Source organism: Streptomyces sp. NBC_01142 (assembly GCF_026341125.1).
In the GTDB taxonomy this organism is placed as follows: domain Bacteria; phylum Actinomycetota; class Actinomycetes; order Streptomycetales; family Streptomycetaceae; genus Streptomyces.
In genome coordinates, this window is sequence record NZ_JAPEOR010000001.1 from 2,289,135 (window position 1) to 2,404,477 (window position 115,343).

The following is a 115,343-nucleotide window of genomic DNA, read 5'->3' on the forward strand; positions in this document are numbered from 1 at the left end:
GGATCGGCTCACCGGCGTCGTTGCCCGCCATGGGGCGGGCGACCGGGCGGGACGTGTCGAGGTCGACGTCGAACAGGCGGGGAGTGAGCGAGCCGCCGCATCCGAGGTTCATGCGGTAGACGCTGCGCTTCGGCGGCGTACGACGCGCGGTCACACGCACCCGGATCGACTGCAGGACCACCGCCTTCTCGCTCCTGCCCTGCACGGTGATCCGCACTCCGGTGTCGGCGGCGTGCACGGCGCCGACGGACCGTGCCCAGGGCTCGGCATCGGCTTCGTCCGGTGGCGGGGGGACATCGGCGGGATCGCGGTCGAGGAGATAGGCGTGATCGCACCCGTTCTGCCAGATGTGCTCGTTGGTGCTCCAGGTGAACGGCAAGGTGCCGCGCCCGGGTTCCGAGGGGGCGGGGGAGCGTTCGGACGGGGGCGCCGGGTGGCGGCTCGCGCCGGGACCGGTGGATCGCGGATCGCGGTCGTCGGGACCGGAGACCGTGACGTCGGGAGTGGCGAGCGGGGTGGGGCGGGAGCCGCCCCGGGGAGGCAGGGCGGAGCCGGTGGCTCCGGTGCGGGGCTCCTGCGCGGCGGTCCGCCGTCTGTCCGCCGCCGAGAGGGGGGTGTCGACGAACGCCATGAGCACGGCGAGCGTGACGGCCGTCGCGACGAAGGCGGCGCCGACATGCACGGCGCGGCGCCTCCACCACGGCGCGGCGGGTGATGCGGCGGGGGGCTTGTGGGGCGCGGCCGGTGGTGCGGCGGGGGGCTCGTGGGGAGCGCCCGGTGGCTCAGGAGCGGGTACGGACGCGGTGTCGAGGACCCCTTCCGGGACGGGCGCCGGCTCCGGGCTGCTGTCGTCTCCGGGCTTCTCGGCGGTGGACTCCTGCTGCCCCGCGGCCGCGGTCTCCCGGCCGGCCGCCGTGGCCGCCGACCTCGCCGCGTCCTCCTGGCGTATCCGCCGTTCCGCGTCCGCCATGACCCACAGCCGGTGCAGTGCCACGAGGTCGTCGCCCGCGCATCCGCAGAAGCGGGCCAGCCGCTCCACCGGTGCGAACTCCAACGGCACTGTCTGCCCCGCGCAGTACCGGTGCAGCGTCGACGCGCTGACGCCCACCCGGCGCGCCAACGCCCCGTAACTGCGGCCGGATCCGTCCCGGATCTCGCGCAGCCGCCGGGCGAAGGCTCCGGTCTCGGTGTCTCTCGGTGCTCCCAACCGCTCCAGCTCCCCCCGGCCGTCCCACGACGGCATTCCAGCCCACTGAATAAACCCACGTCAACGGGGGTGGATTGGTTCCACCGTCCCGGGAGGGGGTGGGATGCTTGCCGCCACCCCCGAGCCCGCCGAAGCTGGTGATCGTTCAGCAAGCCACCGAACCGGGGGAAGCCCTTCCATGAACTGCATCCGCACCGCTGCCGTGACCGCCGCAGCCGTGGGTCTGACCATCGCCTCATTCACCTCGGCCACGGCCGCCGCTCCCGTAGCACCGAAGTTCCTCTCGGCGTCGCAGTTGCCGGCCTCCATCAGCCCGTGGCACGCCGACCCGGTGCAGCAGGGTCTGCCCGACTCCGGCTCGGTGTGCACCGAGGGGATCGCGCCGAAGGCGTCCAGCAGGTACCGCGACTTCAGGACCGAGCTGGACACCGGCGCGCGGCAGACGACCACGGTCGCCTCCAGCGAAGCCAGGGCGAAGGCGCTCGCCGCCAAGCTCCGCACAGCGATCGAGGGCTGCCTCGAGCGGCTCAAGGAGCAGAACCCGGGGCTCGAGGGCGAGGCGTTCTACCACGGCAAGGTGAATGTCGAGGAGGGCGCGCACGTCTACAGCATCGACACGTCCCACCCCGAGGTCGGCTCGACCGACATCGGCCTGTACTCGGTCGGCCGTGACGGCCGGACGGTGACGGTGCTCGAGTGGGGCCAGATGGGCGAGCTCGACGGCGCGCCGCTGGAGGGATTCAAGAAGACCGCCCAGGTCTCCGTCGCCAAGCTCTACTGAGCCCGGCACCGCCGCACCACAGATCTCCCCGCAGGGGAGTACGGGGGGCACGGGGGATAACGGGGGGCAACGGGGGAAGCGGCGGGCTCCGGGTCCGGAAGGCCGGACCCGGAGCCCGTTTCGTCGCCGGCTCAGCGGCGCGACCGCTGGGCCGCGACGACCTGACGGACCGTGTTCTCTCCCGCGCCCCGTCGCTGCACCCGCTCGGCGAAGCCCGGGAACTGGCCCGCGATCGCGCTCAGCAGCCTCAGCTCCGGCGGGGCGACGTTGATTTCGGCCACATCGCGCTCGACGGCGCGGACCACTCCGGCGACGACCTGGCGCGGGGAGACCGTACGCATCCCGCTGGGCGGTGTCGCGCCGGTCGCGGCGAACATGCCCACGTCCCGTACGAAACCGGGCTGGACGATCGACACGCCGACACCGGTGCCGTAAAGGTCCTGGCGGAAGCCCAGTGCGAAGCCGCGCAGACCGAACTTGGTGGCGTTGTACAGGGACGAGGACCTGGTCGCCGCCTTGCCGGAGATCGAGCCGACGAAGGCGAGATGGCCCCGGCCCGCCTCGACCATCGCGGGGGCGAGCAGGCGGGCCAGCATGGCCGGGGCGCGGAGGTTCACCGCCAGCGCGCGGTCGAGCTGTGCCGGGGTGTAGTCGAGCAGGTCGCCGCTGGAGGGCAGGGCGGCGTTGGCTATCAGGATGTCCGTGCCGGCGGCCTCGTCGGCGAGGCGTTCGACATCCGCGGGGTCCGCGAGGTCGGCGACGACCGTACGGGCGCCGTACCGCTCGGCGAGCGGCTCGACCGCCTCGGCGCGGCGGCCGGTCAGCACCAACTTGGCTCCTCTGGCTGCCAGTTCGGCGGCGAGCGCGCCGCCGATGCCGCCCGTGACTCCGGTGAGCAGAACGGTTGCTCCGGTGATGCGCATCTGGTTACCCTCCAGTATTGTTCGTTCGAACGAACAATAGGGAGGCGAGGCGGACGTGTCCACAGCTGAATTCGGCGGGCTGGCAGAACACACACGACTTCTGAGAGAGGGTCAGGTCACGTCCGAGGCTCTGGTGGCGAGCGCCATCGAGCGGATCGAGGCCAGCCAGAGCACCATCAACGCCTTCCGCTGGGTACGCGGCGAGCAGGCACTCGACGAAGCCCGGGAAGCGGACCGGCGGCGCGCCGCGGGGGAGGGCGTACGGCTGCCGCTGCTCGGCGTACCCCTCGCCGTCAAGGACGACACCGATGTCGCCGGACTGCCCACCCTTTTCGGCTGCGGCGGCGAGAAAGCAGCGGCCACCGAGGACGGCGAAGCGGTACGCCGGCTGCGCGCGGCCGGCGCCGTGATCGTCGGCAAGACCAACTCCTGCGAGCTGGGCCAGTGGCCGTTCACCGAGGGGCCCGCCTTCGGCGCCACCCGCAACCCCTGGTCCACCGACCACACTCCGGGCGGCTCCTCCGGCGGCTCCGCGGCCGCCGTCGCCGCCGGGCTCGTACCCGCGGCGCTCGGCTCGGACGGCGCCGGATCCGTCCGTATCCCCGCCGCCTGGTCCCATCTGGTCGGCATCAAGCCGCAGCGCGGCCGGGTCTCCCTCCACCCGTACACTGACGCCTTCCAGGGCCTCAACGTCTACGGCCCGCTCGCCCGCACCGTCGCCGATGCCGCCCTGCTGCTCGACGCGGTGCAGGGCCCGCACGCCGGGGATCTGTACCGGCCCGACGCGATCGACACCTCGGCCGCAGCCGGCCGGGATCCCGGCCGGCTGCGCATCGCACTCGCCTGGCGGCCCCCGCTCACCCTCACCCGCGCCACGCCCCACCCCGAGGTGCGCCGCGCCGTCACCGCGCTCGCGGAGGCGCTCGCCCGCCTCGGCCACCAGGTGGAGGAGGCCCGTCCGCGCTACGGGCTGATCGGCCTCTCCTTCGTGCCGCGCGCCACCGCGGGGATCGCGGAGGCCGCCGCCCTGCACCCCGACCCCGCCCTCCTCGATCCGCGCACCCGCAGCGCCGTGCGCAACGGCCGGCGCCTCGGCGGCCGCGTGGTGCGAGCCGCCCGCGCCCGGGAGATCCGCCAGCAGCACAGGATCGGCGCGATCTTCGACTCGTCCGGATTCGACGTCGTGCTCACCCCGACCACCGCCGCGCCGCCGCCGCGCATCGGCACGTTCGACGGGATGAGCGCCTGGCGCACCGACACGACGATGGCGGCCGTGTGCCCGTATGCCTGGCCCTGGAACGTACTCGGCTGGCCGGGTGTCAATGTCCCCGCCGGCCTCACCCGCGACGGACTGCCTGTCGGCGCCCAGCTGCTGGGTCCGGCCGGCAGCGAGGAGCGGCTGATCTCGCTGGCCGCCCAGCTCGAGGCGGACCGGCGATGGTACGAGAAGCGGCCGCCCGCCCCCGTGACGGCAAGGAGCGTGCCGGTGGAACAATGACCGCCATGTCCCGCTCTGCTCACCCCGCCCCCTCCGCCCCGACCCGGCAGCGCATCATCACCGCTGTCCTGCACATCATCGGCAGTGACGGGGTGGCGGCGGTCACCAACCGGCGGATAGCCAAGGAGGCCGGGGTCTCACTCGGCTCGGTCACCTACCACTTCGACACCCAGCACGAGCTGTTGCGCGAGAGTCTGCTGCACTTCGTACGCGAGGAGACCCGCCGCTTCACCGAACTCGCCGACCAGTGCCAGAGCGACGGCGTGGACATCGAGGGGGCTGCCGCCCTGGCCGGACAGGTGGCGGGCGGCACCTCCTTCGACAGCGAGCACATCGCGCCCTTCGAGCTGTACGTGGAGGCGGGGCGCGACGAGCGACTGCGGGAGGCGGCGGCCGAGGCCTTCGCGGCGTACGACCGCCTCGCCGCCCAGATCCTCACCGGCCTGGGGGTCCCCGACGCCGAGCGCCTCGCCGCGACCACGGTCGCGCTGGTGATGGGCCTCCAACTGCGCAGACTGGCCACGGGTGCACCGGCCGAGGACCTCGTCGACGCGCTGCTGCTGCTTGCGCGGGGCGCCGTCGGCCAGGACGCCGGCCGGCCCTGAGAGGTGCTGAGGATCGCCCTCACACATCCTCCGCGATGTGCTCGACGGCGGTGATCGCCCGGTAGGCGACCGGAGGGGTTCCTGCACCAGTTCCCAACTGGCCTTGTCCGCCCACGAGTCGGGGCTGGTTGGAACCGTGCTCGTGGACGAGACGGCCCGTCAGTTTCTGCGATACGCGCAGGTCTGTCCGCCCGAACGGCCACGCCGCTTCACGATGGAGGCCGTGAACCGAACTCGAGGACCCGAGGGCCTCTGAGCAGCCTGGCCGATGGCCGTTCGACGTTTCAGGGACAGCCCGATGCCCTCGGAGGTCAGGCCGTGCATCGAACCCTCCGGCTCTTCCCACCATGACTCATACTTCTCTGACCTGCATCTTCACCCAGCCATCAGGCCGTTCCGGGATTCCTGAGCGGGGACGAGGTGCTTTCGCAGGGTGCCGGACCAACCGCGCAATTATCCTGAAAGGGTGGATATTGCTCGTCGGACCGTTGTGCCCGTCCTGGCTCTGTCCCTGGTCCTCGCCACAGCGCCCGCCCAGGCCACCGCCATCCCTGCCCCGCGGCTCGCTGCCCATGTCGCCGATGTTCCGCAGGCCAAGCTCGGCGCGAGCTACCAGCGCGGCTGCCCGGTTCCGCCCGGACGGCTGCGGCTGATCGAGATGAATCACTGGGGCTTCGACGGGAGCGTCCACCGCGGTGAGCTGATTGTCCATCAGGATGTGGTGCGGCCTCTCCTGCGCGTCTTCGCGCAGGCCTTCGACGGGCGCTTCCCGATCCGCCGGATGCGAGTGATGGCGGAGTACGGCGGCAGCGACGCGGCAGCCATGGCGGACGACAACACCTCCGCCTTCAACTGCCGCCGGGTGACGGGTGACCCGCGCGCGCTGTCCCGGCACTCCTACGGGGACGCGGTCGACATCAACCCCCTCGAGAATCCGTACGTGGACGGCTCGGGAGGCGTCCACCCAGCAGCCGGAGCCCGCTATCTGGACCGCGACCGGCCCGTCAAGGGGATGATCGTGCCGGGTGACGTCATCATGACCGGTATGAACAGCGCCGGCTGGCAGTGGGGCGGTCGCTGGCAGCCGCCCGACTTTCAGCACTTCTCGGCCGACGGGACCTGAAGGCGAGGCCGACGGGAGGGGTGCCGTCCAGGGCGCGAACGGCAGCTTCCCTGTCAGCCGAGGTTCGACGGTGAGGCCACGACGTCACGGTGTCCGCCGCGGCGAATCCCAGAGGAATGCAGGGTTACGCGGTGGGGCGCGGACCGTACGCTGCGATGTCAGCGGGCCGTGCTTAGCTGGAAGTATGATCGATGACTTTCTGAACGGTGACCTGTCCGACGTCGAGGGGGCGCTCCGCAAGGCGGCCGCCGTCGAGATCATGCCGCGCTACCGGCAGCTCGCCGCGCACGAGATCGTCGAGAAGAGCGGCCCGCACGACCTGGTGACGATCGCCGACCGCAGCGCCGAGGAACACCTCACGGCATCCCTGACCGCTCTGCTGCCCGGCTCGGTGGTGGTCGGTGAGGAGGCGGTGCACGCCGATCCGTCCGTCTACGAGGCGTTGCAGGGCGACGCGCCGGTGTGGATCGTGGATCCGGTCGACGGCACCCGGCAGTTCGTCCGCGGCGAGCCCGGGTTCTGCACGCTCGTCGCCCTTGCCCACCATGGTGAGCTGTTCGCCTCATGGACGTATGCGCCGGTCCTCGAGGAAATGGCCGTCGCGGTACGAGGCGGTGGCGCCCGGCTCAATGGCGAGCCGATACGGGCGGGTTCGCCCGCGCCCGGGGCGGACCTCGAGATTGCGATGTCCCACCCGGACTACACGACCCCGGACCAGAAGCGCGCGTTGCTCGGCCTGAACGTGCCCGGGGTGCGGGCGCGGCCCTGCGGTTCGGCGGGTCTGGAGTATCTGAGCGTTGCCCGGGGCGAGTTGGACGCGGTGGCCTTCTCCTGGGAGCTGGCTTGGGACCACGCGGCGGGCCTGCTCCTGGTCACGGAGGCGGGAGGGGCGCACGTCACGCTGGCGGGGGAGCCGTTCCGCATCGGGGGCGGCAATGCGCTGCCGTTCACGGCGGCGAGGGACGGGGCGACGGCGCGACGGGTACGGGCGCTGCTGCAGGGGTGAAAATGCCCCCAGGGGTTGCGTGGGGGCCGGCGCCCCCACACCCCCCCCGGCGCTCCGGCGGCTTTGCCCCGCCCCACACGGGCTGGCCTGCCCCTGTGTGGCGTTGCGCTGGGGAGGGGCCGTGGAGGGTCGTCCCCGCAGGGATTGGCGGCAAAACCCGGCCCACGAAAACGGGACCCTGTATGCCGCCGACCCCGAGGAGTCGAGCCCGGAGGGGCACCGGAACCCGCACCAAACAGGACCCCGCACCACAGGCCCGAGCCACCCGCGCCCGCACCACGCAGGACCCCGCACCACAGGCCCCGGCCACACCCACCCGCACCCGACAGGCGCCCGCGCCACGGGCCCGAGCCGGACGCACCCGCACCACGCAGGAACCCGAGCCACAGGCCCGAGCCACACCCACCCGCACCCGACAGGCGCCCGCACCACAGGCCCGAGCGACACCCGCCCGCACCGGACAGGCGCCCGCACCGGGTCGGGAGGCCGCCCGGCCACAGGCGCCCGCACCGAACAGGACCCCGCACCACGGGCCCGAGCCACCCGCACCCGACGGGAGACCGCGCCCCGCGCCGCACGCACCCGCCCCCCATCCCCGCCCCCTCCGCCCGCGACGCGGAATATCCTGGGGTTCTTGGCCATCGGCTGACAAAGGAGTCCGAAGGTGCCGTCGATGCTCGATGCCGTCGTCGTAGGGGCGGGACCCAACGGACTGACCGCCGCCGTCGAACTGGCCCGCCGCGGCTACTCAGTGGCCGTGTACGAGGCCATGGAGACCGTGGGCGGGGGTGCGAGAACGGAAGAGCTCACCCTCCCCGGCTTCCGCCACGACCCCTGTTCCGCCGTCCACCCGCTGGCCATCGGCTCCCCCGCCTTCTCCGCCATGCCGCTCGAGCGGCACGGCCTGGAGTGGCTGCACCCCGAGCTGCCGCTCGCCCACCCTTTCCCCGACGGCACGGCCGCGGTGCTGAGCCGTTCGGTCGGCGAGAGCGCCATGTCCTTGGGGGCCGGTGACGCAGGGGCGTACCGCCGCCTCGTCGCGCCCTACCTCGGCCACTGGGACACCTTCGCCGCGGACTTCCTGCGCACGCCCTGGGACGGGCTGCCGCGCGACCCGTACCGCTTCGCCCGCTTCGGACTGACCGCGCTCCAGCCCGCCACGTGGCTCTCCCGCCGATTCCGGGGCGAGCGGGCCCGCGGCCTGTTCGCCGGGCTTGCCGCCCATGCCATCGCACCCCTCAGCGGACTCGCCACCGGCGGGATCGCCCTGATGTTCGCGCTCGCCGCTCATGAGAAGGGCTGGCCGTTGCCGCGCGGCGGTTCGCAGGCGATCTCCGACGCCCTCGCCTCGTATCTGCGCGAACAGGGCGGCACCCTCCACACGGGCGCGGAGGTGAAGCGGCTGGACGAGCTGCCCCCGGCTCGCGCGTACATCTTCGACACCTCGCCGGCCGCGCTCGCCCGGATCGCCGGTCTGGGCCAGGCGTACCAGCACTACCGGTACGGCGCGTCCGCCTTCAAGATCGACTATGCCCTGTCGGGCCCGATGCCGTGGACCGCGAAGGAGGCCCGCGCCGCCGGGACGGTGCACATCGGCCCCACCGCCGGTGAGATCGATGCGGCCCTGCGGGCAGCCGTCTCGGGCCGCGACCCCCAGGTGCCCTTCCTGATCACCGCGCAGCCGAGCGTGATCGACCCGTCCAGGGCCCCTGCCGGCAAGCATGTCCTGTGGGTGTACGGCCACGTCCCGGCCGGCTGGGACGGCGATGCGACCGAGGTCATCGAGCGGCAGCTGGAGCGGTTCGCCCCCGGATTCCGCGACCTCGTGCTGGCACGTGCCGTCGCGGGTCCGCCCCAACTGGCCGTGCGCAACGCCAATTACGTCGGCGGCGACATCGCGTGCGGAGCCTTCGCCGGGCTTCAGACGCTGATCCGCCCCAAGCTCGCCCGCGTCCCGTACGCGACCGCGCACCCCGCCGTCTTCATCTGCTCCTCCGCGACCCCGCCGGGCCCTGGCGTGCACGGGATGTCGGGCCACCATGCGGCGAAGGCGGTCTGGCGCAGTCTGCGGAGGGTGAAGTCATGATCGAGATCACCCTCGTACGCGGCGACATCACTCGGCAGCACGTCGACGCGATCGTCAACGCAGCCAACTCCTCGCTGCTCGGCGGCGGTGGCGTCGACGGTGCGATCCACCGCCGGGGCGGGCCCGAGATCCTGGCGGAGTGCCGGGCGCTGCGTGCCTCGCACTACGGCAAGGGACTCGCCACCGGGCAGGCCGTCGCCACCACGGCGGGCCGGCTCGACGCCCGGCAGGTGATCCACACCGTCGGACCCGTCTGGTCGCGGAAGGAGGACCGGTCCGCGCTCCTCGCCTCCTGCTACCGCGAATCGCTGCGCGTGGCCGCCGAGTCGGGGGCCGAGACCGTCGCCTTCCCGGCCATCTCGACCGGTATCTATGGCTGGCCGATGGACGACGGCGCGCGCATCGCGATCCGTACGGTGCGCGAGGCAGCCGCCGCGCCGGTCACCGAGGTACGGTTCGTGCTCTTCGACGAGAATGCGTACCAGGTGTTCGAGGCGGCCCTGGCCGAGCACGGTTGATGTCGTTTTCTCGCTAGCCCTGCCCTCTCGCGTGTCCGATGCTTGAGCCATGCACACCGACACCGAGCGCTGCGTACGCGCAGTTCAGTCGAAGGACGCCCGCTTCGACGGCTGGTTCTTCACGGCCGTGGTGACCACGCGGATCTACTGCCGCCCCAGCTGCCCGGCCGTGCCGCCGAAGGTCGAGAACATGACCTTCCACCCCAGCGCCGCCGCCTGCCAGCAGGCCGGATTCCGTGCCTGCAAGCGCTGCCGGCCCGACACCAGCCCCGGCTCGCCGGAGTGGAACGCCCGCGCCGACGCCGTCGCCCGCGCCATGCGCCTCATCCGGGACGGGGTCGTCGACCGCGAAGGCGTACCCGGGCTGGCCGCCCGCCTCGGCTACTCCACCCGGCAGATCGAACGGCAGCTCCTGGCAGAGCTGGGCGCGGGCCCGCTCGCCCTGGCCCGCGCCCAGCGCGCCCAGACCGCACGTCTGCTCATCGAAACCACCGGGCTCCCCATGGCGGACGTCGCCTTCGCGGCCGGATTCTCCTCCATCCGCACCTTCAACGACACCGTTCGGGAGGTCTTCGCGCTCGCCCCGAGCGAGCTGCGCACCCGCGCCGCGCGCAGCCGCACCACACGCTCCCGCACCACACGTGGCAGCACCGCGTCGCCGCAGACCCCCGGCGTGATCGCGCTGCGGCTGCCGTACCGCGCGCCGCTCAACCCCAGCAACCTCTTCGGGCATCTCGCCGCGACCGGCGTCCCCGGTGTCGAGGAGTGGCGGGACGGGGCGTACCGGCGGACGCTCAGCCTGCCGTACGGGCACGGCATCGTGGCCCTCACCCCACAGCCCGACCACATCGCCTGCCGGCTCTCCCTCACCGACCCGCGCGACCTGACCATCGCGATCAGCCGCTGCCGCTGGATGCTCGACCTGGACGCGGACCCGGAGGCCGTCGACGACCAGCTGCGTACGGATCCGCTCCTCGCCCCCCTCGTCGACAAGGCCCCGGGCAGGCGGGTGCCGCGCACCGTCGACGCCGCGGAGTTCGCCGTACGGGCGGTGCTCGGCCAGCAGGTCTCCACGGCCGCCGCCCGCACCCACGCCGGCCGGCTCGTCACCGCACACGGCACACCGGTCGGTGACCCGGAGGGCGGCCTGACCCACCTCTTTCCCTCCTCAGAGGCGCTGGCCGCACTGGACCCCGAGGCCCTGGCGCTGCCCCGCAGCCGCCGCACCACACTCACCACGCTGGTCGGGTCGCTGGCCGACGGCTCGCTCAGGCTCGACCCGGGCAGCGACTGGGACCGGGCGCGCGCCCAGCTGACCGCGCTGCCCGGCTTCGGCCCCTGGACCGTCGAGGTCATCGCTATGCGCGCCCTCGGCGATCCCGATGTTTTCCTGCCCGGTGACCTCGGAGTCCGGCGTGCGGCGGCGGAGCTCGGACTGCCGTCGACCCCGGCCGCTCTCACCGCGAGCGCCGCGGCCTGGCGGCCCTGGCGCGCCTACGCCGTCCAGTATCTCTGGGCCACCGACGATCACGCCATCAACCACCTCCCGGTATAAGGAAGTTCACTCATGATCAGGCAGCACACGGTCGTCGACAGCCCCTACGGCCCGCTGACCCTCGTGGCCACCGGCGGCGTGCTGAGCGGCCTCTACATGGTCCAGCAGCGCCACCGCCCGGCGGAGGAGACCTTCGGCGTACCGGACCCCGCGCCGTTCGGTGAGACGATCCGCCAGCTCGATGCGTACTTCGCCGGCGAGCTCACGGAGTTCGACCTGCCGATGCGGCTCGACGGCACGTCCTTCCAGCAAGGAGTCTGGGGCCTGCTGCGGCAGATCCCGTACGGCGAGACACGCACCTACGGCGAGCTGGCCGCAGCGCTCGGCAGCCCCGCCGCCTCCCGCGCGGTGGGGCTGGCCAACGGCAAGAACCCGATCGGGATCATCGTCCCCTGCCACCGGGTCATCGGATCGACGGGCAGCCTCATCGGCTACGGCGGGGGACTCGACCGCAAGCAGCGGTTGCTGGCGCATGAGCGCGGGGTGCCCGACGAGGCGCTGTTCTGAACCCGCCGTGCCACCGGCCCCGCGCCTCCGCATCGCATCCCACGGTGCCCGCACCGGCCACCGCGCCCTGCGCGCCGGTGCCGCCGGGTTTCCCGGCCCCGGTCCTCAACCGCCGGACGGGCCGGAAGCAAGCCGGCTCAGCAGCTCCGGCAGCGCTGTGCCGATCGGCTCGCGGACGACTTCCGCGGCGTGTTCGTCGTACGGCGTCGGTTCGGCGTTCACGACGATCAGCCGCGCCCCGTGCTCCGCCGCGATGCCGGCCAGCGAGGCGGCGGGCTGCACCTGAAGGGTCGTACCGACCGCGATGAAGATCTCGCTGGCCTTCGCGATCGCCGTCGCCTCACCCAGCACCACCGGGTCGAGACGCTCCCCGAACATCACCGTCGCCGACTTCAGGATTCCGCCGCACACCTGGCACGGAGGGTCCTCCTCGCCCGCCTCGACGCGTTCCAGTGCCTCCGCCATCGACGAGCGGGCGTGGCAGCGGGTGCAGGTCACTGCCCGTGCGGTGCCGTGGAGTTCGAGGACCTTGCGGTCGGGCATGCCCCCGAGCTGGTGCAGTCCGTCGACGTTCTGGGTGAGCACCCGCACGGCGACGCCGTCCCGCCGGTCCAGCTCGGCGACGGCGCGATGCGCGGCGTTCGGTTCGGCGCGCCAGGTGGTGCTGTTGCGCCGCATCTGCCAGGAGCGGCGCCGGATCTCCGGGTCGCCCATGTAGAAGTCGTACGTGACGAGCTTCTCGGCCTCCGGATCGCGCCGCCACAGTCCCTTCGGCCCACGGTAGTCGGGGATGCCGGAGTCCGTGGAGATGCCGGCGCCGCTGAGGATCGCGACGAGAGTCATGCCGCGAGCCTACGCAGCGGCTCACGCGGCGGCGAGCCGATTTCGCCCGGCGCCGCGGTCCGCCGGCCGACCTCAGCGGGAGCTCTGGGCAGCCTTGGTGAACGGTGTGGGCGCCTTGCCCGTCCAGCGGTGCAGCACCGCCTTGCCGGTCTCCTTGGTGCCGGTGCCGTCCTTGATCTTTCCTGCCTCGCCGAGGTAGAAGCGGCCGTCGTCGAGGGAGACCAGTCCGTACTGGCCGCCCGACCGCCAGCCGTACGTCCCCGACGGCGTGTGGTGCAGCCCCTTGCGCAGCAGCGACAGCAGCCGTCCGCGCTCGGGCCGCTGCTGGCCGCGGATGGCACCGGTCACGGGGCGCTTCTTGCCGTCGACGACGAAGAGGGAGTAGTTGGGGAAGCCGGACTTCTTCCCCTTGTACACGGCCATCAGCCAGTTGCCGCTGTGCCCGTCGTACTCCAGGTTCTGCACCCCGTACGTGGTGTTGCCGGTGTAGACGAAGTACTTGCCGTCGGGGGCGCCGGGTCCGTAGCGGTGGGGGTCCTTCTCGGTCAACGGGCGCTCGTACTTCTTCCAGTTCCGTACGTCGTACTGGAGCAGGACCTGGTGGTCGTTGTCCTTGCGGGTGGTGTGGGAGTACAGGCCGTACGCGACGGTCAGCTTCTGCTGTCCCGGGCTGCTGCCGAACTCCGGCCCGAACGCGACGCCGTCGATGCCGCTGCACCCGTAACGGTGGTCGGGGGTCTTGGCCGTGTCGCCGTCGAAGACACCGTCACCGTTCATGTCGGCCGTGTAGTCCCGCACGACCTCCTTGAGATGAACGGTCGACACGACGCCGGAGGACTGGGCGTCCATGTTCATCCGGGTGATGCGGTCACCGTTGAAGATGGAGATGTAGTACGCCTTGGTGGTGGCGTACTCGAGGGAGCCGTAGACGCGTCCGTCGGCCGCGTTGAAGTCCACGTCGCCGAGATGACCGGTGAAGCCGGTGACCGAGCCGAGCGGCTTCCCGCGCAGATCGGTCTTTACCAGCATATTGGTGAACGAGTAGTACACATGGCCCTTGCGGCGGTCCAGAGCCAGGCCCTGCAGATGGCCGGACTTCCAGGCCCCGCCGTTGAGGAAGGCGGGCAGCGCACGATTCACGACGATGGGCAGTCCGCGGTGCACGGGGGCGGCCAGTTCGCGCGCCGGTGTCTCGGTGGGCTGGGCCGCGGGGGCGGCTCCGCCGATCGCCACAACGGCCAAGGCGACGACGGTCGTCAGCAGGCCGCGCATGTGCGTGTACATGATCCCTCCGGGTGTCCTGGGGATCGGGATGCTTCCCGGCGGGCGTGCACGGCCCGGGGCCGCCCGGCCAACGAAATATGAACGTGCGCAGGCGGCATGCCAGTTACGGGAGGATCAGCGCGACGAGAGCCGGGCGGGCAAGCCGGGCGGACGTGCCGCGCTGACGGGCAGACGGCTCGGTGGGCAGCTCAGGCGGGCGGCAGCCCGTTCTCCAGCTCCACCGTCCCGCTCCCCGTCTCCAGGGCGTCGAGCGCTGCCAGGACCCGATGCCCCAGGGCGCCGATGAGGTGCTCGAGGATCCCCTCGCGGGACACCAGCCGCCAGGAGACCAGCTCCTCCTCCTGCAGCCGGATCGCCTTGAACTGCGCCTCGGCCAGCACTCCGCCGTCGTACACATACGCGGCAATGGGCGGACGCTCCTCACCCGGCACCCAGTCGATCGCGAGCAGTGGGCCCAGTTCCACGTCCAGACCGATCTCCTCGAGGGTCTCCCGGCGGGCGGCCTGCCGCGGGGTCTCGTTCCGGTCCGACTCGACCGTCCCGCCGGGGAGGGCCCAGCCCTTGCGGTAGTTGGGCTCGACGAGCAGCACGCGCCCCTCGTCGTCACGGAAGAGCGCGGCGGCGCCGGCCAGGATGCGGGGGAGAGAGGCGATGTATGCGGCGTAGTCAGAAGTGGTCACGCGCGGCAGCGTAGTTGGTGGCAGAAGTCGCTCCGCATGGCCGGCACCGACACGACGCCGGGCGCGCAGGTGAACGGGAGGCGAGCAGCGGCAGAACCGCCGAGGTGCCCGGCGCGCCCGCCAACCGGGCCCGGGTGCCCGGCGATTCGGGCCGTCGCGAGCACTGGCATCGAAATCACTCTATATAGGGCAATTTCGGGCAATAGGATGGAGTCGGCGACCTGCCTTGGCGGCGGGTTGCGGTCGCTGCACGTTGCTCAGGCGGTGACTCTCGGTCAGCGCGTGCAGTCTCGGTGGCGGGGGCAGAAAGATCGGTTTGGTGCTCATGGTGCCACGTGACTGCACCACTATGGTGCGGAATGTCAGGACAACATGGGGTGGCATGCCCTCTGATCGTGCGGATAGGGTCGGGGCGGCGCGACTGCCTGTTCGAAAGCAAGGGATAGCAAGGTGACGGACGGAGCAGTGATTCAGCCCACGCGTGTGCTCGTCGCGGCTGACAAGTTCAAGGGCTCGCTCACGGCCGTGCAAGTCGCGGAGCGGGTGACGGCCGGTCTCCAGCGGGTGGTACCGGGTCTGGCGGTCGAGACTCTGCCCGTCGCGGACGGCGGTGACGGCACGGTCGCCGCCGCGGTGGCGGCCGGGTTCGAGCGCCGTGAAGTGCAGGTGACCGGCCCGCTCGGTGATTCGCTGACGGCGGCGTACGCGCTGCGGGACGGCACCGCGGTGGTGGAGATGGCGGAGGCCTCGGGCCTCCAGCACCTCCCGGCGGGCGTGTTCGCGCCGCTCACCTCGACGACGTACGGCTCCGGTGAACTGCTGCGTGCCGCGCTCGACGCGGGAGCGCGGACGATCGTCTTCGGCGTCGGCGGCAGCGCGACGACGGACGGAGGCGCCGGGATGCTGGAGGCGCTCGGGGCGCGCTTCCTGGACGCGGCGGGCGAGCGCGTCGGACCGGGCGGCGGCGGGCTGCGCGACCTGGCGTCGGCGGACCTGTCCGGTCTCGATCCGCGCTTCAAGGACGTGGACCTGGTCCTGGCCAGCGATGTGGACAACCCGCTGACGGGACCGAAGGGCGCGTCGGCGGTGTACGGCCCCCAGAAAGGCGCGACCCCCGAGGACGTCGCCACGCTGGACGCGGCCCTCGCGCACTACGCCTCGGTCCTGGAGACGGCCATCGGCCCCAAGGCCGCCGAGCACGCCCTCTCGCCCGGCGCCGGCGCGGCGGGCGGCATCGGCTACGGCGCCCTGGTCGGCCTCGGCGCGAGCTTCCGGGCCGGCATCGAGGTCATGCTCGACGTGCTCGGCTTCGCCCCGGCGCTGGAACGGGCGACCCTGGTGATCACGGGCGAGGGTTCTCTGGACGAGCAGACCCTGCACGGCAAGGCCCCGGCGGGCGTCGCGGCGGCGGCCCGAGCCCAGAACATCGAGGTCGTCGCGGTCTGCGGCCGCCTCGCGCTGGCTCCCGAGGCGCTGGGCCGTGCGGGCATCCGCCGCGCGTACGCCCTGACGGAACTGGAGCCGGACCCGGCCCGCTGCATGGCGGAGGCGGGGCCGCTGCTGGAACGGGTGGCGGAGAACATCGCGAGGGACTTCCTGCGCTGAGGGTGCCGGGGGGCGGGGCACTTCCCCCACCCCGCCCCTTCCCGAAACTGGGGGGAGCCCCCAGGCCCCCACTACGTGGGGGAAGGTGGACGTGGGGGCTGACGCCCCCACACCCCCGGGGGACGCCGGCTTCGCGGCGCGAGACGTCCGGGCACCCCCATGAGCACCGTCCACGCGACGCGAGGGGTACACCCCCCATGAGCACCGTCCACGCGACGCGAGAGGCACAAACCCCCACGAGCACCGTCCGCGCGACGCGACGCGAGAGGCACAAACCCCCACGAGCATCGACCGCGCGACGCGACGCGAGAGGCACAAACCCCCACGAGCATCGACCGCAGCGAGAGGCTTACGGCGACACCCCCACGGGCGCAGACTTCGCAGGGTGCGGCGCGTGCGGGCTTGGCCCCCGGTCACGGACGGGGGGACGCGCAGGGGTGGAGCCGGGACGTAAAGCGTGATTTGTGGCGCACGGGAAACGGCACCCTCACGGGGTCACCTTCAGCGCGCCGTAAATCGTGCAGTCCCGGCGCAACCCCGGAGCGGACCCCAAACCCGCACCCCCCAGGACCGGGCGCCCCAAAGACCCCACCCGAGCACCCCCAGGACCGGCCACCCCAAGGCACCCGCCCGAGCACGCCAGGACCCGCACCCCAGGACCGCGCACCCCAAGACCCCGCACCCCAGGACCGGACCCCCCGGAACCCCGCACCCCCCAGGGACCGAGCCGCCCCCTCACCCCGGGGTCAAGCGGAACGCGTCCAGCGCCAAGGTCATTTCGATCAGGTCGCGCGGGCGCGACAGCGACCTCGACGTCAGTTGTTCCAGGCGGCGCAGGCGGTTGAAGACCGTGTTCCGGTGGCAGTACAGCCGCGTTGCCGCCCGCCCCGCCGAACCCCCGCACTCCAGCCACGCGTCCAGCGTCTCCAGCAGCACCGCCCGGTCCGCCGGGTCCAGCTCCAGCAGCGGGCCGAAGACGTCCGCGATCAGACGGGCCGCCAGTTCCGGCTGGCTCACCACCAGCGCCGTCGGCAGCCGCTCGTCCAGCCGCACGATCCGGTGCGCATCCGGACCGCACGTCCGTAACGCCGTCTCAGCCAGCCGCCGCGCCAGACCCAGGTCCCCGAGGCCCAGCACCACCGGGCTGATCCCGCCCGGACCCGGGCAGCGCCGGTGCAGCACCTCCGCGAGTTCCGCCAGCCCGGCCCCCGCCCCCAGCGCGACGACCGCGATCTCGTAGTCCGTACGCATCCGCCAGAAGAAGCGCAGGCCCTTCGACTCCGCGATCCGGTGGAACGGCTCACGCCCCGCCGCGCGCTCCACCCGGACCACCACCACCGCGTACCGCCCCTGCTCCGGCAGGTCCAGACCCGCCGCCGCGCTGGCCGCGAGACCGGGCGTGGTCCTGCCCTCCAGAAGTGCGTCCAGCAGCGCCTGCACCCGCTCGTCGCTGCGCCGCTGCATCTGCTGCTCCGTGCTGCGGTACGCGTCCGCGACCGTCGATGCCTGACGGTCCACCCCCGCCCATATACGGGACGCCGTGTGCACCAGCACCGGCAGCGCCTCAGGGTCCTTCTCCGTCACGATCTCCAGCAGCTCGTCCCAGACGAGATATCCCGCATGGCGGTACGCGTACAGCACCAGATCGAGCGCGAGGCCCTGCTCGGCGCGCTGCCGGCCGAGCCGTTCCGCGTAGGCGAGATCCCGCCGGGGCGCCGTCCGGGGCGCGGCCAGGGCCTCGATGCCGTACCGCATCGCCTCGTTGATCTGCTGCCAGTGCTCGTCCCGCGGCACGGCGAGATCGAACTGTGGTGAGTGGGCCCGGAGTTCCTCGATGAGCAGATCCGTCAGCCGCGGCACGCGCTCCAGAAGCACCTGGGAGGCGCTCACCAGGACCGACCACTCACGCTCGGTGCGCGCTCTGCGGCCATCCATGGCTGGTGAGGATGCCAGCCCTTGTGCCCGTGCACAATGCGCGCGCGGCACCCCTGGTCATCCGCAGCGATTCGGTCGTACGGCGTGGACGGTACGGCGCCCCGGTGGTGGTGTGTGCCCCCACAGGCACGCCGCCGGGCAGGCCGGAGAAGGGGGACCGCATGGCCGCCTCACTCGAGGTACGTGAACTTTCCGTGGGCTATGGGCCGGTACGGGCGCTGCGTGAGGTCTCCGTCGACGTACCGGACGGGGCGATCGTCGCCGTCCTCGGCGGCAACGGCGCCGGCAAGTCAACACTGCTGCGCGCCATTTCCCGCACTCTGGCCTTCCAGCGCGGCAACGCCACCTCCGGCAGCATCCGCTTCGACGGCCGTCCGCTGGACGGGCTGAGCCCCGCCCGGGTGGTGGCCGCCGGAGTGGTCCAAGTCCCGGAAGGGCGACAGGTCTTCGCCCGGATGACGGTGGCCGACAATCTGCGGGCGGGCGCGCTGGGGGCCCGCGGCGGCAGGCGGGAGGCCGCCGCGGCGCTGGCCCGCGTACACGAACTGTTCCCGGTCCTCGCGGACCGCGCCCGTCAGCGGGGCGGGCTGCTCTCGGGCGGTGAGCAGCAAATGCTGGCGCTGGGGCGGGCGTTGATGGCCAGGCCTCGGCTGCTGCTGCTCGACGAGCCGTCGCTGGGTCTCGCCCCGCTGATGGCGGCACGGATCGCCGAGACCGTCCAGGAGATCAACGCGCGCGGTACGTCGGTGCTGCTGGTGGAGCAGAACGCGGCGATCGCGCTGCGGCTGGCCTCGACGGCGTATGTCCTGGAGGTCGGCGAGGTAGCCCTGGAGGGCCCCGCGGACCGGTTGGCCGCCTCGGACGAGGTACGCCGCCGCTACCTGGGGGTGGTCGACGAGACGGCCGCGCAGGACGCGGTACGCGCCGAGGCAACCGCGCCTGCTCTGCGGAGATGGTCGGCGTGAAGGACGACGTCCCTCCGGGCGCCCCGCCCCAGGTCGCGTCGGTCGGCGGTTGCGACCCCGCACCCGAAACCGGCACTCCCGCCCTCCACCTCGACGCCGTCACCGTCCGGTTCGCCGGGCTCACCGCCCTCGACGCCGTCTCCTTCACCGTCGAGCCCGGCAGTGTCCACGCCGTCATCGGGCCCAACGGCGCCGGAAAGTCCACCTGCCTCAACGTCCTGTCCGGCGTCTACCGCGCCACCTCCGGCAGAGTCCGCCTCGGCGGCACCGAGCTCACCGGCCTCCCCCCGCACCGCATCGCCGCCCTCGGTATCGCCCGCACCTTCCAGAACCTCGCGCTCCCGCCTCACGCCACCGTCGCCGACAGCCTGCTCCTCGGCCGCCACCGGCTCACCCGCGCAGGTTTCCTCGCCGCCGGGCTACGGCTGCCGTCCGCGGCCCGCGAGACCCGCCTCCACCGCGAACGCGTCGGTGAAATCGCGGAGTTCGTCGGGCTCACGGACGGCGATCTCGTACGGCCGGCCGGAGCCCTGCCGTACGGAAAACGGAAGCTCGTCGAGCTCGGCCGCGCCCTGTGCATGGAGCCGCAGCTCCTGCTCCTCGACGAGCCTGTCGCGGGCATGACCGCCGACGAGAGACGGCAGACCGCCTCCGTCGTCGCAGGTGTACGCGACAGCCTCGGCATATCCATCGTGTTGGTCGAACACGACATGGGGGTGGTGATGCGGCTCGCGGACGCCGTGACCGTACTCGACTTCGGACGCCGGATCGCGGGCGGCACACCCGCCCAGGTGCAGAACGACCCGGCCGTTGTGCAGGCCTACCTCGGAACGGAGGCCCAGGCGTGACGACCTTCACCGAACTCCTCCTCGGCGGACTCTCCATCGGCTCCGTCTACGCCCTGATCGCCCTCGGCTTCGTCGTCATCTTCAAGGCCACCGAAGTCGTCAACTTCGCCCATGCCTCGCTCCTCCTCGCCGGCGGATATGTCACCGCTGTACTCCACGACGACATCGGCTTCTGGCCCGCCCTGGCCGTCGGCATCGCGGGTGCCGCGGTCGTCGGCGCAGCCGTCGAGTTCCTCGTCATGCGCCGCTACCGGGGCTCAGACCACAGCGTCCTCGCCATCGTCACCATCGGCGTCGACATCCTCCTGACCACCGAACTCACCCGCCGTATCGGGACCGACGTCCTCGCACTCGGCGACCCCTGGGGCGACCGGGTCGTGACCATCGGCGACATCACCCTCGCGCAGACCCGCATCGCGGCCTTCGTCGCTGCCGCGCTGCTCATCGCCGCCTTCCTGCTGGCGTTCCGCTTCACCACCTGGGGCGTGGCGATGCGCGCGGCCGCCGAGAACCCGCAGACCGCCGCCCTGATGGGGGTACGTCTGGGTCGCGTCTCGCTCGCCGCCTGGGCGGTCGCGGGCGCCCTCGCCGCCGTCGCCGCGCTCTTCCTCACCGTCTTCCCGACGCCCGGACTCGAACGTTCCACCTCTCTGGCCGCCCTCAAGGCCTTCCCCGCCGCGATCCTCGGCGGGCTCGACTCCACCACCGGAGCCCTGGCGGGCGGCCTGATCGTCGGCGTCACCGAGTCGTTCGCCACCGGATACCAGGGCGATCTGACGTTCCTGGGCAGGGGGATCGGCGATCTCGCGCCGTATCTGGTGATGGTGCTCGTCCTTCTGATCAGGCCCGCCGGGCTCTTCGGCACGAAGGAGCCCGCCCGTGTCTGATACCGCGTCCGCAACCCTCGACACCACCAAGCCCCTCAGTCTCGTCAGGAACCCCAAGGCGTACGCCTGGATCGCCTTCGGTGTCCTCCTCCTCGCCCTCCCCTTCTACCTCGACCGCTTCTGGCTCCAGGCCGGGCTGTTCGCCATGGCCGCCGCGGTCGGCGCCATCGGGATCAACCTGCTCACCGGCGCGACCGGACAGCTCTCCATGGGCCACGCCTTCTTTCTCGCCGTCGGCGCGTACGGCTACTGCGTCCTGGCGGGCGGCAACGACGCCGAGAGCGGCCACCGCCTCGTCGGCCTCGGCCTGCCGACCTGGCTCGCCGCCGTCCTCGCCGTGCTTCTCGCGGGCCTGGCCGGCGGGTTGTTCAGCCCGATCGCGGGCCGGCTGCGCGGCGCGTATCTCGGTATCGCCACCCTCGCCCTGATCTTCATCGGCCAGCACGTCCTGTTCAACGCCCGGGATCTGACCGGGGGCTTCAACGGGCGCGCCGTCCCGCCGCTCTCCCTTTTCGGCTTCGACTTCGACGACACCGAGGTCGTCATCGCCGCCGTTCCCTTCCAGTCCATGGAGAAGCTCTGGTACGTGGCGCTGCTCGCACTCCTGGCCGGCGGGCTGTTCGCACGCGGGGTGCTGCGCGGCCGCCCCGGACGCGCCATGAACGCCCTGCGCGACCACCGCATCGCCGCGGGCGTGATGGGTGTCCCGGTCGCCCGCTACCGGGCCGCCGTCTTCGTTCTGTCCTCGATGTACGCGGGACTCGCGGGCGTCCTGCTGGCCCTGGTCTTCCAGCGCACGGTCCCCGAGTACTTCGGCATGATCCTGTCCCTCGAATATCTCGCCATGATCGTGATCGGCGGCCTCGGCACGGTCGCGGGAGCGGTCGTCGGCGCGGTCTTCGTCTCCCTGCTGCCGCAAGTCCTCACCCACTACAGCGACAGCCTCCCGCTGGTCTCCGCCCCGGGCACGGGCGGGGTCTCGCCCGGGGAGGCGTCCCGCTATCTGTACGGCGCCGCGGTCGTCGCCGTGGTGCTGTTCCTGCCCGGCGGGCTCACCCGTCCCATCACTCCACGGGAGAAGAAATGAAGCCACGTCTGTACGCGGCGGTGCTCGCGGCCGCACTGACCCTTACCGTCGCCGGATGCAGCGAGAAGGCCACCAAGGGCGAGGGCGACGAGAAGGACGCCGGGGGCGTCAAGACCGGCGAGGGCGTCACCGGCAAGACCATCACCCTGGGCGTACTCACCGACATGACCGGCGTCTACGCCTCCCTCGGCAAGAGCGTCACGCAGGCCCAGCAGCTGTGGGCGAAGCAGACCAACGCGGCCGGCGGCATCTGCGGCCGGAACATCGAGCTGACCGTCCGCGATCACGGCTACGACCCGCAGAAGGCCGTCGCCGCCTATACCGAACTCGAACCGGAGGTACTCGGCTTCGCCCAGTTCATCGGCTCACCCTTCGTCGCCGCGGTCAAACAGCGCATCGACGGCCAGGACAAGGGACTCGTCCTGCCCCAGGCCTGGTCCGCCAGTCTGCTCGGCAGCCCGTATGTGCGCGTCGTGGGCGCGACGTACGACATCGAGACGATCAACGCGGTCGACTACCTGCTCACCCGGAAGCGCATCGCCAAGGGGGACAGGATCGGCCATGTCTACTTCGAGGGCGACTACGGCGAGAACGCACTGGCCGGCTCGAGGTACGCAGCCGGGCAAGCCGGGCTGACCGTCGTCGAGCAGAAGATCAAACCGACGGACAACGATATGTCGGCGCAGGTCGCAGCGCTGAAGAAGGCAGGCGTCAAGGCGGTCCTGATCAGTGCCGGACCACGTCAGGCGGCCTCGCTGGTCGGCGTCGCGGCGGCCGGCGGCTTCAATGTCCCGGTCGTCGGCAACAACTCCGCCTTCGCGCCGCAGCTGCTGGCGACTCCGGCGGGTCCCGCGCTGACGAAGGACTACTACGTCGCCGCCTCCACCCTCCCCATCGGCGCCCCGGACGCGGGCCCGGCCAAGCTCGCCAAGGAGTACACGGCCGCCTACCCCAAGGACGGCCTCGACAACGGCGTCGTCGCCGGGTACACCGCCGCCAACGTCTACGGGGAGGTCCTGAGGAAGGCCTGCGCCGACAAGGACCTGACCCGGGCCGGCATCGACAAGGCGCTGCTGACCCTGACGGCGTACGACAGCGGCTTCGGCATCACGCACGACTTCTCCGACCCCGCCGCGCCCTCGACCCGGCAGAGCCTGATCCTGAAGCCGGACACCAAGGTTCCGGGCGGTCTGAAGGTGGTGCGGCCGGCGACCGTGGCGAAGGCGGCGGAGTCCTTCAAGGCAGGCGGCTGATCCCGCGGATGCGGTGCCGGGCATTGCCGGGCTGGCACTGCCCGGCAATGCCAGGACATGACGAGGGCCCGGGTGCGATCCGCACCCGGGCCCTCGTCATGCATGGATACCGCTACGGCAGCTGTGCCGTCCTTGCCTCGCGGCTTTCGCGGCGGTTGTCACGGAAGGTGTTCACGCGTCGCGCGGTCGCGAAGAGCGGGATCGTCGCCGCCATCACGATCTGCAGGGCGCAGCCGGTCTGGAGCAGCACCTGACCGCCCGGGGCGTCGAACGCCCACGCCGCCAGCATCCCCATCGCGGCCACTATCCAGCCGAGCATCGCCACCGCGAGGACACCCCGCGGCTTGGGGTACTCGACCCGGCTCACCATCAGCCATGCCGTGCCGATGATCGCCAGCAGCGTCGGGATGAACGGCAGCTCCAGCAGCACGATGGAGACGACCGTGAGCGCGCCGAAGGGGCTCGGCATGCCCTGGAACATGCCGTCCTTCATGGTGACGCAGGAGAATCTGGCAAGCCGCAGCACCACCGCCAGCAGCACGACGATCGCGGCCACCGCCGAGACCTTCTGCTGGGCGTCGTCCGCGACCATTCCGTACACGAGCACGAAGTAGGCGGGGGCAAGCCCGAAGCTGATCAGGTCGGAGAGGTTGTCCAGCTCCGCGCCCATCGGCGAGCTGCGCAGCTTGCGTGCCACGAGCCCGTCGCAGAGATCGAAGATCGCCGCGAGCAGCATCAGGATCACGGCGGTGGCGGCGCTGTTGCGCGCCATGCCGCTCTCGTTGCTGCCCGTCAGGTGCGGGATGAGGATCCCGGTGGTGGTGAAGTACACCGCCATGAATCCGCATGTGGCGTTACCGAGCGTGAGGGTGTCCGCTATTGACAGCCTCAGTGACAGGGGCATGTCTTCGGTGTCGTCCTCGGCCTCAGCCTCGGCGACCCAGCCGGCCTGTGTGTCGGGATCAATCACGGTCAATTCGAGTCACCCCCGCGGTCGTGGTCTGACCGACCTCGACAGCGACGTCGACACCTTCCGGAAGGTAGATGTCAACGCGCGATCCGAAGCGGATCAGACCGATGCGCTCGCCCTGCTCGACCTTGGTCCCCTGCGGCAGGTACGGCACGATGCGCCGGGCGACGGCGCCCGCGATCTGCACCATCTCGATGTCGCCGAGCTCGGTGTCGAAGTGCCAGACAACGCGCTCGTTGTTCTCGCTCTCCTTGTTGAACGCCGGAACGAAACCGCCGGGGATGTGCTCGACGGACGTCACCGTGCCCGCGAGGGGAGCGCGGTTGACGTGAACGTTCAGCGGGCTCATGAAGATCGCGACGCGGGTGCGTCCGTCCTTCCACGGCATGATGCTCTGCACCACACCGTCGGCGGGCGAAATGACCCGGCCCTGAGCGATCTCGCGCTCGGGGTCACGGAAGAACCACAGCATGCCCGCCGCGAGCGCGGTGGTGGGCACGGCAATGGCCGCCGCGCGCCGGGAGCGGCGCGAGCGGGCCAGGCTGAGTGCTGCGGTGGCGACGGTCGGCAGAAGCCACGGCGATGCTCCGCGAGCGATACGTACGCCAAAGAGGCTGTCGCGTGGTGCAGAGGTTTGGCTGTGGGGCATGGATGACCTTCGTAGCGGATGATGCCGCGCTGGCAACGGGGACGGCGGCTTTCCGTCGATGTTATCGGGTGCAAGCCGCAACTGGGAAAGCAAGAAGCCGAGTCGGAGGCCGGAAGACGATGACAGGGTGTGATCTTCTTCGCGGCCAAACCGGCTCATACGCGAAAATCAGCCCTGGAACCGGTACTCCTCGAGCAGCCGACGACCAATGATCATTTTCTGGATCTCGGCGGTACCTTCACCGATCAGCAGCATCGGCGCCTCGCGGTAGAGGCGCTCGATCTCGTACTCCTTGGAGAAGCCGTAGCCGCCGTGGATACGGAAGGCGTCCTCGACGACTTCCTTGCAGTACTCGGAGGCGAGGTACTTCGCCATCCCTGCCTCCAGGTCGTTTCGTTCCCCGGAGTCCTTTTTGCGTGCTGCGTTCACCATCATCGCATGCGCGGCCTCGACCTTGGTAGCCATCTCAGCCAGCTTGAACTGAATTGCCTGGTGCTGAGCGATCGGCTTGCCGAAAGTGTGACGCTGCTGGGCATACGAGACACCCAGTTCGAACGCACGTTGCGCGACGCCACAGCCACGTGCCGCGACATTGACGCGACCGACTTCGACGCCGTCCATCATTTGGTAAAACCCTCGGCCGGTGGTGCCGCCGAGTACCCGATTGGCCGGAATGCGCAGTCCGTCCATGATGAGCTCGGTCGTGTCGACGCCCTTGTAGCCCATCTTGTCGATCTTCCCCGGAATGGTGAGGCCGGGTCGGACCTCCCCGAAGCCGGGCTCCTTCTCGACCAGGAAGGTCGTCATCGACTTGTGGGGGGCGGTGCCCTCCGGGTGTCCTTCGTCACTCCGGCACAGAACGGCGACCAGATTGGACGTTCCGCCGTTCGTCAGCCACATCTTCTGGCCGGTGAGGACGTACTCGTCGCCGTCCTTGACGCCCTTGGACGTGATCGCCGACACATCGGAGCCCAGCGCCGGCTCGGACATCGAGAACGCGCCACGCGTCTCGCCCAGCGCCATCCGCGGCAGGAAGGTGTCCTTCTGCTCCTGCGTGCCGTGCTGCTTGAGCATGTACGCGACGATGAAGTGCGTGTTGATGATGCCCGAGACGGACATCCAGCCACGGGCGATCTCCTCGACGCACAGCGCGTACGTGAGAAGCGACTCGCCCAGGCCGCCGTACTCCTCCGGGATCATCAGCCCGAACAGACCGAGTTCCTTGAGGCCTTCGACGATCTGCGTGGGGTACTCGTCGCGGTGCTCCAGCTCGGTGGCGACAGGGATGATCTCCTTGTCGACGAAGTCCCGGACGGTGGCCAGAATTTCCTGCTGGACGTCGGTCAGCCCGTGCGTCTGGGCGAGTCGGCTCATGGCTACTTCTCCGTGTTCTGCCGTGGGGCCTGGAGCTCCGGGCGGCCGGGCTGCTCGCCGCCGCGCTCCTTGATGTATGTCTCGGTCGGGACCATCACCTTGCGCCGGAACACGCAGACGAGGGTGCCGTCCTGCTTGTAGCCCTTGGTCTCGACGTAGACGATCCCGCGGTCGCTCTTCGAGCGGGAGGGAGTCTTGTCGAGGACGGTCGTCTCGCCGTAGATCGTGTCGCCGTGGAAGGTCGGCGCGACGTGCTTCAGCGACTCGACCTCCAGGTTGGCGATCGCCTTGCCCGAAACGTCCGGGACCGACATGCCGAGCAGCAGCGAGTAGATGTAGTTGCCGACGACGACGTTCTTCCCGAAATCGGTCGTCTTCTCCGCATAGTTGGTGTCCATGTGGAGGGGGTGGTGGTTCATGGTGAGCAGACAGAAGAGGTGGTCGTCGTACTCGGTGACCGTCTTCCCGGGCCAGTGCTTGTAGACCGCGCCGACCTCGAACTCTTCGTAGGTGCGTCCGAACTGCATCGCTTACGCCTCCGGGGCTTCGAACTTGGACGTGCGCTGCAGGCCGGCCGCCCGGCCCTTGCCCGCGACGACCAGGGCCATCTTGCGGCTGGCCTCGTCGATCATCTCGTCGCCGAGCATCGCCGAGCCCTTCTTGCCGCCGGCCTCCGAGGTGCACCACTCGTAGGCGTCCAGGATCAGCTCGGCGTGGTCGTAGTCCTCCTGGGAGGGCGAGAAGACCTCGTTGGCCGCATCCACCTGGCCGGGGTGCAGCACCCACTTGCCGTCGAAGCCCAGCGCGGCCGCACGGCCGGCGACCTCGCGGTACGCGTCCACGTCACGGATCTGCAGGAAGGGACCGTCGATCGCCTGGAGGTCGTGCGTACGGGCCGCCATCAGGATGCGCATCAGGATGTAGTGGTACGCGTCGGCGCCGTAGCCGGGCGGCTGCTGGCCGACGACCAGGGTCTTCATGTTGATGGAGGCCATGAAGTCGGCCGGGCCGAAGATGATGGTCTCCAGACGCGGCGAGGCGGCGGCGATCTCGTCGACGTTCACCAGACCCTTGGCGTTCTCGATCTGCGCCTCGATGCCGATCTTGCCGACCTCGAAGCCCATCGTCTTCTCGATCTGGGTCAGCAGCAGGTCCAGCGCCTTGACCTGGGTGGCGTCCTGGACCTTCGGCAGCATGATGCAGTCGAGGTTGGGGCCCGCGCCCTCGACGACGGTCACCACGTCGCGGTACGTCCAGTGCGTGGTCCAGTCGTTGACCCGCACGACCCGGGTCTTGCCCGTCCAGTCGCCGTTGTTGAGCGCGTCGACGATGGTGTGCCTGGCGCCTTCCTTGGCGAGCGGCGCGCACGCGTCCTCCAGGTCCAGGAAGACCTGGTCGGCCGGGAGGCCCTGGGCCTTCTCCAGGAAGCGCGGGTTCGAACCGGGGACCGCGAGGCAGGAGCGGCGCGGGCGCAGACGGTTGACGGGCGTGGTCATGCGGGGACCTCCAGAGGGTCGAGCTTGTTCGCTTTCCGGATCTCGTCGACGATACGGCCGATGATCTCCGTGATGCCGAAGTCCTTCGGGGTGAAGACGGCGGCCACACCCGCCGCCTTCAGATCGGCGGCGTCGGCGTTCGGGATGATCCCGCCGACGATCACCGGAATGTCGGCCGCGCCGGCCTCTCGCAGCCGGTCCAGCACATCCGGCACCAGCTCGGCGTGCGAGCCGGACAGGATCGACAGGCCCACACAGTGCACGTCCTCCGCGAGCGCGGCGTTGACGATCTGCTCGGGCGTGAGCCGGATGCCCTGGTAGACCACTTCGAAGCCCGCGTCGCGGGCACGTACGGCGATCTGCTCGGCACCGTTGGAGTGGCCGTCGAGGCCGGGCTTGCCGACCAGCAGACGCAGCCTCCCCGAGCCCAGCTCGTCGGCGGTGCGGGACACCTTCTCCCGTACGGCAGCCAGCGGCGTGCCCGCTTCCGCGGTGACCGCGACGGGGGCGCTGGAGACGCCCGTGGGCGCGCGGAACTCGCCGAACACATCGCGCAGGGCCCACGACCACTCGCCGGTGGTGACACCCGCGCGGACGCACTCCACGGTTGCTTCCATCAGGTTGACGGAGCCCGCGGCGGCCTTCTTCAGCGAGGCCAGGGCCTCGGTCGCGCGTGCCTCGTCGCGGTTGTCGCGCCATTCGTGGAGCGACGCGACCACGCGTGCCTCGTTCGCCGGGTCGACCGTCATGATCGCTTCGTCCAGGTCCGCGGTGAGCGGATTGGGCTCGGTCGACTCGAAGCAGTTGACGCCGATGATCTTCTCGTCGCCCGACTCGATCCGGGCTCGCCGCTCGGCGTGCGAGGAGACCAGCTGTGACTTGAGGTAGCCGGATTCGACGGCGGCCATCGCGCCGCCCATCTGCTGGATCCGGTCGATCTCGGCGAGGCACTCGGTGACCAGGGAGTCCACCTTGGCCTCGATGACATGCGAGCCCTCGAAGATGTCCTCGTACTCCAGCAGGTCCGACTCGTGGGCCAGTACCTGCTGGATACGGAGCGACCACTGCTGGTCCCACGGCCGGGGAAGTCCCAGCGCCTCGTTCCACGCCGGGAGTTGTACGGCCCGGGCGCGGGCGTCCTTGGAGAGGGTGACGGCCAGCATTTCGAGGACGATGCGCTGGACGTTGTTCTCCGGCTGGGCCTCGGTCAGACCGAGGGAGTTGACCTGGACGCCGTAGCGGAAGCGGCGCTGCTTGTCGTTCTCGATGCAGTACCGCTCACGCGTGACCTTGTCCCAGATTCGGGAGAAGGCACGCATCTTGCACATCTCTTCGATGAACCGAACGCCTGCGTTGACGAAGAAGGAGATACGGGCGACGACATCGCCCTTGCGGTCCTCGGGGACCTGACCCGAGGCGAACACCGCGTCGAGCACGGCGATCGCGGTGGACATCGCGTACGAGATCTCCTGGACCGGAGTGGCCCCCGCCTCCTGCAGGTGGTAGCTGCAGATGTTGATCGGGTTCCACTTCGGGATGTTGTTCACCGTGTAGGTGATCATGTCCGTCGTCAGACGGAGCGAAGGACCGGGCGGGAAGACATGGGTCCCGCGCGACAGATACTCCTTGACGATGTCGTTCTGCGTCGTCCCCTGGAGCTTGGTGATGTCCGCGCCCTGTTCCTCGGCGACCACCTGGTACATCGCCAGCAGCCACATGGCGGTGGCGTTGATGGTCATCGAGGTGTTCATCTGCTCCAGCGGTATCTCCTGGAACAGCCGGCGCATGTCGCCCAGATGCGAGACCGGGACCCCGACCCGGCCCACCTCGCCGCGGGCGAGGATGTGGTCGGGGTCGTAGCCGGTCTGCGTCGGCAGGTCGAACGCGACCGACAGGCCGGTCTGGCCCTTGGCCAGATTGCGCCGGTAGAGCTCGTTGGACGCTTCGGCGGTCGAGTGACCGGCGTACGTCCGCATGAGCCAGGGCCGGTCCTTCTGACGTTCAGTCATCTGTGGGCCTCAGACGTTCCGGAAGCGATTGATGGCGTCGATGTGCTTCTCGCGGAGCTCCTCGTCGCGCACGCCCAGTCCCTCGCCCGGGGCGAGGGCGAGCACGCCGACCTTGCCCTGGTGGAGGTTGCGGTGCACGTCGTACGCCGCCTGGCCGGTTTCGTCGAGCGAGTAGACCTTCGACAGGGTGGGGTGGATCTTGCCCTTGGCAACCAGGCGGTTGGCCTCCCACGCCTCGCGGTAGTTGGCGAAGTGCGAGCCCACGATCCTCTTCAGGGACATCCACAGGTAGCGGTTGTCGTACTCGTGGTTGAACCCGGAAGTGGAGGCGCAGGTAACAATCGTGCCACCCTTGCGCGTCACGTACACACTGGCGCCGAAGGTCTCGCGGCCCGGGTGCTCGAAGACGATGTCCACGTCCTCGCCACCGGTCAGCTCACGGATGCGCTTGCCGAAGCGCTTCCACTCGCGCGGGTCCTGGTTGTGCTCGTCCTTCCAGAACTTGTACCCCTCGGCGTTGCGGTCGATGATCGCCTCGGCGCCCATCGCGCGGCAGATGTCCGCCTTCTGCGGGCTGGAGACCACACAGATCGGGTTGGCGCCGCCGGCCAGCGCGAACTGGGTGGCGTACGAACCGAGACCGCCGCTCGCGCCCCAGATCAGGACGTTGTCGCCCTGCTTCATGCCCGCGCCGTTGCGCGAGACGAGCTGGCGGTACGCGGTGGAGTTGACCAGTCCGGGCGCCGCCGCCTCCTCCCAGCTCAGGTGCTGGGGCTTGGGCATCAGCTGGTTGGACTTGACGAGCGCGATCTCGGCGAGACCGCCGAAGTTCGTCTCGAAGCCCCAGATGCGCTGCTCGGGGTCGAGCATCGTGTCGTTGTGTCCGTCCGAGCTCTCCAGCTCGACCGACAGACAGTGGGCGACGACCTCGTCGCCCGGCTTCCAGGCATTCACTCCCGGGCCTGTGCGCAGCACGACGCCCGAGAGGTCGGAGCCGATGACGTGGTACGGCAGGTCGTGCCGCTTGGTGAGCTCGGAGAGCTTTCCGTACCGCTCGAGGAAGCCGAAGGTGGACATCGGCTCGAAGATCGAGGTCCAGACGGAGTTGTAGTTCACCGAGCTGGCCATGACTGCCACCAGGGCCTCGCCCGGACCGAGTTCGGGCACCGGCACGTCCTCGACATGGAGGGACTTGCGGGGGTCCTTCTCGCGGCTCTCGAGGCCGGCGAACATTTCGACCTCGTCCTTGTGCACGGTCACCGCGCTGTAGGACTCGGGGATGGACAGTGCGGAGAAGTCGGCGGGCGTGCTGTCCGTCGACTGGATCGCGTCCAGGATTTCCTTCACGGGGTGCCTCCGGCGAAGCGCGTTGAGGGAACGCTGAGGGGAAACGTCGGGGTGCTGCTGCTGTGGAGGTGTGCCGTCGGTTCGGCTGTGGTGCTGTTCGGCAGCGCTGGTGGCGCAGTGGGGGTCCCCCCGGCAGAGCGAGGGGGAGTTGCCTGTGACGCAGGCGCCCGGGCGCGCAGACACGATGGTTTGCGGGGACAGCCGACGTACGAAAGGTCTCTGCACGCCGGCCGCCCGGACAACATCAACGTATGGCACCCCGTGCCATCTCGCAAGACACTCGGTGCCAACAATTTCTCTCAGTTGTCATCTCGCGGGCACGTATGAGCAACAACGGCGGGTTCCCGGGGTGCCGTCTCCCGCCGATTCGGCGGGGTTCGCGCGCCGCTCTGCGGGGCGCCCAGAGGTGCGCCCGGGCCGAAGCCGCCCTGTGTCCGGGCGATCGGCGTCTCGCGCAGCGCAGACCGGTCATCACGGTCGCGCAGGGCGCCGAGCACGGACTCCGCGTACCGTGAAAGTTCCTGTCGCACCGTGGCCTTCATCGGCCGGGGGCACCCTGCACCCCGCGCCCCGGGGGCCCGCAGCCCACGTAGCCCCGGGGGGCCGACCGGGGCCGGGGGCGGGTGCCTATGCGTCCTTGAGCGCCTGCTCGATGGTGCGCATGACCTCGCTGAGCGGCGCGTCGGTACGGGCCACGGCCACCAGCACCTCGCCCTGCGTCTTCACGGTGGCGGCCGGTCCCGGTTCCGTTCCGGTTGCCGTTCCGGCGGAACCCGACGAGCCTGCCGGGCCCGTCGAAGCGGCCGGGGTACGGCCCGCCTGTGATCTGCCCGCCCCGATGCCCGTGCCGAAGGTGTCCCGGACGATGGCGAACGCGTGATCGAGCTGGGTCTCCACATCGCCCTGACCGCCGGCCCGCAGCCAGCGGCGCAGCACATGGTTGTGCGCGGTGACGACCGCGGACGCGGCCACCTCGGCCAGCAGCGGGTCGTCGTTGCCGTCGTGATGGTCGCGCTCGTCGAAGTGGCCCAGCAGATAGCGGGTGAACAGCCGCTCGTAGCGGGCCACCGAGGCGATCTCGCGCTCGCGCAGGGTCGGCACCTCGCGGGTCAGCCGGTAGCGCTCGACGGAGACCGCCGGGGAGGCCGCGTACATCCGCATGACCTCCTTGATGCCCCGGCATACGGTGTCGAGCGGGTGCTCATGGGCGGGGGCGGCGTTCAGTACCGCCTCCGCCCGCACCAGCGTGTCGTCGTGGTCCGGGAAGATCGCCTCTTCCTTGGAACGGAAGTGGCGGAAGAAGGTCCGGCGGGCAACCCCGGCCCTGGCGGCGATTTCGTCGACGGTCGTCGCCTCGTATCCCTTCGTCGCGAACAGCTCCATGGCCGCGGCCGCCAGCTCACGGCGCATCTTGAGGCGCTGCGCGGCGGCGCGGCTGCCCGCGGCACTTTCCGGGGCGTCGGACGTGGCGTTCGTACGAGCAGGCCGTCGGGTGGGATCAGCGGGCTGGGGCATGACCTGAACGTACTGCATTCGTGCAGGAGAGTGCGCCTGCGGGTTGGGGGTTCCCCCGCCGGAGGCAGGGGACGGGCTGTCCGAAGGTCCGAGCAGCCCGCCCCAGCCCGCGTCGCGATCAGCGGCGGGCATATTCGCGGAAGCCGCGCCCCGTCTTGCGGCCGAGGCAGCCCGCGGCCACCAGGTGCTCGAGCAGTGGCGCGGGGGCCAGGCCCGGGTCGCGGAACTCGCGGTGCAGGACCTTCTCGATGGCGAGCGAGACATCGAGCCCGACCACGTCGAGGAGCTCGAAGGGGCCCATCGGATAGCCGCCGCCCAGCTTCATCGCGGCGTCGATGTCGTCGAGGGTCGCGTAGTGCTCCTCGACCATCTTGATCGCGTTGTTGAGGTACGGGAAGAGCAGGGCGTTGACGATGAAGCCGGCCCGGTCGCCGCAGTCCACCGGGTGCTTCTTGATCTTCGTGGTGACCGCGCGGACGGTGGCGTGGACCTCGTCGGAGGTGAGCACCGTACGGACGACCTCGACCAGCTTCATGGCCGGCGCCGGGTTGAAGAAGTGCATGCCGATCACGTCCTGCGGGCGCGAGGTGGCGCGGGCGCAGGCGACGACGGGCAGCGACGAGGTCGTGGTGGCGAGGACCGCGCCCTCCTTGCAGATCTTGTCGAGCGTGGCGAAGAGCTGCTGCTTGACGTCCAGGTCCTCGGCCACGGCCTCCACCGCGAGGTCGACCTCGGCGAAGGCGTCGAGCGAGCCGGCCGGGGCGATGCGGGCCAAGGTCGCCTCGCGGGCCTCGGCCGTCATCCGGCCCTTGTCGACGGAGCGGGCGAGGGACTTGGCGATACGCGCCTTCGCCGTCTCCGCCTTCTCCGGGCTGCGGGCGGCGAGCACGACGTCGTAACCGGCCTTGGCGAAGACCTCCGCGATACCGCTCGCCATGGTGCCGGAACCGGCCACGCCGACGGAGCGGACCTCGCGGCCGGCTGCCCCTTCGGCCGCCGGCTGCGGGGTGAGCGCGTCGGGAACGACGTCCGAGGTGCCGGGGGCGGCGTACGAATAGAAGCCGCGGCCCGTCTTGCGGCCGGTCAGCCCCGCCTCGCTGAACTGCTTCAGGATGGGCGCGGGCGCATGCAGCCGGTCGTGGGACTCGGCGTACATCGCTTCCAGGACGGTGCGGGCGGTGTCGATGCCGATCAGGTCGAGCAGGGCGAGCGGGCCCATCGGGAGACCGCAGCCGAGCTTCATCGCGGCGTCGATGTCCTCGCGGGAGGCGTACTTGGCCTCGTACATCGCGGCGGCCTGGTTGAGATAGCCGAAGAGCAGTCCGTCCGCGACGAAACCGGGCCGGTCGCCGACCGCCACGGGCTCCTTGCCCAGCTCGCGGGCGAGCGCGGTGACAGCCTCGACGGCGTGCGGCGAGGTCAGCACCGAGGAGACGACCTCGACCAGCTTCATGGCCGGTGCCGGGTTGAAGAAGTGCAGGCCGAGCACGCGCTCCGGGTGCTCGGAGTCGGCGGCCAGGCGGGTCACCGACAGCGCGTTGGTGCCGGTGGCGAGGATCGTGCCGGGGCGGACGACGGAGTCCAGAGCGCGGAAGACCTGCTGCTTTGCCTCGTACGACTCGGGCACGACCTCGATCACGAGATCGGCGTCGGCCGCGGCCTGCAGATCGGAGAAGGTACGGAAGCGGGCGAGGGTGTTCTGCCGCTCCTCCTCGGTGATGCGCTCGCGCTCCACGGCGCGGGCGGTGGAGGCCTCGAGCGCGACAACGGCCTGGCGGGCGGCGGCGTCGCTGACGTCGATGCCGATGACCTCACGGCCGGCGCGAGCGAGCACTTCGGCGATGCCGGTGCCCATGGTGCCGAGGCCGACGACGGCAATGGTGTGGAGAGGGGTGTCCATCGGGGGACTCCAGGGATGAGTGACGACTGAGGGAGGAGCGCGCGCGAGAGGGATGCCGAGAAAGGCGTACGGCGCACGGAAATCGCGTGTCGTGGTGAAAGGCCGACGGACTCTGTCCCGGAGTCGCGTCGTACAACGTGCTGAACTACCGAACCGACAAGCACTCGCGGTGGCTGCGTCACCAGGCCACCGTGAGCTGTGCGGGGGTTACCCGCTCACTTGAGGTTAACTCGCGAGTAACGAGCGCGCCAGACCTGGGTGCGTGTGATCTGGATCGCCGCCGCGCCGCCGATACGCTGGCCGCCATGGATGAGGAATTACGCTCTCTCGCGGTGCGACTGCGGGACGAGTCGGGCGGTTCGGTGGCATACGAGCGGCTGCTGATCACCAAGGACCGGGAGGAGCTCGCGGGGGTCCTCACCGAACAGCGACGGCCTCTGTGGGCACGGGAGATCGCTGCGTTCCGGCTCGGTTGCGCGGGGGACAGGCGGGCCTTCGAGGCGCTCGTGCTCCTGCTCAATCACCGCGATCCCGAGCGCTGTGTCTCGGCGGCGCACGCCCTGGCCGAGCTGAACGACCCCCGTACGCCGCGGGCGGCCGCCGCGCTCGCCACCAATGAGCTGCGGGTCGCCTACGCCCTGCTCCCGGTGCGGCTGCTCACGCGTCTGCGCGCCCCGGAGTCCGTACCGGCCCTGATCACGCTGCTGAGCCGCCGCCTGATCCAGGGCGACCCGCATTGGCGGGTGGCCCTGGCGTGTGTCGAGGGCCTCGGCGCACTGGGCGACAAGAGAGCGGAGGAGGTTCTGCGCTCGGCCCGCGTCCACCCGAGGCTGACGGCGGCGGCAGCGGCAGCATTGGCCCGCCTGGGCGGCGGGTCGTAGAGCCGGCGGTTCGCAGGGTCAGCCGGTGGCGGCGCTGAGGCAGAGCCCTGAACGGGACGGGTCGAGCGGGGGCAGAGGGCGGCCCCCTGGATGCTCTGGTGGCCTGGATGCCGTGGATGCCCTGGATGATCTTGGGCAGCGTGAGGCCGCTGCATCACCCCGCCCGTGCGGCGTCCAGCCGCTTCGCGTACCGCACCTCGGGGACCGTGACCCCGTCCACGTCGAACGGCTCCTCCGTGCCCTCGGGTGCGAAACCCGCCTTCTCGTAGAAGCGGCGGGCGCGGGCGTTCTCCTTGAGGACCCAGAGCAGCATCCGGGGGAAGCCCGCGGCCACCGCCCGTCCCGTCATTTCCTCCATCAGTGCCCGGCCCACCCCGCCGGAGAGCCGCTCGGGCAGCACATACAGCGCGTACAGCTCACATTCACCCGCGCTGTCGCCCCCGTCCCGGCACGGTCCGTAGCACCCCCAGCCGACCACTTCCCCCTCCTGCTCGGCGACCACGTTGGTCAGCCGGCCGCCCTTGGTGAGGAACTGTCGTCGCGTGGCCGCGTCCTCCTCGGTACTCATGGCGTCCAGGTGGGACTGCGGCATCAGCCCGGCGTACGCGTGCTGCCAGCCTCGCACCCGGACCGTGGCGACGGCCTCACAGTCGTCGACCGTCATGTCCCGAACACGTACATTCACCGGTCAGCTCGCCTCGCCGACGAGCGCGAACGCCTCTATCTCGACGAGCAGTTCGGGCCGGAACAGCGCCGCGACCTGGACCGCGGAGCTCGCCGGCAGCCGTCCGGCGTCGATCACCTCGTCGCGTGCCGCCCGGACCGCCGGCAGGTGCGCGACATCGGTGACGAAGTACGTCAGCTTGACCACGTCGTCGAAGGACGCGCCCGCCGCGGCCAGACAGCGTCGGAGATTCTCGAAGACCTGCCGCGCCTGCGCCGCCGGGTTCCCCTCGCCCACCACGTTGCCGTCCTCGTCGAAGGCGCACTGCCCGGATATCGCGACGAACCGGCCGGTGCCCCAGACGACATGGCTGTAGCCGGTGCCGGGGGCGACGCCTTCGGGGGCCTTTACACGCGTGAGTTCCACAGTCATGCGTACATCCTTGCCCATGCCACTGACAGTCCGGCGGTCACCGGCGGTCCGGCAGCCTGGCAGTCGACTCAGAGCAGGGTGAGCTGCGTGGGCTCCGGTTCTGTCGGCTCCGGCTCCTGCGGCTCGCGGATCCGCCGCGGCGCGCCCCGGTCCGCCGGGCCTATGCCGAACTCGGTGGCCAGTTCGTGGACATGACGGGTGATGCGGCGCTGGTACCACTTGGGTGCGTACGCCCCCTCCGCGTACAGGCGCTCGTAACGCCGCACCAGATGCGGATGGTGCTGTGCCACCCACGCCATGAACCACTCGCGCGCGCCCGGCCGCAGATGCAGTACGAGCGGCGTCACCGAGGTCGCCCCGGACGCGGCGATCGCCCGCACCGTCGCGCGCAGCTGGTCCGGGTGGTCGCCGAGGAACGGGATGACCGGCGCCATGAGCACCCCGCAGCCGATGCCGTGCTCGGTGAGGGTACGTACGACGTCGAGTCGGCGCTCGGGAGAGGGCGTGCCCGGTTCCACCGTGCGCCACAACTCGGGGTCGGTGAAGCCGACCGAGACGGAGATCCCGACCTCGGTCACCTCCGCCGCCTGCCGCAGCAGCTCCAGATCGCGCAGGATCAGCGTGCCCTTGGTGAGGATGGAGAACGGGTTCGCATGGTCGCGCAGGGCCGCGATGATGCCCGGCATCAGCCGGTAGCGCCCCTCCGCCCGCTGATAGCAGTCGACGTTGGTCCCCATCGCGACATGAGCGCCCTGCCAGCTGCGGGAGGCGAGCTGGTGGCGCAGCAGCTCCGGCGCGTTGATCTTCACCACGATCTGCGAGTCGAACCCGAGACCGGTGTCGAGATCCAGATAGCTGTGGGTCTTGCGGGCGAAGCAGTACACGCACGCGTGCGTGCAGCCCCGGTAGGGATTGACGGTCCACTCGAACGGCATCCGCGAGGCGCCCGGCACCCGGTTCAGGATCGAACGGGCGCGGATCTCGTGGAAGGTGATGCCGCGGAATTCGGGGGTGTCGAAGGTTCTGGTGGTCACCGCGGACGCAGCGAAAAGCGCGGTGCCCCCGGCCGCCCCGGGGTTCTCGACCAGATTGTCCCAGCGCATGGACGCCTCCTCGGTAGCACTGACCACAGAATAGAACACATGTTCCCTTGATCGCTTGCGGCCCGGATTTGGGCGGCCGGAGCCGAGGTGATTGGCTAGCGCCACCCCCCGAAGAACCGAGTGCTGGAGGAACACGAATGGCGCAGGTCGAGGCCACCACGGAACGGATCATCTCTGCGGACGCGGAGACGGTGTTCGATGCGCTGGCCGACTACGAGAACACCCGCGCAAAGCTCCTGCCCGAGCACTTCAGTGAGTACGAGGTCCGCGAGGGCGGCGACGGTGCGGGCACCCTCGTCCACTGGAAACTCCAGGCGACCAGCAAGCGGATCCGTGACTGCCTTTTCGAGGTGAGCGAGCCGACCGAAGGTCAGCTGGTCGAGAAGGACCGCAACTCCTCGATGGTCACCACCTGGACCGTCACTCCGGCCGGCGAGGGCAGGTCGAAGGTCGTCGTCACCACCGTCTGGAACGGCGCGGGCGGCATCGGCGGCTTCTTCGAGAAGACCTTCGCGCCCAAGGGACTCGCGCGGATCTACGACGCCGTGCTCGCCAAGCTCGCCACGGAGGTCGAGAAGTAGCCCGCGACGCCGCTTCCCTGTTGCCTCGGTCGTTGCTGCTCCGAGGTTGCCGTCCCGCGGCCGCGGAACAACAGCAGCTGTTCCGCAGCCGCTGTTCGGAGTTGCCGTCCCGAAGCTCCGTCCCGAATTTGCTGTAACGCTCACCGTTTCGAGTGGTTTTCCCCGCGGCGCCGTGTGCGCCTTGCGTGCCACGGGTCGCGGGAAAGCCGCTGATGAGCGCCCGACGTGCCCCCTGCCAGGCCCAGTTGGGCCCGTCGTAGGCCGCCGCCCCGCATAACGTCCGGCTTGCTCCCCCTTGGCGCGTAATGCGAAGAATTACGCGCCAAGGCGTGACGTAAGGGGAGCAGATACGTGGGCGGCATCACTCTGGTGAAACACGGGCAGGCCGCACCGGTCGGGGACGGGGGGCCGTCGGACCCTTCACACCCCGGCCCCGCGGCCCCGGCCCCCGAGGCGCTCAGCCCACGCCGCGTACGCATCGTCTTCCTCGCCCTGATGCTGGCGCTGATGCTCGCCGCGCTCGAGCAGATGATCATTGCCACCGCCCTGCCCAGGATCGTGGGCGATCTGCGGGGCCTGGAACGGATGCCGTGGGCGATCACCGCCTATCTGCTCACCGCCACCATCGGGCTGCCCGTCTACGGCAAACTCGGCGACCTCTTCGGGCGCAAGGGTGTCTTCCAGTTCGCGATCGTCGTCTTCGTCATCGGCTCCGCGCTGGCCGGCTGGTCGCGCAGCATGGACCAGCTCATCGCCTTCCGTGCCCTCCAGGGAATCGGCGCGGGCGGCCTCCTGATCGGCGTGCAGGCGATCATCGCGGACATCGTCCCGGCCCGGGAGCGCGGCCGTTTCATGGGGCTCATCGGCGCGGTCTTCGGGCTCGCGTCGGTCGCCGGACCGCTGCTCGGCGGCTTTTTCACCGACCATGTCTCCTGGCGCTGGTGCTTCTACTTCAACGTCCCCTTCGGCCTGGTCGCCCTGGTCGTGGTCACGGTGGTGCTGAAGCTTCCCAAGCCTGCCGCCCGGGCGCGGCTCGACATCCTCGGCGCGCTGTTCCTCGCCGCCGCATCCACCTGCCTGGTGCTGCTGACCAGTTGGGGCGGTACGGAGTACGAGTGGGGCTCGCGCGTCATTCTGGGTCTGGCGGCCGGGGCGGCGGGAACCACCCTGCTCTTCCTGGTCGTGGAAAGCCTCGTTCCCGAACCGATCATTCCGTTGCGGCTGTTCCGTGACTCGATCTTCACCATCACCAGCCTGGTGGGTGCCGTCATCGGCGTCGCACTCGTCGGGGCGGCAAGCTATCTGCCGACCTACCTCCAGATGGTCGACGGCGCCGGCGCAACAGAGTCCGGCCTGTTGATGCTCCCCATGGTGGGCGGCGTCGTCGTTGCGTCGGTCGTCTCCGGGCATCGCATCAGCCGAACCGGGCGCTACAAGGTCTATCCCATCCTCGGCAGCGCGCTCTCGCTGGCCGGCATGTGCCTGCTCTCGCGGCTCCAGCCCGGCACGCCCCGCCTCGAATTCAGCATCTGGCAGGCCGTGCTCGGCGTCGGTATCGGACTGGTGATGCCGGTGCTGATCCTTGCCGTGCAGAACGCCGTGCCGCCTGCTGACCTCGGTGTCGCCACCAGCGCCAACAACTACTTCCGGCAGATCGGCGGCAGCGTCGGCGCCGCCGCCTTCGGCACGCTCTTCGCCAACCGGCTCGCCGACGCGCTCGCCGACCGTCTCCCGGCCGGCGTGAGCCTGCCCGACCCTGAATCCATCACTCCGCAGATGGTGCACGCGATGCCGCCCGCCCTGCGTGACGGCTACATCCAGGCGTACGCCGACGCGATGCCGCGGATCTTCCTCTATCTCGTGCCGGTACTTGTGCTCGGCCTCTTTCTCGCCTTCTTCCTCAAGGAGAAACCGCTGGTGTCCCACCACACCCCCGCCGCCGAACCCACCATCACCATCCCGGCTCCCGCCCCGGCTCCCGCCCCCATGGCCTCCGCCCGTACGGCGCAGCCGGCGTACACAGCCGGCGTCGCCGTGTGCGGCACCGTCCAGCACCACGACGGCAGTACCGTCCCGCGCGCCGCCCTGACCCTTATCGACGTACAAGGACAGCAGATCGGGCGCGGTGCGAGCGGAGCGGACGGGCGGTACGCGCTCAGTGTCCCCGGCTCCGGCTCGTACGTCATGATCGCGGCGGCCGGCGGACACCAGCCGCAGGCCGTCACGGTCACCGTCGGCGAGCGGCCCGTCGAACTCGACGTGGTGCTCGGCGGGGCGGGGCGGCTCGCGGGAGCCGTCGTCACGGCTGACGGCACGCCGGTACGGGACGCGGCGGTCACCCTCACCGACGTACGCGGCGACGTCGTGGCCACCACCCGCAGCGGGCGCGAAGGCGGCTATGTGATGACGGAGTTGGTGGCGGGGGAGTACACGCTCGCCGCGAGCGCCCCCGTCTTCCGCCCCGCCGCGCTCCCCGTGAGCGTGCAGTCGTCCCGTGAGACCAGGCAGGACATCGAGCTGGCGGGCGGGGCGGTACTGCGGGGCACCGTACGGGCCGGAGGTGGACGCCCGGTCGAGGACGCGCGTGTCACGCTGCTCGATGCGGCGGGCAATGTGGTGGACACCCTCACCACGGGCCCCGACGGCACCTTCCGGTTCGTCGATCTTTCCTCGGGGGAGTACACGGTGATCGCTGCGGGCTATCCGCCGGTGGCGACCGTCCTGCAGGTAGCGGGCGGGGGACGCACCGAACGCGATCTGCAACTGGGGCACGCGGACTGACCGCTGGCCGATCGTAGGATGACTATCCGTCAGTTCTACCCGGGCGCACGACCTATTCCGCCGTTGCCACGCGCACGGCGCACGCAGGGCCGTACCGTGGTGCAAGGCCCGCGGATCCTGGCCGAAGGGAAGGAGCCTCCCGCTCATGGACAGTGGTCTTCCGCCGGCACCGCCACAGCAGTACGCCGTGGTCGGCCGGATTCCGCTTGCCGTGGTCGTCGTGGACGGCGACGGCCTGGTGTCGCACTGGTCGACCGGTGCGCGGCGGCTCTTCGGCCCCAGCAGGGAAGACGCCGTGGGGCAGTCCGCCGTCGAGCTGCTCCCGGTCTCCGGCGCTCTGGTGGGCGACGCCGAGTACGACACCATGGACAGCTACGGAGGCCTGGGGCCCGGACTCGACGCCTCGCTGAACGGTCTCACCTCCTACCCGGCCGCCGGCCGGGCCCGGCTCTCCGAGACCGGCCGTGAGCGGGTCGATGTGCTGTGGTGGGCGTATCCCATGGTCGGACCCGGCCGCGAGCGGCTGCTGGTGCTCGCCGCGGACGCCGGGCAGTTCACGGGCGAGGACGAGAGCGTCGAGCGCGTAGCGCCGGGGTTCGCCCTGCACACCGAGTTCCCCGGCTTCGACGAGCTGGCGCGCAGGCTCCCCGAGATCCTGCCGAGCATGAGTGTCCACGAGTCGACGCGGATCGTCTCGCAGGTTCTCGAGCTGGGGTATCCGGTGCTCGAGTTCAGCCATCACGACCGGGTGCCGGTCACTCCCGACTGGGGTGTGCCCAGGCGCGCGGAGCGCCGGGAGCGGCAGCGGGCCGCCGAGGCGGCGGCAGCCGCGGGCCGGGCGGTGCACGCGGCGGACCTCGAGCAGGATCTCGAATACGCCGCGGTGCGCGAGCGGCTCGAATTCCTCAACGAGGTCAGCGGACGCATCGGTTCCTCGCTCGACCTCGCCCGTACGATCCAGGAAGTCAGCGCGGCCGTCGTGCCGCGCTTCACCGATGTCGCGGGCACATATCTGCGCGAGCAGGTCATTGCGGGCGAGGGCTTCCCGGACGGGCCGCCGGACGCGACCACCATGTGGCACCGCGTCGCCGTGGAACATGTGGACGAGCCCGGCCGCTGGGACGATGTGGTGCCGGTCGGCGAGTCCATGCCATTCCCCGTGCACACCCCGTTCTTCCAGTGCATGACCACCGGCGAACCGGTGCTGGTGCCGCGTATCAGCGAGCAGATGGGCACCGCCATCGCCTCGCAGTTCGAGAAGCGCGACATCCGGCCGCTCATCAGCGGCCGCTCGATGCTGGTCGTGCCGCTCAAGGCCCGCAATGTGGTGCTGGGCTTCATGATTCTGCTGCGCCACGCGGAGCGGGCCCTGTTCAACGACATGGACCGGGTCACCGGGGCCGAACTGGCCGCCCGCGCGGGTCTCGTCCTCGACAACGCCCGGATGTACACCTACCAGGAGAGCGTCGCCGAGACCCTCCAGGACTCGATGCTGCCGCAGGTCGGCTCCGATGTGAACCCGATGGCCGGATGCGACACGGCCACCCGCTATCTGCCGGGGACCCTCCTCGGCCGGGTCGGCGGCGACTGGTTCGACGCCATCAAGCTGCCCGGCTCGCGCATCGCGCTGGTGGTGGGCGATGTGATGGGGCACGGAATCAACTCCGCGGCGATGATGGGCCAGTTGCGTACGGCCGTACAGACCATGGCCGCGCTCGACCTGCCGCCCGAACAGCTCCTGCGCAACCTCGACGATCTCGCTCAGCGACTGGGCGAGCACTACCTCGCGACCTGTCTGTACGCGGTGTACGACCCGATCCGCAATGACCTGCGAATGGCGAACGCCGGCCATGTGCCGCCGGTGATCGTCCGCGCCGCCGACGGGCGCAGCGAGCTGCTGGATCTGCCGACCGGCGCGCCGATCGGAGTCGGCGGGGTCCCCTTCGAGAGCGTCCGGGTGCCCGTGTCGCCCGGCGACCGTCTCGTCATGTGCACCGACGGGCTGGTGGAGGTGCGGGGCGAGGACATCGGCGTCGGTCTGGCGACGCTGTGCGAATCCGCCGCACACCCGGCCGCCTCCATGGACGATGCCTGCGACACCATCATCCGCGCGCTGAACACGAGTGGCGGACGCAAGGACGATGTCGCCCTGCTGATGGCCCGGTTGAACGGCATCGACGCCGAGTCGGTGGCCGCCTGGGAGCTGTCGCTGGAGCCGCGCGAGGCGGCGCGGGCGCGGCGGCTGGTCCGTGGACAGCTGCGGGCCTGGGGCCTGGGCGAGGTGACGGAGACCGTGGAACTGCTGGTCAGCGAAGTGGTCACCAACGCGGTGCGGCATGCGCACGGCCGTCGCGCGGAGCTTCGGCTGGTACGGGCGGGTTCCCTGCTGTGCGAAGTGGAGGACGAGGACCACACGCTGCCGACCCTGCTCGAAGTGCGCCCCGGCGACGAGCTCGGGCGGGGACTGCGGGTGGTGAGCAGCCTGGCGCGGGAGTGGGGCACCAGCCGTACGACCGACGGCAAGACGGTCTGGTTCGAGCTGGCACTGCCGTAGGGGCGGGCAGGCGCCCTGAGCCGCGTCGCGCCCTGTTCTCGTGTGTCCTGTCCTTCCTTGTCCTGCGCCCGCGCGCCGGTAGGGCGGTGAGACGGCGTGCTCGAGGGTCAAACGCTACGTGAAGGAATGCGCCGGGCGCTTGTCGGCACAAGCCGGGCGCGGTAGACCGGCCTTGACGTCGTGTCATATCCCTGGGGAGCCGGTCATGAGCGTGACGAGTCGGTACAAGGAAGCCTGGGAAGGCTTCTGGAGCGAGGCATCCGACGCACCGGGGGAGGTCCTGTGGGATGCGGAACCGGCGCTCACCTCGGGAGTACATCTCGCGCTCTACGAACCGCATGTGACGGACCCCGACCTCACCCTGGTGGATCTGGGCTGCGGCAACGGCACCCAGACCCTCTTCCTCGCCGACCGCTTCCCGCATGTGCTGGGGGTGGACCTGTCGGCCGCCGCGATAGAGCTTGCCCGGCACAAGGACGGACGGGGCGGGGCACGGTTCCGGGAGACCGACGCGGTGGACGGGCAGCTGGTGACCGAGCTGCACGCCGAGCTCGGCGACGCCAATGTCTATCTGCGCGGGGTGCTCCACCAGTGCGACCCGCAGGACAGGCAGGCGCTGGCCGACTCGGTCGCGACGCTGGTGGGGGAGCGGGGACGGGCCTTCGTGGTGGAGCTGGCGGAAGCCGCCGGACAGCAGCTGATGGGCCTGGCCAACCGACCGGAGGGGCCGCCGCCCAAGCTTCAGCCGGTGCTCCGTCATGGCATAGTGCCGGGAGCCGTGGCGGATTCGGATGTGGCGGAATTCTTCCGGGAGGCCGGGCTTGCGGTATTCGCGAGCGGCGAACTTCCGCTGACCACAACGGAGTACATGCCGGACGGCTCGCGGATCGAGCTGCCCTCGAAATGGCTGGTCGTAGGCCGGAACGGGTGACGCAGACGGCCCGGCCCGCGGGTAGTTATCCACAGGGCTGGCCCGCCCGCCGGGCGACGCGTACGGTTTCCTGGCATGAAGATCCTCATCAGCGCCGACATGGAAGGCGCCACCGGAGTGACCTGGCCGGCCGACGTGCTGCCCGGCACTCCCCAGTGGGAGCGCTGCCGGTCCATGTTCACCTCCGATGTGAACGCAGCCGCGCTCGGCTTCTTCGACGGCGGCGCCGATGAGGTGCTCATCAATGAGGCGCACTGGAGCATGCGTAATCTGCTGCTGGAGCGACTGGACGAGCGGGTCCAGATGCTCACGGGCAGACACAAGTCGCTCTCCATGGTGGAGGGCGTGCAGCACGGCGACGTGGACGGCATCGCCTTCGTCGGGTACCACACGGGGGCAGGCACAGAGGGCGTGCTCGCCCACACCTATCTCGCCAACTCCATCACCGGGGTGTGGCTGAACGGCGAGCGGGCGAGTGAGGGCCTGCTCAACGCGCATGTCGTCGCGGAGTACGGGGTCCCGGTGGTGCTGGTCACCGGTGACGACCTGACCTGCGAGGACGCCCTGGGGTATGCGCCCGAGGCCCGCAAGATCGCGGTGAAGGACCATGTCTCGCGGTACGCGGCGGTGTGCCGCACTCCGGCCCGTACCGCCTCCGACATCCGCGCCGCCGCGAAGGAGGCCACGGCCCTCGCCGTGCGGCACGAGCCGGTGCGGGGCGGACCGTTCACCGTGGAGCTGGAGTTCGACGCGGAGCATCTGGCTGCCGCCGCCACCGTCGTACCGGGAGCCGCGCCCAGCGGTGAACGGCGTGTCGCGTACACCAGCGAGACGATGTATGAGGGCATTCGTACGTTCAAAGCGGTCACAACGATCGTCTCTGCGGCGGTGGAGGAGCAGTATGGCTGACGTGACGACCCCCATCGACGGTCGGGCACTCGACGAGGTGGTGACCTTCACCTCCGAGCTGATCCGTATCGACACCACCAATCGCGGGGGAGGCGACTGCACCGAGCGGCCGGCCGCGGAGTATGTGGCCGAGCGGCTGGCCGGCGCCGGACTCGAACCGGCCCTGCTGGAGCGCACCCCCGGGCGCACCAATGTCGTCACGCGCATCGAGGGCACCGACCCGTCCGCCGAAGCCCTGCTCGTCCACGGCCATCTGGACGTGGTGCCCGCCGAGCCCGCCGACTGGTCCGTGCACCCCTTCTCCGGGGAGATCCGCGACGGGGTGGTGTGGGGCCGCGGGGCGATCGACATGAAGAACATGGACGCGATGGTCCTTGCGGTCGTACGGGCATGGGCGCGGGCCGGCATCAGGCCCCGGCGCGACATCGTGATCGCGTACACCGCCGACGAGGAGGCGAGCGCCATCGACGGCTCCGGCTTCCTCGCCGACCACCACCCGTCTCTCTTCGAGGGGTGTACGGAAGGAATCAGCGAATCCGGGGCCTTCACCTTCCACGCCGGGCCGGGGATGGCGCTCTATCCGATCGCGGCAGGAGAGCGCGGCACGGGCTGGCTCAAGCTCACCGCGCAGGGCAGAGCCGGCCACGGCTCCAAGGTCAACCGCGCCAATGCGGTGAGCCGGCTGGCCGCAGCCATCTCCCGGATCGGCGAGCACGAGTGGCCGGTGCGGCTCACACCGACCGTGAGCGCGGCGCTGAGCGAGCTCGCCGCGCTGCACGGCATCGATATCGATGTGCACGAGGACGGCTTCGACGCCGATGAGGTGCTGGCGAAGCTCGGCCCGTCCGCCGCGCTGGTCGAGTCGACCCTGCGCAACAGCGCCAACCCGACCATGCTGGCAGCCGGTTACAAGGTCAATGTCATCCCGGGGCAGGCCACCGCGTATGTCGACGGGCGGATGGTGCCGGGCGGCGAGGCCGAGTTCCAGGCCACCATGGATCTGCTGACCGGTCCGGACGTCGAGTGGGAGTTCCACCACAGGGAGGCGGCGCTGCAGGCACCCGTCGACTCCCCGACGTACGCCAAGATGCGCGCCGCGGTGGAGCGCTTCGACCCCGACGGGCATGTCGTCCCGTACTGCATGTCGGGCGGCACGGACGCCAAACAGTTCTCGCGCCTCGGCATCACCGGCTACGGCTTCTCGCCGCTGAAGCTGCCCATCGGCTTCGACTACCAAGCCTTGTTCCACGGGGTTGACGAACGCGTTCCGATCGAGGCGCTGCACTTCGGCGTCAAGGTCCTCGACCACTATTTGCAGTCCGCATAGGGGGAATTGGGCATGGTACCCACGGGGGCCTACGGAACCTGGCCATCACCGATCGACGCGGCGCTCGCCGCCGGGCACGACGGGCGCCCGGAGTATGTCGGCATCGTCGGCGACGAGGTGTGGTGGACCGTGCCACGCCCCACCGAGGGCGGTCGAAGGGCCCTGGTGCGCAGACGGGCCGACGGTGGCGAGGAATCGGTGCTGCCCGCCCCGTGGAACGTACGCAGCAGGGTCATCGAGTACGGCGGCCGGCCCTGGGCCGGGGCCCGGCGCGCCGAGGGCACCCCGCTCGTCGTCTTCGTCCACTTCCCCGACCAGCGGCTGTACGTCTACGAGCCGGACGTGCCCGAGGCCGCGCCCCGGCCGCTCACCCCGGTGTCGGCCCTCGGTGGCGGTCTGCGCTGGGTCGACCCGCAGATCCACCTCGACCGGGGCAGTAGCGGCGAAGTCTGGTGCGTGCTCGAGGAGTTCACCGGCCAGGCACCCACGGACGTACGCCGGGTGATCGCGGCCGTGCCGCTGGACGGCTCGGCGGCCGAGGACCGCGGTGCGGTGCGCGAACTCTGCGACGACCGGCACCGCTTCGTCACCGGGCCTCGGCTCTCGCCGGACGGGCGGCACGCCGCCTGGATCGCCTGGGACCATCCGCAGATGCCCTGGGACGGCACGGTGGTGATGCTCGGCGAGGTGACCCGGGAGGGACTGTTCACCGCGGCGCGGCCGGTGGCCGGGGGGACGGACGAGTCGGTCGCCCAGGTCGAATGGGCCCCGGACGGATCCCTGCTCTTCGTCTCCGACCTCGGCAACTGGTGGGAGCCGCAGCGCATCCGGCTGGACGCACTCGCGCCCGGTGTCGTACCGGGCACCAGCCTCTGCCCCGGCCGCGGGGAGGAGTTCGGCGGATCGTTGTGGAAAATCGGCCTCCAGTGGTTCCACCCCCTGGACAACGGGCTGATCGCCGTCATCCACGGCAAGGGGACCACCGCACTGGGGATACTGGACCCGGAGACTGGTGAGCTCGTGGACGCCGCGGGACCGTGGACCGAGTGGGCGGCCACCCTCGCCGTGCACGGCGACCGGGTGATCGGGGTCGCGGCCAGCCCGCGCAGCGCGTACGAGGTGGTGGAGCTGGACACCTGCACCGGGCGGACCCGGGTGATCGGCTCGGCGCACGACGACCCGGTTGACCCGGCGTATTACCCCGAGCCCCAGATCCGTACCTTCACCGGCCCCGACAACCGCGAGATCCACGCCCATATCTACCCGCCCCACAGCCCGGACCGGATCGCGCCCGACGACGAACTGCCGCCCTTCGTGGTCTGGGCGCACGGCGGCCCCACCGACCGTGCCCCGCTCGTCCTGGACCTGGAGATCGCCTACTTCACCTCGCGAGGCATCGGCGTCGCCGAGGTCAACTACGGCGGCTCCACCGGCTACGGCAGGGAGTACCGCAACCGGCTGAGGGAGCAGTGGGGAGTCGTCGACGTCGAGGACTGCGCGGCCGTCGCCGAGACACTGGCAGCCGAGGGCACGGCTGATCCGGCGCGGCTCGCCATCCGCGGCGCCAGTGCGGGCGGCTATACCACTGCCGTTTCCCTCGCCACCACCGATGTCTACGCCTGCGGCACCATCCTCTACCCGGTTCTCGACCTGGTGGGCTGGGCCACCGACGAGACTCATGACTTCGAGTCGCCGTATCTGGAGTCGCTGATCGGACCGATCGCCGAAGTCCCCGCGCGCTACCGCGAGCGCTCGCCGCTGCAACACGTAGACCGGATCACCGCGCCGTTCCTGCTGCTGCAAGGACTCGACGATGTGGTCTGTCCGCCCGTGCAGTGCGAGCGGTTCCTGGCCCGGACGGCGGGGCGCGGCATCGCGCACGCGTACATCGCCTTCGACGGGGAGGGGCACGGCTTCCGCAAGGCAGACACCCTGATCCGGGTGCTCGAGGCCGAACTCTCCCTCTACGCCCAGGCCTTCGGCATTCCGCGTCCCGACATCCCCCTGCTGGAGCTCAAGAAGTGACCCCGCCGTCTCTTCCCGGGGGGCGCCGGATCCGGCACCGGCCTCGCCGCGGGCCGGACCCCCGGCCCCTGACCCGCCCCGCACGACTGAGGCCCGGGGCCAGGGTCGCCGTCGTGGCGCCCAGCGGACCGGTCCCCGAGGACCGTCTCGCACCGGGTCTGGCCATCCTGCGCGGCTGGGACCTGGACCCCGTCGTCATGCCTCATGTCCGGGACCGGCACCCGGAGTTCTGGTACCTCGCCGGGTCGGACGAGGCCCGCGCCCGCGAACTGACCCAGGCCTGGTGCGATCCGTCGGTCTCCGCGGTGTTCTGTGCCCGCGGCGGGTACGGCGCGCTGCGGATGGTCGATCTGCTCGACTGGTCCGCGATACGCGCAGCCGGTCCGAAGGTCTTTGTCGGCTACAGCGACATAACCACCCTCCATGAGGCGTTCGCCGCCCGGATGGGACTGGCCACGCTGCACGGCCCGATGGTCGGCGCGCTGACCTTCCTCACGGACGAGCGCACCCAGGAGTCGCTGCGGGACACTCTTTTCGCGCCCGAGTCGGTACGGACCCTGGGTCTGGAGACGGCCCGCACGATGGTCCCCGGCCGGGCCAGGGGCATCACGCTCGGCGGCTGTGTCAGCCTGCTCGCCGCCGACCTCGGCACCCCGCACGCCCGTCGCTCGGCCCGCGGCGGTCTGCTGCTGATCGAGGACGTGGGGGAGGAGGACTACCGTCTCGACCGGATCCTTACCCAGCTGCTGCGCTCCGGCTGGCTGGAGGGCGTTGCGGGTGTCGCGCTCGGCTCCTGGGCGGAGTGCGGTCCCTACGAACAGGTACGCGCGGTGCTGCAGGACCGGCTGGGCGGGCTCGGTGTTCCGGTCGTCGAGGAGTTCGGGTTCGGACACGGTACGACCGCGCTGACGATGCCGTTCGGTGTGCCCGCGGTGCTGGACGCGGACGCCCGCACACTGACACTCGACGAGCCCGCCCTGATCTGACGCCCGTCACCAGCCCGCCCGAGAAACCAGAACCCTCGAAGTGCCCGTCGTCAAAGGCAGGGTGAACTGATCGGTTCGATGGCATCACGGCCCCATGAGGGGGCGCATCCACCCCCGGCGGCTGAACTCCGCAGATCAGCCGCCGGGCACGGTCGTCCGGTCAGCGGCCGAGCGCCGCGTACCCCGGCCGGATCACCTCGTCGATCAGGCGGCGGCGCTCCGGCAGCGGCAGGAACGCCGACTCGACCGCGGCGACCGTGAACTCCTCGAAGACCTCCGGACCGTAGCCGAACGCATCCACCATGTGCTGGAACTCCTGGCTCATGGTGGTGCCGGAGACCAAGCGGTTGTCCGTGTTGAGCGTGATCCGGAAGCCGAGGCGGCGCAGCAGGTCGATGGGGTGGGTGGCGTAGTCCTTCGCGGCACCCGTCTGGAGGTTGGAGGTCGGGCAGACCTCCAGGGCGATGCGGTTGTCGCGGATGTACGACGCAAGGTGGCCCAGGTCCGCCGAGCCGTCGTCGTGCACCGTGATGTCGTCGGTGATGCGTACGCCGTGACCGATGCGCTCGGCGCCGCAGATCTGCACCGCCTCGTGGATCGACTCGGCGCCGACGGCCTCGCCCGCGTGGATCGTGAAGTGGCAGTTGTGCCGCTTCAGATGCTGGAAGGCGGGCAGATGACGGGCCGGCGGGTTGCCGATCTCGCCGCCCGCGATGTCGAAGCCGGCCACCCCGCGCTCGCGGTGCGCGACGGTCAGCTCGGCTATTTCCAGGGAGCGTGCGGTGTGGCGCATGCCGGTGAGCAGCGCGCGTACGGTGATCCTGCCGCCGCTGCGGAGCTCGCCCTGCCGGAATCCGGCGTTGACCGCGTCGACGACCTCGTCGAGGGTCAGGCCGCGCTCCTGATGCTGCTCGGGGGCGTACCGCACCTCCGCGTAGACGACGCCGTCCGCCGCCAGGTCCTCGGCGCACTCCGCCGCGATCCGCTCCAGCGCGCCGCGGGTCTGCATCACCGCGCAGGTGTGGGCGAACGTCTCCAGATAGCGCTCCAGCGAGCCGGAGTCCGCGGCGTCGCGGAACCAGGTGGCGAGCGCAGCCGGGTCCTCGGTCGGCAGCGCGGTGTAGCCGCACTCCCGGGCCAGCTCGATGATCGTGGCGGGGCGCAGACCGCCGTCCAGGTGGTCGTGGAGGACGGCCTTGGGGGCGCGGAGGATGTCAGACAAGTGCATGGCGGAGGAGTGTACGGCACCGTGGGTGTGCCGTGCCGTGACGGTCGTCTCTTGCTCCCGCGCGTGCCTCGCGGCAGTCAGTTCGACTGGAGTACGGGCATGGCGGGCGCGCCCGTGGGCAGCATGTGCTTCGCCGCCAGGATCGGGGTGTCGTCGACCCGTACCACCTGCGTGACCAGCACCGCAGGAGTGTCGGCCGGCCGGCCCAGCTGCTCGCCGCGCCGCTGCCCGAGCAGCGTCGCGGTCACACCGCTGTGGGCGGTCAGCGTCACTCCTCGCGAGGCCGCGGCCAGCACCGCGAGCATCGAGGTGGCCGGGGTGGGGGCGGCTCGCAGCGCCGCGGCGAAGGCCGGATGAAACTGCTCCAGCACCTCCTCGGCGGCTGCCCACTCCTGGCTGAGTGCCGCAGCCGTACCGTCCCCTGCCAGCAGGGACTCCCAGAACCGCAGCTCCGCCCCGGCGGGCGCGAGCAGATGCTGGGTGGTGAAGTCGGTGGGCTCCTCCACGGCGCGCAGCAGGGGCCGCACCCGGAGCGGGGAGCCGGGGGAGAGGAGTTCCTCCAGCGGCTGGATGTGCTCGTAACCGCGCCGCGGCGGGCGGTCGTTGACGGTCCGGCCGACTCCGCGGCGTACGGACAGCAGCCCGTCCTCCTGGAGCAGCAGCAGGGCCTCGCGCAGGGCGGGGCGGCTGACCCCCAGCTCGGCCGCGAGCCGGGGCTCGGACGGCAGGGTGGAGCCGGGCGGGTAGGTGCCCTCGTGGATGGCGTCCGCGATCCGCTCGTACAGGACGACGACCGGCCTCCGCTGCTGTCCGCTGACTGCCACTGATCCTCCTCGGCTCACTTGTCAGCAAGCTATGCGAACCCTCGTGGCGGGGCAATGGCCACCGGATACCGGATGAGCTGCGATTTTCTGCTGCTCTGCCATCGCTCCGCAATTCACAGCAGGAAGGCCTTGACGTTCTACGCCCGTAGATCCCACTCTGTCTGAGCGTACTTGTCTGACAAGGCCGGTGCGTGCGTGCTGTTCCCATCGCGGCATCACATCCAAGGCACATGACATCCAAGGCAAAGGGGCCGACATGTCACCCACGCTCGGCCGGACGCGTTCCGGGACCGAATCCGACCTGGCGGGTCGCGGCGGCATGCTGCTGGCCATGGTGCTGGCCGTACTCGGCTACCAGATCAACGCCACCATGCTCAGCCCCGCGCTGCCCGATGTCATCGAGCGCCTCGGCACCACCACCGCGGCCGCCGGTCTCTCCCAGACACTGTTCTTCCTGATGGCCGCCATCGGCCAGGTCACCCTGGCCCGCCTCAGCGACCAGCGCGGCCGCAAGCCGATGATGGTGGTCTGCGCGTTCGTCCTGATCGCCGGCAATCTGCTCTGTGTCTTCGCCCCGAACATCGAGATCTTCATCGCGGGCCGCATCCTCCAGGGCATGTCCGCGGCGATGTTCACGCTCGCCTTCCTCACCCTGAACCAGCTGCTGACCCCGGCAGGCTTCGGCAAGGCCGCGGGCATCATCACCGCCGTCAACGGCGGCCTCGCCGGTGTCGACGCCATCGCCGGCGGCCAGATCGCCGACACCATCGGGTTCCGCGGCATCTTCGTCTGCTCCACCCTCATCGCGGTCGTGGGCCTCATCGGCGTACGGAAGTACGTCCCCGACGTCCCGCCCACCACCGCCGACGCCCGTTTCGACTCGCGCGGGATCGCCGCCCTCTCCATCGGGCTCACCGGCGTCCTCGTCGGCCTCGCCCAGGGCGCGAGCTGGGGCTGGGCCTCGCCGCTCACCCTCGGCTTCCTGCTCGGCGGCGTCGCCGCACTGGTCCTGTTCGTCCTCTCGCAGAAGAGTGCCGCCAACCCGGTCATCGACATCGAGGTGCTCGCCTCCCGCCGTGCCTGGCCGCTGCTCATCACCACGGTCTGCACGCTCGGCGGCGCCTTCGGCGCGATCGCGCTGACCATTCCGCTCTTCTCCCAGGACGCCCGCGTCGGCCTCGGCCTGTCCGCCGTCACCGCCGCCGTCCTCTTCCTCACCCCGATCCAGCTGATCGGCGTGATCTCGGCGCCGCTGACGGGCCGGCTCGGCCCGAAGATCGGCTGGCGTACGGTCGTGGTCGCCGGAGCCGCTGCCAACTTCGCGATCTTCGTCTTCGCCACGTTCTTCCTGCACAACGAGTGGATCCTGGTGGCCTCACTGGCCGCGCTCGGTGTGACCTACGGCGGCTTCATGCTCACCGGCCTCAACGGTCTCGCCGTCACCACCGCCCCCAAGGACAAGCCCGGCTCGCTCTCCGGTCTCAATGGCGCGTGCTTCGGTATCGGTGCCTCGCTGGGCATCGCGATCGCCTCGGCCATGATCACGGCGGGCAGCGATGCGCAGGGTCCCACCGAGGCCGGCTATCAGCACGCCATGTACGCGGCGCTTGCACTGCTGGCGATCGGTGTCCTCAGCTCGCTGCTGATCCAGCGGCCCGACCCCGAGACGGCCGCGGCGGACGAAGAGCCGCAGTTGGTGCTCGCCCACCACTGACGGCACGATCGGGCGGCGGCCGGCTCACTGACGGCCCACACCCCCTCACCCGTACGGCACGTTCCACACCCGTACGGCCCGTTCCAGTGCCGCATGGGACCAGGATCCGTTCATCCTGGTCCCATGAGCGCCAAGCAGACATCGAGCGGCGGGAAGGGCCAGGTCAACGGCCGGTTCACTGCGGCCAGGATCAGCGTCATGGCGGTCGCGATCGTGGCTGTCGTCTTCATCTTCGAGAACACCCGGCAGGTCAAGATCCGGCTGCTGATCCCGGAAGTGACCATGCCTCTCTGCCTGGCCCTCCTCGCGATGTTCCTGATCGGCGTCGTGTGCGGCGCCTACTTCCTCCGCAGGCGTGCCAAGTGAGGGCGCCGGAGCGCCCCGATAATCTGTCGTGATGCCCGAGCACTCCGCCACCGCCGCGTACCTCGCCACGGGGCCGCAGGTCGGCGTACGCCCCTACGCGTACGGGGACAGCGAGGAATTCACGGCGCTCGCGGCAGGGAGTACGGAGCACCACCGTCCCTGGCTCTTCCCGCCCGTCACGGCCAAGACGTACGCCGCCTACGCCGGACGGCTCATCGAGGACCCGACCAAGGCCGGATTCCTCGTCTGTATGCGGGAATCCGGGCGGATCGCGGGCTTCATCAACATCAACAACATCGTCGAGGGCGGCTTCCTGAGCGGGGCGATCGGCTACGGCGCCTTCGCGCATGCCGCAGGCCGCGGCCTGATGAGCGAGGGCCTCGGCCTTGTCGTGCGCCATGCCTTCGGCCCGCTCGGCCTGCACCGCCTCGAGGCCAACATCCAGCCGGGCAACACTGCTTCCCTCGCACTCGTACGCCGCGCCGGATTCCGGCTCGAGGGCTTCTCGCCCGACTTCCTCTTCATCGACGGGGCATGGCGCGACCACGAACGCTGGGCGATCACTGATGAGATGCGCCGTAGAGGACTTGGAGGGGCTCAGCGGGACTTGGAGGGGCTCAGCGGAACGTAAGGGCCTGGGTAACTTGGCGGCGCCCGACGGTACTTGACGGTACTTCGCGGCGCCTGGCGTCGTTCAGCGGCCCTTGCGATTGACCTTCATGGTGTCCATGTCCGTGGCCGTCGCGCGCAGATCCCGGAAGCCGCGGCCCAGAGCCCTGAGCGCCGTCTCCGCCCTGTCCTCGGCGATCGCTCCGGCCATCTCCTCACCGTCCGCCGCGTCCGAGAGAACGACATAGCGGTACGTGAAATGCCTGAGCGCGCTGTCGTAGGCGAGCGAGCCCTCCGCGGTGAACTGCATCTGCGCGATGCCGTGGTCGGCCACGTCGGAGAGGAGACCGTCACGTGCCTCGTCCGTCAGCCCGTCCCAGGTCCCGCGCACGATCACCCGGTACGTGTGCTGAGTGCCCATCTGCCCTGCCGCCCTCTCCTCGCCGAAACGCATTGAAGATCCAGAGTACGGCGGTGAGGATGAGCCCATGCGGAATATCGTGGTCGTCGACGCTCCCTCCAACCTTGGCCTGCGGCGTCCGGCGCCGGGCACCGTCCCCGGCTGCTACAAGCTCGCGGGTGCCCTGCGAGAGCAGCGGATCGTGCAGCGTCTCGGCGCCTTCGAGGGCGGCGTCGTCGTACCGCCGCGCTACGACCTGGGCGACTGGCAGGAGGGTGACGGGGTCTTCAACGCCGCTGCCCTCGCCTCCTACACCCGCAGTCTCGCCGACCGCATCGAGCGTCATGTGCGGTCCGGGGACTTCCCCGTGGTCCTCGGCGGCGACTGCTCGATCCAGCTCGGCGCCTCGCTCGCCCTGCGCCGCCTCGGCCGGTACGGGCTGGCCGCGATCGACGCGTCCGCCGACTTCCGGCACCCCGGCAACTCCGACCGGGTCGGAGCTGCCGCCGGGGAGGAACTGGCGCTCGCGACCGGTCGCGGGCAGGAGGACCTGACGGATCTGGAGGGGCTGAAGCCCTATCTGCGAGACGAGGACGTACGGCTGTTCGGCATCCGGGACTGTTTCGACGAGGACCTGGCAGAGCTGGCGCAGCTGAAGATGTCGGCCACTACGGTCGGCGAGCTGCGCCAATACGGCCCGGCAGAGTCGGCCGGTGCCGTCGTACAGACCCTCGAAGTGCCGGAGCTCGACGGATTCTGGGTCCATCTGGACGCGGACGTACTGGATCCGGACGTGATGCCCGCCGTCGACAGCCCCGATCCGGACGGGCTGCTTCCGGCCGAAGTCACCGAGCTGCTCAAGGTATTGGTGCGGTCGGATCGCTGCGTGGGGCTCAATGTGACCGTGTACGACCCCGATCTTGACCCCGACGGCAGCGCGGGCGCCCTGCTGGCGGACCTGATCGTGGCCGCCTTTGCCGAAGCCTGACCCACGGAGGCCCTGGTCAGGGCAGCGTCCACCGTGTTCCATGGTCGTCGGGGTGTCGGCCACAGGAGCTGTCGGCAGCCCGCGCGAGGATGCGAGGTTGCCTTGGCCACCACCGTGCGGCGTACCGTACTGACTCTGCCCGCAGCCCCGGTCGGGCCGCCCAACCCGCTGCCTGCCCTGCGGCCGCTGGACGAGATGCACTCTCTCGACGAGCGGGCCAAGCAGGAACTGCCGCGCGAGATGGCACGTCAGATCGGGTACGAGCCGCTGCGCACCGTGCTTCCCGTGCGGGTGCTCGACGGGTACGGACGCGAGCGCACACCGACCCGTCTCGACGCGATCGTCATCGAGAACGAACGGCTGCGGGCCACCGTACTGCCGGGCCTCGGCGGCCGTATCCACTCGCTGCACCACAAGCCGACCGGGCGTGAACTCCTCTACGCCAACCCCGTCTTCCAGCCCGCCGACTTCGCGCTCAACGGCGCGTGGTTCTCCGGCGGTATCGAGTGGAACGTCGGCGCGACCGGCCACACCACGCTCTCCTGCGCGCCGCTGCACGCCGCCCTGGTCCCCGCCCCCGACGGCGGTGAAATGGTCCGGCTCTGGGAATGGGAGCGGCTGCGTGATCTGCCGTTCCAGGTCGACCTGTGGCTGCCCGCCGACTCCGACTTCCTCCATGTCGGCGTACGGATCCGCAATCCGCACGAGTGGCCGGCGCCCGTCTACTGGTGGTCCAACATCGCCGTCGAGGAGCACGAGTCGACGCGCGTGCTCGCACCCGCCGAGGAAGCCTGGCAGTTCGGATACGAGCGCAGCCTGCGGCGGGTTCCGGTACCTGAGTGGCAGGGCGCGGACCGTACGTATCCGCTGCGCGGCGAATACCCCGCCGACTACTTCTACGAGGTGCCGGACGAGGCCCGTAAGTGGATCGCCTCGCTGGACGCGGACGGGCTCGGGCTCATACAGACCTCGACCGATGTGCTGCGCGGCCGCAAGCTCTTCCTCTGGGGCTCGGGCCGTGGCGGACGGCGCTGGCAGCAGTGGCTTACCGCGCCGGGTACGGGCGGCTATGCCGAGATCCAGGCCGGACTCGCCCGTACCCAGCTGGAGCACGTACGCCTGGACGCGGGCGGCGAGTTGAGCTGGCTGGAGTCGTACGGGCCGCTCGCCGCCGACCCGGGGGCGGTGCACGGCGACGACTGGGGCGCGGCGCGCGTGGAGGTCGAGGCACGGCTGTCCGAGGCGCTGCCCCGGGCGGAGGTGGATGCGGCATACGAGGCGTGGCGGCCGTACGCGGATGGCGAACCGGCCGAGTCGCTCGCCACCGGCTCCGGGTGGGGCGCACTGGAGGTACTGCGCGCCGGCTACAAGCTCCCCGGCACACCCTTCGCGGAGTCGACGCTCGGCGAAGAGCAGGCCCCCTGGGCGGAGTTGCTCACCACCGGTGTCTTCCCCGAGCCCCGCGGGGTCACCCCGCCCGGGCCCTCGCTCGTCGCACCGTACTGGCGCGACATGCTGGAGACCGCCCCCGCCGAGCCGCTGACCGAGTACCACCTCGGCATCGCCCAGTGGCATGCGGGCGACCTCGCACAGGCCGTGCGCAGCTGGGAGCGCGGCCTTCACCGTGCATCGTCCCGCTGGCCGTTGCTGCGCTGCCTCGCCGTCGCCGACCAGGAGGGCGGTCATCTCGTGCGGGCCGCCGAACGCTACGCGGAGGCCTTCGACGACCTGTGCCAGGAGCGCCGCGACGACGGCGAGACCTGGACGGCGGCGACGGCAGCCCTCGGCCGGGAGGCCGTCGCGGCCCTGCTCGCCGTGGGCCGCACCGCCGAAGCCCGCGCGGCCTTCTCCCGGCTGCGGCCCGCGGTGCGACAGCGGGGCCGCTTCCGTCTGATCGACGCCCAGCTCCTGCTCGCCGAGGGGCGTACGGAGGCGGCACGCGCCGTCTTCGACGCGGGCTTCGAGGTGGCGGACCTGCGCGAGGGCGCGGAGATCCTGGGTGAGCTGTGGTCACAGCTCACCGACGAGGCGCTGCCCGACGCCTACGACTACCGGATGCGCCCCCCGGGCTGATGCACGGCCGGCGGCGGAGGGTGACCCGCAAGGTCACTCCGCCGCCTTGCGGTCGACGTACTCGAAGACCGAACCGTCGGGGTGGACGGCGATCAGATTGCGGCCCACCGGCGTCGCCACCGGCCCCGCGATGATCCGCGCGCCGACCTCGCAGAGCGTGGCGTACGCATCGTCAACGTCCTTCACGGCGATCGTCGCCGTCACCTTGCGCAGCACCTCCAGCTCCGACTCGGGGCCGCTCATCAGCAGGAAGCAGCCGACCGCGGCGGCCGAGACCCCGGCGCGTTCGAAGCGCAGCGGCGTGGTGCCGGTGAGGCGTTCGTAGAAGGCTGCCGAGGCCTCCAGATCGTCGACGCAGATACGCAGCGTGGCTCCGAGGATCTCCATACGGGCGAGCCTAGTTGGCGAGGGCCGCAGGCGAAATCGATTGCCCGATTGAGGGCGGGTTGCGAAGGCGGTGCGCCGTCCCGGAGGCCGGCGCACTCGTGGTTCATGCCCGGCAGAGGACTTCGCCGTGCGGGACCATGAACCAGGCGTCGTCATGGCAGCCCCAAGCGCGCCAGGCGTCGGCGATGCCGGCCAGTTGCTCCGCCGAGGCATGGCCGCCGTCGACCGTGAGCTTCGCGTACACGGACGCGGTCGTACGGTCGGCCCACAGACCGCTCCACCACGCGCGCTCGTCAGGGGTGGCGAAACACCAGGTGGCGGCGGTGGCGGTGATGTCGGTGAAGCCGGCGGCGCGTGCCCAGGACAGCAGGCGGCGTCCGGCGTCCGGCTCACCGCCGTTGGCGCGGGCCACCCGGTGGTACAGCTCCTGCCACTCCTCCAGGGCGGGCAGTTGCGGGAACCAGGTGAAGGCGCCGTAGTCGCTGTCGCGTGCCGCGACGACGCCGCCGGGCCGGCAGACGCGCCGCATCTCGCGCAGCGCCTGCACAGGATCGCCGACGTGCTGGAGCACCTGGTGGGCGTGGACGACATCGAAGGAGTTGTCGGGGAAGTCCAGGGCGTGGACGTCGGCGACCGCGAAGCGGACGTTGTGCAGGCCGCGCCCGGCGGCACTCTCGCGCGCCCGGCGAAGTACGTCCTCGGCGGCGTCGACCGCCGTCACCACCCCGGGCGCGACCAGCTCGGCCAGGTCGGCGGAGATGGTGCCCGGACCGCATCCCACGTCCAACAGGTCCAGACCCGGCCGGTGTTCACCGATCAGATACGCCGCGGAGTTGGCGGCGGTCCGCCAGCGGTGCGAGCGGAGCACCGACTCATGGTGCCCATGGGTGTAGACGGCGGTCTCCTTCGACATGGCCGGACTCCTTCTGCTGAAGCGGATACGGCAACGGTACGCCGATGTCCCGTATGGCGAGACCCGTGTCCTGGAATGTGGGACGCCATCCATCGGGGCGAGCTCCGGACACCTGGGCCGGCGGCGAGGTCCGCGTGCCGTCGCACCTCGCCGTCCGGACGCCGGCCTGCGGCCGCGTAGAACCGCCGGTCACAGCGGCTCCCCTGCCCCGCAGCGTCTCCCGCGTACAGCCTGCCCCGGTGAACTCCCCCAGGAAGCCGGATACCGCCCCTCCGGCTACAGCAGGGCCTGCGGACGGTAGACGGTGAGCGTCTCGACCGCCTTGTCCACCACGAACTCCGGCGGAGCCTCGGACACTTCACCGTCGTACGCCAGTGGAGTCCCCGGTGCGAGCCCGGAGATGCGGAGATGCCGCAGCTTGTGCGCCGCGTGCACCGGCGAGCGGCTCAGCGGCCCGGCGAGCGCCGCGGCCAGCAGCCTCAGCCCGGGCAGGCGCCCGCCGTGCACCACCCGCACATCGAGCAGTCCGTCGGCAAGATCGAGACGGTGGCCGGGTGTGGGACCCATCCGCTGGTAGATGCCGTTCCCGGCGAACAGCAGCCACATCGGGCGGCGTCGCCCCTGGACCTCGGCCTCCAGCGGGTGCTCGCCGCGCAGCACCCGTGCCGCGGCCAGCACGCCGGCCGGCCAGCCGCCGATCCGCGGCGACCAGCGCTCGCGGATACGGACGAGCTCCGGGTAGACGCCCAGGCTGAAGGTGTTGAGGAAGTACCCCGCCTCCTCGCCGTCCGGGCCCGGCGTGAAGCGCCCCAGGTCGACACGGACGGCCTCGCCGCCCGCGAGAGCCCGGCAGGTGTCGTCCACCGATTCGATGCCCAGGTCGTACGCGAAGTGGTTGAGGGTGCCGCCGGGGAAGACGGCCAGCGGCACACCGTGTGCCACGGCGACGGTCGCCGCGCGGTTGATCGTTCCGTCGCCGCCGAGGATCCCCAGCGCCCGGCCTCGGTTCGCCGCCTTCTCCAGCTCCGCCGACAGCTCCTCGGGCGTGCACTGCACGATCTCCGCGAGCGGCAGCGCGTCCCGCACCAGCGCGGCGGAGTCCGCCGAGCCAGCCCGCTCGTTGACGACCACCACCAGCCCCTCCCCTCGGGGCAGGGCGGGCGCCTGGGCCTGAGGGCGGCCCGGTGCGGGCAGCTGCGACCTGGTCGGCACGACCCCGCGCACCGCGAACGCGGCGCCCACGCCCAGCGCCGCGCCCGCCAGCACATCGCTCGGATAGTGGACGCCCGTGTAGACGCGGGAGAGAGCGACCGCCGCGGCCACCGGCGCGACGACCGCGCCCCAGCGCCTCGACTCCAGGGCCACGCCGGTTGCGAAGGCCGCGGCCGAGGCGGCGTGTCCGGAGGGGAAGGAAGTGGTGAACGGCTGTCGTTTCAGCTGCCGTATCAGCGGCACCGCGTCGAGCACCGGCCGAGCCCTGCGCACCGAGCGCTTGCCCACCGTGTTGATCGTGGCGGAAGCGAGCGCGAGCGATGCCACACCCCTGAGGGCGGCCCGGCGCGATCGCGGCCCGCGCCCCAGGGCCACCATCCCGGCGGCCGCGCCGAACCACAGCAGGCCGTGGTTGGCGCTGCGGCTCAGCCGCGGCAGCACTCGATCGGCGCCGGGCCACCGGCGGGCCGCGACACCGTGCAGGACCTGGCGGTCCCACCCGGTCAGCAGCGCCGCGACGCGTTCGCGGAGCTGCGTACTTTCCTGTGCGTAGACCTCTGACATGCATCGCGGGTACCCACTGGACGGCGCCGCCACGCAGGTCGGCGACTATCGGCCACGTCGGTGTCCGAGGTCCGGAAGCGGCCGCCCCGGGGCCGGCCGCGCGCCTAGGATCGCGAGCATGGTCGTCGCCATATCCAACTGCGCGCCTCTGGCTGCCGGTTCGCGCCGCGCGCTGCCGTGTCCCTGATGACACCGGCGACCCTTCCCTCGCATACCCCCTTATCCCGAGGAGACCTGCGTTGACCCCTGCACCGGATCGTCGTGATCTGCTGAAGCTGCTCGCCGCCGCGCCGGTCGCGGCCCATTTCGCGGCCGCCGCACCCGCCGCCGCCGCACCGGCTGCTTCCGCCCCGGCCGCCGCAGCGTCTGCGGCGCCCGGCCTGCCCTCCGCTCGGGCTGAGGCCGGCCCCGGCATCGTCAAACCGCTGCCGCCCGAGGTATTCACCCTTCGCGGAACCAATGCCGAGACCAACTTCGCCGCTCTGCGCTCCACCGGCCTCCACACGCCGGCCGACCGCTTCTTCGTCCGCAACCACACCTCGACACCCGTGCTGAGCGAGTCGGAGTGGAAGCTGACGGTGTGGGGCAGCGGACTGAGCGGCCGCCGCCCGGTGGAGTTCAGCTACGGCCGGCTCCGGTCGCTGCCCTCCGTCACCCGTACCGCACTCGTCGAGTGCGCAGGCAATGGCCGCATCTTCTACGCCACCCAGCAGGGCCAGGACGTCGCCGGTACGCCGTGGACCCTCGGCTCGATCGGCGCCGCGCGCTGGCGCGGGGTGCGGCTGCGCGACGTACTGCGCCAGGCCGGCATCACCTCGTCCGCGGTGGACGTCATGCCGCGAGGGCTGGACGACGAGTTCGTCGGCAACGGCGTGAACCACGGCCGGGTGCGCCGCCCGCTGCCCGTCGCCAAGGCCCTGGACGATGTGATCCTCGCGTACGAGATGAACGGCGAGCCCCTCCCGTACGACCACGGTTACCCGGTCCGGGTGATCGTCCCGGCCTGGATCGGCATTGCCTCCATCAAATGGCTCGGCGACATCGAGGTGAGTGCGGCGCCGCTGTCGTCACCGTGGACCACGGAGTTCTACCGCCTCTTCGGCGATGCCTACCCGCCGGGCGGCAGTGTGCCGCTCGGCCGCCAGACCCTCAAGAGCGCCTTCGAGCTCCCCCTCGGCGCGAGTCTGGAGGCGGGCGTGAGCCACCGGCTGACCGGCCGCGCCTGGTCGGCCGCGGCCCCTGTCAGTCATGTGGAGATCAGTACCGACGGCGGCGCGCGCTGGCGCCGGGCACATCTGCGGGACACCCCGCGCCGCGACAGCTGGGTCCGCTGGACGGCGGACTGGCGCCCGCGCCGCACGGGTCCGGCCCAGCTGCTCGCCCGCACGACGGACCGCGCAGGCAACACCCAGCCCGAGCGCACCGTCCACAACACCCAGGGCTACCTCTTCGACGCGGTGGTCCGCCACCCGGTCACCGTGGTCTGACGCCCTCCCGCACGGCGAGGTAGCCCAAACCTCCGTATAAAGGGCTAGGAAGGCGAAGGGAACGAGCCCACGCGGAGCGTCGGCGACTCACGTCAACGCAGCGAGGGGCCGTGCCGGGGCACGCGAGCCCGGCAAGATCCACAAGCCACCCTCTGGGGGCCGGGCAGAGGTTCCGGGGGTGCGAGCGGCGGAGGTGGGCGCAATGCAGCGGACGGCTCCGGAAGGCCGTGGCCCCGTCCGGTACGGTCCGCCCGCCCCCGAGCCGGGACTGCCCGTGCTGCCCGCGCTGGCCACCATCCTCGCGGCCGCCGCCGGACAGGCCGCCGGCGAGCCGCCCGGCGGCGGTACGGCGCTGCGCGAGGCGGCCTGCGGGTACTGGCGGCGGCGCGGGCTGCGCAGCCGGCCCCACGACGTGGTCGCCGCCTCCGGGGCGCAGCCCCTGCTGTTCGCGCTGATCGGCGCGTACGGCGGGGATGTGCTGATGCCCCGCCCCTGCCCGGCCTCGTGGACTCCGCAGGCCCGTCTGCTGGGCCGGCCCGCCTACCATGTGCCGACCCCGGCGGAGTGCGGCGGCGTACCCGATCCGTACGCCCTGCTCGAGACCGTACGCAGAGTACGAGCCGAGGGTGGCAAGCCCCGGCTGCTGCTGCTCTCCGTCGTCGACGACCCGACCGCCACCGTGGCCCCGCCCGAGACCGTGCTCGAGGCCTGTGAGGCCGCGGTCGGCGAGGGCCTGCACATCATCAGCGACGAGACCTGGCGGGACACCCTGCACCGGCCGCACGAGACGGTGCTGCTCAGCCCCGCCGAGATGTACCCCGGGAACGTGACCGTCATCAGCGACCTGGCGGGCGCGCTCACCCCGGCCTCCTGGCCGGTCGCCGTCGCCCGTTTCCCGCTCACCGAGCAGGGCGCCCTGCGGCGCGCCAGGACCCTCGACATCCTCACCGCCCTCGGCGCGGTGGTGGCGGCTCCGGTCGCCGCGGCCGCCGCCCATGCGCTGGGCGAGCCCGCTCCGGTCAGGGCCAGGGTCGGGCAGGCCGCCGCGCTGCACGCGCGCGTGGCGGCCGCGGCGCACCGCGCGGTGCTCGTCTCCGGCGCGCTCGCCCGGCCCCCACAGGCGGGCCGCCATCTCTACGCGGACCTCGGCCCCTTGCGCACCCGCCTCGCCGACCGGGGGGTGAGCGACTCCATGGAGCTCGAGGAGTATCTGACCGAACGCCTGGGGGCTCCCGTGCCGGGCGGGCACCGGTTCGGCGACGAGCTGGGCGCGCTGCGCGTACGGCTGGCCACCGGACCGCTGCTGGGAGCGACGTCCGAGCAACGGCTGGAATCTCTCACCTCACCGGCTCCTCTGGAATTGCCGCATGTGGCCGAGGCGTTGAGGATTTTTGCAACGGCCTTCGACGAACTGCGTTGAACGGAGCCCCGCATGACGGAACAGACGGAGCAGGCGGAGCAGGCGGGACGGACGGGCCAGGTAAGCCAAGACGGGCCGGCGGGACGGGGAGGCCAGCCAGGAACTGCGGGAGCGTCGGGCCGGGGAGGCCAGGCACGACCGGCTGGAGCGGCGGGCCGGGCAGGCACAGCAGGCGGCGTACGGCCGCACCCCCGTACCCGCCCCCTCGGTGAACTCCGCCATTGGCCCCCATCCTTCGCCGACCGCCTCACCACTCCGCTGCCCGGCATACGCGCCATGGCCCGCCTCGCCAGGGAGGGCGCCGTCCGCCCCGGCCCCGACGGACTCCGGGACATCCCGCAGCTGCCGTTCGCGCCGGGACCGCTGCCCGTAGTGGACACCGCGACCGTTGCCGCCACCTGGGCCGGACACGCCAGCTGGGTGCTGAGCATCGGCGGCCTCACCGTCCTCACCGACCCCGTCTGGTCGCGGCGGATCTTCGGCACCCCGGCCCGCATCACCCCCATCGGGGTGCGCTGGGAGGACCTGCCGCGCATCGACGCGGTGGTCATCAGCCACAACCACTTCGACCATCTGGACGCCCCCACCCTGAAAAGACTTCCGCGCCGCACCCCTCTCTTCGTCCCGGCGGGCCTCGGCAGCTGGTTCCGGCGCCGCCGCTTCACCCGGGTGACCGAACTCGACTGGTGGGAGGGCGCGGAGCTGGGAGGCGTGCGCTTCGACTTCGTACCGGCCCATCACTGGTCCAAGCGCACCCTCATCGACACCTGCCGCTCGCTGTGGGGTGGCTGGGTGCTCACCGACCCCCTGGAGCAGTCGGTGTACTTCGCGGGTGACACCGGCTACGGCCACTGGTTCAAGGAGATAGGCCGCCGCCACCCGGACCTCGATCTGGCGTTGCTGCCGATAGGCGCGTACGCACCACGCTGGTGGCTCAGCGACGTACACACCGATCCCGAGGAGGCCGTGTGCGCCTTCGAGGACCTCGGCGCGCGCAACATGGCGCCCATGCACTGGGCGACGTTCGTGCTCTCCGCGGAGCCGGTGCTGGAGCCGCTCAGCCGGGTCCGTACCGCCTGGGAGCGCACCGGCCGCCCGCGCGAGCAGCTGTGGGACCTGCCGATCGGCGGCTCACGCCTGCTGGCCGCGTGACCGCCGCACCCGTCGCCAGAGCGCCGGAGCCCCGCCGATCACCAGTGCGAGCGCGATCGCGACGACCACGCCCTTCCATGCCTCGTCGAAGAGCGAGCCGCCCAGAATCCCGATCAGCTGGTACGTCGCCGCCCAGGCGAGGCATGCCGGGATGTCCCCGCGCACAAAGCGGCGCAGCGGCATCCGGCTGAGCAGACAGGCCAGCATCACCGGGATCCGCCCGGCCGGCACCAGCCGGGAGAGCACCAGCACCGTCACGCCGTGCTCGTCCAGCTTGCGCTGCGCCCGTTCCAGCCGGTCGGGCGCGGCGCGGTCGTTCAGCGCCGCCGGCCAGCGCGAGCCGTTCTTGGACCCGACCCCGCGCTGCCCGAGCCAGTACAGGGTGACATCGCCCAGGAACGCGGCGAGCGACGCCACCAGGAAGACGAACAGCAGCGCGAGCGGAGTCGTCTGATGGAAGGCCACGACGGCCGCCGAACTCACCACCGCCCCCGTCGGCACCACCGGCACCAGCGAACCCAGTGCCACCAGCACAAACAGCGACGGATAGCCGACGGCCTGCTGGGTCGACTCGGGCGGCAGTCTCCGTACGACCTCCGAAAGCTGCCCGAGGGCCTCCGAAAGCCCGGCGCTCACCGGGCGCCCTCCGGTCTGACTCGCTCGCCGTGCCCGAGCCGGTGCACCGCCACCTGCGGAGCCAGCCGCGCCGCCTTCCGTGCGAACTCCTCGCCCGGGGCGTAGAACTCATGCGGCCGGATCGCGTCCATGCCGATCGGCCAGTACGTGCCGTAGTGCACCGGAACGGCAGCGCGCGGCGCCAGCACGGTCAGCGCCTGGGCCGCCCGGCCCGCGTCCAGATGTCCGTGCCCGAGATACGGCCCCCAGCCGCCGACCGGCAGCAGCGCCACATCGACCGGGCCGACATCCTCGGCCATCGAGTCGAAGAGCCCGGTGTCCCCCGCGAAGTACGTACGCGCCTCGCCGCTGATCACATAGCCCAGGGCGGGCGAACGGTGCGGTCCGAGCGGCAGCCGCCGCCCGTCGTGCAGCGCAGGCACGGCCCGTACTCCCAGCTCGTGCACCCGCACCTCGTCGCCCGGCGAGACTTCCGTGACCCGCAGCCCACCCGCGCCCGTGAGCCGCTTCAGCGCCGGCACGGAGCGTGCCGCACCGCGCGGCACGATCAGGTGCGTACCGGGCGCGAGGCGGGCCAGCGACGGCAGATGAAGATGGTCGGCGTGCAGATGGGAGACGAGGACCGCCTCGGCGACCGCGGCCTCGGCCGGTGGCAGCTCACCGCGCCGTCTGCGCAGATGCGCGAGCCGGCGGACGAACAGCGGGTCGGTCAGCACCCGCACCCCGGAGTCCTCGACCGTGCAGGTGGCATGACCCCACCAGGTGACCTCCACCGGCACGCACCGCCTCCTCGGTCCCGTCCCCGTTCCGCTTCCGCGTTCCCGTACGAGCGTACGGCCCGTCGCCACTCCACCGGGTAGCGCCCGCGCCTGTGCCACGCTGGATACCTGATCCCAGGGGCGAGGTGAAAAGGGCGTGGTCGAAGGGCGATGGCGTACGGCCGGCAGAGCCCTGCTACGCGTGATCGTGGTGTGGGTGGTGTCCACCCTGACGATGCTGGCGCTCGCCGGTGTGCTGCCCGACTTCCAGTTGCAGTCCGACGACGGGGACAGCATCACCAGGACCGCGATCACCGCCGCCTGGGGCGCCGGCGCCTTCGGTCTGCTCAGTGCGCTGGTCTGGCCGGTCCTCGTACGGGCCCTGCTGCTCGTACCGGCCCTGGTGCTCGGCCTGTTGGTCTTCTTCCTCAACGGTTCGCTTCTGCTGGTCGCCCTCTGGCTGATTCCCGACGGGCGCGGCGCCGCCGACCCGGAGACCGCGGTGGTCGTCGCCGCCGTGATGTCCGCCGTCGCTTCCACGACCTCCACCGCACTCGCCGTCCGCGACGACAACGCCTACCGGCGCAGGCTCTCCCGGCTCGCCGACCGCCGCAGGCGAAGACGCGGCGAGGACGGCGGCCGTATGTGTCACCCCGGCACGGTCTTCCTTCAGCTCGACGGGGTCGGGTACGAGGTGCTGCGGCGCGCTGCCGAGGAAGGCCTGATGCCGACCGTCGCCTCCTGGATCGGGGCGACCCACCGGCTCACACCCTGGCGCACCGACTGGTCCAGTCAGACCGGCGCCAGCCAGCTCGGCATCCTGCACGGCTCCACCTACGACGTCCCCGCCTTCCGCTGGTACGAGAAGGACACCGGCCGGGTCGTCGTGAGCAACCGGCCGGCCGGCGCCGTCGAACTCCAGCGCCGCGCCATCGAGCGCACCGGCGACGGCGGGCTGCTCACCGTCGACGGCGCCAGTCGCGGCAATCTCTTCAGCGGCGGCGCGGACGAGCTCGCACTCGTCCTGTCGATGGCCGCGCGGCGGGGCCCGGGCAACCGTTCCCGGGCCGGCTACTTCGCCTACTTCTCCGACCCCGCAAACGCGGTCCGCACCGCGTTGTCCTTCATCGCGGAAGTCGCCCGCGAGATCGGCCAGTCGACGCGGGCGCGACTACGCGGGGACCGCCCGCGGGTCGGACGCGGCGGTCTCTACCCCCTCATTCGCGCGTTCGCGACCGTCGTCGAGAAGGACGTGGTCGTCGCGGCGGTGGTGGGGGACATGCTTGCCGGACGCACCGCCGTGTACGCCGACCTCGTCGCGTACGACGAAGTGGCACACCACTCCGGGCCGCACAGCCGCGACACGGGCAAGGTGCTCGAGCGCCTGGACCGGTCCGTCGCGCTGATCGCCAAGGTCGCCGAACACGCGCCCCGCGCCTACCGGATCGTGCTGCTCTCCGACCACGGCCAGAGCCCGGGGGAGACCTTCACCAGCGCGTACGGACTGACCCTCAAAGACCTCGTGCGGGCAGGTTGCGGACTGCCGGTCTCGCGCCGTGTGGGGCGCTCCAAGAGCGGCGCGGAGGCCCGGGACGCGGCGGGCGACGCCCTGCGGAGCGCGCTGCACCGGCGGCTGGAGGAGGAGGGTACGCAGGAGCATCCGGCTGCAGGCTCCGACCCCATCGTGCTGGCCTCGGGAAACCTCGCCCTGATTTCGTTCCCCGATACGGCCGGGCGCCTGACCCGCGAGCAGATCGAGCGCCGCCACCCCGCGCTGCTGCGCACCCTCGCCAACCATCCCGGGATCGGCTTTCTGCTGGTGGGCAGTGAGGAACACGGCTCCGTGGTGCTCGGCCGCGGCGGCGTGGAGGTGCCCCTCGCACAGCTGGCCGGCGACGGACCGCTGGCCGCCTTCGGTACGGGCGCGGCCGACGCCGTACGCCGTACCGACTCCTTCCCGCATGTCGCCGACATCATGGTCAACTCCATGTACGACTCCAGGACGGGCACGGTGCACGCCTTCGAGGAGCAGATCGGCTCGCACGGTGGGCTCGGCGGCGAGCAGTCGCAGCCCTTTCTGCTGTCGCCGCTCGACCTCTCCGCGCCGGTCCCACCGGGCGCCGAACTGGTCGGCGCGGAACAGGTGCACCGAGTGCTCAGGTGCTGGCTGCGCGAGTGCTCGGGGCCGGAGGTGCCGATCGGGCCGCCGCAGGATTCCCGGCCGGAAAGCAAATCGGAAGAAGATATTCCGGTAGGTCATCCCGCCTTGCCGGACGAAAACGTGTGATTTTGAGCAGCGCCTCCCCCATCCGATCATGGTCGGGTTTGTGACGGAGAAAGGCGCACCATCCCATGACAATTCAAGAGGAACAGAGCAGGCATGCCCGGCGGTTCGGGCTGCCCATCGCCACCGCCCTGGTCATGGGCAACATCATCGGCGGCGGGATCTTCCTGCTCCCGGCGTCCGTCGCCCCGTACGGCACGATCAGCCTGGTCGCCTTCGTCATCCTGACCGCAGGTGCGATAGCCCTCGCGCTGGTCTTCGGCCGGCTCGCCCACAGGCACCCGCAGACCGGCGGACCGTACGTCTACGCGCGCGAGGCGTTCGGCGACTTCGCGGGCTTCCTCGCGGCCTGGTCGTACTGGATAACCACCTGGGTGTCGAACGCGGCACTCGCCGTCGCGGCCGTCGGCTACTTCGACGTCCTCGTCCCGGTGCATGACTCCACAACCGCCACGATCGTGGCCGCGCTGGCCATCCAGTGGCTGCCGGCCCTCGCCAACCTGGCCGGGACCCGCTATGTCGGCGCGGTCCAGCTCATCGCCACCGTACTGAAGTTCGCGCCCCTGCTGCTGGTCGCGGTCGGTGGTCTCTTCTTCTTCGACACCGCCAATCTGGGGCCCTTCCGGGCGAGCGACGACAGCGCGCTCGGCGCGATCTCCGCGTCCGCCGCGATCCTCCTCTTCAGCTATCTCGGCGTGGAGTCGGCGGCGGTGAGCGCGGGCGAGGTCCGCGACCCCGAGCGCAACGTCGGCCGCGCCACCATCCTCGGCGCCTCGGGCGCGGCCGTCATCTATCTCCTGGGCACGCTCTCCGTCTTCGGCACGGTCGCCCACGACACGCTGGTCGGCTCGACGGCCCCCTTCACCGACGCGGTCGACGCCATGTTCGGCGGAACATGGGGCGGGACGGCCGTCGCCTGCGCGGCTCTGGTCTCCATGGTCGGCGCACTCAACGGCTGGACCCTGCTCAGCGCCCAGACCCCCTACGCCGCCGCCCAGGACGGGCTCTTCCCGAAGGTGTTCGCCACCAAGCGGCGCGGTGTCCCGACCGTCGGCGTCCTCGTCACCGTCGTCCTGGCCTCGCTGCTGACCGTCTACAACTACACGGCGGGATCGGAAGGCGTCTTCGAGACGCTGGTCCTGGTCACGACCTTCACGGCCACCGTCCCCTACCTCCTGGCCACGGCCGCGCAGATCCACTTCCTCGTCTCCGGCCAGTCCCACCGCGTCCACCGCGGCCGTCTGGTGCGCGACTCGGTGCTCGCGGTACTCGCCTTCACCTTCTCCATGTGGCTGGTGGCGGGCTCCGGCTACGCCGCGGTCTACCAGGGCGTGCTGTTCCTCTTCGCGGGCGTGCTGGTGTACGCCTGGATGTCGGCCCGCAGGCTCCGGGCAGCCACCTGAGGCCTGCGGCTCTCCTTCCGCAGAACCCGGCCCTCCGGATACGTTGACGCAACGGAAGATCCGCCGGAGCAGGGAGTGTGCCCGTTGCGTGCTGTGGTGTTCGAGGAGTTCGGGAAGCCGCTCGAGGTGCGGGAGGTCCCCGACCCGGTGCCGTCCCGCGACGGTGCGGTGATCCGGGTCGAGGCGACAGGTCTGTGCCGCAGCGACTGGCACGGCTGGATGGGCCATGACTCCGGCATCACCCTTCCGCATGTCCCCGGGCACGAGCTGTCCGGCGTGATCGAGTCGGTGGGCGAGGGCGTCGCCAACTGGCGCCCCGGTGACCGGATCACGGTTCCCTTCATCTGCGCCTGCGGCCGGTGCGCGGCGTGCGCGCGCGGCGCCCAGCAGGTGTGCGAGCGCCAGGAGCAGCCGGGCTTCACCCACTGGGGATCCTTCGCCGAGTACGTTCCCGTGCACCAGGCCGACACCAATCTGGTGGCGCTTCCCCGGACGATGACGTTCGCCACGGCCGCGAGCCTGGGCTGCCGCTTCGCCACCGCCTTCCGTGCCGTGGTGGGACAGGGCAGGGTGCGGCCGGGGGAGTGGGTCGCGGTGCACGGTTGCGGCGGAGTGGGTCTGTCCGCAGTCATGATCGCCGCCGCGTGCGGAGCCAGGGTGGTCGCCGTCGACGTCTCGCCCGGCGCACTGGAGCTGGCCCGGGCCTTCGGTGCGGAGGTGTGTCTGGACGCCTCGGCGGTGACCGGGAGCGTCGCCGAGGCGGTCCATGAGGCGACCGGCGGCGGCGCGCATCTCTCGCTCGACGCCCTGGGTGCGCCGGTGACCTGCGTGAACTCCGTACAGAGCCTGCGCCGCCAGGGCCGGCATGTGCAGGTCGGCCTGCTGCCCGACGGCGTACACCTGCCGATGGGCCCGGTGGTCGCGCTGGAACTGGAGATTCTCGGCAGCCACGGCATGGCGGCGCACGCCTACCCGGAGATGATGGCGATGGTCGACTCCGGGGCACTGCGTCCCGACCTGCTGGTCACGACGGAGATCGGCCTCGAGGACGTACCCGCGGCGCTTCCCGCCCTCGGCAGCGCGTCCGGCACGGGCGTCACGGTGATCACCCCGCACGCCGCGGTGAATTCGGCGTAACGGGCGTACCCCGGTAGAGCGGATCTCGGCCGGAACGGGGCACGACCGGGTGGTTCCTGGGCAGTGAGGCATGTCCAGGAGGTCGTGCCCCATGAACCAGCCCGCGCGTGTGGAGGCAGTCCGCGCCCCGGCACGCGCTGTCGGATGCCGTGCCGTGTGCCGTGTGGCCCCGCTCGTCCTGTTGGTACTGCTCGGCCTCCTGGCCGCGTCGCTGGGCTCCGGATCCGCTGCGGCGGGGGAGACCCGGGTGCCCGCCTCGGCACCCGTCGAACCGGCGGGCGAGAGCCCGCCGGAGGAGACCGACACCGCGCTGACGGCATCGGGCAGGCCGGGCAGGGCGGGCCGGCCGAGCCTGGAGCGGGCCGTTGCGCCCTCCGCCCGGCCGCGGCCGGGTCGCCGGACTGCCCGCCCCGCCTCGTACCGCCCCCGCACCCGACGGCCGGCGCAGCCGCCGCTGCGGCTGCGGGCCGCGCGCTGTGTGGTCCTGCGCTGCTGAGCGGCGCGGCATTTCGCCGAGCCCAGCCAGTTCGAGCAGCCATCAGCCATCCCACCGCGAGGTGCACCGCCATGCCCATCGATCCGCTCGCCGCGCTCAACGCCATGCTCCGCGCCGAAGCCGCCCGTTCCGCCGACTCCGACGAACGCCGGCATTCCACCCAGACCGACGCCGAGGTGCGGCGTGGGCCCGCAAGGTCCGAGCCCGGTGCCGACGGCGGCCGTCCGGCGTTCGACGACGGCGCCGTCTGACGCATCCGTGCCGCGGGCCGGCGGCCGGGCCACCGACGAAGCCGGCCCGCGGCGCGGCACCGGCTGCGCGAGGTCCACGGCGAGCGGGCCACGCCCGCCGTCGCCACCGCACGGGCGTCGAGGAGTGCGCAGATGCAGCAGCCGGGCCGGGCCGGGGTCTGCGCCCTCGTCGCCCGGCAGTCCGCCGCCGTGGGGACGTCAGGCTTCCCGGAGGGAAGCGAGGTGGCGGGCCAGTGTCTCCTTCGACTGGAAGGTCGCTCCGAACAGGGCCACATGCTTCCAGTGCAGAGTGCCGTCGGCGGCGATGAGGAAAACGGCACGTCGCAGACCGATCCCGGGTGCCGCCACGCCGAAGGCCCGCGCGACGGACCGCTCGGTGTCGGCGAGCAGAGGCATGCGCAGCTCGTACTTGAGGGCGAACGACTCGTGGCTGTCGACACTCTGCGGGCTGATGGCCCAGACGTCCGCCCCGCAGTCCGTGAAGGTCTCCAGACCGCTGGAATACGAACACAGCTGCTTGGTGCAGACGCTGGTGTCGTCTCCCGGATAGAACGCGAGAACCAGGGGGCGGCCGAGCTGCTTGCGCAACGCGAAGTCGCGCCGCTCGAAGACGCCGTCGTGCAGTACCCCTCCGGGAAGGGTGAAGTCCTCGACGGACCGGCCGATTTCAGGTGATGCTGCCAAGGGAACTCCTGCGGCTACGCGTACGGGCGGACGGGCGTCCGGTTTTTCCGGCCCTTGGTCGACGGGCCGTGCATCCAGACAGTCCACGCCGAAGCGGGTCCCCGATGGAAGACGAAACGGGGATCGTGGCCGGGTTGCAACCGAAGCCCGTCCGTGGGATCGATGAGGTGAAACGCCAGCCTTCTGCCGGGGGGAAACACCCCCTGCACCTCCTCGCCGTCCAGCTCCCGTTCGTCGACGAGCGTGCCGACATCCACAAAAAGTGTCGTGAATCCTTCGGCCTCGCGCAGGCGCAGCGCCTGCGCGAGTAACGGCGCGGTGGTCCTGGCCAGCCGGCCGCTCACCGCGATCCACACCTGTGGCCCGTCGACTGCCAGAACACGTACCCGTATGGTCGCTCGCACCTGCGCCCCCAACAGCCGGATCGGCCCGGCGCACCGGGGACCGGTACGCCGTCACACGTCAGCTATTCGGCGCCCGTCGCCTCGGGGATTGCTCAGCACCGGGTTCCGTTACCTCGCAGGTAACGCGACAGCCTCAAGGGGTGTGGAATACCGCTGTGTCGCGCGGCGCAAACGAGGGTGGGGTGTCCGTGGTCGTCCGCCAGGCGTGATGGTCAGGCGGGCCGAGGCACGATGCTGACGGCGCGGTAGTCGTACCCGTCCTGTTTGAAGCCGGGGGCCTCCCACGTGAGGTCTACCTGCTGCCCGGGCGACAGCGTGCGGTAACCCGCCATTTGGATGGCGGAGTAGTGGCCCCAGCACCCACCGGGAGTCTCGGGAGAGTCGAGCACGCCCCACCCCTCCTCCTCGCGCCACTCGCGGACGGTCGCAGTCACCATGGTGGGAACCTTACGGGGCCTGGCGGCTCCGACGGGACGCTGAGGAGGTGAGCAGTGACCTCTGCTTCGCCTCCGCCGGTCAGTTGGCGTGGAGCGGCAACAGGTCGGCGGCCGCGGGTCTATACCTTGCACGCCTCAGTCAAGGGAAGAGGCAAGGACGGGACGGCATCTGCTCGCGGAGTTCTCGGGCTGGGGGCGGGCGTCGGCGTCCTGGACCGCTGGGGGTCCGGCAGAAGGAACGGCTGGTCCGGGTGAACGCCGAGGCCCATGTCGGGAGCCGAGTCGGCCGCTGCGTGAGCGCTCCTCGATGAGGCGGGCGAGCGGCGGCGGACCGCGCCGACGGCTTCGGCGCCCCGCGGGGAGGACGCGAGTTCATCGTCCCGGCAGTTGGGGGCCGCACTCGCGCGCTGCTCGGTCTTTCTCCCCCGGACGCCATGACGGCCCCCACCCCCGTGTTCAGCACCGGGCGCCGTTGCCCGGAAGCCCCCGCCGGTCCCTACGGCGGCCCGGTCGACAGGGCTCCTCGTCAGGGGGCGCCGTCGACACCGATCCCAAGGAGCGAGCGGTGTGGTTATCGCTGGGGCGAGCTTTCGCGTTGCCTGCGCACCAGGGGGACGGCAAGGAGCGCCAAGGTCACGGCGAGTGCGCCGGAGGCGAGTGCGGTGTGCCAGAACGGGCCGCCGGAGGCGAGATTGCCCACCAGATAGCCGGTGAGGATCACGGCAAGTGTCGCGTTCTGGATGTCGCTGCGCAGCCACCACCGTGCGCGGGGAGACTCCTCTTCGGACAGTCGCAGCGCGTACAGCTCTACAGGCCCGAACTCCTCTTCGGGTGCGCGTTCGGTAGCGGCGAGGTGGTCGGTGGCTTCCCTGGTGAGCTCTGCGGCGCGTGCGCGGGGCACAGCGTGGCGCTCTTCGAGCAGCTGGGGCAGTCGGCGGAGCCAGTGCTCACGCCCGACCGTGTTCTGAGTGTCCGTCCGAGGTTGCATCGTGACTCCTTCAGGGTCTGCGGTTGGTTTGTCCCGTGTGGCCCACCCGAGCAGCGCGAGGCCCAGTAGGCACAGGACAGGGGCGGGTAGGTGGCCGAAGGCTCTTCTGGAGAGGACGGTGAAGGCGGTCGCGCCCAGCACCGTTGCGGCAGCCAGGAGCACCCACCCCGCGGCGCGCCGTCGGGATCGCGAGGCAGTGGCCGCGAGGTAGCCGCACGTCAGGGCTACGGCGATGAACGATGAGCCGACCAGCCCGCCAGGAGTCAGAGCCAGCGTGAATCCGTTGGCAACCCACAGACAGGCGCCGGCCACCAGAGCGGCCGTACCGATCGGGGCGAGTGCAGCGCGGATTGTCGCCGCAGGTGTCTGGCGGCCCCGGTGACGAAGACGCTCCTCGGGCGGGAAGCGCTCGCTGACCACAGTGGCGGCGTACGCCTCCGGCATGCCGAAGGCGTCCTCAGGGCTCTCACCGCTGTCCGCGCAGTGCTGTGCGACCTCTTCCAGCACCGTGTCCGTGAGGGTGCTGTCCACCGATTGTGCAGCCAGTGCCAGCCGAACCCGTGCGTTCCACCGGGTGACCTCATCTGTCATGGCAGCTCCTCCGCACTGTGGGCCAGGAGTTGATCCATCGCGTCGGAGAACTGCTTCCAGCTGGTGGTCTCTTCGCGCAGCCGGGCCCGCCCCGCGTCGGTGAGCCGGTAGACCTTGCGGCCCGGCCCGCCGTCACCGGGCTCCCACCGCGCCTCCACCACCCCTTCGGTCTCGAGTCGGCCGAGCACCGGATACAGGGCGCCGCCACGGACCGTGCCGAATCCGCGGGCAGTCAACTCCTGCACCAGCGCATACCCGTGCTGGTCGCCCTCGGCAAGCACGGCGGCGAGCGCGAGGGGTAGCACCCCACGCAACCAGCCGGTCTCCACAGCGGCCATCTGTAGTCAACTCTGCTCTCTACTCTACGAGTTCGACTAGTTCGATCTCATGCTAGTGAACCACATGTCGGAATCACGTCAACAGCCGTCCGACGGAACAACATCGCCGAAGCGGGATTCACGTGTACGTGGTGCCGGCGCTCCTCGCGGGTGTCCGCACGGAAGAGGGACGGGCGCTTACCTGGGAGCACGTGCACGAGGCGGAACCGGACGAAGCGCGGCCCCACGTAGATGTATGGCCTTCAGTGCGCCTGCAGGGCGACACCAAGACGAGCAAGAGCCGTCGCTTGCTCGTCATGCCGCACCAGGCCGCATCGGTGTTGGAGACGCACAAGGCACGCCAGCAGCAGGAGGCAGGGGCGAACTGGGAAGAAGACGCGTTCGTCTTTCCGAGCGAGACCGGCGAGCGGCGCAGCTCGGTGCGGATGCTGCGGACGAGCTTCGTATCCCTCCTCTCGGATCACGGAATCCCCATCGAGGTCATCGCCCCGTCGTGGGCCACGGCGGCAGCAGCACCACCGAGCGTGTCTGTCGCAAGCAATTGCGTCCGGTGATCGCATCGGGTGCCGAAGCGATGGATGACATCGTCAAGACGAGTGGCAGCGCGACAGCGCCAGGGGCGGACGGGAGTCCGCAGTAACCGCCCAGTGGCTCCCCATCTGGCTCCCCACAGCCGCTGAGCGTCGCGCGTGGCGTCTGTGACCTGGACAAGGAGCCCTCCGGTGCCATTACCTCGCACGTAATCGACGGGGCCGGGGCCGCCCGGCAGTCTTGCGGTACCGGAACTCGGGCGGCGCACTCCGTCCGAGCTCCGGGTCACCTGACCAGCCCATACGACCCTACGGAGGCTGATCCGTCATGTCCGCCACCCTGCTCGCCGGTATTTCCCGCACCACCGAGCCGCAGACGATGCTGCGCCGCTTCCTCGCTCTCGACGCCGCCGTCACCGGCGTCAACGGACTGGCGTACGTCGCGGCTTCCGGCCCGCTCGGGCGGCTCCTCGGAGTCGACTCGACCCTCCTCCTCGAACTGGGCGTCCTCCTCACCCTGTTCGGCGCCGGGGTCGGCTTTCTCGCCTCGCGCCGGCAGCCACCCCAGCTGCCCGTGAAGTTCGTCGTCGACGCCAATCTGCTGTGGGCGGCCCTCAGCATCGCCGCCCTCGCACTCTGGTTCGACCCGACAGCCGCCGGCGCCGTATGGATCCCGCTGCAGGCGCTCACCGTCGCCGGCTTCGCCTGCCTTCAGTGGTCCGCGCTGCGCGCCGCCGCTACGGCGTGAGCGACTGAAGGTACTTGACCGTCGCCGGGTCGGCCGGGAGCAACGTCTCGATGGCCAGCTCGGCGACCGTCACATCCATCGGGGTGTTGAAGGTGGAGATGGAGGACATGAAGGACAGCACCCGGCCTTCGTGCTCGATCTGCAGCGGAAGCGCGAAGTAGGGGTACGGCTCCGGGCGCTCCCGGTCCGCAGGGTCGCTGCCGGTCTCCGGAAGGGGATAGGCGGCGACCTCGTCGTACAGCTCGCGCAGTGCCTCGGAGCGGGCCAGCGCGATCTGGCGCTCCATCTGGGCCAGCAGATGGCCGCGCCACTCCCGCAGATTGCGGATCCGGGGGGCGAGACCCTCGGGATGGAGAGTGATCCGCATGGCGTTGAGAGGCGGCGTCAGCAAGTGCTCCGGCAGCCCGTCCAGCAGCATCGCGATTCCGCGGTTCGCGGCGACCACGGTGTACGAACCGTCGACCACGAGCGCCGGATACGGCTCGTAACCCTGCAACAGCCGTTCCATGCCCTCGCGCAGGGCACCCATCGCCGGATCGTCGAGGGAGGTCTCGGCGTACCGGGGCGCGTATCCGGCCGCCAGCAGCAGGGCGTTGCGCTCCCGTACGGGAACCTCGAGGTGCTCCGCGAGCCGCAGGATCATCTCCTCGCTGGGGCGGGAGCGGCCCGTTTCGATGAAGCTGATGTGGCGGGCCGAGGAATCGGCGCGCAGGGCGAGCTCCAGCTGGCTGATGCGGCGCCGCTCGCGCCAGCCGCGCAGCAGTGGCCCTACTCCCGTGCCGGAGGCGACAGTTGTCATACCCAGACCGTAATACGGCACGTCGGAAGCGGCGAAGCCGTCATGTCGAACTACTGCTGGGCCATCTGGCGGGTACGGCGCGGTGGCGGGACGCGCGTCGCGGTGGGGCGAGCCCGGAGGGACGGCTTGCGGGTGGGCGAGGCGAACTCCGCAGTGGCCGCGGTGGCCCGAGTCCCCAAGACTCGAATGGTGAACACCAGATCGTCACGCTCCGTAACCCCCGCAGTCCCGGACCCGGACGCCTCACGCGTACAAGGGAAGCCCCCGGAGCACTGCGTCCAGGCCCCCTGGCCGGCCGAGACCGAGGACCAGCGCCTCGAGTCCCTCGGCCGCCGCACCGGCGCGCGCTCCGACAGAACGGGGACGCCGCCGCCCGCGCATGTACGGCAGGCGCGTTCACCCGGGCGGGCGAGCGGGCTGCGGTCGTATCCGGAGGGCTGGGGGGATGTGTGGAAGGCGGCCGGGCGCGGTGGTCCGTGGGGGACGGTTCACCATGTGCTGACTGTCGGCGGGAGACTTCCGGCCGTGGCCGTGGGGGCAGTCGCCCTGACGGTGGCGGGGGCCGCGGTCGCGGCGGGCGTGATGCTGAGTACCGGGGACGTATCTGCGCCGGAGAAGCGGGTGGCGAAGGTCGACGGGGCCCGACCGGAGGGACCGCCGGTGGCGCCCCTACCGGCGCGGCGGACCTCCGCTGTGGGGGAGAAGAAGGGGGAGGGGAAGAAGGCGGAGGTACAGGCGCCGGCGGGGCCGGGGGAGCCGGTTGAGCCGGAGGAGGAGCCGGTTCCCGCCGCCCTGCCACTCGATGCGGTGGACCCGGAGGTGGCGGAGATACCGGAGGTGCCGGATGACGTCGTAGCCCCGGACGAGTCGACGACGGACGAGCCGGTGGCCAAGGAGGAGCCCGTGGAGCCGGCAATCCCGGAGGAGCCCGTGGCGGCGGCGAGTCCCGATGAGCCCGTGGAGCCGGAGGAGCCCGTAACGGCGGCGGAGCCGAACGTGCCGGTCGAACCGACGGATCCCGCTGAGTCCACCCTCCCCGCGGAGCCGACGCCGACGCCGGTTGCGTCGGCGCCTGCTGAGTCCGCCGCGCCGGTCGAACCAGCCGAACCAGCCGAACCAGCCGTTCCTCTCGAGCCGATGTCCGCCGAGCCCTCGGTCCCGGTGTCGCCGAGTGCGTTGGTCGACCCGTCGGCTTCCTCACCCGCGCCGGTCGAGCCGATCGCGTCGACAAAGCCTTCCGCGTCCGCGGAACCTCCTGGGTTGGCGAAGCCTTCCGCGTCCGCGGAACCTCCCGTGTCTGCAAAGCCTTCCGCGTCCGCAGAACCTCCCGTGTCTGCAAAGCCCTCCGCGTCCGCAGAACATCCCGGGTCGGCGGAGCCTTCCGTGTCTGCGAAGCCCCCGGCGTTGGCAAGGCCTTCTGCGTCCGCAGAGCCGCCCGCCTCTGCGACGTCCTCCGCGTCCGCGGAACCTCCTGGGTCCGCAGAGCCGCCCGTGTCTGCGAAGCCTTCCGTGTCTGCGAAGCCGCCCGTGTCCGTGAAGCCCTCCGCCTCCGTGAAGCCGCCCGCCTCTGCGACGTCCTCCGCGTTGGCGAAACCCTCGCCCACCGTCCCTGTGAAGGCGAGCACCGATCCCGGGCGCGCCTGCGTATGGATCGGGCCCGTTCAGATCTGCGGGCGGAGGTGAGAAGCCCCGGCCGGACGGGGGTTTCCGACCGGGGCAGCCAAGGCGTGGGCGTGCATGGCGGTCGCCTCTCGGCGAATCGCTCCACAGGGCTTCAGCCGAACGATCTTCCCTGCGGGCGCATGGTGAGGCCCGGGGGCACAGTCCCCGCCACACCCACGTGTGGATGAACGGTAAACCATTGCCGGACGTTCCCCTTGCTCTCCGGGCTTCGCTGTGACGTGCGTTACGTCCCCCGTCCCCCGCCCCCGTCCGCGGTCTACGGCTTACTGGCCACCGCCCCGCGGGACCACCGTCGCCAGCACCGACGGCAGCGGGTACCAGTCCGCCGAGACCACATTGGCGTGGCGGCCCGCCAGCAGGCCGACGCGCTCGCGCGCCGCTGACTCCGTCGGGTTGGTGCCGTCGATCGCGGGGGCCACGTTGTGCGCGCTCGTCATGACGACGAAGTAGCGGTTCCGGTCGTACCAGGCGGTGTCGATGGAGCCGCCCGTGTAGGCGCCCGCGTCCCCGTCGAAGAGGACGAACCAGGGGCGGATGGTGGCGTCGGCATACCGGGTGCGCGGGTCGCCGGAGGCCGCGCCGTGGACGGCGGGGAACGCGGCCGCCTCACCCAGTCGGCCCGCTGCCTTGAGGTCGCGCAGATAGGTGGCGTACTCCCGGTCGGTCCACAGTGTGTCCGCCGGATTGCCCTCCTCGAGTGTCCCCGGGATCAGCTCGATCACGAACTTGCCCGCGAGCGCCGAGCGGGCGGGCCAGCCGTCCGTCCGTACGGCCGTGTCGAGATCGGGGTGTCCGCCGGCCAGATCGGCCGGGCGGAACAGGGCGTTGCCGAGACGGGCGGAGAGCAGCGCGTCGAGGGCGGCGGGACCGCGGCCGTTCTTGCCCTGGAAGCCGTCCTTGAGCTCGATCTTGATCAGGATCGGCCGGTGGCCGGGATGGGCGTCGTGCCAGGCCTTCATGTCCGCGAGGCAGCCGCCGAGGTCCTGGTTCCGGGACTTGGTGCGCAGTTCGGCGGGGCCGGCCGCGTTCTCGCAATTGTTGTTGTTGCCTATGGGGTTGCTGTGCGAGACCCGCCAGGATCTGCCGAACACATTGGTCCAGACGTCGATCTCGAGCATGCCCGCGCCGGAGTCGAGCGCGTCCGCGAAGTACCGGTACTTCGTTTTCTCGTAGGCGTTGTGGACACCGACCCCGGTGGTGGAGGAGTAGGGCAGCTGCCCCGGGTCCGCCGACCGGGGCGCGGACGCCTCCGCCGGGGCGAGTGCGACGGCGAGCAGCCCGGCCGTGACTGTTGTGGTCACGGCCGCGCGCGAGAGCTTCCCCATGGTTCCCCTGTCTTTGCTTCGGATCGAACAAGTCGAGCGAAGGGTAGGGGAGTTGAGTGAACCGTGGGGAGACGGGACTCGGCCGTTACGAATGCGCCAGATGTGGTGTGTGGGGCTGAGGGTCGTCCAGGAACTCCTCCAGGATTCCCGGCGCCGACGCGGCGGCGAAGCCGACGGCCCCGTCGTCCGCCATGTCCCTTATGTGATAGCCGTGTTCGCCCGCTGCCACCGCCGCGGTGACCGTGACCAGCCCGGCCCGCCGGGCGAAGGGTGAGCTCGAGAACGTCCAGGCCGCGATCGCGTCACGCTCCAGGGCGAGTGTGTCGCGGCTGAACGTACCCGCCCGGACGAGGAGATGGCAGCCGTGCAGTGCATGGCCGAGACTGCGGTACGCATCCCGGGCCGACAGCCACACCACCGGAGTCGCCGCCGACGCGAAGATCCATGCGCAGTGCAGCAGGACGGGTGTCAGCAGCATTCCGAGGACGAGCAGTGCGACCGTCGTCGGCAGGACGAGGAACAGCAGGCCGCGCATCAGTCGGCGGCGCAGAGCCGCTCGCGGATGCGGGGTCAACTCCACGTTCGCAAAGGGATGCTGGGCCATGCGGAGCGCGCCGGCGGTGACGCGCAGGGCCTCTTCGCGCGGCGCCGGCGGGAGCAGGGCGCTGCGGCTGCGGGTCTCTTCGCTGTTCCCGAGCCCGCCCGCGACTGCCGCCGCACTCGCCCCGCCGGCAGCCCGCAGCAGCAGCGGCTCACGGAGCAGCACCCCGCGCAGTCGGGCCCGTTCGATGGTGACCGAGCGGGTGGTCAGCAATCCGCGGCGTACGGTCAGCGTGCGCGCGTCGGTCCATGCGGCGCTGAAGCCCCACCAGTTCTCGACGTAGAGCGCGAGGGCGCCGATCGAGCCGAGGATGATCACGGCGAGCAGGGCCGCCGGGACTGTCAGCCACAGCATGCTGCTGCCGAACTCGCGGAACGCGTCCTGGACGAAGCCCACCCGCCACAGCTCGATGCCCATGGCGTCGAAGACTCGGTAGACGGAGCCCGCGGCGATGCCCACGCCGCCGAACACCCAGAAGGTCAACGGTGCGTAGCGCAGCCAGCGCCAGTCGATCCGGGCGATGACCGGCTCGTCGGCCGGAGCGAGGGTGTCGGCGCGCGCGAGCAGCGCGGTGCGCAGCCGGTGCGCGTCGCGGACCGTCAGCGCGTTGAGCGCGATCTCGCCGCGGCCGTCACCCGAGGTGGTGGTGCCCGCCCGGACGATGGTGAGGCCGAGCAGCCGGTGGAGCGGCGTGGCGGTCAGATCGACGCTGCGGACGCGGTGGAGCGGCACGGTACGCAGGCGCCGGTTCAGCACACCGCTGCGTAGCGCGAAGGAGTCGGCGGTGAGCCGGTATTGCGTACGGGACCAGCGGATCAGGCCGAACGCGGTGACGGCGGCGAACGAGACGGCGAGGGCGGCGAGCGTGATCAGGGCGCTCGCCGGGATACGGCCGCCGGTGGCGAGCGCGGTGAGGGCGAGCGAGCCGAGCGGCGGGGCCAGCCAGCCGCAGTGCACCAGCAGAGTGCGTACGTCGGGCCGGCGCCAGGCGCTGGTGATGGTGGTGTCGGTGTCGGCCGAGGTGCCGGTGAGCGCGGTCATGCGGCGTCCCCGGGCACGGCCTGCGCGGCCTCGCCGATACGCCGGGAAAGCTCCTCGGCGTCGGCGTCGGACAGCCCCGCGATCTTGATGTTGCCCGCGGTGGAAGCGGTGGTGACGATGAGCGTCGCGAGCCCGTACCGCCGCTGGACAGGGCCGCGCACCGTGTCCACGGTCTGCACCCGGGACAGCGGGGCGATCCTGCGCTTCTGCCACAGCCAGCCGCCCGACGCGTAGACGGAGTGGGTGCCGAGTTCCCAGGCGTGCACCGCGTACCGGCCGCGCGGCATGAGGGCCGCATAGCCGAGCGCCGGCACGACGAGCGTGACCAGGAGCAGGGGCGCGAGCCAGGGGAGCGCGCCGGGGAAGAACAGGGCGGAGAGCAGGGCGAGCGTGAGGGCGGTCAGCAGCATCGGGCCGCTCACCGACACCAGCGCCTGGGCGGTCCACCACTGGCGGGCGCGGGGGTCCACGCGGTGGCGGGGCGGCCGCAGGCGCGGAGCGGCGTGCAGGGGCATAGGGGGGACACCGCTTTCCAAGTCAACTGTATTGGGCAGCGATACGCTACAACGGTACAAGTGACTTGTAAAAGCAGGAGGTGAGGTCGCCGGTGCCGAAGAAGGTGGACCATGAGGCCAGACGTCTGGAGATCTCCGAGGCGCTCTGGCGTATCGCGTCTACGCGGGGGCTCGACGGCGTGAGTCTGCGTGATGTCGCCGCCGAGGCGGACATCTCGCTGGGCAGACTGCAGCACTACTTCCGTACCAAGGACGAGATGCTGCTCTTCGCCCTGCGGCACATCAACACGCTTGCCGAGCGGCGGATCCGCGAACGCATCGAAGCGGCCGTCGTGGAACTGTCCGAGGAGCCGCCGCCCCGGACCGTGCTGCGCCTGTGCCTGATGGGGATGCTGCCCCTCGACGAGAAGAGCCGGGTGGGCAATCTTGTGGGGGCGGCGTACTTCGCGCGGGCGGTGCACGACGAGCGGCTGCGCGCGGAGGCGCGGGAGGGGATGCCCAAACTGGCAGAGTTCTTCGCGGGGCTGCTGCGCAGGGCGGTCGAACGTGGCGAGGTGGGGGCGGACAAGGACCCGTACGACGAGGCGATGCTGCTGATCAGCCTGGTGGACGGGCTGACGGCGTACACGCTGCTGGACGTGCACACGCCGGAGGTGGCATTGCGACTGCTGGACCTGCACATGGCCAGGCTGTTCGGGGAGTAGGGGTTGATCCCCCACCCCACCCCTACTCCCCGACCCGAAACTCCAGGGGGCGGCGGCCGCCGTTCGACTGCACGGCACGCACCATGGATGCGCGGAGCGCGTGGGTTTCGGTGCACCAACTGGTCAGCCCGGCCTCGCGCGCAGGTTGCTGAGCCCGTGCTGCCCCGCCGGGTAACGGTGCGGGGCGGCATACAGGGCGACACAACCCTGCGGAGCAGGCCGGGCCGGGCCGGCACCGGAGGATCAGTTGATCTTGAGGAGCTCCACCTCGAAGTGGAGCGTGGCGTTGGCCGGAATCAGACCCGGGTAGCCGCGGTCTCCGTAGGCGTAGTCACCGGTGATGATGAGACGCGCCTTCTCGCCCAGGGACATCGTGGGGACGCCTTCGTCCCAGCCCCTGATGACCTGGCCGACACCGATTTGGGTGACGAACGGCTGGCCCCTGTCCCGGGAGGAGTCGAACTTCGTGCCGTCTTCCAGCGTGCCGACGTAGTGCATCGTGACGGTGTCTCCCTTCTTGGGGAAGTTCGCGCCGTCCCCGGCACTGATGACGTCTTTCGTGACTCCCACGCGTTCCTCGTTCTTCTCGTCGTCGATCGGCAGGTCTGCTTCTGCAGCCGGTCCTCCCATGGTGTCACGGTCGGCACCGGGACAGCAGGCAGCGGGCTCGAACTGGTCCCGGGTGCGGTCACACCCATTTCCCGTTCCGCTGAGGGAGGGGCCGTGCAGGGTCGTCCCCGCAGGGGATTGGCGGCAAAACCCGGCCCACGAGAACGGGGCCCTGTATGCCGCCGACCCCGAGGAGTCGAGCCCGGAGGGGCCCCGGAACCCGCACCGGACAGGACCCCGCACCACGGGCCCGAGTCACATGCGCCCGCACCGGACGGGCGGCCTGCCCCTGTGTGGCGTTGCGCTGGGGAGGGGCCGTGGAGGGTCGTCCCCGCAGGGGATTGGCGGGAAAACCCGGCCCACGAGAACGGGGCCCTGTATGCCGCCGACCCCGAGGAGTCGAGCCCGGAGGGGCCCCGGAGCCCGCACCAAAGCAGGACCCCGCGCCACGGGCCCGAGTCACATGCGCCCGCACCGGACAGGACCCCGAGCCACGGGCTGGCCCACGCCCGTCCCGTTCCGCTGGGGAGGGGCCGTGCAGGGTCGTCCCCGCAGGGGATTGGCGGCAGGACCCGGCCCGCGAAATCGGGGCCCTGTATGCCGCCGACCCCGAGGAGTCGAGCCCGGAGGGGCACCGGAACCCGCACCGGACAGGACCCCGCACCACAGGCCCGAGCCACACGGACCCGCACCCGACAGGCGCCCGCACCACAGGCCCGAGCCACCCGCGCCCGCACCGGACACCGCCCCGGTCACCGGAACCCGCAGCCGTCCCCCGCGCGCGGTGGGGCCCGGCGCGAGGCACCATGGGCGCATGTTGTTGGGCCGACTCGTCGATGTGTCACAACAGGTCGCCGCCACCTCCGCGCGCTCGCGCAAGACCGCCGTACTTGCCGAGCTGTTCGCCGACACCCGCCCCGAGGACGTCGCCCTGGTTATCTCCTATCTCGCCGGGCAGGTTCCGCAGGGCCGCATCGGCATCGGCTGGAGCGTCCTGAAGGAACCCGTACCTCCCGCGGACCTCCCCGGTCTGACCGTCTCCGCCACCGACACCGCACTCACCCGCCTCGCCGAGGTCGCAGGACCCGGCGCCCAGGCCGAGCGCAAGCGCCTCGTGCACGAGCTCATGGCCGCCGCGACCGCCGACGAGCAGCGTTTCCTGATGCGGCTGCTCACCGGCGAGGTACGTCAAGGCGCGCTGGACGCGATCGCCCTGGAGTCCGTCGCCAGGGCCGCGGGGGCACCGGCCGTGGACGTACGCCGCGCCGTGATGCTGGACGGCTCGCTGCCCCGCGTCGCAACGGCCCTGCTCGCCCAGGGGCCGCCGGCGCTCGAGCAGTTCCGGCTGTGCGTCGGGAGCCCCGTGCAGCCGATGCTCGCGCACACCGCGAAGTCGGTCACCGAGGCGGTGCAGGCACTCGGTGCCGCCTGCGTGGTCGAGGAGAAGCTCGACGGCATCCGCGTTCAAGTGCACCGCAGCGGCAACGACATCCGCGTCTACACCCGGTCCCTGGACGACATCACCGATCGTCTCCCCGAAGTCACCCTTGCTGCTCGCGAGATGACAGGGGATCACTTCATTCTGGACGGCGAGGTGATTGCTCTCGACGGGACGACGGGGCGGCCCGTCCCCTTCCAGGACATCGCCTCCCGCGTCGGCTCCCGCCTGGACGTGGACGCCGCCCGTGCGACGTTGCCCCTGTCGCCCGTTTTCTTCGACGTCCTCGCCGCCGGCGGGGAGCCGACGCTCGACCTCCCCGGCGGCGAACGCCATTTTGTCCTGGCCCGGCTCGTCCCCGAACCGATGCGCGTCCGCCGCACCGTTGTCGACGACCCGGAATCCGCCCAACAGGTCGCCGCCGCAGAGGAGTTCTTCGCAGATACGCTGCGCCGCGGCCACGAGGGCGTCCTGGTCAAGGCCCTCGACGCGCCGTACGTCGCCGGCCGCCGGGGTCGCTCCTGGCTCAAGGTCAAGCCCGTCCACACCCTCGACCTCGTCGTCCTGGCCGTCGAATGGGGCCACGGCAGACGCACCGGGCTGCTGTCCAACCTCCACCTCGGTGCACGCGCCGCCGACGGTACGTACGTCATGCTCGGCAAGACCTTCAAGGGCCTCACCGACGAGATGCTGCGCTGGCAGACGGACCGGCTGCGTGCACTCGCCGTCACCGACGACGGGTTCACCGTGACCGTCCGCCCCGAACTCGTCGTGGAGATCGCGTACGACGGAGTGCAGCGCTCATCGCGGTACCCGGCAGGTGTCGCCCTGCGTTTCGCCCGGGTGCTGCGCCACCGCCCCGACAAGCCCGCCCAGCAGGCCGACACCATCGACCAGGTCCTGGAATCGCGTGCCTGAACTGCACACAACGATGTACGTCGGCTTCGCCCCGGCGAACGATGAAAGCGGCCCGCCCGCCGGAGACCGTGGAGAGAGAGTGCGGAAAGAACCGCGAGAGAACCGCGAGAGAACCGCGAGAGAACCGCCTCCACCTCCCTCTCCGGAAGGACTCGTCATGCCGATCACACGGGGTACTCGGGTGTCGCGTACGGGAACGGCCGCCGTCGTCGCACTGCTGGCCGGCGCGGCCGCGACCCTCGCCTCCTCCCCGGCCACCGCCGCACCGCCGCCGCTCCCGGATCTGCGCGCCGATGTGAACCAGGACGGGCGGGTCGACGTGCGCGGCCTCTCCGACGAGAGAGGCGAGGAGGAATGGGCGCCGGGCCGGGGCGCGGTGTTCCTGCCCAACCTCGACGACGACCAGCGCCGCTGCCGGATGGCCCCGGGCGACCTCGACCGGATCGACCCCGCCGTGGACGAGCGCCTGGCGGCCTGCAACGACGCCGCCGACGACAAGGTGAACGGACCGCAGGACGCCAGGGATCTGGCGCCGCTCCACGTACAGCCGATGCGCGTCGGCGACCGGGCGACCGGGCACGTGACGGTCGCGCACGCCGAGTCCCCGTACGTACGGATCTTCGTCCGGCGTGACGGCCGGCTCACCCCCCTCAAGGGGCCGCTGACCGCCCGTGAACTGCGCCGGCGTTCAACTCGCCGTCGAGGGACGGGACATCGTGCGCGATCCGAGCCGCTGGAACGGCGAGATCACCCTCACCCTCACGGTGCACGACGGCGACGGCCCCCGCGTCGGCGCCACCGACCTGTTCCGTGCGGAGACGGAACGCGCTCTGCGTGGCAAGGGCGTACGCGTCCACTGGGTGGAGAGCCTCTTCTGGTCCCACCTGGCGGGCGGCGAGGTCCACTGCGCGACGAACGCGCTCAGGGACACCTCCGGCTCCACCCCCTGGTGGCGCCGGGAGGGCTGAGCCACCCCCGGGCGCCGACGCACACATGCCCCGCGGTGGAACGCACGCGGTGGAACGCACGCGGTGGAAGGTACCCGGTGGAAGGTACACAGAGCGCCGTTGTACGGGTATCCGACTTATGGTGGCCGAGTTGCCGACGTCGCCTGCGTCTTCTTCCGAAGGGATCCCGGTCATGCCCACAGAGCCGTTGTCGCAGAAGGAGATCGAGGACCGGCTGCGGGAACTCCCCGGCTGGTCACAGGAGGGCGACCGGATCGCCCGCGCGTACCGCCTCCCGTCGCACTTCGCGGCCACCGCGATGGTCGTGCACATCGCGCAGATCCAGGAGGAGCTGAACCACCACTCGGACCTCACCCTGGGGTACAACACCCTGGCTCTGTCGGTGAACAGCCATGACGCGGGTGGTGCGGTCACCGAGCAGGACTTCCAGCTCGCACAGCGGGTGGAGCAGATCGCCCCGGGTCACGGCGCGCGCTGAGACGCCCGGCGCCGCGCCGAGACTCAATGTGTGCGCCGCGACTCACGGCGTGCGCCGAGGCCGACGGCGCGCACGGAGACCCCTGCGGGGGAGGCACACCGGGCGCGGCCGGGGCAGGGCGGCCACGACGAGGCGGTCATGGGCCGACCGGCCGCGCAGCCGACCGCGACCCCGGTGCCCGACCGGGATCCGCGGCCGGCTGCGCGCCTTCCGCAAGCAGCCTCGGGTCACGCACTCCAGACGCCCGACTCCGCCGCCTCCCGCGCAAAGGCCGCGAAGTCCTTCGGGGCGCGGCCCAGCACCTGCTGCACCCCGTTCGTCAGCGCGGCGTTGTGCCCGTCGAGCAGCATCGCGAACAGCCCTGCCAGCCAGTCGGCATCCGGCGCGGGCAGCCCGTACTGCTGGAGCATCTGCGCGTACTCCGCACCGGACACCGGGATGTACCGCACCTCCTTGCCCGTTGCCCGGCCGATCTCCGACGCCACCTCCTCGAAGGTGACCAGCCGTGGACCCGTCACCTCGTGGACCCGTCCGGCGTGGCCCTCCTCGGTGAGGGCAGCGACCACCACGTCCGCCAGGTCGTCCGCGTCGATGAACGGCTCAGCCGTCCCGCCCGCGGGGAAAGCGATCTCGCCGGCGAGCACCCCCTCGTACATCGCCCCCTCGTTGAAGTTCTGCGCGAAGAAGCTGGCGCGCACGACCGTCAGATCCAGGCCCGACTGCCGCAGCTCGTCCTCGGCGACGACCGCCTCCGGCTCGCCGCGCCCGGACAGCAGCACCAGACTCCGCACCCCGCTCGAAGCCGCCACCCGCCCGAAGGCCCGCATCGCCTCGGGTGCGCCCGGAGCCGCGAGGTCCGGGTAGTACGCGACGTACGCCGCGTCCGCGCCCTGCAGCGCCTGTGCCCAGGTGGACTCGTCCTCCCAGTCGAAGACGACGTCTCCCTTGCGCGAGCCGGCTCGTACCCGCACCCCGTGCGCCGCGAGCCGCTCCGCCACCCGGCGGCCGGTCTTGCCCGTGGCCGCCGTTACCAACACCGTTTCCTGCTTCATGTTCTCTGTCATGCCTCAATGTTCGCGGCCCGGGCCTGGACTCTCCATGCTCCAGAGGCTCATGGCCATACGCCTGCGTCCACACGCCTGCGTCTACGCTGTGGGCCCATGGACGCTCTCGCCGGACTTCTGGACGGACCGCGGGCCAGGGGGGCGTTTCTGCTGCGCATGGTGATGGAGCCGCCCTGGTCCGTACGCATCGAGGACCACGCCCCGCTCTGCCTGGTGTGCGTGACCCATGGTGAGGCCTGGATCGTCCCCGACTCGGGGGATCCGGTGCTGCTGCTCCCCGGTGATGTCGCGATCGCCCGCGGCCCGGAGCCGTACACCGCCGCCGACACCGCGCAGACCTTGCCCCGGGCGCGTATCGGTCCCGGCGGAACCTGCCACACCCTGCAGGGCGAACCGCTCGCGCAGTCCATGCACCTGGGCGTACGGACATGGGGCAACGCCCCCGACGGCTCGACCACCATGCTGATCGGGACCTACCAGATGAAGGGCGAGGTCAGCGGGCGGCTGCTGGACGCGCTGCCCCCACTGCTCCATCTGCCGGCCGACGTCTGGAACTGCCCGCTGATGCCGGTGCTCGACGACGAGATCTCCCGGGACGAGCCCGGCCAGAGCGTGGTGCTCGACCGGATCCTGGACCTGGTGCTCATCGCCGTACTGCGGACCTGGTTCTCGCGTCCGGACGCCGAGGCTCCTGCCTGGTACCGGGCGATGGGTGACCCGGTCGTCGGGCAGGCGCTGCGCCTGTTGCAGGACGATCCCGCCCACGGCTGGACGGTCGCCTCGCTGGCCGCCAAGTGCGGGGTCTCCAGAGCGCAACTGGCCAGGCGCTTCCACGAGTTGGTGGGCGAGCCGCCGATGGCGTATCTCACGGGCTGGCGGCTCGCGCTTGCCGCGGATCTGCTGCGCGAGACGGACGCGACGGTCGAGGCGGTGGCCAGGAAGGTGGGCTACAGCGGCTCGTTCGCGCTGAGTGCGGCCTTCAAACGGGTGCGCGGCATCAGCCCGCAGGAGCACCGGACGGGTGCTGTTCTGCCGGAACGGCAACAGTCGCCGTGAGGCAGCGGCCCCGGGGTGCACACCGCGCTGCTCGCCGAGGTGTTTCCGTACGCCGAAGTGGTGGCTGTGGATTCCACCGAGCCGCTCCTGGAGCGGGCACACCGCCCGCCGCGGCTGAATCAGGGGCAGGATGGCCCCATGGTCAACAAGTCCACGAGGTCCACGCACCCCACGCGGTTCACGACGCCCACAGGGTGCAAGAAGTCCGCGAAGCCGACATCACTGCTGTCCTTGTGGTCCGAGGACTCGGTGCTGTCGGTCGGCTCGGTGGGGTCGGTGCTCTCCATCGGCTCCGTCGGCTCGGTGCTGTCGGTCGGCTCCGTGGGCAGCGCACTCTCGGTCGGCTCGATCGGATCCGCCCAGTCGCTGCTCTCGGTGGGCTCGTGGATGAGTACGGGGTCGCTGCTGTCCGCGCAGTCGCGATGGTCCGCGCTGTCCTGGCGTTCCTCCCGCGGCTTCCTGGCCGCGGGCGCGGTAGCGGCGGCAGCCGTGGGCGGGGTGGTGCTCCTGGTCAGGAAGTGACGGGCTCCAGCTGCCACCACTGGCCCGGTGAGTCGGTGTCCTCCCACTGCTGCACGTTCGCGCCGTCGTCCGTGCTGCTTTCGGCGACTTCGAGCAGCAGCCCGCTGATGAAACTGACGATCGTGACGGTGCCCGGGGCGTCGAGATGCTGCTCGATGATCCATTCCTGGGCGCCGAAGTTGTTGGCCTTCCACTGCTGGATGTTGGCGCCGTTCTCGGTCGAGGCGTTCGCCACGTCCAGCCGCTTGCCGCTGGCCACGTTCACGAAGTGATAGAGCCCGCTGCCGTTGGGCACGGGGTCGATCTGCCACTGCTGGGCCGGGGCTCCGCTCTCCTTGCCCTGCTGGACATTGGCGCCGCTGCCCTTGGCCCCGCCGTACACCTCCAGCAGCAGCCCGCTCCCGACGTTGCGCACCAGGTAGAGCCCGGGGGCCATTTCCGTAGACATGGACCGATTGTACGAGAGGGATCAGTGAGTTCCGCTACGGGTGTTGCGTAAATGCCTGCGGCCTCACTAGCCTCAATTACGCAGCGTCCGTAGCGAGTTGAGGTCCGTGCTGATGCCACCACCCGCCGGTCGCGGGCGGCCCCGGAGCGAGGAGGCCGCCGCCCGCATCCTCGAGGCCGCGTACGCACTGCTGCTCGATCGCGGGTACGACCGCTTCTCCGTTGGGGACGTCTCGGAGCGGGCCGGCGTGGCCAAGACCACCCTGTACCGGCGCTGGCCCACCAAGGATCACCTGATCGTCGCGCTCGTGGCGCGCATGCAGGATGCCGTGGCGGCCGAGTACACCGGCGACGTACACAGTGATCTTGTCCGCTACTTCGGGCAGGTCAACGACGGACTGGACCGGATGCGTCTGGCCGGCCGCCCGGCGGGCGCGAACGACCGGTCCGCCGGTCTGGTCGCGGAGATCGCTGCCGCCGCGGCGCGGCACGCAGATGTGGGCGACGCCGTCCATGCCCTCCATGCCCGGCGCAACGCGGCGGTGGTCGCTCTGCTCGACCAGGCCAAGGAGCGGGGAGAGGTGCGTGCCGACACCGATGCGCAGACGGTTGTGGACCAGCTGGCCGGCGCCCTGTACTACCGCGTTCTGGCCACCGGCCTGCCGAGGGACGCGGGCTACGTGGACCGGCTGGTGAGCAGTGTGCTCACCGGCGTACGCCCCGTAAACGAAGGCCCGGACGCCCGCCTCTGATCGTCGGGGGCCCGACCGGCGCATGGCGTGAGCCGACCGCGCGGTGCACGAGGTCCTCGCTCGCGGAATCCTGGCGGCTCCGCGGGCCGTACACTCCACTCATGGGTTGCACACATGCGGTGAGGGAGTGCCTGCGACAGGCCCCTTGCGCGCTGTGCCCCACCGCGCCACGGGCCCGCTGTCGCGCGCTGCACGGCCACGGCTAGCCAGTTCTCGACGGGCGCTGCTCTGCGCCCTTTTCCGGTTTCCGGTCCTTCCCCCTCCCGGGGGCACCGCGCGACCTCGCCGTACGTACCGCCCGTAGGCCCCGCCCGTACGTACCGCCCGTAGGCCCCGCCTGCAAGGTCCCGCACCACCTCGAAGCATTCCCTCGCACCATCCGTGCACCACTTCCGCGACTCCTCGGCGACGACCTGACGACCGTCCGAGCCGCACCCCGAGAGGACCCCTGTGAAGTTGAGCGAGTTGCTGGCCGGGCACGACCATGAGGTTCTTCTGGGTGATCCGGAAACGAGGATCACCGCGGGAACATGCTTCGACGCCCACCGCGTCTCGCCGGGTTCGCTGTTCATCGCGGTACCCGGTCACCGGGAGGGTGGCCCGGAGGCCGTCGGCTCGGCGCTGGCGCGTGGCGCCGTGGCGGTACTCGTCGACGGCGCGCACGATCTTCCGGCGGCCGTACGGGCGTCGGCCGCCGGAGTGTGTGTCGTACGGGTCCCGGAGACGCGGACGGCGGCCGCGGTCGTCACCTCCCGCTACTACGGCGAGCCCGGGCGCGAGATGGACATGGTGGCGATCACCGGCACCAACGGTAAGACGTCGGTGTCGTACATGGTCGAGTCCGTGCTGAGGATCGCCGAAGGGGCCCGGGCCGGGGTGATCGGTACGGCCGGCAGCCGGATCGGCGACGAACTGATCCCGATGCCGAGATCGGTGCTGACCACGCCGGAGTCGCCGGACTTCCAGTACCTGCTGGGGTACATGCGCGACCGCGAGGTGGGCACCGTGGTCCTGGAGGCCACCTCGATGGGCCTGCTGAACCACCGGGTGGACCAGGCGTTCATCGACGTGGGGATCTTCACCAATCTGACCCAGGACCACCTGGACGACCACGGCACCATGGAGAACTACCGGGATGCCAAGCTGCGGCTGTTCCAGGGCCTGTGTCGGCGTGCGGTGGTCAATGCGGATGACCCCGTGGGAGCCGGAATCCGGGCGATGATGCCCGGAGCGGTCACCACGTACGCCCTCGACGCCGAGGCGGACTACCGGGCCACCGACCTCAGCATGAACGCCTTCGGTACCCGCTTCACCCTCCACCACGACGGACGCAAGTACCCGGCGGCGATCCCCGTACCCGGGCGGTTCTCGGTGGCGAACGCGCTGGCCACCGTGGCGGCCTGCCATCTCCTGGGCCATGACCTGGCAGGGCTGGTTGCCGCGCTCGACCGGATGCCCCCGGTCCCGGGACGATTCGAACGATTCGAGACCCCCAACGGCACGGCCGCGATCGTGGATTACGCACACTCTCCCGACTCCCTGGACAAGGTGCTCACCACCATCCGGGACTTTGCCGTCGGCCGGGTCATCACCGTCTTCGGCTGCGGAGGCGACCGGGACGTCACCAAGCGCGCGCGCATGGGGGAGATCGCCGGAACCCGCTCCGACCTCTGTGTCCTGACCTCGGACAACCCGCGGAACGAAGACCCCGAGGCGATCCTGGACCAGATCACGCCGGGCCTCACCGCGACGGGCACCCCGTTCGAACGGTTCGCCGACCGCCGCCGGGCGATCGCCTTCGCCCTGTCCGTGGCAGAGCGGGACGACATCGTTCTGATCGCGGGGAAGGGCAGCGAGCCGTTCCAGATCGTCGGCGATCAGCTGATTCCGTTCAGCGACATGGCGACGGTACGCGAACTCGCCGCCGCGCAGCATTAGTACGCGGGGGAGCTCACGCCCCGCTGTCTGACGGAGAAATCGTGGCACCGCCCGGTCGGGGCGGTGACACGGTCATGAGCTGGTCGGCGGCCTCGTCGGCGAGGTCGCCGGCACGTCAGCTGTAGTCGAACGTCGCCGGGTCGGGGCCGAGTCGCTTGCCCTCGTCGAGCGCCGCGAACGCCGCCATGTCGTCGGCGTCCAGTTCGAAGCCGAAGACGTCGAGGTTCTCCTGGATCCGGGACGGGGTCACGGACTTGGGGATCACGATATTGCCGATCTGCAGGTGCCAGCGCAGCACCACCTGGGCAGGGGTCCTGTCGTGCTTCCGCGCGATCGCGACGACCGTCGGCACCTCGAGGAGGCCCTTGCCCTGGCCCAGTGGGGACCATGCCTCGGTCTTGATGCCGTGCTTCGCGTGGAAGGCGCGCGACTCGGCCTGCTGGAGCTGCGGGTGCACCTCGATCTGATTCACGGCCGGGACGACCGAGGTCTCGCCGAGCAGACGCTCGAGGTGCTCCGGGAGGAAGTTCGAGACGCCGATCGCCGTGGCGCGGCCGTCCGCGAGGATCTTCTCGAGGGCCTTGTACGTGTCGACGTACAGGTCCTTGGACGGCAGCGGCCAGTGGATCAGGTACAGGTCGACGTACTCGAGGCCCAGCTTGTCCAGCGAGGTGTCGAAGGCGCGCAGCGCGGAGTCGTACCCCTGCTCGCTGTTCCAGAGCTTCGTGGTGACGAACAGGTCCTCGCGGGCGATGCCGGAGGCGGCAATGGCACGGCCGGTGCCCTCTTCGTTCTCGTAGATGGCCGCGGTGTCGATGCTGCGGTACCCGGCCTCCAGGGCCGTGGTAACCACCTTCGCCGCCTCGTCGTCGGGCACCTGCCAGACACCGAAGCCGAGCTGCGGCATCGAGACACCGTTGTTGAGGGTGAGGGAGGGGACCTTGCTCACGAGCGGTCGATCCTTACGTCGTCGGTTGGTACTCCTACGGTCAACGATCGCCTTCGCAGACGAATTCCCGCCCCCGAAGTTGGCGCGATACAGCTCTGGCCCTATCGGTCCGGACCGTTGACCGCGTCTCATCAAGACGCAACCCTATGGCACATAACTGAACGCCGGACACTCATGTGAACAAATGTTCAGCGTGCTGATCGATCGGAGGAGACGGGCGTCTGGCAGATCCCGGAGTTCGTGGTCGTCGAGACCGCGCTCGAGGTCACCGCCTACGCCCTCACTGACCGGTAGACCCCGCCGCCATGCTGCCGCAGGTGCTCGGCACCGCGGCGGGCGGCGGATTGGGCGGCCCGGCTCGTACGGGAGGCGGAGCTGCCGCTCGGCCTCAATGTCGTACTGCACCGGGCCGCTCTCGCCGCTCTCGGCGACCTCGTCGAACTCGGGCTCGCCTGGGGCGCGGAGCGGATCGAGCCGGCCAACACCCGGTTCTACGGCTGGGCGCTGCGCAACCGGGACGCCCCGCTGCCGGACCGCGCACAGATCGCCCGGGCCCACGAAGCGTCGAGCGGTGGCGGGGCGGCCACCCTGCCACAGTGCCGCAGCTGCAAGCTGCGTACGCAGCGGACCGGGTGCGCCCCACGTGGGGTATCTACCGCTCTCCGGGCGACAGTTCGGGCTCCCTGCAGAACTGCCACATGCTCCTCACCGGCATGCGCGCCTGTCAGCGCGTCGGAGCGTACCGCTCGGCTTCGACGGCCACTCCGGCACACGGCCGGGTCCCGGCCGACCACGCGATGTCAGCGGTAGAGAGCGTCCACCTCGACCGCGTACGCCGACTCGATCGCCTTCCGCTTCAATTTGAGCGAGGGGGTGAGCAGCCCGTGCTCCTCACTGAAGGGATGCGCCAGAATCCGGAACGTACGGATCGACTCCGCCTTCGACACCAGGGTGTTGGCGGCCACCACCGCGCGGCGGATCTCCATCTCCAGCTCCGGGTTCCGCACCAGCTCGGCCGGCGGAAGCGGCGGCTTGCCCTGGATCGAGAGCCAGTGGTCGACGGCCTCCTGGTCGACGGTGACCAGCGCCGCGATGTACGGCCGGTCATTGCCGACGACGATGCACTGCGCGACCAGCGGATGGCCCCGTACCCGCTCCTCGAGACCCACTGGCGAGACGCTCTTGCCGCCCGAGGTCACCAGGATCTCCTTTTTCCGCCCGGTGATGGTCAGATAGCCGTCCTCGTCGAGCGCTCCCAGGTCCCCGGTCGCCAGCCAGCCGTCGTGCAGCACGGCGTCGGTGGACTTCGGGTCGCCCAGATACCCGGAGAAGATGTGGTCGCCGTGCAGCCACACCTCGCCGTCCTCCGCGATGTGCACCGTGGTACCGGGGATCGGCTGGCCGACCGTGCCGTACCGGGTGCGCTCGGGTGGGTTCGCGGTTGCCGCCGCGGTCGACTCCGTGAGGCCGTACCCCTCGAAGACGGTGACGCCCGCGCCCTCGAAGAACAGGCCGAGCCGCCGGTTCATGGCCGAGCCGCCGGACATCGCGTGCCGCACCCGGCCGCCCATCGCCTCGCGGACCTTGCCGTACACGAGCTTCTCGAAGAGCTGGTGCTGCATCCGCAGCCCGGCCGAAGGACCGGGGCCGAGGCCGAAGGCACGGTGTTCCAAGGCCTCCGCGTACTTCACCGCGACCTCCACGGCCTTGTCGAAGGGGCCCGTCTTCCCGCCGGCCTCGGCCTTGCGGCGCGCCGCGTTGAAGACCTTCTCGAAGATGTACGGCACGGCCAGGATGAACGTCGGCCGGAACGCGGCGAGGTCGGGCAGCAAGGCGCTCGCCTGGAGCACCGGCTGGTGCCCGATCTTGACCCGGCCGCGGATCGCAGCGACCTCGACCATCCGCCCGAAGACATGTGCCAGCGGAAGGAAGAGCAGCGTGGAGGCCTCGTCGCCGGGCCGCGAGTGGAAGACCGGCTCCCAGCGGTCGATCAGGGTGTCGGTCTCGAACATGAAGTTGGCGTGGGTGATCACACAGCCCTTGGGGCGGCCGGTGGTCCCGGAGGTGTAGATGATGGTGGCGATCGAGTCCGGGGTCACCGCGCGCCGGTGCCGGTGCACCACCTCGTCGTCGATGTGCGCGCCCTCCGCGACCAGTTCGGCGATCGCGCCCGCGTCCAGCTGCCACAGCCGTTTCAGCTGCGGCAGCCGGTCGATGACCGAGCCGATGGTCATGGCGTGGTCCTCGTGCTCCACCATGCACGCCGAGACCTCGGCGTCGTGCAGCATCCAGAAGACCTGGTCGGCGGAGGAGGTGGGGTAGATGGGCACGGACTGGGCCCCGACCGTCCAGAGCGCGAAGTCGAACAGTGTCCACTCGTAGCGTGTGGGACACATGAGCGCGACACGGTCCCCGAACCGGACGCCGTGCGCCAGCAGCCCCTTGGCGAGCGCCAGCACCTCGTCGCGGAACTCGCCTGAGGTCACTTCCTGCCATTGGCCGGCCGCGTCCTTGCGGCCGAGCGCGACGCGTTGGGGATCGTCCTCGGCATGGTCGAAGACCGCGTCGGCCAGCCCGCCGACCTGAGGCGCCGCGGCCATGGGTGGGACAGTGAATTCGCGCAATGGCCTGCTCCTTGTGGCGCTCCGCACAGCGCCGTGACGCTACCCCAATGGTCCACGGGGCGGCAGGGCCTTGCGGAAGTGTGGACGAATGGCATCACCACAGGTCAGCCACAGATATCCGGCCACACAGGGGAGGTTGGGGCGGCAGTTCTGACCGCAGAGTAAGAACGCCGCACCCGAATCTCCACCGAATCTGTACGCCGCGATCACGGCCGCTCTACGGTCGCAGGGCGCTTGGTCCGTACCTGCCCGGCGGGTGTGGTCGCGGGTGTGGTCGCGGGTGCGGCCGGGGGTGCGGGTGAGGTCCGCACCCACACCAGCACCGCCAGACCGGCCAGCAGGCCGGTGACCCCGGCGACGAGTGCGGCGGTGTTCAGGCCGGAGGCGAAGGCGGCACGCAGCACCTCCTCCGCGGTCGTACGGCGCAGTGCCTGCGCGCCGCCGCCCGCGAGCGTGTGCGCCGCGTCGTCGGCCTGACCCACCCCCGCCTCACGGAACGAGGCGGACATCCGCGCAGCCGCGATCGTACCGAAGACGGCGACCCCGAGCGCGAACCCGAGCTGGCGGAACGTATTGACCGCGCCACCCGCCATGCCCGCGTTCTGGGGCGGTACGGAGGCGAGTGCCGCACCCCCGAGACCGGGCGACACCAGGCCCACCCCGACCCCCGACACTGCCAGGCCGGCGGCCAGGGAGCCCCACCCCGAATCCGCGTCCAGCACCGCCTGCGCCAGTGTGCCGCCGCCGATGAGCAGCAGCCCGCCGCCGATCACCAGCCGGTGCGGCGCCGCGTGCAGCAGCCGCCCGGACACCGCGGCCACCACGAACGCCGTGGCGGCCAGCGGCAGCAGCGCCAGCCCTGCCTGCACCGGGCTCATGCCCAGAACCGTCTGCAGCCAGATCGAGGTGTACGGCATCACTCCGAACGCGGCCGCGTTGTACGCCATGCCCCCTGCCATCACCGCCAGGAACGACGGCCGCCGGAACAGCGACAGATCGATCAGCGGCTGCGCCGCCCGTCGCTGGACCGCGACGAAGACGGCCAGTGCGAGCACGGCCACGGCGAACAGCGCTCCCGTGCCTGCCGAGGTCCAGCCCTCGGCGCCGGCTCGTACCACTCCGTAGGTCAGCGCGCCGGCGAACAGTGCGAACGCCGCCGTACCCGCCCAGTCGATCCGCCGCGCGCCCTGCCCCTTCGTGGGCTCCACCGCGTGCACAGTGAGCCAGATCGCCGCCACGCTCACCGGCAGATTGACGAAGAAGATCCACCGCCAGTCCAGGCTCTGCGTCAGTACCCCGCCCAGCACAGGACCGAGGGCAGCGGCGGCACCGCTGACCGCACCCCATATCCCGAGCGCGAAGGACCGTTCCCGCCCTTCGTAGGCAGCCCCCAGCAACGACAGCGTGGTGGCGAACATCGCCGCCGCGCCGACGCCCTGGAGGCCGCGCATCACGATGAGCGAGGCGGAGCCGGACGCCAGTCCGCAGCCCAGCGACGCCAGCGCGAACAGCGCCGTTCCCGCCACGTACATCCGGCGGCGCCCGATCACATCCGCGGCCGCTCCCGCACCGAGCAGCAGCGCTGCCAGCACCAGCGCATAGATGTCGATCACCCACTGGAGATCGGTGAGCGAGGCGTCCAGCGCGCCCGCCATGTCCGGCAGCGCGACGATCACCACCGTCACATCGAGCAGCAGCATGAATGTCCCCAGACAGACCGCTACCAGCGGCCCCCACTTGCGCATGACGTCCTCCGTCGCTCGGTTTCCTTGCCTGCCGTACGATCCGGGAACCGGCCGTGATGCGGCGGTCAGGGCCTGTTCATCACCGGAATCCGACATCCAGGGGCGATACAGCGGTGGAATTCCACGTACCGGATGAACTCGACCTTCAGCTGCTGCATGCTCTGGACATCGACGGCCGGGCCTCGTTCAGCCGGATCGGTGCCGTCCTGGGAGTCTCCGACCAGACGGTCGCCCGCCGCTTCCGACGGCTGCGCGCCGAGGCCGGGGTACGTGTCGTGGCCGTCCGGGACGTCCAACTCCTGCGCCAGGACACCTGGATGCTGCGGCTGCGCTGCACGCCCGACGCCGCGGACTCCCTCGCCCGGGCGCTCGCCCGCCGCCCCGACACCGCCTGGATCGGCCTCACTTCGGGCGGTACGGAAGTGGTCTGCATGACCCGGACGCGTACCCGCGGGGAACAAGACGAACTGATCCTCGGCAAACTCCCGCGCACCCCGAGCATCGTCGAGATCCGCGCCCACCAGCTGCTGCACCGCTTCTTCGGCGGCCCCTCGGGCTGGCTGGCCAAGAGCCGCGCACTCACCCGGGCCCAGGCCGACGCCCTGCGCCCGGTCATCGACGAGCCGCGTGACCCGGACGGCGTCACCAGCATCACCGCCGAGGACGAACCGCTGGTCACCGCCCTCGAACGCGACGGGCGGGCCACCTTCGCGCAATTGCAGCAGGCCACCGGCCGCTCGGAGTCGGCCCTGCGCCGCCGTCTGGACCAACTCCTGCGCTCCGGGGCGCTGTTCGTCGATGTGCAGTTCGACACCGACGTGTTCGGCTACGCCACCCGCGCCCTCCTGTGGATCACGGCGGCGCCCTCCGCACTGGACTCCGTCGGCCGCGCCCTTGCCACCCACCCCGAGGTGGCCTTCGCCGCCGCGACGGCGGGCCACTGCAACCTGGTGGCGGTGATCGTCTGCCCCGACACCGCCGCCATCTACCGCTACTTGAGCGAGCGGCTCGGGCGGCTGGAGGGCGTACAGCACGTGGAGTGCGCGCCGGTGCTGCGGACGGTGAAGCAACTGACGTACGAGGAGCGCCGCTGAGATTGCGGCAACCCGAGCTTCACCGTGCCCAGCGGTTGCCAGAGGAAGAAGACGCTCGTCGACTGCTGCGTGCTCACCGACTGCATGCCGGACTGCCGGACTGCCGGACTGCCGGACTGCCGGACCGCCCTCCGGGCTGCCGCTCCCGACTGTATTGTCCGTGAAGTCGACTGTATGCACGGGGGATTGGGGCGTGGGGCCGGTGCCGGCAGAGATCATCGCAGCCGCGGCAGGGATCGTCGGCAAAGTAGTGGCGAAGCCCGCGTCGGACGCCGCGCTGCGCAGGGAAGCGGTGATCCGTGCGCTGAAGCGGCTGCGTCTGGACCCGAAGCTGCCGCCCCGCGACTTCGACAGCCTGTATGCCTACGCGCTGATCGAGTACTGCTACGAGCTTCCGGCTCCGGTGCTCGCGTTCTTCCGTGACCCCTATGTGCTGGAGGCCTTCAGGCGGTCCTTCGACGGCGGGAACTGGTCGAGGCTGCGCCGGGAGGCGGCCGAAGCGCTGCAACGCAACGCGGAGACCGGCGAGTTCGGCCATGTGGGACACGGATTCGAGGAGCATGTCGACGGCTTCATCGCCACCTTCCAAGGTCTCGTGGACCGGAGCAGGGCGCCGCACGAGACGCGAATGGAGAACAAACTCGACATGCTGGCGCAAGTGCTCCGCGCCCGGGACGACGAGGAGACGCACCGCCAGCGCATCGAGCCCCTGAGGGCGGAAGCGACGCCCGCGGAGCGGCTGCGGGACGACGTACGGCCCTGGTTCGATGCGGTCGGCTACGAGGTCCGTCGCACCTGGCCGGCGGAGGACGGCAGCGTCGCCATGCTCGTCCATGTGCCCCAGCGGCGCCCCGGACGCTTCGAGACAGTGGTGGTGCTCTGCGTCGACGGCGAACTCGCCCCGCACCAACTGCGCATCCTGGAACGGCTGGTGGACGATCATCAGGCCGACGAGGGCTGGGGGCTGGCCCAGCTCAGAATCAGCGAATCGGCACGACGGCGCGCGGCAGAGGCCGGGGACAGGCTCTTCTGCTACACGTTCGACGAGCTGATCGAGCTGGAGGCGGACTTCGAGCCGTACATCACCTGGGTCGAGGCGGAGGTGCGGCGCCGCGGGATCGACACCCGCTATGTGCCGCTGTCCTGCCGCAAGGAGGAGATCGACCCCGCAACCGGGGAGATGCTCGACACCAGCGTGTACGACTGGCGCTCCGGTGGCCTGGACAGCTACGTCCAGGGATGGCTGAGGGAACCGACCAGGGAGCATCTGTCGCTGCTCGGCGAATTCGGGATGGGGAAATCGTGGTTCGCGCTCCATCTGGCCGGGGAACTGGCACGCGGCTGGCGCGACGCCAAGCGCAAGGGAGTGCCGCGGCCGCGGATTCCCCTGGTCATTCCGCTGCGGGACTATGCGAAACAGACCTCGGTGGAAGCACTGCTCTCGGAGTTCTTCTTCCATCAGCACGCCATCGGAATGCGCAGCTTCGAAGTGTTCCGGGTCCTGAACCGGATGGGGCGGCTGCTGCTGATCTTCGATGGTTTCGACGAGATGGCCGCCCGGGCCGACCGGAATGTCATGGTCGCCAACTTCTGGGAGTTGGCGAACGCGGTGGAGCCGGGCGCCAAGCTCCTGCTGAGCAGCAGGACGGAACACTTTCCGCATGCCCGGGAAGCGCGTGATCTGCTGAACGCGAAGCTGTCCACGGCGGCGTCGGCAACACCGGGCCAGGGCCCGGCCTTCGACATCGTGGAGCTGGTCCCGTTCGACGACGAACAGGTCGAGCTGATGCTCGGACATGTGCTGGACGAGGCCAAGGTCGCGTCGGTGATGGAACACCGCGACGTACGGGACCTGATGCGGCGCCCCGTGATGTCGGAGCTCGTGCTGGACGCGCTGCCGGAGATCGAGCAGGGCGCGGAGGTGGACCTGGCGAGGATCTATCTGTACGCGATCCGCAGGAAGATGGACCGCGACATCCTTGCGGAGCGCACCTTCACCTCCCGGGCCGACAAGCTCTACTTCCTGTGCGAAGTGGCCTGGGAGATGATCTCCACCGAGCGGTTGACACTGAACTACCGTGAGTTTCCAGAACGGTTGCGCGCCTGCTTCGGGGCGGCCGTGGCGACCCAGAAGGACCTGGACTTCTGGGAACAGGACATGCGGAACCAGGGCATGCTGGTCCGCAATTCCGAGGGAGACTACGGGCCCGCGCACAAGTCGCTTCTTGAATTCCTGGTCGCGTTCAAGTTCGCGGCGGAACTGGGAGTTCTCTCCGGGGACTTCCTGGAAATGTTCCCGGCGGAGGCGGAGGCGGAGGCACGGGAGGCCAAGGAGCGGACCTGGTCGGAATACTTCTCCGCCCGTGGCAGGGACGGGCGGCTGCCCGCGCTGTCACGGTTCTCCCCCGAGTCTGTCGACCGGCTCCGGAACTCCTTCGGAGCGGGCCCACTGGGGACGGAGGTCTTCGGCTTTCTGACGGCCATGACCGACGGCGGGCAGGAGGTGTGGACACTGCTGACCGACATCATCCGGGAAACGGCCAACGGCACACCGGAGGCCGGCTACGTCGGCGGCAACTGTGCGAATCTCGTGGTGGCTGCCGGGGGCGACTTCGACGGCGCGATGCTCGCGAGGACCGACCTGAGTGGCTTCACCCCCGCCGGATTCAACCTCACGGCCTCCATGAAGGGGGCGGATCTGCGGTCCGCGAACCTGTTGGAATCAAACCTGCCCGATGTGGTTCTCACGGGTGCGGATCTGCGCGGCGCCGCGCTCGAGGGTGAAGCGTTGATGCTCATGGACCGTGTGGTGACGCAGCTGATCGCTCACCCCGGCGGCGCGATCACCGCCCGGGCCGGCTGGGAGGTGTTCCACTGGCCCGACGGTGATATCGAGAGTGTTCCACTGCGCCATGACCTGCCCGATATGGGGGACAGCTGGGAATGGGGCAGGAGCTGCCGGATCCTTTCCTGGGGCCGGAACGACTGGGCGTACGCCAACGATGCCGTTGCGGCTGTCGTCGACTCGGTGACTGGGCAGCCCCGCCTCGACCTCCCGGCGAGCTCACTGGTGAGCCTGGTCTGGCACGGTACAACCGCAGTGCTGGTGCACCGGGAGGGTGATGCCCACGCGCAGGTGGTCGACCCGGTGAGCAAAGAGACTCTGGCAGAACTGACCGTTCCGGGCGATCCGGAGAATGCGGGCTTCGGGGTTCACCAGGACGGCATTTCGGCCTGGTCCCTCAAGGGTGATCTCTTCCGCGTCCATCTCTGCCGGACCGGGACAGCGGCATGGGAGAGCGTGTACCGCACTCGGCTGTCGAGCGGAAGGCGCACTGTCTGCAGCGATGCGCGCGGCGTGCTCGTTGACGACCACGAGGACGGCAGGGGTGTGGCAGTCGATCTGCGTAGCGGCCGGGTGCTCGAACTGGCCATGGACGACATCGAGTTGTCGGGCAACCTGTTCGAAGTGGCAGTCTCCGGTGACACGGGCCGAGTCTTCCTGGTCGGAGACCCCGGAGTGACCATCTGGGCTGCTCCAGGGGTGGCACCCGTCAAGCCTCTGCAGGTCACGAGTGCGCTGGGGGTGGCAGGAGTACATGTGACGGACGACGGAGAGCGGTTGCTGACCGGTTCCCACGCGGGCGAGGTCATGGTCCGGGACCCTGCGACGGGCGCGGCCCTGTCCCGCGTTTCCCTGAACCCGAACTTTCAGGGCGCCCGCTTCTCCCGTGACTGCGGCCTGGAACCCCATGTCCTCGACGCCATCGAGCTTGCCGGCGGCATCGTCACCGGCTGACAGGCCCGTGCAGCCGGTCGCCGGCCGCCAGGATCGCCGAGGCCAGCGCGTCCGCGGCCTCCTGGGAGGCGTCGCGGCGGGGGCCGTGCAGCAGGACGAAGTCCACGGTGCCCAGCTCCGGGAGACCGGCGCGGTCGGAGACCGGGATCAGGCCGGGCGGGATCAGACCGCGGGTGTGGGCCATCACTCCGAGGCCCGCGCGGGCGGCGGCGACCAGTCCGCTGAGACTGCCGCTGGTGCAGGCGATGCGCCACGGGCGGCCGTGGCGTTCCAGGACGTCGAGTGCGCGGGCCCGGGTGACGGCCGGGGGCGGGAAGAGGATCAGCGGGACGGGGCGGTCCGGATCGATACGTACACCCTTGGCCGCGATCCAGATCATGCGATCGCGCCAGACCAGTTCGCCGTGGGTGTCGCCCGCCTGCCGCTTGGCGAGCACCAGGTCGAGACGGCCCGCCGCCAGCCGCTCGTGCAGGGTGCCCGACAGCTCGACGGTGAGCTCCATGTCGACGTCCGGGTGGTCGCGGCGGAACGACTCCAGGATCTCGGGGAGCCGGGTCAGTACGAAGTCCTCGGAGGCCCCGAAACGCAGCCGGCCGCGCAGCCGCGTACCGGTGAAGAACGCCGACGCACGCTCGTGCGCCTGCAGGATCGTCCGGGCGAAGCCGAGCATCGCCTCGCCGTCCTCGGTGAGCTCCACGCTGTGGGTGTCGCGGGTGAACAGCTGCCGGCCGGTCGCGTCCTCCAGCCGGCGCACATGCTGGCTCACCGTCGACTGGCGCAGGCCGAGACGGTGGGCGGCCTGGGTGAAGCTCAGGGTCTGGGCGACCGCGAGGAAGGTACGCAGCTGCGCCGGGTCGTACATGGCTCGAGCCTAGGCTGCCCGCCCCTCCTGCCGCATGCATCGTCCGACCTGCACCATGGTGTGTCGCCGCCCGTATGCATGTCCTGCCGGGCGCGGCCGTCCGCCGTCAGCCGGCCATCAGCGTGCCCATCCACTCCTCGATCGCGTCCGGTGTGCGCGGCAGCGCGCCCGACATCAGCCGGGCTCCGTTCGCGGTGATGACCAGGTCGTCCTCGATGCGTACGCCGATGCCGCGCAGCTCCGGCGGCAGTGTCTCGTCGTCGGGCTGGAGATAGAGCCCCGGTTCGACGGTGAGGACCTGGCCCTCTTCCAGTACGCCGTCGAGGTAGGTCTCGGCGCGGGCCTTGGCGCAGTCATGGACGTCGAGGCCGAGCATATGACCACTGCTGCACAGGGTGTAACGGCGGTGGAGGTCGCCCTCGGGGCTCTTCAGCACGCCCCACTCCGTCAGCCCCTCCGCGATGACCTGCATACCGGCACGGTGGAAGTCACCGAAGCTCGCCCCCGGCCTCAGCGCCGCGATCCCCGCGTCCTGTGCGGCCAGGACCAGGTCGTACACCTGGCGTTGCACGGGGGAGTAGCGCCCGGACAGGGGGAGCGTACGGGTGATGTCGGCCGTGTACAGGGTGCCGGTCTCCACACCGGCATCCAGCAGCAGGAGCTGGGCGGGGTCCAGGGCGCCGTCGTTGCGGATCCAGTGCAGTACGCAGGCGTGCGCGCCGGAGGCGGCGATCGTGTCGTACCCCGTGCCGTTGCCTTCGGTGCGGGCCCGCAGTCCGAAGACGCCCTCGATCCAGCGCTCACCGCGCGGGTGGGCCAGTGCCCGCGGCAGCGTGCGTACGACATCCTCGAATCCGGCGGTGGTGTGGTCGACGGCGAGCTGTAGCTGGCCGACCTCCCAGGCGTCCTTGACGAGGCGCAGTTCGGAGAGCGCGGTGGCCAGGTCCGCATCGCGGGAGGCGTCGCGGCCCGGGGGCAGGCTGTCCAGGGTGTCCAGGTGCTCGCAGCGGATGCCGGTGAGCCGCTCCGCTTCGGCGAGGTCGGGGCGGCGGCCCACCCAGAACTCGCCGTACCGGCGGTCGCGGTAGAACTCGTCGCCGCCGCGCGAGGACCGCGGTCGCAGATACAGCACCGCCTCATGGCCGTGCGGACCGGACGGCTCCAGGACCAGTACATGACCTGGCTGGTCCTCACCGGTGAGTCCGGTCAGCCAGGCGTAGGCACTGTGCGGCCTGAACCGGTGGTCGCAGTCGTTGGAGCGGACCTTCAGCTGCCCGGCGGGTATCAGCAGCCGCTCGCCGGGGAAGCGCGCGGACAGCCGGGTGCGACGGGCCGGGGTGACGGCGTGGGCGGGGGCCCGTACGTCGGCGGGCAGGGGGGAGGCTGCCCAGCCGGAACTCATGAAGGCGGCCAACTCCGCCGAGACGGGCAGGTCGTGGCTGCCGGTACGGATCGGCCGGAGCGGGGTGGCGGGCGAGGTGTGAGGCTCTGGACGGTCGGCCATCGGGACTCCCTGGGTGGGCAACGCGGGGGTGGCTCAAGCAGAACGAGGGCGCAGAGGTCTTGTCAGTGCAATTTCACATTACTATGTTACGGGTCACATCGCGATATGACTGCCCGTCAATCCCCATACAAAACACGGCATTTCGTGATGTATCGCACCGCTGTCACACCCACCCCTCACCTCCCACAGAGGAGCCCACAGGTGTCCCAGCCCAGACCCCTGCGCAGAACGGTGCTCAGCCCCCTGCGCAAAACCGTGCGCAAAACCGTGCGCAAGCCCGTACGCAGACCGCTGCTCGCCGGAGCCATCACCGTCGCCCTTCTTGTCCCGCTGGGGCAGGCGGCTCAGGCTTCACAGCACCGCCAGGAGCCGTCCGCCACAGTCGCCGCCAGACCTGGACCGGCCTCCGCGGCCGCCGTCGCACCGCACGGCGACAACCCCCATGACGAGGTCGAACGCCTCGCCCGGGCACCCAGGCCGACCGTCGAACCCGTCCCCGCCCCGGGCGAGTTGACGCAGGGCCGAATACCCGGCCGTCAGGGCCCCCGCAAAGCCGCCGCCCGCGCCACCGCCACTCTCGGCGCGGCCCGGGTGCCCTGCACTCTCGACGGTGTCACCGGCCTCGGGCCGGAGCAGTTCGCGGACTTCCTCGCCGACCCGGCTGTCACGGCCGACGGCTGTCTCAGCGGCCTCATCTGGACGTGGGACGCCCGGCTCGTACCGATCATGTCGGACGCCCATGTCCAGGCCGTGAGCCGGCGGATCTCCTCGCTGGCCGCCGCCCACGACGGCCGTAACTCCACCCATCTGCTGGAGATGTTCACCTATCTCCACGCGGTCGCCTACCACGACCACTCGCGCAGCGAGATAGACATCACCGACATCCCGACCGCCGAGGCCATGCGGCGCGCCATCAACGCCTTCGGCACCGCGGCCCGCACGTTCGATGTCACCAAGACCAACGCCGAGTCCCTGCGCGAGGCCCTCTACGCCGGCAGCGCCCCGGGTCTGCGGCACAGCCAACTGGTGCTGATCAAGAAGGTCCTGGCCACGATGGACAGGTACCACAAGGGCCAGTACGACAACGCCTCCTGGGGTGGCGCGGCGCTGGCCGCCCTGTCCGTGAACTACCTCGGCGTCTATCCTGGCAACCGCGACACCGCGTTCCACGCCGTCGTCACCCAGAACGCCTCCTACCGGGCGGCGTTCAGGGCCTTCGCGCAGCACACCCACCTCAAGGGGACCGCCAACGAGTGGGTGGTCCGCGACGCGCTCGGCGAGTACGGCAGGTTCGGGCAGATCCAGGCCCTGAAGGCACAGATCGTGCCCGACCTCGGCGCCCTGCTGCCCGTCGCGCAGAGCAACTTCGGCCACGGCAAGGCTCCCTGGGCCTCGCTCGTCTCCTGGCTCAACTTCTACGAGGCATGCAAGCCGTACGGGGTCTGCAAGGAGGACATCGAGCGGCTGATCTTCCCGTACACCTACACGTACGACAACGGAGCCATCAAGGTCCGCACCGGGCTCGACCGTGCCACCGTCGATCAGCTCTACTACGCGAGCAAGCAGGTCAAGGCGCACTTCCACCGGGTGCTCGGCAGCCTGCAGCCGCTGGCCGGCGACACCAACACCTCACTCAACATCGTGCTCTACGCCTCCCGCGCCGACTACGAGAACTACCACCCGATCCTCACCGGGATGGGTACCGACAACGGCGGCGTCTACATCGAGCGCGGCGCCACCTTCTACACGTACCAGCGCCGGGTCCCGCAGGACTCCTCGCTCACGCTCGAAGAGCTCTTCCGCCACGAGTACGCGCACTACCTCAACGGCCGTTGGGCGGTGCCCGGTTACTTCGGTGAAGGGCCCTGGTACAGCGGGGACCGCACCACCGCGATGGACGAGGGCACCGCGGAGTTCTTCGACGGCGCCACCCGGGACGACGGCATCGCGGTCCGCAAGTCCCTGGTCCGGAGCGTCATGAACGACACGGCGGGCGGCGGCCCCCGGATGACCGTCGACCAGCTGTTGCACGCCACCTACGACGGGGACGGCTTCCGCTTCTACAGCTACGCGGGCACCTTCTTCGAGTACCTGTGGACCGAGCGGCCCACCCTGCTCCGTGAGATGTACCGGCTGCTGCGGGCCGACGACCCGGCGGGTTTCGACGCCTGGCGCAACCGCCTCGGTGACGACTCCGCACTCCAGCGCGGCTACGACAGCTTCCTGGACGCACAGATCGCCAAGGTTGACGAGCTGTTCGTGCCGAACACCACGTACACGCCCAACGGGCAGCTGAGGGACCACTCGGTGGCAGGGGTCCGCTCCCTCTTCACCACGGCCACGTACTCCCAGCCGGACTGTGCGGAGGAGGGCGAAGCAGGCAAGCGGCGCTTCACCTGCACCGGAAGGATCACCGCCAACCTCGCCGAGGCCGGCAACCCGGACCGGGTCTTCCAGGACATGTCCGAGACGGTCGACTACTTCATCCTCGACCGGGCCGGCGCCGCGTCCAACAATCTCGCCGACATGAACTGCTCCTTCGGCGAGGTGGAGATCTGGGCCAACGGCCGTTCGGGTACTGCTCCTTACCGCTGTGAAGGTCCACTGCGCAGCTGATCCGGCACGCCTCGGGGACCGGGTCGGCGCACCGCCGCCCGGTCCCTTGACCCTCTCTAGAAATGTGACATATTACTGTCGTGCCCAACAGACACACCCTGGACGCCGTCATCATCGGCGCCGGCGTCGTCGGAGCGGCCTGCGCCTACTATGCGAGCCGCGCCGGCCTCGCCGTCGCCGTCGTCGACCGAGGCTCCGTCGCGGGCGGTACCACCGGCGCCGGGGAAGGCAATCTCCTCGTCTCCGACAAGGAGGCGGGCCCGGAGCTCGACCTCGCGCTGCTGTCCACCCGACTCTGGCGCGAACTCGCCGAAACTCTCCCACCGGAGACCGAGTACGAGCCCAAGGGCGGTCTCGTCGTGGCGCCCGACGAGACCGCTCTCACCGCCCTTCGCGCTTTCGCCGAAGGGCAGCGCGCGGCAGGCGCCGAGGCGTACGAAATCCCTCCCGACCGGCTCCGTGACCTCGAACCCCACCTGGCGGACGGTTCGGCGGGCGGCTTCCACTATCCGCAGGACGCCCAGGTCCAGCCCGCCCTCGCGGCGGCGCAACTGCTGCGCGCGGCAGGTCTCCTGGGCGCGCAGACCTACCTCGGTGAAGCAGTCACCGGCTTCCTCACCTCACCCGGCGGCGAGATCCGAGGCGTACGCACCCCGCACCGGGAACTCCTCGCACCCTCCGTCGTCAACGCCGCCGGCACCTGGGGAGGAGCGCTGGCCCGGCTGGCGGGCACCGAACTGCCCGTCCTCCCGCGCCGCGGCTTCGTGCTGGTCACCGAGCCGCTGCCGCGCGTGGTACGCCACAAGGTGTACGCCGCCGACTACATCGCCGATGTCGCCAGCGGCTCGGCCGCCCTCCAGTCCTCCGCCGTGGTCGAAGGCACACCGTCCGGGCCCGTCCTGATCGGCGCCACCCGGGAGCGCGTCGGCTTCGACCGCAGCCTCTCCACCGAGGCGCTGCGCCGCCTCGCCTCCCAGGCGGCTGTGCTCTTCCCGGTCCTGAGAGAGGTGCGCATCATGCGTACGTACCACGGCTTCCGGCCCTATCTGCCCGACCATCTGCCGGCCATCGGCCCCGACCCTCGGGTGCCCGGTCTCCTCCACGCCTGTGGTCACGAGGGCGCCGGCATCGGACTCGCCCCGGCCACCGGGCTGCTGATCGCAGCGGCACTGCGCGGGGAACAACCGGCTCTGGGGCTGGGGCCGTTCCGGCCCGAGCGATTCGACCGGGCGGGAAGCGACCGGACGGGAAGCGGCCGGACGGGAGAGAAACAGTGACCAGAACCCCTGCCTCCTTGGTGCGTGCCGAGCCCGGCCGTCCGTACGAGATCACCTTCGACGGCCGCCCGATCGATGCCCTGCCCGGACAGAGCGTCGCCGCCGCCCTCTGGTCCGCGGGCATCCTGGCCTGGCGCACCACCCGTGAAGGCGGCGAGCCACGCGGCGCCTTCTGCGGAATCGGCGCCTGCTACGACTGCCTCGCGACCATCAACGGCCGCCCCAACCAGCGCGCCTGTCTCGTCCCGGCCCGTCCGGGCGACGCGATCACCACCCAGGAGGGCACCGGCCATGACGACCTCGCCGTCTGAGCCCGCCACCCCGGCCGATCTCGCTGTCGTCGGCGCGGGACCCGCCGGGCTTGCCGCCGCGGTCACCGCCGCGGACCTCGGGCTGCGAGTGACGCTGCTCGATGCGGGGGAGCGGCCCGGCGGCCAGTTCTACCGGCATCCCGCACCCGGTCTCGGGGCCGCCAGGCCCGAAGCCCTGCACCACGCCTGGCGTGCCTTCGCCGGGCGCGCCGACCGGCTGGAAACGCACCGGCGCGCCGGACGGATCCGCTGCCTGCCCTCCCACCATGTGTGGACCGTGGTGCGGGAAGGCGACCGCTGGACCCTGCACGCCGTTGCCGGGGTGGAAGAGACTTCCGCCGCGGTCCGCGCGTCCGCCGTGCTGCTCGCGACCGGAGCGTACGAGCGCCAGCTGCCGTTTCCCGGCTGGACGCTGCCCGGCGTGGTCGGCGCGGGCGGCGCACAAGCCATGCTCAAGTCCGGTCTGGTGCTGCCCGGCAGGCGCATCGTGGTGGCCGGCAGCGGCCCCCTGCTGCTGGCCGTGGCCGGATCGCTGGCGGCAGCGGGCGCCACGGTCCCCGCCGTTGTGGAAGCGTCCTCCTACCGGGCGTACGCCGCCGAACTTCCGTCCCTGGTCCGTAATCCGGGCAAGCTCGTCGAGGGCGCGGTGCACGGCGGCGCACTGCTCAGGCACGGGGTGAGGCTGCTCGGCAGGCATGCGGTCGTCGCCGCGCACGGCACCGACCGCGTCACGGCCGTCACCGTCGCGCGGGTCGACCCCGAGTGGCGGCCGGTGCCCGGCAGCGGGCGGCGCATTCCGTGCGACGCGGTCGCGGTGGGCCACGGTCTGCTTCCCCAGCTCGAGCTTGCCACCGCACTCGGCTGTGCCACCCGCAGGGCGGCGGACGGCACTGTCGCCCTGCGACTCGACGGCGAGCTGCGGACCTCCGTGGACGGCATCTGGTCGGCGGGCGAGACCGGCGGCATCGGCGGCGCGGAACTCGCCCTGACCGAGGGCGAACTGGCTGCCGTCTCCGTCGTACGCACGCTGCGCGGGACTCCGGCGCTCCACGGCACACCGGCCGCGGGCCGTATCGCGGCACTGGCCCGGCGCCGCAGGAGGCTGCGTGCCTTCGCCGACGCCATGGCGGCCGCCCACCGGCCGGGCCCCGGCTGGACCGGCTGGCTCGAGGACACCACCACCGTGTGCCGCTGCGAGGAAGTGCCGGCCGGAAGGATCAGAGAGGCCGTCGACCACCTCGGCGCGCACGACGTCCGCAGCGTCAAACTGATGACCCGCGCCGGTATGGGGTGGTGTCAGGGCCGGATGTGCGGAGCGGCGGTGGCGAGCCTGGCGGGGGACGAACCCGCCCCGGACCGGCGGCCGTTGTCCTGTCCGGTACCGCTCGCGCACCTGGCGGGCCTGCCGGGCCCGGCCGCTCCGGCCACCGCAGACCCGCAGAGCACGGACTGCTGACCGCGGTCAGCAGTCCGTGCTCTGCGGCAGCGGCTGCTCGCCCTTGTGGCCGCATCACACCCCCTAGTAAAATGTCACACCTCACTCTAGGAGATCCTATGGCACCCGCACCCCGTATGCGCCCCTGGCACGGCATCATGGTCGCTACCGCCCTCCCTCTGCGTGATGATCTCTCCGTCGACTACGACGCCTACGCCGAGCACGTCGCCTGGCTCATCGAGAACGGCTGCGACGGCGTCGTCCCCAACGGCTCCCTCGGCGAGTACCAGACCCTCACCGACGAGGAGCGCTCCCGGGTCGTCCGTACGGCCGTCGAGGCGGCGGGCGACGGGGACCGGGTGATGCCCGGCGTCGCCGCCTACGGCAGTACGGAATCGCGCCGCTGGGCGGACGACGCCGCCGAGGCGGGTGCCGGGTCCGTCCTCCTTCTGCCGCCCAACACCTACCGTGCCGAGGAGGAGGCCGTCGCCGGCCACTACGCCGAAGTGGCCCGCTCCGGCCTGCCCATCGTCGCGTACAACAATCCGCACGACACCCGGGTGGACCTCACCCCGCCCCTGCTGGCCCGGCTGCACCACGAGGGCAGCATCGTCGCCGTCAAGGAGTTCAGCGGAGATGTCCGCCGAGCCTACGAGATCGCCGAACTCGTCCCCTCGCTCGACCTGTTGGTCGGCGCCGACGACGTCCTGCTCGAACTCGCCCTGGCCGGCGCGGTCGGCTGGATCGCCGGCTACCCCAACGCCCTTCCCGCCACCTGTGCCGCCCTCTACCACGCCGCCGTCACCGGGGACCTGGAGTCCGCGCTGCCGCTCTACAAGTCCCTTCACCCGCTGTTGCGCTGGGACTCCAGGACCGAGTTCGTCCAGGCCATCAAGCTGTCGATGGATCTGGCCGGCCGCCCCGGCGGTCCTACCCGCCCGCCCCGCCTGGCGCTCACCGGGGAGCAGGAGGCATCCGTGCGCGCCGCCACCGGGAAGGCCCTCGCCGAGGGCATGAAGTAGCCGAGGACCTGAAGCGGCCGAGGACCTGAAGACGGACCTGAGGCGGCCGAAGGCCCGAAGCGGCAGACAGGGAAAGGATCCCCATGCGCACCCGCCACATCTACCACGCCGTCGACTCGCACACCGAAGGCATGCCGACCCGTGTCATCACCGGTGGCGTCGGCGTGATCCCCGGCGCCACCATGGCCGAACGACGGCTTCACTTCATCGAACACCTCGACCACATCCGCACCCTGCTGATGTACGAACCGCGCGGTCACTCCGCCATGAGCGGCGCGATCCTCCAGCCGCCCACCCGGCCCGACGCCGACTACGGCGTGCTCTACATCGAGGTCTCCGGGCTGCTTCCCATGTGCGGCCACGGCACCATCGGAGTCGCCACCGTCCTGGTCGAGACCGGCATGGTGGCCGTCACCGAGCCGGTCACCACGGTCCGGCTCGACACCCCTGCCGGGCTGGTGAGCGTGGACGTCGATGTCGAGGACGGGGCGGCGAAGTCCGTCACGCTCACCAACGTCCCGGCCTTCTGCCTCGCGCTGGACCGCAAGGCCGAAGTACCCGGACACGGCACCGTCACCTACGACATCGCGTACGGCGGCAACTTCTACGCCTTTGTCTCCCTCGAAGCCCTCGGTCTGCCCTTCGACCGGGCACACAAGGACGATCTGCTCGCCGCCGGGCTCGCCGTCATGGACGCCATCAACGCAACCGACCGTCCCGTGCACCCCGAGAACCCCGACATCGGCGGGGTCAAGCATGTCTACCTCGCCGCCCCCGGCTCCGACGCCGTACGTTCCCGGCACGCGATGGCCATTCATCCGGGCTGGTTCGACCGCTCTCCCTGCGGCACCGGCACCAGCGCCCGGATGGCGCAGCTGCACGCCCGTGGCGAACTTCCGCTCGATCGCGACTTCGTCAACGAGTCGTTCATCGGTACCGAGTTCACCGGCCGGCTCGTCGCGGAGACCACCGTCGGCGGTCTGCCCGCCGTCGTCCCCACGGTCACCGGCCGTGCCTGGATCACCGGCACCGCGCAGTACTTCCTCGACCCCTCCGATCCGTTCCCCGGAGGCTTCCTCCTATGACCGAGCCCACCCGCCCCGCCGGGACCGTGGTCCGCACCACCGACTACCACACCGCCGGTGAGCCCTTCCGTATCGTCGTCGACGGCCTGCCCCCGGTCCCCGGAGACACCGTGGCCGAGCGCTGTGCCGCCGCTGTCGGCGCCGGCGGTTCGGGCACCGCACCTCGCCCCGGGCCGCTCGACCGCATCCGGCAGCTTCTGGTGCAGGAGCCGCGTGGGCACGCCGGTATGTACGGCGGATTCGTCGTACCGCCCGACGACGACGGCGCCCACTTCGGTGTGCTGTTCTGGCACAAGGACGGGTACTCGACCGCGTGTGGCCACGGCACCCTCGCCCTCGGTGCCTGGGCGGTGGACAGCGGACGGGTCACCGCCCCCGACGACGGCTCCGTGCAGATCCGTATCGATGTCCCGTCGGGGCGGGTCGCGGCCACCGTCCATCGCGAGAACGGCCGCACCACCGCCGTCTCCTTCCGCAATGTCCCGGCCCGCGTGAGTGCCCGCAAGATCCCGGTCGCCACCAGTTTCGGCACCGCCGACGTCGATGTCGCGCACTCCGGCGCCTGTTACGCCTCGCTGCCGGCGGCGCAGCTCGGCCTCGACGTCGACCGCGGGTCGCTGCCCCAGCTCGTCCGCGCCGGACGCGAGATCCGCGCCGCCCTGGCCGGCCACCCCGCCACCTGGCATCCCGAGAGCCCGCTGCTGTCAGGTGTCTACGGGGTGATCCTGTACGAGGATCTGCCGGACACGGCCGCCGGTCCCGCCCAGGCGAACGTGACCGTCTTCGCCGAGGGGCAGATCGACCGCTCGCCGTGCGGGTCCGGCACCTCGGCCCGGCTCGCCCTGCTCGCCGAGGACGGCCGCCTGGGGCCCGGCGACACCCTGCACCACGAGTCGGTCGTCGGTACGGTCTTCAGCGGCCGGGTGATCTCCCGTACGGAGGAGGGCACGGTCACCGAGGTCACCGGAGCCGCCTACCGCACCGGCGAGCACACCTTCGTACTCGACCCGTACGACACCCTGGCGACAGGCTTCGAGCTGTGACGCGGCCGACGGTGCGCGCACGCCCGGGGGGTGCCGAGGAGTAGCGCCGCCGGGAGCAGGTCACCGCGCCCCGACGGCGAAACGTGACATTGTACGCTTGCCCTTCGGCGGATTCTCGGAGGACGTGCCATGGGCCACCTGAAGCAGCGCAATCTGATCACGGCCCAGGAGCGGTTGCGCGACCAGGTGGCCCACGCCCTGCGCGCAGCACTGGTCGCCGGTGAACTGCGCCCCGGCAGTGTCTACTCCGCGCCCGGCCTCGCCGCCGACTTCGGCATCTCCGCCACGCCGGTGCGCGAGGCGATGCTGGACCTCGCCCGGGAGGGTCTGGTCGAGCCCGTACGCAACAAGGGTTTCCGGATCACCGAGGTCAGCGAGCGCGACCTCGACCAGTACACCGAACTGCGGGCACTGATCGAGGTGCCGACGGTCGGCAAGGTCACCCGGACCGCGACCGTGGAACAGCT

At 70.8% G+C, this 115,343-nt stretch carries 102 protein-coding genes and 4 pseudogenes (2 of these 106 cut by a window edge); 61 read left to right on the plus strand and 45 right to left on the minus strand.

Features of this window, described 5'->3' with window-relative positions; translation table 11 throughout:
* Positions 1-1,207: the 5' portion of a helix-turn-helix transcriptional regulator gene (locus OG883_RS10470; protein ID WP_266538104.1), read on the minus strand. The gene continues 290 nt to the left of window position 1, outside the view; only the first 1,207 of its 1,497 coding nucleotides appear in the window; the start codon lies at positions 1,205-1,207; its stop codon lies beyond the left edge, outside the window.
* 178 nt (positions 1,208-1,385) lie between these two features.
* Between OG883_RS10470 and OG883_RS10475 the strand changes: the two genes are divergently transcribed.
* Positions 1,386-1,988 carry a hypothetical protein gene (locus OG883_RS10475; RefSeq protein ID WP_266538107.1) on the plus strand — a complete coding sequence of 201 codons (603 nt, stop codon included), beginning with the start codon at positions 1,386-1,388 and terminating at the stop codon, positions 1,986-1,988.
* A gap of 131 nt (positions 1,989-2,119) precedes the next feature.
* On the opposite strand, the gene OG883_RS10480 is transcribed toward OG883_RS10475, so the two are convergent.
* On the minus strand, positions 2,120-2,911 hold the full coding sequence (locus OG883_RS10480) for an SDR family oxidoreductase (protein ID WP_266538110.1): 792 nt from the start codon (positions 2,909-2,911) through the stop codon (positions 2,120-2,122).
* A 55-nt stretch (positions 2,912-2,966) separates the two neighbouring features.
* Here OG883_RS10480 and OG883_RS10485 point away from each other — a divergent pair, with 55 nt between their 5' ends.
* The 8 genes from OG883_RS10485 to OG883_RS10520 all read left to right on the plus strand — a co-directional run bounded on the left by OG883_RS10485 (position 2,967) and on the right by OG883_RS10520 (position 11,809).
* Entirely contained in the window at positions 2,967-4,409 is a 1,443-nt protein-coding gene (locus OG883_RS10485) for an amidase (protein ID WP_266538112.1), read from the plus strand.
* A complete protein-coding gene (locus OG883_RS10490) occupies positions 4,406-5,014 on the plus strand; it encodes a TetR/AcrR family transcriptional regulator (RefSeq protein WP_266538114.1) in 609 nt (202 codons plus the stop codon). The genes OG883_RS10485 and OG883_RS10490 overlap by 4 nt, the downstream gene beginning before the upstream one ends.
* 466 nt (positions 5,015-5,480) lie before the next feature.
* A complete protein-coding gene (locus tag OG883_RS10495; RefSeq protein WP_266538116.1) occupies positions 5,481-6,137 on the plus strand; it encodes a M15 family metallopeptidase in 657 nt (218 codons plus the stop codon).
* 184 nt (positions 6,138-6,321) lie between these two features.
* Complete coding sequence (locus OG883_RS10500; protein WP_266538117.1) at positions 6,322-7,143, plus strand: inositol monophosphatase family protein; 822 nt, start codon at positions 6,322-6,324, stop codon at positions 7,141-7,143.
* 664 nt (positions 7,144-7,807) lie between these two features.
* Complete coding sequence (locus OG883_RS10505; protein ID WP_266538119.1) at positions 7,808-9,229, plus strand: NAD(P)/FAD-dependent oxidoreductase; 1,422 nt, start codon at positions 7,808-7,810, stop codon at positions 9,227-9,229.
* Positions 9,226-9,747, plus strand: coding sequence for an O-acetyl-ADP-ribose deacetylase (locus OG883_RS10510; protein WP_266538122.1), 522 nt, complete (start codon positions 9,226-9,228; stop codon positions 9,745-9,747). The genes OG883_RS10505 and OG883_RS10510 overlap by 4 nt, the downstream gene beginning before the upstream one ends.
* A gap of 49 nt (positions 9,748-9,796) precedes the next feature.
* Positions 9,797-11,302 (plus strand): DNA-3-methyladenine glycosylase 2, encoded by a 1,506-nt coding sequence (locus OG883_RS10515; RefSeq protein ID WP_266538125.1) that lies wholly within the window; start codon positions 9,797-9,799, stop codon positions 11,300-11,302.
* 12 nt (positions 11,303-11,314) lie between these two features.
* Positions 11,315-11,809: a methylated-DNA--[protein]-cysteine S-methyltransferase gene (locus tag OG883_RS10520; protein WP_266538126.1), complete on the plus strand. Its 495-nt coding sequence runs from the start codon at positions 11,315-11,317 to the stop codon at positions 11,807-11,809.
* A gap of 105 nt (positions 11,810-11,914) precedes the next feature.
* On the opposite strand, the gene OG883_RS10525 is transcribed toward OG883_RS10520, so the two are convergent.
* From OG883_RS10525 to OG883_RS10535, 3 genes are all read right to left on the minus strand, one after another.
* Positions 11,915-12,652 carry a Sir2 family NAD-dependent protein deacetylase gene (locus OG883_RS10525; protein ID WP_266538128.1) on the minus strand — a complete coding sequence of 246 codons (738 nt, stop codon included), beginning with the start codon at positions 12,650-12,652 and terminating at the stop codon, positions 11,915-11,917.
* A gap of 72 nt (positions 12,653-12,724) precedes the next feature.
* Entirely contained in the window at positions 12,725-13,936 is a 1,212-nt protein-coding gene (locus tag OG883_RS10530; protein WP_266538131.1) for a hypothetical protein, read from the minus strand.
* A gap of 188 nt (positions 13,937-14,124) precedes the next feature.
* Entirely contained in the window at positions 14,125-14,616 is a 492-nt protein-coding gene (locus OG883_RS10535; protein ID WP_266538134.1) for an NUDIX hydrolase, read from the minus strand.
* A 450-nt stretch (positions 14,617-15,066) separates the two neighbouring features.
* Between OG883_RS10535 and OG883_RS10540 the strand changes: the two genes are divergently transcribed.
* Positions 15,067-16,221: a glycerate kinase gene (locus OG883_RS10540; protein ID WP_266538137.1), complete on the plus strand. Its 1,155-nt coding sequence runs from the start codon at positions 15,067-15,069 to the stop codon at positions 16,219-16,221.
* A 735-nt stretch (positions 16,222-16,956) separates the two neighbouring features.
* Here the strand turns inward: OG883_RS10540 and OG883_RS10545 are convergent.
* Positions 16,957-18,156: a CdaR family transcriptional regulator gene (locus tag OG883_RS10545; protein ID WP_266538140.1), complete on the minus strand. Its 1,200-nt coding sequence runs from the start codon at positions 18,154-18,156 to the stop codon at positions 16,957-16,959.
* Positions 18,157-18,317: 161 nt separating this feature from the next.
* Between OG883_RS10545 and OG883_RS10550 the strand changes: the two genes are divergently transcribed.
* Genes OG883_RS10550 through OG883_RS10570 form a run of 5 tightly spaced genes read left to right on the plus strand, consistent with a single transcriptional unit; the run spans position 18,318 to position 23,196 of the window.
* Positions 18,318-19,121: an ABC transporter ATP-binding protein gene (locus tag OG883_RS10550; RefSeq protein ID WP_266538143.1), complete on the plus strand. Its 804-nt coding sequence runs from the start codon at positions 18,318-18,320 to the stop codon at positions 19,119-19,121.
* Positions 19,118-19,969: an ABC transporter ATP-binding protein gene (locus tag OG883_RS10555; protein ID WP_266538146.1), complete on the plus strand. Its 852-nt coding sequence runs from the start codon at positions 19,118-19,120 to the stop codon at positions 19,967-19,969. The genes OG883_RS10550 and OG883_RS10555 overlap by 4 nt, the downstream gene beginning before the upstream one ends.
* Complete coding sequence (locus OG883_RS10560) at positions 19,966-20,856, plus strand: branched-chain amino acid ABC transporter permease (RefSeq protein WP_266538149.1); 891 nt, start codon at positions 19,966-19,968, stop codon at positions 20,854-20,856. The genes OG883_RS10555 and OG883_RS10560 overlap by 4 nt, the downstream gene beginning before the upstream one ends.
* Entirely contained in the window at positions 20,849-21,943 is a 1,095-nt protein-coding gene (locus OG883_RS10565; protein ID WP_266538152.1) for a branched-chain amino acid ABC transporter permease, read from the plus strand. The genes OG883_RS10560 and OG883_RS10565 overlap by 8 nt, the downstream gene beginning before the upstream one ends.
* Positions 21,940-23,196: an ABC transporter substrate-binding protein gene (locus tag OG883_RS10570; protein WP_266538155.1), complete on the plus strand. Its 1,257-nt coding sequence runs from the start codon at positions 21,940-21,942 to the stop codon at positions 23,194-23,196. Before OG883_RS10565 ends, OG883_RS10570 begins: the two co-directional genes overlap by 4 nt.
* A 112-nt stretch (positions 23,197-23,308) precedes the next feature.
* Here the strand turns inward: OG883_RS10570 and pssA are convergent, their stop codons facing one another.
* The 9 genes from pssA to OG883_RS10615 all read right to left on the minus strand — a co-directional run bounded on the left by pssA (position 23,309) and on the right by OG883_RS10615 (position 34,456).
* Positions 23,309-24,166: a CDP-diacylglycerol--serine O-phosphatidyltransferase gene (pssA, locus tag OG883_RS10575; protein WP_266541399.1), complete on the minus strand. Its 858-nt coding sequence runs from the start codon at positions 24,164-24,166 to the stop codon at positions 23,309-23,311.
* The gene (locus OG883_RS10580; RefSeq protein ID WP_266541401.1) at positions 24,159-24,815 is read right to left on the minus strand and encodes a phosphatidylserine decarboxylase; all 657 of its coding nucleotides are present in this window, start codon (positions 24,813-24,815) and stop codon (positions 24,159-24,161) included. Before OG883_RS10580 ends, pssA begins: the two co-directional genes overlap by 8 nt.
* Positions 24,816-24,983: 168 nt before the next feature.
* Positions 24,984-26,189 (minus strand): acyl-CoA dehydrogenase family protein, encoded by a 1,206-nt coding sequence (locus tag OG883_RS10585; RefSeq protein WP_266538156.1) that lies wholly within the window; start codon positions 26,187-26,189, stop codon positions 24,984-24,986.
* Positions 26,190-26,191: 2 nt separating this feature from the next.
* Entirely contained in the window at positions 26,192-26,716 is a 525-nt protein-coding gene (locus tag OG883_RS10590; protein ID WP_266538160.1) for a MaoC family dehydratase, read from the minus strand.
* A gap of 3 nt (positions 26,717-26,719) precedes the next feature.
* Positions 26,720-27,685: a CoA ester lyase gene (locus OG883_RS10595; RefSeq protein WP_266538163.1), complete on the minus strand. Its 966-nt coding sequence runs from the start codon at positions 27,683-27,685 to the stop codon at positions 26,720-26,722.
* Positions 27,682-29,694, minus strand: a complete 2,013-nt coding sequence (locus tag OG883_RS10600) for a protein meaA (RefSeq protein WP_266538166.1) — start codon at positions 29,692-29,694, stop codon at positions 27,682-27,684. Before OG883_RS10600 ends, OG883_RS10595 begins: the two co-directional genes overlap by 4 nt.
* A gap of 9 nt (positions 29,695-29,703) precedes the next feature.
* Positions 29,704-31,041: a crotonyl-CoA carboxylase/reductase gene (gene ccrA, locus OG883_RS10605; RefSeq protein ID WP_266538169.1), complete on the minus strand. Its 1,338-nt coding sequence runs from the start codon at positions 31,039-31,041 to the stop codon at positions 29,704-29,706.
* Positions 31,042-31,668: 627 nt separating this feature from the next.
* Positions 31,669-32,556 carry a TetR family transcriptional regulator gene (locus OG883_RS10610; RefSeq protein ID WP_266538172.1) on the minus strand — a complete coding sequence of 296 codons (888 nt, stop codon included), beginning with the start codon at positions 32,554-32,556 and terminating at the stop codon, positions 31,669-31,671.
* A gap of 118 nt (positions 32,557-32,674) precedes the next feature.
* Positions 32,675-34,456, minus strand: a complete 1,782-nt coding sequence (locus tag OG883_RS10615) for a 3-hydroxyacyl-CoA dehydrogenase family protein (protein ID WP_266538174.1) — start codon at positions 34,454-34,456, stop codon at positions 32,675-32,677.
* 305 nt (positions 34,457-34,761) lie between these two features.
* Here OG883_RS10615 and OG883_RS10620 point away from each other — a divergent pair, with 305 nt between their 5' ends.
* Positions 34,762-35,337, plus strand: a complete 576-nt coding sequence (locus OG883_RS10620; protein WP_266538176.1) for an adenylosuccinate lyase — start codon at positions 34,762-34,764, stop codon at positions 35,335-35,337.
* Positions 35,338-35,491: 154 nt separating this feature from the next.
* On the opposite strand, the gene OG883_RS10625 is transcribed toward OG883_RS10620, so the two are convergent.
* From OG883_RS10625 to OG883_RS10635, 3 genes are all read right to left on the minus strand, one after another.
* Entirely contained in the window at positions 35,492-36,022 is a 531-nt protein-coding gene (locus OG883_RS10625) for a GNAT family N-acetyltransferase (protein ID WP_266538179.1), read from the minus strand.
* Positions 36,023-36,025: 3 nt separating this feature from the next.
* Positions 36,026-36,433 carry a RidA family protein gene (locus OG883_RS10630; RefSeq protein WP_266538182.1) on the minus strand — a complete coding sequence of 136 codons (408 nt, stop codon included), beginning with the start codon at positions 36,431-36,433 and terminating at the stop codon, positions 36,026-36,028.
* 68 nt (positions 36,434-36,501) lie between these two features.
* A complete protein-coding gene (locus OG883_RS10635) occupies positions 36,502-37,536 on the minus strand; it encodes an Rv2578c family radical SAM protein (RefSeq protein ID WP_266538185.1) in 1,035 nt (344 codons plus the stop codon).
* A gap of 137 nt (positions 37,537-37,673) precedes the next feature.
* Between OG883_RS10635 and OG883_RS10640 the strand changes: the two genes are divergently transcribed.
* The 8 genes from OG883_RS10640 to OG883_RS10675 all read left to right on the plus strand — a co-directional run bounded on the left by OG883_RS10640 (position 37,674) and on the right by OG883_RS10675 (position 49,630).
* A complete protein-coding gene (locus OG883_RS10640) occupies positions 37,674-38,117 on the plus strand; it encodes an SRPBCC family protein (RefSeq protein ID WP_266538188.1) in 444 nt (147 codons plus the stop codon).
* Between the two features lie 351 nt (positions 38,118-38,468).
* On the plus strand, positions 38,469-40,898 hold the full coding sequence (locus OG883_RS10645; protein ID WP_266538191.1) for an MFS transporter: 2,430 nt from the start codon (positions 38,469-38,471) through the stop codon (positions 40,896-40,898).
* A 145-nt stretch (positions 40,899-41,043) separates the two neighbouring features.
* Positions 41,044-43,452 (plus strand): SpoIIE family protein phosphatase, encoded by a 2,409-nt coding sequence (locus tag OG883_RS10650; RefSeq protein WP_266538194.1) that lies wholly within the window; start codon positions 41,044-41,046, stop codon positions 43,450-43,452.
* 205 nt (positions 43,453-43,657) lie between these two features.
* A complete protein-coding gene (locus OG883_RS10655) occupies positions 43,658-44,383 on the plus strand; it encodes a class I SAM-dependent methyltransferase (RefSeq protein WP_266538197.1) in 726 nt (241 codons plus the stop codon).
* 75 nt (positions 44,384-44,458) lie between these two features.
* Positions 44,459-45,292 (plus strand): M55 family metallopeptidase, encoded by an 834-nt coding sequence (locus OG883_RS10660; protein WP_266538200.1) that lies wholly within the window; start codon positions 44,459-44,461, stop codon positions 45,290-45,292.
* The gene (locus OG883_RS10665) at positions 45,285-46,619 is read left to right on the plus strand and encodes a M20/M25/M40 family metallo-hydrolase (protein WP_266538202.1); all 1,335 of its coding nucleotides are present in this window, start codon (positions 45,285-45,287) and stop codon (positions 46,617-46,619) included. Before OG883_RS10660 ends, OG883_RS10665 begins: the two co-directional genes overlap by 8 nt.
* A 12-nt stretch (positions 46,620-46,631) precedes the next feature.
* Entirely contained in the window at positions 46,632-48,644 is a 2,013-nt protein-coding gene (locus OG883_RS10670) for a prolyl oligopeptidase family serine peptidase (protein ID WP_266538204.1), read from the plus strand.
* Positions 48,645-48,673: 29 nt separating this feature from the next.
* Entirely contained in the window at positions 48,674-49,630 is a 957-nt protein-coding gene (locus OG883_RS10675) for an LD-carboxypeptidase (protein ID WP_266541403.1), read from the plus strand.
* A gap of 160 nt (positions 49,631-49,790) precedes the next feature.
* Here the strand turns inward: OG883_RS10675 and OG883_RS10680 are convergent, their stop codons facing one another.
* Positions 49,791-50,858, minus strand: a complete 1,068-nt coding sequence (locus OG883_RS10680) for an adenosine deaminase (RefSeq protein ID WP_266538207.1) — start codon at positions 50,856-50,858, stop codon at positions 49,791-49,793.
* A gap of 77 nt (positions 50,859-50,935) precedes the next feature.
* A complete protein-coding gene (locus tag OG883_RS10685; RefSeq protein WP_266538209.1) occupies positions 50,936-51,682 on the minus strand; it encodes a GntR family transcriptional regulator in 747 nt (248 codons plus the stop codon).
* Between the two features lie 256 nt (positions 51,683-51,938).
* Between OG883_RS10685 and OG883_RS10690 the strand changes: the two genes are divergently transcribed.
* The 3 genes from OG883_RS10690 to OG883_RS10700 all read left to right on the plus strand — a co-directional run bounded on the left by OG883_RS10690 (position 51,939) and on the right by OG883_RS10700 (position 54,393).
* On the plus strand, positions 51,939-53,396 hold the full coding sequence (locus OG883_RS10690) for an MFS transporter (RefSeq protein ID WP_266538212.1): 1,458 nt from the start codon (positions 51,939-51,941) through the stop codon (positions 53,394-53,396).
* 123 nt (positions 53,397-53,519) lie between these two features.
* Entirely contained in the window at positions 53,520-53,762 is a 243-nt protein-coding gene (locus OG883_RS10695; protein WP_266538215.1) for a LapA family protein, read from the plus strand.
* Between the two features lie 31 nt (positions 53,763-53,793).
* Positions 53,794-54,393, plus strand: coding sequence for a GNAT family N-acetyltransferase (locus OG883_RS10700; protein WP_266538217.1), 600 nt, complete (start codon positions 53,794-53,796; stop codon positions 54,391-54,393).
* Positions 54,394-54,456: 63 nt separating this feature from the next.
* Here the strand turns inward: OG883_RS10700 and OG883_RS10705 are convergent, their stop codons facing one another.
* The gene (locus OG883_RS10705) at positions 54,457-54,792 is read right to left on the minus strand and encodes a DUF6204 family protein (protein ID WP_266538219.1); all 336 of its coding nucleotides are present in this window, start codon (positions 54,790-54,792) and stop codon (positions 54,457-54,459) included.
* A 67-nt stretch (positions 54,793-54,859) separates the two neighbouring features.
* Here OG883_RS10705 and OG883_RS10710 point away from each other — a divergent pair, with 67 nt between their 5' ends.
* Positions 54,860-55,759 (plus strand): arginase family protein, encoded by a 900-nt coding sequence (locus tag OG883_RS10710; RefSeq protein WP_266538222.1) that lies wholly within the window; start codon positions 54,860-54,862, stop codon positions 55,757-55,759.
* Between the two features lie 102 nt (positions 55,760-55,861).
* Entirely contained in the window at positions 55,862-57,832 is a 1,971-nt protein-coding gene (locus tag OG883_RS10715) for a DUF5107 domain-containing protein (protein WP_266538224.1), read from the plus strand.
* Between the two features lie 33 nt (positions 57,833-57,865).
* Here the strand turns inward: OG883_RS10715 and OG883_RS10720 are convergent, their stop codons facing one another.
* From OG883_RS10720 to OG883_RS10730, 3 genes are all read right to left on the minus strand, one after another.
* Complete coding sequence (locus tag OG883_RS10720) at positions 57,866-58,219, minus strand: VOC family protein (RefSeq protein ID WP_266538227.1); 354 nt, start codon at positions 58,217-58,219, stop codon at positions 57,866-57,868.
* 103 nt (positions 58,220-58,322) lie between these two features.
* A complete protein-coding gene (locus OG883_RS10725) occupies positions 58,323-59,132 on the minus strand; it encodes a class I SAM-dependent methyltransferase (protein WP_266538230.1) in 810 nt (269 codons plus the stop codon).
* Between the two features lie 276 nt (positions 59,133-59,408).
* Positions 59,409-60,908 carry a bifunctional phosphatase PAP2/diacylglycerol kinase family protein gene (locus OG883_RS10730; protein WP_266538233.1) on the minus strand — a complete coding sequence of 500 codons (1,500 nt, stop codon included), beginning with the start codon at positions 60,906-60,908 and terminating at the stop codon, positions 59,409-59,411.
* A 239-nt stretch (positions 60,909-61,147) separates the two neighbouring features.
* On the opposite strand from OG883_RS10730, the gene OG883_RS10735 reads away from it, so the two are divergent.
* The 3 genes from OG883_RS10735 (at position 61,148) to OG883_RS10745 (ending at position 64,967) form a co-directional block, all read left to right on the plus strand.
* A complete protein-coding gene (locus tag OG883_RS10735) occupies positions 61,148-62,395 on the plus strand; it encodes a sulfite oxidase (protein ID WP_266538235.1) in 1,248 nt (415 codons plus the stop codon).
* A 202-nt stretch (positions 62,396-62,597) separates the two neighbouring features.
* The gene (locus OG883_RS10740; RefSeq protein WP_266538237.1) at positions 62,598-63,815 is read left to right on the plus strand and encodes an aminotransferase class I/II-fold pyridoxal phosphate-dependent enzyme; all 1,218 of its coding nucleotides are present in this window, start codon (positions 62,598-62,600) and stop codon (positions 63,813-63,815) included.
* 12 nt (positions 63,816-63,827) lie between these two features.
* Positions 63,828-64,967 (plus strand): MBL fold metallo-hydrolase, encoded by a 1,140-nt coding sequence (locus OG883_RS10745; RefSeq protein WP_266538246.1) that lies wholly within the window; start codon positions 63,828-63,830, stop codon positions 64,965-64,967.
* Here the strand turns inward: OG883_RS10745 and OG883_RS10750 are convergent.
* Together OG883_RS10750 and OG883_RS10755 are read right to left on the minus strand one after the other, a co-directional pair.
* Positions 64,947-65,603, minus strand: a complete 657-nt coding sequence (locus tag OG883_RS10750) for a DedA family protein (RefSeq protein WP_266538249.1) — start codon at positions 65,601-65,603, stop codon at positions 64,947-64,949. The two genes, OG883_RS10745 and OG883_RS10750, sit on opposite strands and share 21 nt — an antisense overlap.
* On the minus strand, positions 65,600-66,382 hold the full coding sequence (locus tag OG883_RS10755) for an MBL fold metallo-hydrolase (protein WP_266538251.1): 783 nt from the start codon (positions 66,380-66,382) through the stop codon (positions 65,600-65,602). The genes OG883_RS10750 and OG883_RS10755 overlap by 4 nt, the downstream gene beginning before the upstream one ends.
* A gap of 136 nt (positions 66,383-66,518) precedes the next feature.
* On the opposite strand from OG883_RS10755, the gene OG883_RS10760 reads away from it, so the two are divergent.
* The 5 genes from OG883_RS10760 (at position 66,519) to OG883_RS10780 (ending at position 71,932) form a co-directional block, all read left to right on the plus strand.
* Positions 66,519-68,648, plus strand: coding sequence for a phage holin family protein (locus OG883_RS10760; RefSeq protein ID WP_266538254.1), 2,130 nt, complete (start codon positions 66,519-66,521; stop codon positions 68,646-68,648).
* 65 nt (positions 68,649-68,713) lie between these two features.
* Complete coding sequence (locus OG883_RS10765) at positions 68,714-70,048, plus strand: amino acid permease (RefSeq protein ID WP_266538257.1); 1,335 nt, start codon at positions 68,714-68,716, stop codon at positions 70,046-70,048.
* Positions 70,049-70,132: 84 nt separating this feature from the next.
* Positions 70,133-71,185 (plus strand): zinc-dependent alcohol dehydrogenase family protein, encoded by a 1,053-nt coding sequence (locus tag OG883_RS10770; protein ID WP_266538259.1) that lies wholly within the window; start codon positions 70,133-70,135, stop codon positions 71,183-71,185.
* A 91-nt stretch (positions 71,186-71,276) separates the two neighbouring features.
* On the plus strand, positions 71,277-71,681 hold the full coding sequence (locus OG883_RS10775; RefSeq protein ID WP_266538262.1) for a hypothetical protein: 405 nt from the start codon (positions 71,277-71,279) through the stop codon (positions 71,679-71,681).
* Positions 71,682-71,752: 71 nt separating this feature from the next.
* Entirely contained in the window at positions 71,753-71,932 is a 180-nt protein-coding gene (locus OG883_RS10780; RefSeq protein ID WP_266538265.1) for a hypothetical protein, read from the plus strand.
* A gap of 198 nt (positions 71,933-72,130) precedes the next feature.
* Here the strand turns inward: OG883_RS10780 and OG883_RS10785 are convergent, their stop codons facing one another.
* The 5 genes from OG883_RS10785 to OG883_RS10805 form a co-directional block, all read right to left on the minus strand.
* On the minus strand, positions 72,131-72,616 hold the full coding sequence (locus tag OG883_RS10785) for a peroxiredoxin (protein WP_266538268.1): 486 nt from the start codon (positions 72,614-72,616) through the stop codon (positions 72,131-72,133).
* Positions 72,617-72,630: 14 nt separating this feature from the next.
* Positions 72,631-72,960 (minus strand): hypothetical protein, encoded by a 330-nt coding sequence (locus tag OG883_RS10790; RefSeq protein WP_266538271.1) that lies wholly within the window; start codon positions 72,958-72,960, stop codon positions 72,631-72,633.
* A gap of 272 nt (positions 72,961-73,232) precedes the next feature.
* On the minus strand, positions 73,233-73,457 hold the full coding sequence (locus tag OG883_RS10795) for a cold-shock protein (protein WP_266538274.1): 225 nt from the start codon (positions 73,455-73,457) through the stop codon (positions 73,233-73,235).
* 571 nt (positions 73,458-74,028) lie between these two features.
* Positions 74,029-75,036, minus strand: a complete 1,008-nt coding sequence (locus OG883_RS10800; protein ID WP_266538276.1) for a hypothetical protein — start codon at positions 75,034-75,036, stop codon at positions 74,029-74,031.
* A complete protein-coding gene (locus OG883_RS10805) occupies positions 75,033-75,374 on the minus strand; it encodes a PadR family transcriptional regulator (RefSeq protein WP_266538279.1) in 342 nt (113 codons plus the stop codon). The genes OG883_RS10800 and OG883_RS10805 overlap by 4 nt, the downstream gene beginning before the upstream one ends.
* A gap of 122 nt (positions 75,375-75,496) precedes the next feature.
* Between OG883_RS10805 and OG883_RS10810 the strand changes: the two genes are divergently transcribed.
* Together OG883_RS10810 and OG883_RS10815 are read left to right on the plus strand one after the other, a co-directional pair.
* Positions 75,497-75,928: a hypothetical protein gene (locus OG883_RS10810; protein ID WP_266538281.1), complete on the plus strand. Its 432-nt coding sequence runs from the start codon at positions 75,497-75,499 to the stop codon at positions 75,926-75,928.
* A 304-nt stretch (positions 75,929-76,232) separates the two neighbouring features.
* The gene (locus OG883_RS10815; RefSeq protein WP_266538283.1) at positions 76,233-76,652 is read left to right on the plus strand and encodes a hypothetical protein; all 420 of its coding nucleotides are present in this window, start codon (positions 76,233-76,235) and stop codon (positions 76,650-76,652) included.
* Here the strand turns inward: OG883_RS10815 and OG883_RS10820 are convergent.
* The 6 genes from OG883_RS10820 to OG883_RS10845 all read right to left on the minus strand — a co-directional run bounded on the left by OG883_RS10820 (position 76,642) and on the right by OG883_RS10845 (position 82,616).
* A complete protein-coding gene (locus OG883_RS10820; protein WP_266538286.1) occupies positions 76,642-77,451 on the minus strand; it encodes a helix-turn-helix domain-containing protein in 810 nt (269 codons plus the stop codon). The genes OG883_RS10815 and OG883_RS10820 overlap by 11 nt on opposite strands.
* A gap of 50 nt (positions 77,452-77,501) precedes the next feature.
* Positions 77,502-77,630, minus strand: a complete 129-nt coding sequence (locus OG883_RS10825) for a hypothetical protein (RefSeq protein ID WP_266538288.1) — start codon at positions 77,628-77,630, stop codon at positions 77,502-77,504.
* Between the two features lie 309 nt (positions 77,631-77,939).
* Positions 77,940-79,076: a hypothetical protein gene (locus OG883_RS10830; RefSeq protein WP_266538291.1), complete on the minus strand. Its 1,137-nt coding sequence runs from the start codon at positions 79,074-79,076 to the stop codon at positions 77,940-77,942.
* Positions 79,077-79,397: 321 nt separating this feature from the next.
* Complete coding sequence (locus tag OG883_RS10835) at positions 79,398-80,459, minus strand: phosphatidylinositol-specific phospholipase C domain-containing protein (RefSeq protein ID WP_266538298.1); 1,062 nt, start codon at positions 80,457-80,459, stop codon at positions 79,398-79,400.
* Positions 80,460-80,544: 85 nt separating this feature from the next.
* A complete protein-coding gene (locus OG883_RS10840; protein ID WP_266538301.1) occupies positions 80,545-82,101 on the minus strand; it encodes a PH domain-containing protein in 1,557 nt (518 codons plus the stop codon).
* A complete protein-coding gene (locus tag OG883_RS10845; RefSeq protein WP_266538304.1) occupies positions 82,098-82,616 on the minus strand; it encodes a PH domain-containing protein in 519 nt (172 codons plus the stop codon). The genes OG883_RS10840 and OG883_RS10845 overlap by 4 nt, the downstream gene beginning before the upstream one ends.
* A 92-nt stretch (positions 82,617-82,708) precedes the next feature.
* Here OG883_RS10845 and OG883_RS10850 point away from each other — a divergent pair, with 92 nt between their 5' ends.
* On the plus strand, positions 82,709-83,320 hold the full coding sequence (locus OG883_RS10850; protein ID WP_266538307.1) for a TetR/AcrR family transcriptional regulator: 612 nt from the start codon (positions 82,709-82,711) through the stop codon (positions 83,318-83,320).
* A gap of 243 nt (positions 83,321-83,563) precedes the next feature.
* Here OG883_RS10850 and OG883_RS10855 read toward each other — a convergent pair whose 3' ends face one another.
* The gene (locus OG883_RS10855) at positions 83,564-83,950 is read right to left on the minus strand and encodes an FKBP-type peptidyl-prolyl cis-trans isomerase (RefSeq protein WP_266538310.1); all 387 of its coding nucleotides are present in this window, start codon (positions 83,948-83,950) and stop codon (positions 83,564-83,566) included.
* Between the two features lie 793 nt (positions 83,951-84,743).
* Between OG883_RS10855 and OG883_RS10860 the strand changes: the two genes are divergently transcribed.
* The 3 genes from OG883_RS10860 (at position 84,744) to OG883_RS10870 (ending at position 87,731) form a co-directional block, all read left to right on the plus strand.
* Positions 84,744-86,285, plus strand: coding sequence for an ATP-dependent DNA ligase (locus OG883_RS10860; RefSeq protein ID WP_266538312.1), 1,542 nt, complete (start codon positions 84,744-84,746; stop codon positions 86,283-86,285).
* A 716-nt stretch (positions 86,286-87,001) separates the two neighbouring features.
* On the plus strand, positions 87,002-87,253 hold the full coding sequence (locus OG883_RS10865) for a protein-arginine deiminase family protein (RefSeq protein WP_266538314.1): 252 nt from the start codon (positions 87,002-87,004) through the stop codon (positions 87,251-87,253).
* A 172-nt stretch (positions 87,254-87,425) separates the two neighbouring features.
* Positions 87,426-87,731, plus strand: a complete 306-nt coding sequence (locus OG883_RS10870; protein ID WP_266538317.1) for a 4a-hydroxytetrahydrobiopterin dehydratase — start codon at positions 87,426-87,428, stop codon at positions 87,729-87,731.
* Positions 87,732-87,958: 227 nt separating this feature from the next.
* On the opposite strand, the gene OG883_RS10875 is transcribed toward OG883_RS10870, so the two are convergent.
* The gene (locus tag OG883_RS10875; protein ID WP_266538320.1) at positions 87,959-88,795 is read right to left on the minus strand and encodes an NAD(P)H-binding protein; all 837 of its coding nucleotides are present in this window, start codon (positions 88,793-88,795) and stop codon (positions 87,959-87,961) included.
* 96 nt (positions 88,796-88,891) lie between these two features.
* Between OG883_RS10875 and OG883_RS10880 the strand changes: the two genes are divergently transcribed.
* The 3 genes and pseudogenes from OG883_RS10880 to OG883_RS10890 all read left to right on the plus strand — a co-directional run bounded on the left by OG883_RS10880 (position 88,892) and on the right by OG883_RS10890 (position 90,373).
* Complete coding sequence (locus OG883_RS10880) at positions 88,892-89,851, plus strand: AraC family transcriptional regulator (protein ID WP_266538323.1); 960 nt, start codon at positions 88,892-88,894, stop codon at positions 89,849-89,851.
* Positions 89,852-89,950, plus strand: a pseudogene (locus tag OG883_RS10885) (SAM-dependent methyltransferase); the annotation flags it as partial.
* Positions 89,951-90,073: 123 nt separating this feature from the next.
* On the plus strand, positions 90,074-90,373 hold the full coding sequence (locus tag OG883_RS10890; protein WP_266541405.1) for a hypothetical protein: 300 nt from the start codon (positions 90,074-90,076) through the stop codon (positions 90,371-90,373).
* Here the strand turns inward: OG883_RS10890 and OG883_RS10895 are convergent.
* Entirely contained in the window at positions 90,363-90,821 is a 459-nt protein-coding gene (locus OG883_RS10895; protein ID WP_266538326.1) for an RICIN domain-containing protein, read from the minus strand. The genes OG883_RS10890 and OG883_RS10895 overlap by 11 nt on opposite strands.
* Positions 90,822-90,933: 112 nt before the next feature.
* Between OG883_RS10895 and OG883_RS10900 the strand changes: the two genes are divergently transcribed.
* Positions 90,934-91,572, plus strand: a complete 639-nt coding sequence (locus OG883_RS10900) for a TetR/AcrR family transcriptional regulator (protein WP_266538334.1) — start codon at positions 90,934-90,936, stop codon at positions 91,570-91,572.
* Between the two features lie 450 nt (positions 91,573-92,022).
* Entirely contained in the window at positions 92,023-93,510 is a 1,488-nt protein-coding gene (locus OG883_RS10905) for a UDP-N-acetylmuramoyl-L-alanyl-D-glutamate--2,6-diaminopimelate ligase (protein ID WP_266538336.1), read from the plus strand.
* A 115-nt stretch (positions 93,511-93,625) separates the two neighbouring features.
* On the opposite strand, the gene OG883_RS10910 is transcribed toward OG883_RS10905, so the two are convergent.
* A complete protein-coding gene (locus tag OG883_RS10910; protein WP_266538339.1) occupies positions 93,626-94,459 on the minus strand; it encodes an aldo/keto reductase in 834 nt (277 codons plus the stop codon).
* Between the two features lie 222 nt (positions 94,460-94,681).
* Here OG883_RS10910 and pqqA point away from each other — a divergent pair.
* The 3 pseudogenes from pqqA to OG883_RS10925 all read left to right on the plus strand — a co-directional run.
* Positions 94,682-94,753: pseudogene (gene pqqA / locus OG883_RS10915) on the plus strand (pyrroloquinoline quinone precursor peptide PqqA); the annotation flags it as partial.
* A 42-nt stretch (positions 94,754-94,795) separates the two neighbouring features.
* Positions 94,796-95,037 (plus strand): annotated as a pseudogene (locus OG883_RS10920) (pyrroloquinoline quinone biosynthesis protein PqqE); the annotation flags it as partial.
* A gap of 39 nt (positions 95,038-95,076) precedes the next feature.
* Positions 95,077-95,193, plus strand: a pseudogene (locus OG883_RS10925) (Tat pathway signal sequence domain protein); the annotation flags it as partial.
* 66 nt (positions 95,194-95,259) lie between these two features.
* On the opposite strand, the gene OG883_RS10930 reads toward OG883_RS10925, so the two are convergent.
* Positions 95,260-97,059, minus strand: a complete 1,800-nt coding sequence (locus OG883_RS10930; RefSeq protein ID WP_266538342.1) for a long-chain fatty acid--CoA ligase — start codon at positions 97,057-97,059, stop codon at positions 95,260-95,262.
* A 230-nt stretch (positions 97,060-97,289) separates the two neighbouring features.
* Positions 97,290-98,828 (minus strand): MFS transporter, encoded by a 1,539-nt coding sequence (locus OG883_RS10935; protein ID WP_266538343.1) that lies wholly within the window; start codon positions 98,826-98,828, stop codon positions 97,290-97,292.
* A 113-nt stretch (positions 98,829-98,941) separates the two neighbouring features.
* Here OG883_RS10935 and OG883_RS10940 point away from each other — a divergent pair, with 113 nt between their 5' ends.
* Both OG883_RS10940 and OG883_RS10945 read left to right on the plus strand, forming a co-directional pair.
* On the plus strand, positions 98,942-99,922 hold the full coding sequence (locus OG883_RS10940; protein WP_266538345.1) for an Lrp/AsnC family transcriptional regulator: 981 nt from the start codon (positions 98,942-98,944) through the stop codon (positions 99,920-99,922).
* 193 nt (positions 99,923-100,115) lie between these two features.
* Entirely contained in the window at positions 100,116-103,721 is a 3,606-nt protein-coding gene (locus tag OG883_RS10945) for an NACHT domain-containing protein (protein ID WP_266538348.1), read from the plus strand.
* Here OG883_RS10945 and OG883_RS10950 read toward each other — a convergent pair.
* Together OG883_RS10950 and OG883_RS10955 are read right to left on the minus strand one after the other, a co-directional pair.
* The gene (locus tag OG883_RS10950) at positions 103,711-104,583 is read right to left on the minus strand and encodes a LysR substrate-binding domain-containing protein (RefSeq protein WP_266538351.1); all 873 of its coding nucleotides are present in this window, start codon (positions 104,581-104,583) and stop codon (positions 103,711-103,713) included. The genes OG883_RS10945 and OG883_RS10950 overlap by 11 nt on opposite strands.
* A gap of 106 nt (positions 104,584-104,689) precedes the next feature.
* Positions 104,690-106,087, minus strand: coding sequence for an aminopeptidase P family protein (locus tag OG883_RS10955; protein WP_266538354.1), 1,398 nt, complete (start codon positions 106,085-106,087; stop codon positions 104,690-104,692).
* A 267-nt stretch (positions 106,088-106,354) separates the two neighbouring features.
* On the opposite strand from OG883_RS10955, the gene OG883_RS10960 reads away from it, so the two are divergent.
* The 8 genes from OG883_RS10960 to OG883_RS10995 form a co-directional block, all read left to right on the plus strand.
* Entirely contained in the window at positions 106,355-108,703 is a 2,349-nt protein-coding gene (locus OG883_RS10960) for a collagenase (protein WP_266541407.1), read from the plus strand.
* 80 nt (positions 108,704-108,783) lie between these two features.
* Positions 108,784-109,980, plus strand: coding sequence for an FAD-binding oxidoreductase (locus OG883_RS10965; protein ID WP_266538356.1), 1,197 nt, complete (start codon positions 108,784-108,786; stop codon positions 109,978-109,980).
* On the plus strand, positions 109,977-110,291 hold the full coding sequence (locus OG883_RS10970) for a (2Fe-2S)-binding protein (protein WP_266538359.1): 315 nt from the start codon (positions 109,977-109,979) through the stop codon (positions 110,289-110,291). Before OG883_RS10965 ends, OG883_RS10970 begins: the two co-directional genes overlap by 4 nt.
* Positions 110,272-111,747 (plus strand): NAD(P)/FAD-dependent oxidoreductase, encoded by a 1,476-nt coding sequence (locus tag OG883_RS10975; RefSeq protein WP_266538362.1) that lies wholly within the window; start codon positions 110,272-110,274, stop codon positions 111,745-111,747. Before OG883_RS10970 ends, OG883_RS10975 begins: the two co-directional genes overlap by 20 nt.
* 98 nt (positions 111,748-111,845) lie before the next feature.
* A complete protein-coding gene (locus tag OG883_RS10980; protein ID WP_266538364.1) occupies positions 111,846-112,748 on the plus strand; it encodes a dihydrodipicolinate synthase family protein in 903 nt (300 codons plus the stop codon).
* Positions 112,749-112,831: 83 nt separating this feature from the next.
* Positions 112,832-113,833 (plus strand): proline racemase family protein, encoded by a 1,002-nt coding sequence (locus OG883_RS10985; RefSeq protein ID WP_266538367.1) that lies wholly within the window; start codon positions 112,832-112,834, stop codon positions 113,831-113,833.
* Positions 113,830-114,876, plus strand: coding sequence for a proline racemase family protein (locus tag OG883_RS10990; RefSeq protein ID WP_266538369.1), 1,047 nt, complete (start codon positions 113,830-113,832; stop codon positions 114,874-114,876). Before OG883_RS10985 ends, OG883_RS10990 begins: the two co-directional genes overlap by 4 nt.
* A 129-nt stretch (positions 114,877-115,005) precedes the next feature.
* A protein-coding gene (locus OG883_RS10995; RefSeq protein WP_266538372.1) for a GntR family transcriptional regulator crosses the window boundary here: on the plus strand, positions 115,006-115,343 show its 5' portion. 388 nt of this gene lie beyond the right edge of the window; only the first 338 of its 726 coding nucleotides appear in the window; it begins with the start codon at positions 115,006-115,008; the stop codon falls past the right edge of the window.

Coding starts and splice junctions, on each gene's coding strand:
- OG883_RS10475 (WP_266538107.1), top strand. CDS start 1,386: ATGAACTGCATCCGCACCGCTGCCGTGACCGCCGCAGCCGTGGGTCTG.
- OG883_RS10480 (WP_266538110.1), bottom strand. CDS start 2,911: ATGCGCATCACCGGAGCAACCGTTCTGCTCACCGGAGTCACGGGCGGC.
- OG883_RS10490 (WP_266538114.1), top strand. CDS start 4,406: ATGACCGCCATGTCCCGCTCTGCTCACCCCGCCCCCTCCGCCCCGACC.
- OG883_RS10500 (WP_266538117.1), top strand. CDS start 6,322: ATGATCGATGACTTTCTGAACGGTGACCTGTCCGACGTCGAGGGGGCG.
- OG883_RS10510 (WP_266538122.1), top strand. CDS start 9,226: ATGATCGAGATCACCCTCGTACGCGGCGACATCACTCGGCAGCACGTC.
- OG883_RS10515 (WP_266538125.1), top strand. CDS start 9,797: ATGCACACCGACACCGAGCGCTGCGTACGCGCAGTTCAGTCGAAGGAC.
- OG883_RS10520 (WP_266538126.1), top strand. CDS start 11,315: ATGATCAGGCAGCACACGGTCGTCGACAGCCCCTACGGCCCGCTGACC.
- OG883_RS10525 (WP_266538128.1), bottom strand. CDS start 12,652: ATGACTCTCGTCGCGATCCTCAGCGGCGCCGGCATCTCCACGGACTCC.
- OG883_RS10530 (WP_266538131.1), bottom strand. CDS start 13,936: ATGTACACGCACATGCGCGGCCTGCTGACGACCGTCGTCGCCTTGGCC.
- OG883_RS10545 (WP_266538140.1), bottom strand. CDS start 18,156: ATGGATGGCCGCAGAGCGCGCACCGAGCGTGAGTGGTCGGTCCTGGTG.
- OG883_RS10550 (WP_266538143.1), top strand. CDS start 18,318: ATGGCCGCCTCACTCGAGGTACGTGAACTTTCCGTGGGCTATGGGCCG.
- OG883_RS10570 (WP_266538155.1), top strand. CDS start 21,940: ATGAAGCCACGTCTGTACGCGGCGGTGCTCGCGGCCGCACTGACCCTT.
- OG883_RS10580 (WP_266541401.1), bottom strand. CDS start 24,815: ATGCCCCACAGCCAAACCTCTGCACCACGCGACAGCCTCTTTGGCGTA.
- OG883_RS10585 (WP_266538156.1), bottom strand. CDS start 26,189: ATGAGCCGACTCGCCCAGACGCACGGGCTGACCGACGTCCAGCAGGAA.
- OG883_RS10590 (WP_266538160.1), bottom strand. CDS start 26,716: ATGCAGTTCGGACGCACCTACGAAGAGTTCGAGGTCGGCGCGGTCTAC.
- OG883_RS10595 (WP_266538163.1), bottom strand. CDS start 27,685: ATGACCACGCCCGTCAACCGTCTGCGCCCGCGCCGCTCCTGCCTCGCG.
- OG883_RS10600 (WP_266538166.1), bottom strand. CDS start 29,694: ATGACTGAACGTCAGAAGGACCGGCCCTGGCTCATGCGGACGTACGCC.
- OG883_RS10610 (WP_266538172.1), bottom strand. CDS start 32,556: ATGCCCCAGCCCGCTGATCCCACCCGACGGCCTGCTCGTACGAACGCC.
- OG883_RS10615 (WP_266538174.1), bottom strand. CDS start 34,456: ATGGACACCCCTCTCCACACCATTGCCGTCGTCGGCCTCGGCACCATG.
- OG883_RS10620 (WP_266538176.1), top strand. CDS start 34,762: ATGGATGAGGAATTACGCTCTCTCGCGGTGCGACTGCGGGACGAGTCG.
- OG883_RS10630 (WP_266538182.1), bottom strand. CDS start 36,433: ATGACTGTGGAACTCACGCGTGTAAAGGCCCCCGAAGGCGTCGCCCCC.
- OG883_RS10635 (WP_266538185.1), bottom strand. CDS start 37,536: ATGCGCTGGGACAATCTGGTCGAGAACCCCGGGGCGGCCGGGGGCACC.
- OG883_RS10640 (WP_266538188.1), top strand. CDS start 37,674: ATGGCGCAGGTCGAGGCCACCACGGAACGGATCATCTCTGCGGACGCG.
- OG883_RS10650 (WP_266538194.1), top strand. CDS start 41,044: ATGGACAGTGGTCTTCCGCCGGCACCGCCACAGCAGTACGCCGTGGTC.
- OG883_RS10655 (WP_266538197.1), top strand. CDS start 43,658: ATGAGCGTGACGAGTCGGTACAAGGAAGCCTGGGAAGGCTTCTGGAGC.
- OG883_RS10660 (WP_266538200.1), top strand. CDS start 44,459: ATGAAGATCCTCATCAGCGCCGACATGGAAGGCGCCACCGGAGTGACC.
- OG883_RS10665 (WP_266538202.1), top strand. CDS start 45,285: ATGGCTGACGTGACGACCCCCATCGACGGTCGGGCACTCGACGAGGTG.
- OG883_RS10670 (WP_266538204.1), top strand. CDS start 46,632: ATGGTACCCACGGGGGCCTACGGAACCTGGCCATCACCGATCGACGCG.
- OG883_RS10680 (WP_266538207.1), bottom strand. CDS start 50,858: ATGCACTTGTCTGACATCCTCCGCGCCCCCAAGGCCGTCCTCCACGAC.
- OG883_RS10690 (WP_266538212.1), top strand. CDS start 51,939: ATGTCACCCACGCTCGGCCGGACGCGTTCCGGGACCGAATCCGACCTG.
- OG883_RS10695 (WP_266538215.1), top strand. CDS start 53,520: ATGAGCGCCAAGCAGACATCGAGCGGCGGGAAGGGCCAGGTCAACGGC.
- OG883_RS10700 (WP_266538217.1), top strand. CDS start 53,794: ATGCCCGAGCACTCCGCCACCGCCGCGTACCTCGCCACGGGGCCGCAG.
- OG883_RS10705 (WP_266538219.1), bottom strand. CDS start 54,792: ATGGGCACTCAGCACACGTACCGGGTGATCGTGCGCGGGACCTGGGAC.
- OG883_RS10710 (WP_266538222.1), top strand. CDS start 54,860: ATGCGGAATATCGTGGTCGTCGACGCTCCCTCCAACCTTGGCCTGCGG.
- OG883_RS10720 (WP_266538227.1), bottom strand. CDS start 58,219: ATGGAGATCCTCGGAGCCACGCTGCGTATCTGCGTCGACGATCTGGAG.
- OG883_RS10725 (WP_266538230.1), bottom strand. CDS start 59,132: ATGTCGAAGGAGACCGCCGTCTACACCCATGGGCACCATGAGTCGGTG.
- OG883_RS10730 (WP_266538233.1), bottom strand. CDS start 60,908: ATGTCAGAGGTCTACGCACAGGAAAGTACGCAGCTCCGCGAACGCGTC.
- OG883_RS10740 (WP_266538237.1), top strand. CDS start 62,598: ATGCAGCGGACGGCTCCGGAAGGCCGTGGCCCCGTCCGGTACGGTCCG.
- OG883_RS10745 (WP_266538246.1), top strand. CDS start 63,828: ATGACGGAACAGACGGAGCAGGCGGAGCAGGCGGGACGGACGGGCCAG.
- OG883_RS10765 (WP_266538257.1), top strand. CDS start 68,714: ATGACAATTCAAGAGGAACAGAGCAGGCATGCCCGGCGGTTCGGGCTG.
- OG883_RS10775 (WP_266538262.1), top strand. CDS start 71,277: ATGAACCAGCCCGCGCGTGTGGAGGCAGTCCGCGCCCCGGCACGCGCT.
- OG883_RS10780 (WP_266538265.1), top strand. CDS start 71,753: ATGCCCATCGATCCGCTCGCCGCGCTCAACGCCATGCTCCGCGCCGAA.
- OG883_RS10795 (WP_266538274.1), bottom strand. CDS start 73,457: ATGGTGACTGCGACCGTCCGCGAGTGGCGCGAGGAGGAGGGGTGGGGC.
- OG883_RS10800 (WP_266538276.1), bottom strand. CDS start 75,036: ATGACAGATGAGGTCACCCGGTGGAACGCACGGGTTCGGCTGGCACTG.
- OG883_RS10805 (WP_266538279.1), bottom strand. CDS start 75,374: ATGGCCGCTGTGGAGACCGGCTGGTTGCGTGGGGTGCTACCCCTCGCG.
- OG883_RS10815 (WP_266538283.1), top strand. CDS start 76,233: ATGTCCGCCACCCTGCTCGCCGGTATTTCCCGCACCACCGAGCCGCAG.
- OG883_RS10820 (WP_266538286.1), bottom strand. CDS start 77,451: ATGACAACTGTCGCCTCCGGCACGGGAGTAGGGCCACTGCTGCGCGGC.
- OG883_RS10835 (WP_266538298.1), bottom strand. CDS start 80,459: ATGGGGAAGCTCTCGCGCGCGGCCGTGACCACAACAGTCACGGCCGGG.
- OG883_RS10840 (WP_266538301.1), bottom strand. CDS start 82,101: ATGACCGCGCTCACCGGCACCTCGGCCGACACCGACACCACCATCACC.
- OG883_RS10845 (WP_266538304.1), bottom strand. CDS start 82,616: ATGCCCCTGCACGCCGCTCCGCGCCTGCGGCCGCCCCGCCACCGCGTG.
- OG883_RS10855 (WP_266538310.1), bottom strand. CDS start 83,950: ATGGGAGGACCGGCTGCAGAAGCAGACCTGCCGATCGACGACGAGAAG.
- OG883_RS10860 (WP_266538312.1), top strand. CDS start 84,744: ATGTTGTTGGGCCGACTCGTCGATGTGTCACAACAGGTCGCCGCCACC.
- OG883_RS10870 (WP_266538317.1), top strand. CDS start 87,426: ATGCCCACAGAGCCGTTGTCGCAGAAGGAGATCGAGGACCGGCTGCGG.
- OG883_RS10875 (WP_266538320.1), bottom strand. CDS start 88,795: ATGACAGAGAACATGAAGCAGGAAACGGTGTTGGTAACGGCGGCCACG.
- OG883_RS10880 (WP_266538323.1), top strand. CDS start 88,892: ATGGACGCTCTCGCCGGACTTCTGGACGGACCGCGGGCCAGGGGGGCG.
- OG883_RS10895 (WP_266538326.1), bottom strand. CDS start 90,821: ATGTCTACGGAAATGGCCCCCGGGCTCTACCTGGTGCGCAACGTCGGG.
- OG883_RS10900 (WP_266538334.1), top strand. CDS start 90,934: ATGCCACCACCCGCCGGTCGCGGGCGGCCCCGGAGCGAGGAGGCCGCC.
- OG883_RS10930 (WP_266538342.1), bottom strand. CDS start 97,059: ATGGCCGCGGCGCCTCAGGTCGGCGGGCTGGCCGACGCGGTCTTCGAC.
- OG883_RS10935 (WP_266538343.1), bottom strand. CDS start 98,828: ATGCGCAAGTGGGGGCCGCTGGTAGCGGTCTGTCTGGGGACATTCATG.
- OG883_RS10950 (WP_266538351.1), bottom strand. CDS start 104,583: ATGTACGACCCGGCGCAGCTGCGTACCTTCCTCGCGGTCGCCCAGACC.
- OG883_RS10955 (WP_266538354.1), bottom strand. CDS start 106,087: ATGGCCGACCGTCCAGAGCCTCACACCTCGCCCGCCACCCCGCTCCGG.
- OG883_RS10975 (WP_266538362.1), top strand. CDS start 110,272: ATGACGACCTCGCCGTCTGAGCCCGCCACCCCGGCCGATCTCGCTGTC.
- OG883_RS10980 (WP_266538364.1), top strand. CDS start 111,846: ATGGCACCCGCACCCCGTATGCGCCCCTGGCACGGCATCATGGTCGCT.
- OG883_RS10985 (WP_266538367.1), top strand. CDS start 112,832: ATGCGCACCCGCCACATCTACCACGCCGTCGACTCGCACACCGAAGGC.
- OG883_RS10990 (WP_266538369.1), top strand. CDS start 113,830: ATGACCGAGCCCACCCGCCCCGCCGGGACCGTGGTCCGCACCACCGAC.